General features: G+C 69.6%; 107 protein-coding genes and 1 pseudogene. 48 read left to right on the top strand and 60 right to left on the bottom strand.

What is annotated here, in order from left to right; translation table 11 throughout:
• Positions 1-185: 185 nt before the first annotated feature.
• Positions 186-2,387, top strand: a complete 2,202-nt coding sequence (locus AU196_RS11265) for an MMPL family transporter (protein WP_059095162.1) — start codon at positions 186-188, stop codon at positions 2,385-2,387.
• A gap of 4 nt (positions 2,388-2,391) precedes the next feature.
• On the opposite strand, the gene AU196_RS11270 is transcribed toward AU196_RS11265, so the two are convergent.
• Entirely contained in the window at positions 2,392-3,414 is a 1,023-nt protein-coding gene (locus AU196_RS11270) for a cobalamin B12-binding domain-containing protein (RefSeq protein ID WP_231737530.1), read from the bottom strand.
• Positions 3,402-4,697 carry a PP2C family protein-serine/threonine phosphatase gene (locus tag AU196_RS11275; protein WP_059095163.1) on the bottom strand — a complete coding sequence of 432 codons (1,296 nt, stop codon included), beginning with the start codon at positions 4,695-4,697 and terminating at the stop codon, positions 3,402-3,404. Before AU196_RS11275 ends, AU196_RS11270 begins: the two co-directional genes overlap by 13 nt.
• A 199-nt stretch (positions 4,698-4,896) precedes the next feature.
• Here AU196_RS11275 and AU196_RS11280 point away from each other — a divergent pair, with 199 nt between their 5' ends.
• The 5 genes from AU196_RS11280 to AU196_RS11300 all read left to right on the top strand — a co-directional run bounded on the left by AU196_RS11280 (position 4,897) and on the right by AU196_RS11300 (position 7,980).
• On the top strand, positions 4,897-5,244 hold the full coding sequence (locus tag AU196_RS11280; protein WP_059095164.1) for an STAS domain-containing protein: 348 nt from the start codon (positions 4,897-4,899) through the stop codon (positions 5,242-5,244).
• 32 nt (positions 5,245-5,276) lie between these two features.
• On the top strand, positions 5,277-5,750 hold the full coding sequence (locus AU196_RS11285; RefSeq protein WP_059095165.1) for an ATP-binding protein: 474 nt from the start codon (positions 5,277-5,279) through the stop codon (positions 5,748-5,750).
• A gap of 81 nt (positions 5,751-5,831) precedes the next feature.
• On the top strand, positions 5,832-6,239 hold the full coding sequence (locus AU196_RS11290) for an STAS domain-containing protein (protein ID WP_231737531.1): 408 nt from the start codon (positions 5,832-5,834) through the stop codon (positions 6,237-6,239).
• 84 nt (positions 6,240-6,323) lie between these two features.
• Positions 6,324-7,544, top strand: a complete 1,221-nt coding sequence (locus AU196_RS11295; RefSeq protein WP_059095166.1) for a cytochrome P450 — start codon at positions 6,324-6,326, stop codon at positions 7,542-7,544.
• 16 nt (positions 7,545-7,560) lie between these two features.
• Positions 7,561-7,980, top strand: a complete 420-nt coding sequence (locus AU196_RS11300; RefSeq protein ID WP_059095167.1) for a nuclear transport factor 2 family protein — start codon at positions 7,561-7,563, stop codon at positions 7,978-7,980.
• On the opposite strand, the gene AU196_RS11305 is transcribed toward AU196_RS11300, so the two are convergent.
• Entirely contained in the window at positions 7,968-8,390 is a 423-nt protein-coding gene (locus AU196_RS11305) for a pyridoxamine 5'-phosphate oxidase family protein (protein WP_059095168.1), read from the bottom strand. The two genes, AU196_RS11300 and AU196_RS11305, sit on opposite strands and share 13 nt — an antisense overlap.
• Positions 8,391-8,471: 81 nt before the next feature.
• On the opposite strand from AU196_RS11305, the gene AU196_RS11310 reads away from it, so the two are divergent.
• From AU196_RS11310 to AU196_RS11325, 4 genes are read left to right on the top strand one after another with little or no spacing between them, the layout of a single operon-like run.
• Positions 8,472-9,413 (top strand): AraC family transcriptional regulator, encoded by a 942-nt coding sequence (locus AU196_RS11310; RefSeq protein ID WP_059095169.1) that lies wholly within the window; start codon positions 8,472-8,474, stop codon positions 9,411-9,413.
• Positions 9,410-11,110, top strand: coding sequence for an amidase (locus AU196_RS11315; protein WP_059095170.1), 1,701 nt, complete (start codon positions 9,410-9,412; stop codon positions 11,108-11,110). Before AU196_RS11310 ends, AU196_RS11315 begins: the two co-directional genes overlap by 4 nt.
• Positions 11,111-11,148: 38 nt before the next feature.
• Positions 11,149-11,583 (top strand): VOC family protein, encoded by a 435-nt coding sequence (locus AU196_RS11320; protein ID WP_059095171.1) that lies wholly within the window; start codon positions 11,149-11,151, stop codon positions 11,581-11,583.
• Positions 11,580-12,449 carry a rhomboid family intramembrane serine protease gene (locus AU196_RS11325; protein WP_059095172.1) on the top strand — a complete coding sequence of 290 codons (870 nt, stop codon included), beginning with the start codon at positions 11,580-11,582 and terminating at the stop codon, positions 12,447-12,449. The genes AU196_RS11320 and AU196_RS11325 overlap by 4 nt, the downstream gene beginning before the upstream one ends.
• 6 nt (positions 12,450-12,455) lie before the next feature.
• On the opposite strand, the gene AU196_RS11330 is transcribed toward AU196_RS11325, so the two are convergent.
• Complete coding sequence (locus AU196_RS11330) at positions 12,456-12,704, bottom strand: hypothetical protein (RefSeq protein ID WP_059095173.1); 249 nt, start codon at positions 12,702-12,704, stop codon at positions 12,456-12,458.
• Between the two features lie 42 nt (positions 12,705-12,746).
• A complete protein-coding gene (locus tag AU196_RS11335; protein ID WP_059095174.1) occupies positions 12,747-12,971 on the bottom strand; it encodes a hypothetical protein in 225 nt (74 codons plus the stop codon).
• A 123-nt stretch (positions 12,972-13,094) separates the two neighbouring features.
• On the opposite strand from AU196_RS11335, the gene AU196_RS11340 reads away from it, so the two are divergent.
• The 6 genes from AU196_RS11340 to AU196_RS11365 all read left to right on the top strand — a co-directional run bounded on the left by AU196_RS11340 (position 13,095) and on the right by AU196_RS11365 (position 18,687).
• Positions 13,095-14,006, top strand: coding sequence for an oxygenase MpaB family protein (locus tag AU196_RS11340; protein WP_082695685.1), 912 nt, complete (start codon positions 13,095-13,097; stop codon positions 14,004-14,006).
• Entirely contained in the window at positions 14,003-14,263 is a 261-nt protein-coding gene (locus tag AU196_RS11345; protein WP_231737532.1) for a hypothetical protein, read from the top strand. Before AU196_RS11340 ends, AU196_RS11345 begins: the two co-directional genes overlap by 4 nt.
• Positions 14,264-14,281: 18 nt before the next feature.
• The gene (locus AU196_RS11350; protein WP_059095175.1) at positions 14,282-15,118 is read left to right on the top strand and encodes a hypothetical protein; all 837 of its coding nucleotides are present in this window, start codon (positions 14,282-14,284) and stop codon (positions 15,116-15,118) included.
• Positions 15,119-15,260: 142 nt separating this feature from the next.
• Positions 15,261-17,579, top strand: coding sequence for an MMPL family transporter (locus tag AU196_RS11355; protein WP_059095176.1), 2,319 nt, complete (start codon positions 15,261-15,263; stop codon positions 17,577-17,579).
• A 26-nt stretch (positions 17,580-17,605) separates the two neighbouring features.
• Positions 17,606-18,310, top strand: coding sequence for a histidine phosphatase family protein (locus tag AU196_RS11360; RefSeq protein WP_059095177.1), 705 nt, complete (start codon positions 17,606-17,608; stop codon positions 18,308-18,310).
• 116 nt (positions 18,311-18,426) lie between these two features.
• The gene (locus tag AU196_RS11365; protein ID WP_059095178.1) at positions 18,427-18,687 is read left to right on the top strand and encodes a hypothetical protein; all 261 of its coding nucleotides are present in this window, start codon (positions 18,427-18,429) and stop codon (positions 18,685-18,687) included.
• Here AU196_RS11365 and AU196_RS11370 read toward each other — a convergent pair.
• Entirely contained in the window at positions 18,684-19,400 is a 717-nt protein-coding gene (locus tag AU196_RS11370; protein ID WP_059095179.1) for an NAD-dependent epimerase/dehydratase family protein, read from the bottom strand. The two genes, AU196_RS11365 and AU196_RS11370, sit on opposite strands and share 4 nt — an antisense overlap.
• A gap of 114 nt (positions 19,401-19,514) precedes the next feature.
• On the opposite strand from AU196_RS11370, the gene AU196_RS11375 reads away from it, so the two are divergent.
• Complete coding sequence (locus AU196_RS11375; RefSeq protein WP_059095259.1) at positions 19,515-20,408, top strand: DMT family transporter; 894 nt, start codon at positions 19,515-19,517, stop codon at positions 20,406-20,408.
• Between the two features lie 17 nt (positions 20,409-20,425).
• Here AU196_RS11375 and AU196_RS11380 read toward each other — a convergent pair whose 3' ends face one another.
• Complete coding sequence (locus AU196_RS11380; RefSeq protein ID WP_059095180.1) at positions 20,426-21,628, bottom strand: MCE family protein; 1,203 nt, start codon at positions 21,626-21,628, stop codon at positions 20,426-20,428.
• A 208-nt stretch (positions 21,629-21,836) separates the two neighbouring features.
• Between AU196_RS11380 and AU196_RS11385 the strand changes: the two genes are divergently transcribed.
• Entirely contained in the window at positions 21,837-22,394 is a 558-nt protein-coding gene (locus AU196_RS11385) for a carboxymuconolactone decarboxylase family protein (protein ID WP_059095181.1), read from the top strand.
• A gap of 3 nt (positions 22,395-22,397) precedes the next feature.
• Here AU196_RS11385 and AU196_RS11390 read toward each other — a convergent pair whose 3' ends face one another.
• The gene (locus AU196_RS11390) at positions 22,398-24,539 is read right to left on the bottom strand and encodes an elongation factor G-like protein EF-G2 (protein ID WP_059095182.1); all 2,142 of its coding nucleotides are present in this window, start codon (positions 24,537-24,539) and stop codon (positions 22,398-22,400) included.
• A gap of 197 nt (positions 24,540-24,736) precedes the next feature.
• Between AU196_RS11390 and AU196_RS11395 the strand changes: the two genes are divergently transcribed.
• A complete protein-coding gene (locus tag AU196_RS11395; RefSeq protein WP_059095183.1) occupies positions 24,737-25,678 on the top strand; it encodes an alpha/beta hydrolase in 942 nt (313 codons plus the stop codon).
• On the opposite strand, the gene AU196_RS11400 is transcribed toward AU196_RS11395, so the two are convergent.
• Positions 25,639-26,226, bottom strand: coding sequence for a TetR/AcrR family transcriptional regulator (locus tag AU196_RS11400; protein WP_059095184.1), 588 nt, complete (start codon positions 26,224-26,226; stop codon positions 25,639-25,641). The genes AU196_RS11395 and AU196_RS11400 overlap by 40 nt on opposite strands.
• Positions 26,227-26,376: 150 nt before the next feature.
• Here AU196_RS11400 and AU196_RS25120 point away from each other — a divergent pair, with 150 nt between their 5' ends.
• Positions 26,377-26,622: a hypothetical protein gene (locus tag AU196_RS25120; protein ID WP_157546251.1), complete on the top strand. Its 246-nt coding sequence runs from the start codon at positions 26,377-26,379 to the stop codon at positions 26,620-26,622.
• Positions 26,623-26,727: 105 nt separating this feature from the next.
• A complete protein-coding gene (locus AU196_RS11405) occupies positions 26,728-27,207 on the top strand; it encodes a DUF1942 domain-containing protein (protein WP_059095185.1) in 480 nt (159 codons plus the stop codon).
• On the opposite strand, the gene AU196_RS11410 is transcribed toward AU196_RS11405, so the two are convergent.
• From AU196_RS11410 to AU196_RS11430, 5 genes are all read right to left on the bottom strand, one after another.
• Positions 27,204-27,860 (bottom strand): cytochrome b, encoded by a 657-nt coding sequence (locus AU196_RS11410; RefSeq protein ID WP_197415763.1) that lies wholly within the window; start codon positions 27,858-27,860, stop codon positions 27,204-27,206. The genes AU196_RS11405 and AU196_RS11410 overlap by 4 nt on opposite strands.
• Positions 27,857-28,264: a TIGR03668 family PPOX class F420-dependent oxidoreductase gene (locus AU196_RS11415; RefSeq protein ID WP_059095187.1), complete on the bottom strand. Its 408-nt coding sequence runs from the start codon at positions 28,262-28,264 to the stop codon at positions 27,857-27,859. Before AU196_RS11415 ends, AU196_RS11410 begins: the two co-directional genes overlap by 4 nt.
• 36 nt (positions 28,265-28,300) lie before the next feature.
• Positions 28,301-28,939 (bottom strand): hypothetical protein, encoded by a 639-nt coding sequence (locus AU196_RS11420; protein WP_059095188.1) that lies wholly within the window; start codon positions 28,937-28,939, stop codon positions 28,301-28,303.
• Positions 28,940-29,114: 175 nt separating this feature from the next.
• The gene (locus tag AU196_RS11425; protein WP_059095189.1) at positions 29,115-29,684 is read right to left on the bottom strand and encodes an orotate phosphoribosyltransferase; all 570 of its coding nucleotides are present in this window, start codon (positions 29,682-29,684) and stop codon (positions 29,115-29,117) included.
• 24 nt (positions 29,685-29,708) lie between these two features.
• Positions 29,709-30,509 carry a HugZ family pyridoxamine 5'-phosphate oxidase gene (locus tag AU196_RS11430; protein WP_059095190.1) on the bottom strand — a complete coding sequence of 267 codons (801 nt, stop codon included), beginning with the start codon at positions 30,507-30,509 and terminating at the stop codon, positions 29,709-29,711.
• Between the two features lie 90 nt (positions 30,510-30,599).
• Here AU196_RS11430 and treS point away from each other — a divergent pair, with 90 nt between their 5' ends.
• Both treS and AU196_RS11440 read left to right on the top strand, forming a co-directional pair.
• Positions 30,600-32,408, top strand: coding sequence for a maltose alpha-D-glucosyltransferase (gene treS / locus AU196_RS11435; protein WP_059095191.1), 1,809 nt, complete (start codon positions 30,600-30,602; stop codon positions 32,406-32,408).
• Positions 32,405-33,739: a maltokinase N-terminal cap-like domain-containing protein gene (locus AU196_RS11440; RefSeq protein WP_059095192.1), complete on the top strand. Its 1,335-nt coding sequence runs from the start codon at positions 32,405-32,407 to the stop codon at positions 33,737-33,739. The genes treS and AU196_RS11440 overlap by 4 nt, the downstream gene beginning before the upstream one ends.
• Before the next feature lie 22 nt (positions 33,740-33,761).
• Here AU196_RS11440 and AU196_RS11445 read toward each other — a convergent pair whose 3' ends face one another.
• From AU196_RS11445 to AU196_RS11455, 3 genes are all read right to left on the bottom strand, one after another.
• Positions 33,762-34,868, bottom strand: coding sequence for an acyl-CoA dehydrogenase family protein (locus tag AU196_RS11445; RefSeq protein ID WP_059095193.1), 1,107 nt, complete (start codon positions 34,866-34,868; stop codon positions 33,762-33,764).
• Between the two features lie 7 nt (positions 34,869-34,875).
• Positions 34,876-36,036 carry an acyl-CoA dehydrogenase family protein gene (locus AU196_RS11450; protein ID WP_059095194.1) on the bottom strand — a complete coding sequence of 387 codons (1,161 nt, stop codon included), beginning with the start codon at positions 36,034-36,036 and terminating at the stop codon, positions 34,876-34,878.
• Positions 36,037-36,124: 88 nt separating this feature from the next.
• On the bottom strand, positions 36,125-36,799 hold the full coding sequence (locus AU196_RS11455) for a TetR/AcrR family transcriptional regulator (RefSeq protein ID WP_502687256.1): 675 nt from the start codon (positions 36,797-36,799) through the stop codon (positions 36,125-36,127).
• A 22-nt stretch (positions 36,800-36,821) separates the two neighbouring features.
• Here AU196_RS11455 and AU196_RS11460 point away from each other — a divergent pair, with 22 nt between their 5' ends.
• Positions 36,822-37,214, top strand: a complete 393-nt coding sequence (locus AU196_RS11460) for a hypothetical protein (protein WP_059095195.1) — start codon at positions 36,822-36,824, stop codon at positions 37,212-37,214.
• A gap of 10 nt (positions 37,215-37,224) precedes the next feature.
• On the opposite strand, the gene glgX is transcribed toward AU196_RS11460, so the two are convergent.
• The 11 genes from glgX to AU196_RS11510 form a co-directional block, all read right to left on the bottom strand.
• Positions 37,225-39,369, bottom strand: a complete 2,145-nt coding sequence (gene glgX, locus AU196_RS11465) for a glycogen debranching protein GlgX (protein ID WP_059095196.1) — start codon at positions 39,367-39,369, stop codon at positions 37,225-37,227.
• Between the two features lie 154 nt (positions 39,370-39,523).
• A complete protein-coding gene (locus AU196_RS11470) occupies positions 39,524-40,090 on the bottom strand; it encodes a nicotinamidase (RefSeq protein WP_059095197.1) in 567 nt (188 codons plus the stop codon).
• Positions 40,091-40,117: 27 nt separating this feature from the next.
• The gene (locus AU196_RS11475) at positions 40,118-40,789 is read right to left on the bottom strand and encodes a PAS and ANTAR domain-containing protein (RefSeq protein WP_059095198.1); all 672 of its coding nucleotides are present in this window, start codon (positions 40,787-40,789) and stop codon (positions 40,118-40,120) included.
• Between the two features lie 28 nt (positions 40,790-40,817).
• The gene (locus AU196_RS11480; protein WP_059095199.1) at positions 40,818-42,155 is read right to left on the bottom strand and encodes a hypothetical protein; all 1,338 of its coding nucleotides are present in this window, start codon (positions 42,153-42,155) and stop codon (positions 40,818-40,820) included.
• Positions 42,152-42,583, bottom strand: a complete 432-nt coding sequence (locus AU196_RS11485; protein WP_082695681.1) for a hypothetical protein — start codon at positions 42,581-42,583, stop codon at positions 42,152-42,154. The genes AU196_RS11480 and AU196_RS11485 overlap by 4 nt, the downstream gene beginning before the upstream one ends.
• Positions 42,580-42,750 carry a hypothetical protein gene (locus AU196_RS25820; RefSeq protein ID WP_197415764.1) on the bottom strand — a complete coding sequence of 57 codons (171 nt, stop codon included), beginning with the start codon at positions 42,748-42,750 and terminating at the stop codon, positions 42,580-42,582. The genes AU196_RS11485 and AU196_RS25820 overlap by 4 nt, the downstream gene beginning before the upstream one ends.
• The gene (locus AU196_RS11490; RefSeq protein ID WP_197415765.1) at positions 42,747-44,597 is read right to left on the bottom strand and encodes a hypothetical protein; all 1,851 of its coding nucleotides are present in this window, start codon (positions 44,595-44,597) and stop codon (positions 42,747-42,749) included. Before AU196_RS11490 ends, AU196_RS25820 begins: the two co-directional genes overlap by 4 nt.
• A 171-nt stretch (positions 44,598-44,768) precedes the next feature.
• The gene (locus AU196_RS11495) at positions 44,769-45,947 is read right to left on the bottom strand and encodes an alcohol dehydrogenase catalytic domain-containing protein (protein WP_059095202.1); all 1,179 of its coding nucleotides are present in this window, start codon (positions 45,945-45,947) and stop codon (positions 44,769-44,771) included.
• A 67-nt stretch (positions 45,948-46,014) separates the two neighbouring features.
• A complete protein-coding gene (locus AU196_RS11500; protein ID WP_059095203.1) occupies positions 46,015-46,821 on the bottom strand; it encodes a DUF427 domain-containing protein in 807 nt (268 codons plus the stop codon).
• A 12-nt stretch (positions 46,822-46,833) separates the two neighbouring features.
• Positions 46,834-48,216 (bottom strand): acyl-CoA dehydrogenase family protein, encoded by a 1,383-nt coding sequence (locus AU196_RS11505; protein ID WP_059095204.1) that lies wholly within the window; start codon positions 48,214-48,216, stop codon positions 46,834-46,836.
• 110 nt (positions 48,217-48,326) lie between these two features.
• A complete protein-coding gene (locus AU196_RS11510; RefSeq protein WP_059095205.1) occupies positions 48,327-48,575 on the bottom strand; it encodes a hypothetical protein in 249 nt (82 codons plus the stop codon).
• Between the two features lie 297 nt (positions 48,576-48,872).
• On the opposite strand from AU196_RS11510, the gene AU196_RS11515 reads away from it, so the two are divergent.
• Entirely contained in the window at positions 48,873-49,187 is a 315-nt protein-coding gene (locus AU196_RS11515; RefSeq protein ID WP_059095206.1) for a hypothetical protein, read from the top strand.
• On the opposite strand, the gene AU196_RS11520 is transcribed toward AU196_RS11515, so the two are convergent.
• Positions 49,162-49,476, bottom strand: a complete 315-nt coding sequence (locus tag AU196_RS11520; protein WP_059095207.1) for a DUF222 domain-containing protein — start codon at positions 49,474-49,476, stop codon at positions 49,162-49,164. The genes AU196_RS11515 and AU196_RS11520 overlap by 26 nt on opposite strands.
• A 43-nt stretch (positions 49,477-49,519) precedes the next feature.
• Here AU196_RS11520 and AU196_RS11525 point away from each other — a divergent pair, with 43 nt between their 5' ends.
• The 4 genes from AU196_RS11525 to mmpH all read left to right on the top strand — a co-directional run bounded on the left by AU196_RS11525 (position 49,520) and on the right by mmpH (position 53,161).
• Positions 49,520-50,008 carry a PPOX class F420-dependent oxidoreductase gene (locus tag AU196_RS11525; RefSeq protein ID WP_059095261.1) on the top strand — a complete coding sequence of 163 codons (489 nt, stop codon included), beginning with the start codon at positions 49,520-49,522 and terminating at the stop codon, positions 50,006-50,008.
• Between the two features lie 144 nt (positions 50,009-50,152).
• Positions 50,153-51,379, top strand: a complete 1,227-nt coding sequence (manT, locus tag AU196_RS11530; RefSeq protein ID WP_059095208.1) for an MMP alpha-(1->4)-mannosyltransferase — start codon at positions 50,153-50,155, stop codon at positions 51,377-51,379.
• Positions 51,373-52,104, top strand: a complete 732-nt coding sequence (locus AU196_RS11535) for a class I SAM-dependent methyltransferase (RefSeq protein ID WP_059095209.1) — start codon at positions 51,373-51,375, stop codon at positions 52,102-52,104. The genes manT and AU196_RS11535 overlap by 7 nt, the downstream gene beginning before the upstream one ends.
• Entirely contained in the window at positions 52,091-53,161 is a 1,071-nt protein-coding gene (mmpH, locus tag AU196_RS11540) for an MMP endo-(1,4)-3-O-methyl-alpha-D-mannosidase (protein WP_059095210.1), read from the top strand. The genes AU196_RS11535 and mmpH overlap by 14 nt, the downstream gene beginning before the upstream one ends.
• A 15-nt stretch (positions 53,162-53,176) precedes the next feature.
• On the opposite strand, the gene AU196_RS11545 is transcribed toward mmpH, so the two are convergent.
• The 3 genes from AU196_RS11545 to AU196_RS11555 all read right to left on the bottom strand — a co-directional run bounded on the left by AU196_RS11545 (position 53,177) and on the right by AU196_RS11555 (position 55,280).
• Complete coding sequence (locus AU196_RS11545; RefSeq protein ID WP_059095211.1) at positions 53,177-53,500, bottom strand: helix-turn-helix transcriptional regulator; 324 nt, start codon at positions 53,498-53,500, stop codon at positions 53,177-53,179.
• A gap of 37 nt (positions 53,501-53,537) precedes the next feature.
• Positions 53,538-54,503, bottom strand: a complete 966-nt coding sequence (locus tag AU196_RS11550) for a TerC family protein (protein WP_082695682.1) — start codon at positions 54,501-54,503, stop codon at positions 53,538-53,540.
• A 105-nt stretch (positions 54,504-54,608) separates the two neighbouring features.
• Entirely contained in the window at positions 54,609-55,280 is a 672-nt protein-coding gene (locus AU196_RS11555; protein WP_059095212.1) for a class I SAM-dependent methyltransferase, read from the bottom strand.
• Positions 55,281-55,335: 55 nt separating this feature from the next.
• Between AU196_RS11555 and AU196_RS11560 the strand changes: the two genes are divergently transcribed.
• Complete coding sequence (locus AU196_RS11560) at positions 55,336-55,905, top strand: TetR/AcrR family transcriptional regulator (protein WP_059095213.1); 570 nt, start codon at positions 55,336-55,338, stop codon at positions 55,903-55,905.
• Here AU196_RS11560 and AU196_RS11565 read toward each other — a convergent pair.
• The gene (locus tag AU196_RS11565) at positions 55,902-56,483 is read right to left on the bottom strand and encodes a TetR/AcrR family transcriptional regulator (RefSeq protein ID WP_059095214.1); all 582 of its coding nucleotides are present in this window, start codon (positions 56,481-56,483) and stop codon (positions 55,902-55,904) included. The two genes, AU196_RS11560 and AU196_RS11565, sit on opposite strands and share 4 nt — an antisense overlap.
• Before the next feature lie 95 nt (positions 56,484-56,578).
• Between AU196_RS11565 and AU196_RS11570 the strand changes: the two genes are divergently transcribed.
• Positions 56,579-57,928: a cytochrome P450 gene (locus tag AU196_RS11570; protein WP_059095215.1), complete on the top strand. Its 1,350-nt coding sequence runs from the start codon at positions 56,579-56,581 to the stop codon at positions 57,926-57,928.
• Here the strand turns inward: AU196_RS11570 and msrA are convergent, their stop codons facing one another.
• A complete protein-coding gene (gene msrA, locus AU196_RS11575; RefSeq protein ID WP_059095216.1) occupies positions 57,929-58,444 on the bottom strand; it encodes a peptide-methionine (S)-S-oxide reductase MsrA in 516 nt (171 codons plus the stop codon).
• Entirely contained in the window at positions 58,441-58,869 is a 429-nt protein-coding gene (gene msrB, locus AU196_RS11580; protein WP_231737533.1) for a peptide-methionine (R)-S-oxide reductase MsrB, read from the bottom strand. Before msrB ends, msrA begins: the two co-directional genes overlap by 4 nt.
• A 178-nt stretch (positions 58,870-59,047) precedes the next feature.
• Between msrB and AU196_RS11585 the strand changes: the two genes are divergently transcribed.
• The 4 genes from AU196_RS11585 to AU196_RS11600 are packed head-to-tail and all read left to right on the top strand — an operon-like array spanning position 59,048 to position 61,770.
• The gene (locus tag AU196_RS11585) at positions 59,048-59,557 is read left to right on the top strand and encodes a nuclear transport factor 2 family protein (RefSeq protein ID WP_082695683.1); all 510 of its coding nucleotides are present in this window, start codon (positions 59,048-59,050) and stop codon (positions 59,555-59,557) included.
• The gene (locus AU196_RS11590) at positions 59,554-60,564 is read left to right on the top strand and encodes an NAD-dependent epimerase/dehydratase family protein (protein WP_059095218.1); all 1,011 of its coding nucleotides are present in this window, start codon (positions 59,554-59,556) and stop codon (positions 60,562-60,564) included. The genes AU196_RS11585 and AU196_RS11590 overlap by 4 nt, the downstream gene beginning before the upstream one ends.
• 13 nt (positions 60,565-60,577) lie before the next feature.
• Positions 60,578-60,964: a nitroreductase family deazaflavin-dependent oxidoreductase gene (locus AU196_RS11595; RefSeq protein WP_059095219.1), complete on the top strand. Its 387-nt coding sequence runs from the start codon at positions 60,578-60,580 to the stop codon at positions 60,962-60,964.
• The gene (locus AU196_RS11600; protein ID WP_059095220.1) at positions 60,961-61,770 is read left to right on the top strand and encodes a class I SAM-dependent methyltransferase; all 810 of its coding nucleotides are present in this window, start codon (positions 60,961-60,963) and stop codon (positions 61,768-61,770) included. Before AU196_RS11595 ends, AU196_RS11600 begins: the two co-directional genes overlap by 4 nt.
• A 57-nt stretch (positions 61,771-61,827) precedes the next feature.
• On the opposite strand, the gene AU196_RS11605 is transcribed toward AU196_RS11600, so the two are convergent.
• Entirely contained in the window at positions 61,828-62,328 is a 501-nt protein-coding gene (locus AU196_RS11605) for a DUF4262 domain-containing protein (RefSeq protein ID WP_197415766.1), read from the bottom strand.
• A 205-nt stretch (positions 62,329-62,533) separates the two neighbouring features.
• On the opposite strand from AU196_RS11605, the gene AU196_RS11610 reads away from it, so the two are divergent.
• Both AU196_RS11610 and AU196_RS11615 read left to right on the top strand, forming a co-directional pair.
• A complete protein-coding gene (locus tag AU196_RS11610; protein ID WP_059095222.1) occupies positions 62,534-62,785 on the top strand; it encodes a hypothetical protein in 252 nt (83 codons plus the stop codon).
• 65 nt (positions 62,786-62,850) lie between these two features.
• Positions 62,851-64,221, top strand: a complete 1,371-nt coding sequence (locus tag AU196_RS11615; RefSeq protein ID WP_059095223.1) for an NAD(P)/FAD-dependent oxidoreductase — start codon at positions 62,851-62,853, stop codon at positions 64,219-64,221.
• Here AU196_RS11615 and AU196_RS11620 read toward each other — a convergent pair.
• Complete coding sequence (locus AU196_RS11620; protein ID WP_059095224.1) at positions 64,218-64,685, bottom strand: SRPBCC family protein; 468 nt, start codon at positions 64,683-64,685, stop codon at positions 64,218-64,220. The genes AU196_RS11615 and AU196_RS11620 overlap by 4 nt on opposite strands.
• Before the next feature lie 83 nt (positions 64,686-64,768).
• On the opposite strand from AU196_RS11620, the gene AU196_RS11625 reads away from it, so the two are divergent.
• The 3 genes from AU196_RS11625 to AU196_RS11635 all read left to right on the top strand — a co-directional run bounded on the left by AU196_RS11625 (position 64,769) and on the right by AU196_RS11635 (position 67,479).
• Complete coding sequence (locus tag AU196_RS11625; RefSeq protein ID WP_059095225.1) at positions 64,769-65,140, top strand: DUF427 domain-containing protein; 372 nt, start codon at positions 64,769-64,771, stop codon at positions 65,138-65,140.
• A 93-nt stretch (positions 65,141-65,233) separates the two neighbouring features.
• Positions 65,234-66,106, top strand: coding sequence for an alpha/beta fold hydrolase (locus tag AU196_RS11630; protein ID WP_059095226.1), 873 nt, complete (start codon positions 65,234-65,236; stop codon positions 66,104-66,106).
• Entirely contained in the window at positions 66,103-67,479 is a 1,377-nt protein-coding gene (locus AU196_RS11635) for a WS/DGAT/MGAT family O-acyltransferase (protein WP_059095227.1), read from the top strand. Before AU196_RS11630 ends, AU196_RS11635 begins: the two co-directional genes overlap by 4 nt.
• A gap of 7 nt (positions 67,480-67,486) precedes the next feature.
• Here the strand turns inward: AU196_RS11635 and AU196_RS11640 are convergent, their stop codons facing one another.
• Genes AU196_RS11640 through AU196_RS11675 form a run of 8 tightly spaced genes read right to left on the bottom strand, consistent with a single transcriptional unit; the run spans position 67,487 to position 75,035 of the window.
• Complete coding sequence (locus AU196_RS11640) at positions 67,487-68,491, bottom strand: Rieske (2Fe-2S) protein (RefSeq protein WP_059095228.1); 1,005 nt, start codon at positions 68,489-68,491, stop codon at positions 67,487-67,489.
• Positions 68,488-70,008, bottom strand: coding sequence for an FAD-dependent oxidoreductase (locus AU196_RS11645; protein ID WP_059095229.1), 1,521 nt, complete (start codon positions 70,006-70,008; stop codon positions 68,488-68,490). The genes AU196_RS11640 and AU196_RS11645 overlap by 4 nt, the downstream gene beginning before the upstream one ends.
• Entirely contained in the window at positions 70,005-70,724 is a 720-nt protein-coding gene (locus tag AU196_RS11650) for a class I SAM-dependent methyltransferase (protein WP_059095230.1), read from the bottom strand. Before AU196_RS11650 ends, AU196_RS11645 begins: the two co-directional genes overlap by 4 nt.
• Complete coding sequence (locus tag AU196_RS11655) at positions 70,721-71,062, bottom strand: lycopene cyclase domain-containing protein (protein ID WP_059095231.1); 342 nt, start codon at positions 71,060-71,062, stop codon at positions 70,721-70,723. Before AU196_RS11655 ends, AU196_RS11650 begins: the two co-directional genes overlap by 4 nt.
• Positions 71,059-71,403: a lycopene cyclase domain-containing protein gene (locus tag AU196_RS11660; RefSeq protein WP_059095232.1), complete on the bottom strand. Its 345-nt coding sequence runs from the start codon at positions 71,401-71,403 to the stop codon at positions 71,059-71,061. Before AU196_RS11660 ends, AU196_RS11655 begins: the two co-directional genes overlap by 4 nt.
• Before the next feature lie 2 nt (positions 71,404-71,405).
• A complete protein-coding gene (locus AU196_RS11665) occupies positions 71,406-72,356 on the bottom strand; it encodes a phytoene/squalene synthase family protein (protein WP_059095233.1) in 951 nt (316 codons plus the stop codon).
• A complete protein-coding gene (gene crtI, locus AU196_RS11670) occupies positions 72,353-73,882 on the bottom strand; it encodes a phytoene desaturase family protein (RefSeq protein ID WP_059095234.1) in 1,530 nt (509 codons plus the stop codon). The genes AU196_RS11665 and crtI overlap by 4 nt, the downstream gene beginning before the upstream one ends.
• 28 nt (positions 73,883-73,910) lie before the next feature.
• Positions 73,911-75,035 carry a polyprenyl synthetase family protein gene (locus AU196_RS11675; protein WP_059095235.1) on the bottom strand — a complete coding sequence of 375 codons (1,125 nt, stop codon included), beginning with the start codon at positions 75,033-75,035 and terminating at the stop codon, positions 73,911-73,913.
• Between the two features lie 134 nt (positions 75,036-75,169).
• Between AU196_RS11675 and AU196_RS11680 the strand changes: the two genes are divergently transcribed.
• Together AU196_RS11680 and dps are read left to right on the top strand one after the other, a co-directional pair.
• A complete protein-coding gene (locus tag AU196_RS11680) occupies positions 75,170-76,093 on the top strand; it encodes a DNA-3-methyladenine glycosylase family protein (protein ID WP_082695684.1) in 924 nt (307 codons plus the stop codon).
• An 89-nt stretch (positions 76,094-76,182) separates the two neighbouring features.
• Complete coding sequence (gene dps, locus AU196_RS11685) at positions 76,183-76,722, top strand: DNA starvation/stationary phase protection protein Dps (protein ID WP_059095236.1); 540 nt, start codon at positions 76,183-76,185, stop codon at positions 76,720-76,722.
• Positions 76,723-76,790: 68 nt separating this feature from the next.
• Here dps and AU196_RS11690 read toward each other — a convergent pair whose 3' ends face one another.
• The 5 genes from AU196_RS11690 to AU196_RS11710 form a co-directional block, all read right to left on the bottom strand.
• On the bottom strand, positions 76,791-77,069 hold the full coding sequence (locus AU196_RS11690; RefSeq protein WP_059095237.1) for a hypothetical protein: 279 nt from the start codon (positions 77,067-77,069) through the stop codon (positions 76,791-76,793).
• Positions 77,066-77,536, bottom strand: a complete 471-nt coding sequence (locus tag AU196_RS11695; RefSeq protein ID WP_059095238.1) for a DUF5078 domain-containing protein — start codon at positions 77,534-77,536, stop codon at positions 77,066-77,068. Before AU196_RS11695 ends, AU196_RS11690 begins: the two co-directional genes overlap by 4 nt.
• A gap of 32 nt (positions 77,537-77,568) precedes the next feature.
• On the bottom strand, positions 77,569-77,904 hold the full coding sequence (locus tag AU196_RS11700) for a DUF732 domain-containing protein (protein ID WP_059095239.1): 336 nt from the start codon (positions 77,902-77,904) through the stop codon (positions 77,569-77,571).
• A gap of 71 nt (positions 77,905-77,975) precedes the next feature.
• Positions 77,976-78,800 carry an aquaporin Z gene (gene aqpZ / locus AU196_RS11705; protein WP_059095240.1) on the bottom strand — a complete coding sequence of 275 codons (825 nt, stop codon included), beginning with the start codon at positions 78,798-78,800 and terminating at the stop codon, positions 77,976-77,978.
• 105 nt (positions 78,801-78,905) lie between these two features.
• Complete coding sequence (locus AU196_RS11710) at positions 78,906-79,703, bottom strand: PaaI family thioesterase (RefSeq protein ID WP_059095241.1); 798 nt, start codon at positions 79,701-79,703, stop codon at positions 78,906-78,908.
• 555 nt (positions 79,704-80,258) lie between these two features.
• On the opposite strand from AU196_RS11710, the gene gltB reads away from it, so the two are divergent.
• Entirely contained in the window at positions 80,259-84,875 is a 4,617-nt protein-coding gene (gene gltB, locus AU196_RS11715; RefSeq protein WP_197415767.1) for a glutamate synthase large subunit, read from the top strand.
• Positions 84,868-86,346, top strand: coding sequence for a glutamate synthase subunit beta (locus tag AU196_RS11720; RefSeq protein ID WP_059095243.1), 1,479 nt, complete (start codon positions 84,868-84,870; stop codon positions 86,344-86,346). The genes gltB and AU196_RS11720 overlap by 8 nt, the downstream gene beginning before the upstream one ends.
• A 321-nt stretch (positions 86,347-86,667) precedes the next feature.
• Here the strand turns inward: AU196_RS11720 and AU196_RS11725 are convergent.
• Positions 86,668-87,542, bottom strand: a pseudogene (locus AU196_RS11725) (LLM class F420-dependent oxidoreductase).
• Positions 87,543-87,662: 120 nt separating this feature from the next.
• On the opposite strand from AU196_RS11725, the gene AU196_RS11730 reads away from it, so the two are divergent.
• The 3 genes from AU196_RS11730 (at position 87,663) to AU196_RS11740 (ending at position 91,602) form a co-directional block, all read left to right on the top strand.
• Positions 87,663-88,229, top strand: a complete 567-nt coding sequence (locus AU196_RS11730; RefSeq protein ID WP_059095244.1) for a TIGR03086 family metal-binding protein — start codon at positions 87,663-87,665, stop codon at positions 88,227-88,229.
• 15 nt (positions 88,230-88,244) lie between these two features.
• Positions 88,245-89,249, top strand: a complete 1,005-nt coding sequence (locus tag AU196_RS11735; protein WP_059095245.1) for a PHP domain-containing protein — start codon at positions 88,245-88,247, stop codon at positions 89,247-89,249.
• A gap of 118 nt (positions 89,250-89,367) precedes the next feature.
• Positions 89,368-91,602: a catalase gene (locus AU196_RS11740; RefSeq protein ID WP_059095246.1), complete on the top strand. Its 2,235-nt coding sequence runs from the start codon at positions 89,368-89,370 to the stop codon at positions 91,600-91,602.
• A gap of 6 nt (positions 91,603-91,608) precedes the next feature.
• Here the strand turns inward: AU196_RS11740 and dinB are convergent, their stop codons facing one another.
• Together dinB and AU196_RS11750 are read right to left on the bottom strand one after the other, a co-directional pair.
• Positions 91,609-92,832, bottom strand: coding sequence for a DNA polymerase IV (gene dinB, locus AU196_RS11745; RefSeq protein WP_059095247.1), 1,224 nt, complete (start codon positions 92,830-92,832; stop codon positions 91,609-91,611).
• 24 nt (positions 92,833-92,856) lie between these two features.
• Positions 92,857-93,486, bottom strand: a complete 630-nt coding sequence (locus tag AU196_RS11750; RefSeq protein ID WP_059095248.1) for a TetR/AcrR family transcriptional regulator — start codon at positions 93,484-93,486, stop codon at positions 92,857-92,859.
• A gap of 76 nt (positions 93,487-93,562) precedes the next feature.
• On the opposite strand from AU196_RS11750, the gene AU196_RS11755 reads away from it, so the two are divergent.
• Positions 93,563-95,032: a flavin-containing monooxygenase gene (locus tag AU196_RS11755; protein ID WP_059095249.1), complete on the top strand. Its 1,470-nt coding sequence runs from the start codon at positions 93,563-93,565 to the stop codon at positions 95,030-95,032.
• A 2-nt stretch (positions 95,033-95,034) separates the two neighbouring features.
• Here AU196_RS11755 and rraA read toward each other — a convergent pair whose 3' ends face one another.
• The 7 genes from rraA to AU196_RS11790 all read right to left on the bottom strand — a co-directional run bounded on the left by rraA (position 95,035) and on the right by AU196_RS11790 (position 99,493).
• On the bottom strand, positions 95,035-95,514 hold the full coding sequence (gene rraA / locus AU196_RS11760) for a ribonuclease E activity regulator RraA (protein ID WP_059095250.1): 480 nt from the start codon (positions 95,512-95,514) through the stop codon (positions 95,035-95,037).
• Positions 95,511-96,275, bottom strand: a complete 765-nt coding sequence (locus tag AU196_RS11765; protein WP_059095251.1) for a MerR family transcriptional regulator — start codon at positions 96,273-96,275, stop codon at positions 95,511-95,513. The genes rraA and AU196_RS11765 overlap by 4 nt, the downstream gene beginning before the upstream one ends.
• Before the next feature lie 45 nt (positions 96,276-96,320).
• Complete coding sequence (locus tag AU196_RS11770; protein WP_059095252.1) at positions 96,321-96,737, bottom strand: Rv3852 family protein; 417 nt, start codon at positions 96,735-96,737, stop codon at positions 96,321-96,323.
• Positions 96,738-96,806: 69 nt separating this feature from the next.
• The gene (locus AU196_RS11775; RefSeq protein WP_059095265.1) at positions 96,807-97,736 is read right to left on the bottom strand and encodes a CopD family protein; all 930 of its coding nucleotides are present in this window, start codon (positions 97,734-97,736) and stop codon (positions 96,807-96,809) included.
• Positions 97,733-98,251 (bottom strand): copper resistance CopC family protein, encoded by a 519-nt coding sequence (locus AU196_RS11780; RefSeq protein ID WP_059095253.1) that lies wholly within the window; start codon positions 98,249-98,251, stop codon positions 97,733-97,735. Before AU196_RS11780 ends, AU196_RS11775 begins: the two co-directional genes overlap by 4 nt.
• Positions 98,252-98,257: 6 nt before the next feature.
• Positions 98,258-98,914 (bottom strand): DUF6474 family protein, encoded by a 657-nt coding sequence (locus tag AU196_RS11785; RefSeq protein WP_059095254.1) that lies wholly within the window; start codon positions 98,912-98,914, stop codon positions 98,258-98,260.
• 162 nt (positions 98,915-99,076) lie between these two features.
• Positions 99,077-99,493, bottom strand: a complete 417-nt coding sequence (locus tag AU196_RS11790; protein WP_157546258.1) for a RodZ family helix-turn-helix domain-containing protein — start codon at positions 99,491-99,493, stop codon at positions 99,077-99,079.
• Positions 99,494-99,569: the final 76 nt, after the last annotated feature.

Below are 99,569 nucleotides of genomic sequence, written 5' to 3' on the forward strand. Positions count from 1 at the left end.
GCCGCCACCCCCCCCCCCGGCCGCCCCGTCGATCGGCGCCGACGGAGAACCGGAGCCCGACGCACCGCGGCAACTGAACCCGCGCGGCGCGGACCCACTCGACCGGCTGCGCCAGATCCTGCGGGATTCCGCGGCCTGAGCGGCGCCGTGTGTGAATTCGCCCGAAGCGGGTAGTTAGCTCGGCTATGGCAACGTTCTTGTTCCGCATCGGCCAGTTCGCATACCGCCGCAAACTGCTGGTGATCGCTCTCTGGCTGCTCCTGCTGCTGGCGGCGCTGGCCGGCACGACCATGGCCAAACCGTTCCAGAACGACTTCTCGCTGCCCGGTTCGCCGTCACAGCGCGCCAGCGACCTGCTGGCCGAGAAGTTCCCCGAGCAGGGCGACATGGACGAGATCGCCCAGGCCAAGGTGGTGGTCGAAGCGCCGCGCGGCACCACGCTGGACCAACCCGACAACGTCGCGCGCGTCGACGCGCTCGCCGACGGGCTGCGCGGACTGCCCCACGTGCAGGCCCAGGCCGTGACGAATCCGCTCACCACCCCGGCGGGCGCGATGCAGGTCAGCAAGGACCGCACCATCGCCTACCTCGACGTGGTCTACGACCAGAAGTTCGTCGACATCTCCGCCGACCAGATCACCGAATTCGAGAACGTCCTGCAGCAGAGCCGTGACGACGGGCTGTCCGCGGAGGCGACCGGCACGCTGTTCAACGCCCAGCAGCCGGCCAGCGGGATGAGCGAGGCGATCGGCTTCGGCGTCGCGCTGGTCGTGATGGTCATCGCGTTCGCGTCGGTGGTGGCCGCCACCCTGCCGATCATCACGGCCCTGTTCGGAGTCGGGATCTCGGTCGCCCTGATCACCGGGGCGACGACGTTCGTCAAGATGGACAGCTCCGCGCTGATGCTGGCCTCGATGATCGGCATCGCGGTGTCGATCGACTATTCGCTGTTCATCGTGTCCCGCTACCGCAATGAACTGCGCGTCACCGACGACCGGGCGCTGGCCACGGGCCGCGCGGTCGGCACCGCCGGATCGTCGGTGGTGTTCGCCGGTTTGACCGTGGTGATCGCGCTGGTCGGCCTGACCGTGGTGCGGATCCCGATGATCTCGATCATGGGTCTGACGGCCGCGGTCTCGGTGGTCTTCGCGGTGCTCGCCGCCGTCACGCTGCTGCCCGCGTTCCTCGGTCTGTTCGGGCGGCGCACCTTCGCGGCGCCGATCCGACGGCTGCGCCAGGGCGACGAACCGGACACCGCCACCACCAACGGACTGCGCTGGGCCAAGCTCGTGGTCGCCCATCCGGTTCCGGCGATCCTGGCGGTGGTGATCGGGCTCGGCGCGATCGCGCTGCCGGTCACGAAACTCGAACTCGGCATGAACCTGGCGACCGGCGACCAGAAGAAGGCGGTGGAACTGCTCGACCGCGGTTTCGGGGAGGGGCTGACCGGTCCGCTCCTCGTCGTCGCGGACGCCGCCGACGGCCCCGACCCGCGGGCCGGCTTCACCGCGGCCGCCGAGGCGCTGCGCGGCCTGGAGGACGTGCAGATGGTGGCGCCGCCACAGCCCAACGCCGACGGCAGTGCCGCGGTGATCACGGTGATCCCGCGCAGCGGGCCCAGCAGCCCGCAGACCCAGGGGCTCGTCGAGGACATCCGCGATCTGCAGCAGGATCTGGCCGAGCGCACCGGCGTCGACATGGGGGTGACCGGGCAGACCGCGATTCTGTCGGACCTGTCCGAATCGCTCACCAAGGCGCTGGTGCCGTATCTGGCGCTCGTGGTAAGCCTGGCGTTCCTGGTGCTGATGCTGGTGTTCCGCTCCGTGCTGGTGCCACTCACGGCCACCCTCGGCTTCGTCCTCTCCATCGGCGCGACGTTCGGCGCGACGGTGGCGATCTTCCAACTCGGATGGTTCGGCGTGGTCGCCGACCCGGGCCCGATCATCAGCTTCCTGCCGATCTTCCTGATCGGCATCGTCTTCGGTCTCGCGATGGACTACCAGGTGTTCCTGGTGACCCGGATGCGGGAGAAGTTCGTCAAACGCGACGACGGCGACCTCAGTGCCCGCGCGGCCGTCATCACCGGCTTCCAGCGCAGCGCGCGGGTGGTCACCTCGGCGGCGGTCATCATGATCTCGGTGTTCGCGGCGTTCATCCTCTCGCCGGACGACGTCGCCAAGTCGATGGGCTTCGCGCTGGCCGCCGCGGTCGTGTTCGACGCATTCGTCGTGCGGATGGTGTTCATCCCGGCGGTGATGTCGCTGCTGGGGGAGAAGGCCTGGTATTTGCCGGCCTGGCTGGACCGGATCCTGCCCAACGTCGACGTCGAGGGCGACACCATGCGCGACAACATCGACGCGGGCACACCGCCCAAGGTCTCCGTCTGAGCGGCTAGCCGATGCCGGCGGTGAAGTGGCGGGTGACGAGGTCGCGCGCCAGGGGATAGTCGGCCAGCGACTCGGTCAACACGTCGGCGAGTTCGTACACGGCGGTCACGTCGACGCCGCGGGTCCGCATGAGATCGGCGATCCACCAGGCGGATTCGGACACCAACCGGTGATCCGAGGTCAGCAGGGCGGCGGCCACCGCGTGCAGCACCTGGTGCAGGACGTCGTTGGCGACGTCGGTGAGGTCACCCGGGGACGCTTCCTCCGGCGGGCCGGCGGCCGCACTGACCGACCACCGCACCCGCAGCGTGTCGACCAGCGACCGGTGGTCGACCTCCAGCAGCGCCTGCTCGGCGGCGGGCCCCGCGGGCAGCGGGGGCGCGGGCGGTACGACGGCCGGCAGCCCGTTGACCGCGGCCACCGCGCCCTGCGCCGACGGCGCCCACGCCGTCGCGCCCAACGCCCGGGCCCGCAGGTCGTCGGTGCCGAACGCGGGACCGCCGACCGCGATCGGCACCCCCGCCGCGGTGCTCGCCTCGATGAACCGCCGCGTGGTGGGCAGCGCGCCCAAAACCGAACAGCTCACCGCGACCGCCTCCGGGCCGAGGTCCTGAAGGTACTGGTTGAGCCGCATCGGCGAGGTGGCCGCACCGAGCAGGGTGCTGTCCCAGCCGTCGGCGCGCAGCGCGCAGTCGATGATCATCGCCGGCAGCGCGTGCCATTCCCGTTCCGAGCACGCGACCAGCACCCGCCCCCTGGTGACCGGCATGCCCCGCACGTGACGCGAGACCGCCTTGGTCGCCGCGACCGAGATGGCCGTCGCGGCGTGCTCCTGGGCGACGGTCCACTCACCGCGCTGCCAGCGGGTGCCGACCTCGCGCTGGGTACGGGCGACGACATCGGTCAGCACGGTCACCGGGTCGACACCGTCGGCCAGCAGTTCCTCGACCAGCGCGCGGGCGGCCGCGGCGTCGTCGGCGGTGAGCGCGTCCTCGTAGCGCGCCAGCACCTGCGCTAGGTCCCGCATGTCACCGCCAGCAGCGCGATGTCGTCGTGGGGCCGTCCGTCGAGGAATTCGACGACGTGCTGCTCGACCGCCTCGCACACCACATCGGGTGCGGCGCCTGCGTAGGCGGGCAGGAACCCGAGCAACCGGTCCACGCCGTAGAAGCCGGGTTCGCCGCGCGCCTCGTCCACCCCGTCGGTGTACATCAGCAGGGTGTCGCCGCGTTCGAGCCGTACGGTGCCGGGACGGTAGGCCGTCCTGGCGCGCATCCCGGCGGCGGTGCCGAAGACCTCGAGCTGTTCCACCCGGCCGTCGGCGCGCAGCACGATCGGCGCGGGATGGCCCGCCACCGCGAGGTCGACGTCGGCGTGACCGTCCGGATGCGGACGCACCCGGGCGCACACCACGGTGACGAACTGATCGGATTCCGCGTCGTGCAGGACGGCGTTGAGGGCACCGAGGACCACCTCGGGACGCCGGTCGAAGTGCGCGGCCGTCCGGATGCTCTGCCGGGTGCGGCCGGTCAGGGCGGCCGCCTCCACACCCTTCCCGCAGACGTCGCCGAGCGTGAACAACCAGTCACCCGCCGCGCCGTGGACGTCGTAGAAATCGCCGCCGATCTCCAGGTGCTCGGCGGTCGGCCGGTAACGGGCGGCCACCCGCATCCCTTCGACCTCGGGCAGCACCGGCGGGCGCAGGCCCCGCTGCAGCGCGGCGGCGATCCGGCCCCGCTCCTCGTAGAGGCGTGCGGAGTCGAGGGCCACCGCCGCCCGCGAGGCGAGTCGCCGCGCGAACACGATGTCGTCGCTGTCGGCGTCGCCGCCCCAGCCCCGGTCGCCGACGCGGGCGAGCAGCAGCGCCCCCGACGTCGTGCCCCTGGCGGTCAGGCCGAGCGCCAGGACGTCAGCGGGGGAGCGGGACGCCACCTCCTCGCACAGGCGAGGGTGGTGCAGGATGCCCGCCAGAGCATCGGCGCCCGCGTCGGCCGATTCGAGCCGGACGCGGTGCGGTTGTCCGGTGCGCAGTGTCCGCTCCAGCAACGGGTACGCCGCAGGCTGACGCGGCACGAGGTCGGTGAAGTCGATGCGGTCGCCCCCGAAGAACGTGACACCGCCGGTGCGGTTGTCGGGCAGGACCAACGCCGCCCAGTCCGCGAGTTCGGGGCGAAGCAGGGTCAGCAGGCGCAGGCCGGTACGGCGCAGATTGAGGGTGCCGGCCAGGCCGATCTCGACGTCCTCGGTGAGCTGAGCCCGGCTGCGGGCGGCGGGCTCATCGGGAACGGACGTCGCGGTTTCCCTGGGCATGGTTCTCAGACTTCCCGTCCGAATAGAGGTGATCTTCACCGTAGTGGCCCCGCGCTCGGCGGTCACCGCGGGCGGACGTGAGCTAGCCTGGTTGCCGTCGTGCGCTGATGTCGACGACGAACGGGTTGAGACAGCAGCCGTGCCTGTTGTGACCCGTAGCTCGTCGGAGCCGGGTGCGAAGAATCATTGAAGGTGAGAGTTGGACGGTCATGAGTTCGGTGCCGAACAGTGGCACGGACGGGTTGCCGTGGTGCGCGCCACAGGCCCGGTCGACATGTTGACCGCGCCACAGTTGGACACGGCCATCCGCGCCGCCAGGGAGAAGAAACCGACCGGGCTGATCGTGGATCTGACCGATGCGGAGTTCCTGTCCTCGGCCGGGATGCAGGTGCTGGTCACCACATACGACGAGATCACCCCGGGTGCGCGGTTCGCGGTGGTCGCCGAGGGGCCGGGCACCAGCCGGCCGCTGAAGATCACCGGCCTGACCGACTTCATCGATCTGTTCTCGACGCTGGATGCGGCGCTGAACACATTTGCTGAATGACATCCGCACGAATCGGGTAGCCAGTACGCACTATGAGTTCTTCGAGTCACCACCCGGACGGGGCCGACGTGCGTTTCCTGCGCATGGGCGCCGCCGACGCGCACGCGGTCGCCCGCCTGCGGGAAGAGTTCACCCACTGGCTCGCCGAGCAGTTCGTGCTGGACGACGTCCGCTCGAGCGACATCGTGCTGGTGGTCAACGAAGCATTGTCGAACGCCGCGGAGTTCGCCTACCCCGACCGGGAGATGGGCGACAACATCACCCTGCAGACGTCCTATGCGGCCGACACCGGCACGCTGGCCATCACCGTGGCCGACCGCGGCCAGTGGCGCAGGAGCGACACGTCCAACCAGAAGCGCTCCCGCGGGCGCGGCATCCCGCTGATGCGGGCGCTGTCCGACCGGGTCGACATCGACAAGACACCACAGGGCACCCAGGTGCACCTGTACTTCGACCGCTGCCAGCGCCGCGCGCCCGTGCAGGAGGAGGCGGCCGCCCAGGCCTGAGTGGTTTGGGTCACGCTGCGCGTGGGTAAGGGGCAGATGCTGGGCGGCTCACGCCGCATCCCACGGCTGACGGAGCCCACCGTGACCATCACCGCGCTGCACGGTCACTCACGTCCCCACGCGCGCGCCACCCACTCCGACCGGCTCGCGCTGACCACCCGGTCGTGGGGCCGGAAACCGCACAAACGGATCTGCGTATCCGTGCGCGGTGAGGTCGACGCCGCCAACGCCAAGGACTTCGCCGTCGCGGTGTGCGACGCCGCGGCCGGGCACTCCGTCGTCGAGCTCGACCTGCGGACGCTGGGATTCCTGGCGGTCGACGGCATCGCCGCCCTGCACGCGATCAACGCCCAGTTCGTCCGGCACGACGTCACCTGGTCGGTGACCCCCGGCCACGCGGTCTCGCGCCTGCTGACGTTGTGCGACCCCGAAGGTGTCATCCCGCGCACCGACACGGCCGAGGACCCGCCGGAGGCGGAACCCGCCTGACCGGCCGACCCTTGACCCGCTGTCGCGGGGGCTGCTAGACATGGCCTCACGTGTTGGGCAGTCGCTCAACACCGACGCGGCCGAATGCGAAGCGAGGATGCGGTGGCGGGTCTAGTCGAGGCGCAGGTGTACTACGACCCCTACGACATCGACATCGTCACCGATCCCTACCCCACCTACGCGCGACTTCGCGAGGAGGCGCCGCTCTACTACAACGAGCGGTACGACTTCTGGGCGCTGTCCCGGCACGCCGACGTCGAGAAGGCACTGCTGGACTGGCAGACGTTCTCCAACAGCCGCAGCGACATCCTCGAACTCGTCCAGTCCGACTTCGACATGCCCAAGGGCGTGATGATGATGGTGGACCCGCCGGTGCACACCATGCTGCGCGGGCTCATGTCGCGGGTGTTCACCCCGCGGCGGATGGCCGCCATCGAAGACCAGATCCGCCGGTACTGCGTCAGCTGCCTCGACCCGCACGTCGGCTCCGACGGGTTCGACATCATCGCCGAACTGGCCGCGATGATGCCGATGCGGGTCATCGGCATGTTGCTGGGAATCCCGGAGTCCGAACAGGTTTCGGTGCGCGACGCCAACGACGCCAATCTGCGCACCAAACCGGGTGCGCCGATGAAGGTGATCGACGCCGACCGGATCGCCGACGGGCGGATCTACGCGGACTACGTCGAGTGGCGGTCGAAGAACCCGTCCGACGATCTGATGACCGCACTGCTCAACGTCGAGTTCACCGACGAGGACGGGGTCACCCGCAAGCTGACCCGCAGGGAGGTGCTGCACTACACCCAGGTGGTGGCCGGTGCGGGTAACGAGACGACCGGGCGGCTGATCGGGTGGTTGGCCAAGGTGCTCGCCGAACACCCCGACCAGCGCCGTGCGGTGTACGAGGACCGGTCACTGCTCAACCGGGTGGTCGACGAGACGTTGCGTTACGAACCCACCGGACCCCACGTGGCGCGGTGGATGGCCAAGGACTTCGACGCGTACGGGACAACGGTGCCCGCGGGCAGCGCGATGCTGCTGCTGTTCGGGGCGGCCAACCGCGACCCGCGCAGCTATACGAACCCGGACACCTACGACATCCACCGCGAGAACATCAGCCACGTCACCTTCGGCAAGGGCCTGCACTACTGCCTGGGCGCCAACCTCGCCCGGCTCGAGGGCCGTGTCGCGCTCGACGAGATGCTGAACCGCTTCCCGGAGTGGGACATCGACTACGACACCGCACAACTCGCGCCGACATCCACGGTGCGGGGCTGGGAGAGACTGCGGATCGTCCTGCCCTAGTGACCGAAAGCGAGAGATGACCGACGCCTTCTTCGAACTGACCCAGGCCAAGGCCAGGTACTGCTACACCCTCGACACCCGCGACTGGGCCGGGTTCGCGGACCTGATGACCGAGGACATCGAACTCGACGTCAGCGAGGGCACCGGTGTGCCGGTCGTGCACGGCCGCGACGCCGCGGTCGACATGATCCGGTCGTCGCTGACCAACGCGCGTTCGGCACACCAGGTCCACACCCCGCTCATCGACCTGGAGGGGGACGAGGCCCGCGTGATCTGGGCGATGCAGGACCGGGTGATGTGGGAGAACGGGCCCGCGCTCACCGGCTACGGGCACTACCACGAACGGTGGGTGCGTGGAGACGGGGGCTGGAAGCTGGCCGCGCTCAAGCTGACTCGACTGATCATGGAGTTCCGGAACGCCGATCACATCGAGTAGCGGCGCACCGACTCGGGGTGGATGACGAGGCGGACCCAGTCCTCGTCGAGCATCCCGGCGAGTTCTTCGGACCTCGCCGGGTCGGAGAGATCCCAGTAACGGGCGGCGAGGCGGGCGGCCAGGTCGTGTGCCCCGTCGGGTTCGACGGTGGCACGCCCGGCGACCGACACCCAGCGTTCACGCTCACCCACCGGGGCGGCCACGACGAGCGAGGCGCGAGGATCACGACGCTGCTGGCGGACCTTCAGACTGTCGGGACCGGTGAACAATTGCACCGTGCCGGCATCGGTGACCTCGAACCACACGGGCCGTGGCTGCGGCGGGGTCGGCCCGGCGGCCATGGACAGAAAGCCGTGCAACGGGCGTCGGAGCAGCTCGAGGTCGTCGGCAAGAAGCGAGTCGTCACGCATGGCCTCGATTCAACCCGGTCTACCCGGACGTATCCATGGGTCAGAGGCCGGATTTCCTGTCCGATCGTCTAACCTCGTCGAGTGGACGTGTTCGCCGACCTGTTCCGCGGGGTACGGGCCCATGGCTCGTTGTTCGGCAGCTCCGCGCTGTCGCCACCCTGGGCGCTGCACTTCGTGGACGGGGCGCCGCTGACGTTGTGCACCGTCCTGGGTGGCGCGGGTTGGATCGTGCCCTCCGGCGGTACGCCGGAACCGCTGCGGGCCTACGAGACGGTGGTCGTGCGGGGACCGTCGACGTTCACGTTCGTCGACGACCTCGACACGCGTGCCGAGCCGATTGCGTGCGGGCGGTTCTGCGCGACGCCCGAACAGGGCGGCACCCGGCACCGTCTGGGATGGAACGACCAGGGGGACAACAGGTTCGACGCGACGACGTTGATCGTCGGCGCCTATCCGGTGCACGGCGAGATCAACCGCCGCCTGCTCGACGCCCTACCCGTCGTGCTGCGTGTGGAGGCGGGTGGCACGGGCGACGCCGTGCTGGACCACCTCGCCGCCGAGGTTGCCCTCGACATCCCCGGACAGCAGGTGGTGTTGGACCGGCTGTTGGACTGGATGCTGGTGTGCACGCTGCGTGAGTGGTTCGACCGGCCGGACGGCGAACCGCCGCGGTGGTGGGCCGCCCAGCGGGACCCGGTGGTGGGCGACGCGCTGCGGCTGATGCACGGCGACCCCGCGGCGCCATGGACGGTGTCGTCACTGGCCGAACGCACCGGGGTGTCGCGGTCGACGCTGGCCAAACGCTTCACCGACCTGCTGGGCGAGCCGCCGCTGACCTACCTCGCCGGCTGGCGGATGACCCTTGCGGCCGACCTGTTGCGCACCGAGGAGGTGACCGTCGCGGAGGTCGCCGACAGGGTCGGCTATTCCGACCCGTTCGGATTCAGCGCCGCATTCAAGCGGATCAGAGGCGTCAACCCGAGCGAGTTCCGGCGCGCGGCAACCGCTGTGGTGCCGACATGACCAGCGTCGCGGAAGCCTCGATCGCCGACCTGCGCGCCGCACTCGACGCCGGCCGGGTGACGGCGGTCGGTCTGCTCGACGCGTACCTGGCGCGCATCGCGGCCTACGATCACGACGGCATCAGGTTGAACTCGGTCGTCGTCCTCGATCCCGGCGCGCACACCGCCGCCGCGGAATCCGACGCCAGGCGCGCCGGCGGGCGCACCCTGGGGCGGCTCGACGGGATCCCGTACACCGCCAAGGACAGCTACCTCGCCCGCGGATTGACCGCTGCCGCAGGCAGTCCCGCGTTCGAGAACCTGGTGGCACAGCGCGACGCCTTCGCCGTCGAACGGCTGCGCGCCGCGGGCGCGGTGCTGATCGGCTTGACCAACATGCCGCCGATGGCCAACGGCGGGATGCAGCGCGGCCTGTACGGCCGGGCCGAGAGTCCCTACAACGCCGCCTATCTCACCGCGGCCTTCGGATCCGGCTCGTCGAACGGATCGGGCACCGCCACGGCGGCGTCGTTCTGCGCGTTCGGCCTGGCCGAGGAGACGTGGTCCTCGGGCCGGGCGCCGGCGTCGAACAACGCGCTGTGCGCCTACACCCCGTCGCGCGGGGTGATCTCGGTGCGCGGCAACTGGCCGCTGGTCCCGACGATGGACGTCGTCGTGCCGCACACCCGGACGATGGCCGATCTCCTGGAGATCCTCGACGTGATCGTCGCCGACGACCCGGACACCCGCGGTGACTTCTGGCGCACCCAGCCGTGGGTGGCGCTGCCGAGCGCCGACCAGGTCCGTCCGCGGTCGTACCCCGCTCTGAGCGCAGGGCCGGAAGCCCTGTCCGGCAGGCGGTTCGGGGTGCCGCGGATGTACGTCAACGCCGACCCCGAGGCCGGGACGGCGGAGTCGCCGGGCATCGGCGGCCCCACCGGTCGGCGCATCGACACCAGGCCCTCGGTGCTGGCGCTTTTCGACGCCGCGCGCCGCGACCTCGAAGCGGCCGGCGCGCATGTCGTCGACGTCGACTTCCCGGTGGTCACCAACTACGAGGGCGACCGGCCGGGCGCGCCGACTATCCTCACCCGCGGGCTCGTCGACCCCGACTTCCTGCGCCGTGAACTCCTCGACCTGTCGGCGTGGGCGTGGGACGACTTCCTGCGCGCCAACGGCGATCCCGCGCTGAACACGTTGCGCGACGTCGACGGTGGTCGGATCTTCCCCCATCCCGACGGTGCGCTGGCCGACCGCTACGACGGTTTCACCGACGACATCGCCGCGTACCCGCAGTGGGTGCGGGACAACGCCGTCGACTCGGTGCTCGACATCCCGCACCTGGCCGACGGGGTGCGCGGGCTGGAGGCCACCCGGCGGATCGACCTCGAGAGCTGGATGGACGATCTGGCGCTCGACGCGGTGATCTTCCCGGCCGCCGCCGACGTCGGACCCGCCGACATGGACGTCAACCCGGCCTCCGCCGAACTTGGGTGGCGCAACGGGGTGTGGGTGTCCAACGGCAACCTCGTGCCGCGCCACCTCGGGATCCCCACGGTGACGGTGCCGATGGGCACGATGACCGATACCGGCATGCCCGTCGGCCTCACGTTCGCGGGCCGCGCCTACAGCGACAACGCGTTGTTGGGCTGGGCGGCGGGTTTCGAGGCGACCGGCAGGCGGCGCACGGCGCCGCCCCGCACGCCGCCGTTGGCATGATGGTCGCCAGTACTTGCGAGAGACTTGCGAGAGGCGAGGTGGCCGTGAAGCTCGACCTGTTGACCCCTGGTATCGAGGTGGGTCTGGTGACCACGAACCTCGACGCGATGGTGGCCTTCTACGAGGGCTTCCTCGAACTGCAACCCCAGGGGGTCGTCGACTTCCCCGGCGGATCGCAGCGGCGCTACACCCTCGGCGGAGGGGTGCTCAAACTCGTCACGTACTCACCGCCGCCGGCTGTGCCCGTCGCACCGGGCGGTGGTCGCGCGCAGGCGGGCTTGCGCTACTTCACGGTCGGCGTGAAGAACCTGCGGGCCGTCGCCGCCGCCTTCGAGGCCTCCGGTCACGAGGTGGTCGAACCGGTCACCGAATTCGAACCCGTGCCCGGTATGGGATGGATGTTCGTCGCCGACCCGGACGGCAACTGGGTCGAACTGTTCGGGACCCTCGACGGAGCGGAACCGCAGCGATGAGCCACCCCCAGTATCCGCAGTCACCGGCCCAGGCGCCGACCTGCTACCGGCACCCCGACCGCCAGACCTACGTGCAGTGCACCCGGTGCGGGCGGTTCATCTGTCCGGAGTGCATGCGCTCGGCCGCCGTCGGGCACCAGTGCCCGGACTGCGTCGGCGAGGCGGCCCGGTCGGCGCCGCAGGCCCGCGCACCGTTCGGCGGCCGGCTGTCCGACTCCAAGCCGGTGGTCACCTACACGCTCATCGCGGTCAACGTGCTGACGTTCCTGATGCAGAGCACGTCGGGACAGCTGGAGCGCGAGTTCGTGCTGTGGACGCCGGGGGTCGCCGACGGCGAGTGGTATCGCCTCGTCACCTCGGCGTTCCTGCACTACGGCGCCATGCACCTGCTGTTCAACATGTGGGCGCTCTACGTCGTCGGGCCGCCGCTCGAGATGTGGCTGGGCCGGCTGCGCTTCGGTGCGCTGTACGCGCTCAGCGCCCTGGGCGGGTCGGTGCTGGTCTACCTGCTCTCACCGATCAACGCCGCGACGGCCGGGGCGTCGGGGGCGGTGTTCGGCCTGTTCGGGGCGATGTTCGTGGTGGCCCGCAGGCTCAACCTCGACATCCGCGGGATCGCCGCGATCATCATCCTCAACCTGGTGTTCACCTTCGTGTACCCGCTGATCAGCTCGCAGGGCATCAGCTGGCAGGGTCACGTGGGCGGGCTGGTCACCGGTGCGGCGATCGCCGGCGTGTACGCCTATGCGCCCGCCGGGCGGCGCAACCTCGTGCAGGGCGGGGTGACGGCGGCGGTGCTGGTGCTGTTCGTGGTCCTCGTCTGGTGGCGCACGGAGGAGGTCCTCACGCTGTTCGGGGTGCGCTGAGCGCCCTCAGCTGTGCGGGGTGGGGCTCTGTGCGGACTCCCACTTGGACTCCAACGACCGGGTCACCTTGGTGCCCGCGGCGAACTCCTGCTCGAAGGTCTCGCCGTCGGCGCCCTCCATCGTGACCAGGTAGGAGTCGTCACCGTCGTTCTTGTGGACGACCTTGTACGGCTGCGGGCCGGACCCGCGATCCACCGCGATGATGTCGCCCGGGGCCACGACGTCGATCGACTCGTCGGCGAACTCATTGCTCATGCGCCGGGGCGTACCCCGGGGGGCGGACCGGCCAAACGCGACTCACGTCATACAGACGTCGCTGAACAACAGCACCGGCCACGAGGCGATCGACCCGAGGAACGAGATCGCGAGGTCGACACCGTGCATGTCGCTGAGGTGGTCGGTGTGCGTACTCGACCAGATGACGCCCACGATCAGATACGGCGTTCCCAGGAGCAGCCCGATGCCGATCAACTCGGCGATGGTCAGCTTGTAGCTGAGGATTTGGCGAAGCTTCGTCTCCATGAGTTGACCCTCCCGCTCATGTGGTGATGTTAACGGTCATTCGTCAACGGCGGGCCTCATTTCACCGGTATGAACCCCACAGAAGTTCATCGCCGATCGACCGAATATGGGATGCTCGCGCACATGGCACTGCCCCAGCACAGCGGGCGGGTGTCGGCGGCGGGACGAACGCTGACGCTGGCCGACACCCGCATCACCGTCGACCGCCGCACCGCGCGGTGGTCGGACGAGCCGGTGACCGCCACCGAGGCGATGGACTTCTGGTCGTTCGCCGCGGGCGCGGCCAACGTGATCATGCAGCTGTCCTGGCCCGAGGTCGGCTACGGCGTGGTGGAGAGCAAGGTCGATTCGGGCAACCTGCTCAAGCACCCGTGGAAGCGGGCGCGGACCACGTTTGCCTACCTCGCGGTCGCGCTCTTCGGCACCGACGCCGACCGTGCCGCATACCGGGCCGCGGTCGACGGCGCGCACCGCCACGTGAAGTCCACCGACGCCAGCCCCGTGCGCTACAACGCGTTCGACCGCGAGCAACAGATGTGGGTGGCGGCGTGCCTGTTCGTCGGGCTCGAGGACGCGTATCAGATGCTGCGCGGGGAGATGACCCCCGAACAGGCCGAACAGTTCTACCGGTCGGCGTGGCCGCTCGGCACCACGCTCCAGGTCGCCGAGGAGCAGTGGCCGCCCACCCGCGCGGAGTTCGACGCCTACTGGATCACCGCGTGCGGGCGGGTGTCGATGGACGACACCGTCCGCCGCTACCTGCTCGACCTGATCGATCTACGGATGATCCCGGCGCCGCTGCGCTGGTCGTCGCGGCACCTGCTGCAGTTCCTGACCGCGGGATTCCTCGCCCCGATCTTCCGCGAGGCACTGGGAATCACCTGGAGCGCACGACGGCAGCGCTGGTTCGAACGGCTCTTCCTGTTCGTGGCGTTGGTGAACCGGTTTCTGCCGCCCTTCGTGCGACAGGGTGGCAGCCACGTCCTGCTGGCCGACGTCCGCCGTCGGGTGCGCCGGAACCGGCCGCTGGTGTGAACGCCGTGCTCGGCGCGCTGCGCCGCCTCCTGTTCGCCGAGGTGAGCATCGCCGACCTGATCGAGGTCGCGATGTGGCTGGCGGTGCCGTATTTGACCATTGGGGTCGGGTTCACCTTCCTGAACCCGGACTACGTCCAGTTCTTCGAGAGCCAGTTGAGCACGCGACTGCCGGCCGGCGCCGACCTCGCGGCGTTCGGTCAGACGACGCTGCTGTGGCCGGTCCTGCTGATCGCCGACTACATCTGCGCCGCCTGACGGCCCCGCCACGCCATCATGGGCGGTATGGCCGACGACCCGCTGGACCAGTTGTACGCGGTGGCTCCCGACGAGTTCACTGCGCTGCGCACCCGGTTGGCCGCCGACGCCAAGAAACGCGGCGACGCGGCGGCTGCCAGACGGATCTCCGGCGCGCGCAAGCCGACGACGGCGGCGGCGGTGGTGAACCGGCTCGTCCACAACGACCCCGACGTGCGCGACAGGCTGGCCGAACTCGGCGAGGAGCTACGCGCCGCGCACACCGCGATGGACGGCGAACGCATCCGCGAATTGTCGGGACGGCAACGCAGACTCATCGAACAGCTGGCCAAGGCCGCCTTCGACGTGTCCGCGGTCCGGTCTCCCGCGGCCGCGCTGCGTGACGACGTGACCGACACCCTGCACGCGGCGATCGCCGACCCGGACGTCAGATCCCGGCTGGGCCGACTGGCGAAGGCCGAACACTGGTCGGGTTTCGGGGATGCCGAGATGGTGTTCGCCGAACCACCGGAGAAAGCCACGCCGAAAAAGACCGAGCGGCACAAGCCCGACAAGAAACCGGTGAAACCCGCGCCGGACAACAGCGAGCAGGAGCGCAGGCGCAAACGCGACCAGGCCCGCGCCGTGCTCGCGGCCGCCGAACGCGCCAAGGCCGACGCCGACGACACGATGGCGGACCGGCAGAGCGACCTGGCCACCGCCCGGTTACGGGTCGAGGACGCGAAGGAACGCCTCGCCCGCGCCGAGGAGGGGCTCGCCGCTGCCGACGCCGCCTACCAGGACGCCAAGCGCGCCAGCCGCGAGGCCGGTGACGTGGTCAAGGCCGCCAGGGCCGCGGTGCGCGAGAGCGGCTGAGGGGTTAGCCTCTCCCGCGGGTCCCCAAACGCGTATTTGCCCGGATATTCCGAAAAGTGGCGCGCATCATGCTCTTCGGGTCGAGGTGTCGTTCACTACAAGTGATAGCCCGCTCTCGTACTGCGAGCCTACTCTCAGTTCCATGGCGACCTTTCTGCACCGCATCGGGCGGTTCGCGTTCCACCGGCCCTGGCACGTCATCGCCGGCTGGATCGCGCTGATCGTCGTGGTCGCGGGCGTCCTCGCCCTCAACCCGCCGAAGATCTCGAACGAGATGCGGATCAACGGCACACCGGCGCAGGAGGTCATCGACCAGCTGGCCGAGCGGATGCCGCAGTCCTCCGGCGGTCAGGGCAGCATCGCTTTCGCCGCTCCGGACGGGCAGCGCATCGACGAGGGCGCCAACCGCGACGCGGTGCTGGCCGCCGTGGACGCCGTCTCACGCACCGACCATGTGCTCGACCCGCGCGAACTCGCCGCCGCGGAGATGGCGAAGGGCCCCGCCAGCCCGACCCTGGCGGCGTCGGCGGCGGTGACGCGCGCCCAGGTGAACGCACCGCCGTCACCGGATGCGCCGCGCCCGCTGACGGTCGACGGCCAGCCGGTGCCCGGTGTGACGATCTCCGCCGACGGCGCCGCCGCCCTGTACCAGTTCCAGTTCGACAAGCAGACCGCCGAACTGCCCACCGGAGCCGTCGAGAACACCATCGACGCCGCGCGGGAGGCCGTCGCGGACCGCGGTATCGAGGTGCTGCCGTCGGCCAGCATGGCGCAGATGCCGGAGATCGCCGGTGCGGCCGAGGTCATCGGCCTCATGGTCGCGGCCGTCGTGCTGATCGTCACGCTCGGCTCGCTGGTCGCCGCCGGGCTTCCCCTGGTCACCGCGCTGATCTCGGTTGCCGTGGGTGTCGGTGGGACGTTCCTGTTCTCCCATCTGTTCGACATCCAGTCCATGACGGTGGTGCTCGCGCTGATGCTCGGCCTGGCGGTCGGTATCGACTACGCGATGTTCATCGTCAACCGGCAGCGGCGGCTGATCCTCGACCGCGGCCTGAGCGCCGCCGACGCCGCCGCGCGCGCGATCGGCACCGCGGGCAGCGCCGTGGTCTTCGCCGGTATGACGGTGGTGATCGCGCTCGTCGCGCTCACGGTGGTGGGCATCTCGCTGCTCACCCCGATGGCGCTCTCGGCGGCGGCGACCGTCGTCGTCGCGGTCGTCGCCGCCATCACGCTGCTGCCCGCCCTGCTGGGCCTGGTCGGTGAGCGCATCGCCTCGCCGAAGGGCAGGCACAGCGCCGCGGCCGAGGACAGCGACCACCGCTTCGCCTCGGCCTGGGTGGGCGCCATCCTGCGCAACCGGGTGCCCGCGGCGCTGGCCGGGATCGCCGTCACCGGTGTGATCGCCCTGCCTGCGTTGTCCATGACGCTCGGCATGCCCGACGGCGCCAGCTACAACGAGGGCACCCCGCAGCGCGAGAGCTACGACGTGATCGCCGACCACTACGGCAGCGGCTACAACGGACCGCTCGTCGTCGTCGCCGAACCCGCCTCTGGCGGACAGCTCACCACCGCCGACATCGCGGGCGCCTACAGCGACCTGCGACGCGTGCCCGGTGTGGCCGACGTGGCCTTCGGCGGTGTCAACGATGCCTCCGACACCGCGGTGTTCTCGGTGGTGCCGGAGAACGGCCCCACCGAGGAGGCGACCGCCCAACTCGTCCGCGACATCCGCGCGCAGAGCGGTCCGCTGGCCGGCCTGCGCGACGTGAAACTCGGCGTCACCGGCATCACCGCGATGGGCATCGACATGTCCGACCGCCTCGGCCGGGCCATCCCGGTCTACGTCGGCATCGTGATGGGACTGTCGATCCTGGTGTTGATGGCGGTCTTCCGGTCGATCGCCGTACCGCTCAAGGCGACCGCCGGGTTCCTGCTGACCGTGCTGGCGACGTTCGGCGCCACCACCGCGCTGTTCCAGTGGGGCTGGTTCCAGCAGCTGATCGGCCTGTCGGCGACGGGACCGATCCTGTCGATGCTGCCGATCATGGTGATCGGCGTGCTCTACGGCCTGGCCATGGACTACGAGGTGTTCCTGGTCTCCTCCATGAAGGAGGCCCACGTCCACGGGCACCGCGGCGATGCGGCCGTCGCCCACGGCTTCACCCAGGCCAGCCGCGTCGTGGTCGCCGCCGCGCTGATCATGATGGCGGTGTTCGCCGGCTTCGTGTTCAACGCCGACCCGATGATCAAGCAGATGGGCTTCGCGCTGGCGTTCGGTGTGCTCGTCGACGCGTTCGTGGTGCGGATGACCGTCGTGCCCGCCGTGATGTCCATGCTCGGTGACCGCGCCTGGTGGCTGCCGAAGCGGATGGGCCGCGTGCTGCCCGACCTCGACATCGAGGGCGAGAAGCTCAACCGCCGACTCGAGCAGGAGCGGGCCGGACAGACCCTGCCCGTCTGACGCCCGGCCCGCCGCGGTCTGCGACGATGACGGCCGTGACGCGCCTCCGGCGGCTGCTGGCCGCATCGCTGCTCACCGCCGCGGTGATCGCGGCCCCACCCGCCGCAGCGGGTGGCCCGGGCGCGATCACGCTGACCTTCGTGCGCCACGCGCAGTCCGAGGGCAACGCCTCGGGCCTGATCGACACCTCCACCCCGGGGCCGTCGATCACCGAACTGGGCCGGCGGCAGGCCGCGGACAGCGCCGCTGCCCTTTCGGCCAACGACTACGACGGCGTCTACGCCTCGACGATGGTCCGGACACAGCAGACCGCCGCACCGATGGCCGCCGCGCTCGGCGAACCCGTGGTGGTGCTGCCCGGTCTGCGGGAGATCGAGGCGGGGCGCTCCGAGGGCCGTCCCGAGGCGTCGGCCGCCGAGTACCTCGCCTCCCCGGTGCAATGGCTCAGCGGCGACCGCACCGCCCGCATCCCCGGCTCCGTCGACGGCAACGAGTTCGACGCCCGCTTCGACGCGGCCGTCCAGCAGATCTACGACACCGGGGACGCCGACGCCGTCGCCTACTCCCACGCCGCCGCGATCATGCTCTGGGTGACCATGAACGTCGACAATCCCCACCCGGAACTGCTCCGCGAGCACCCACTGCCCAACACCGGCCGGGTGGTCGTCACCGGCAGCCCAGGGCGCGGCTGGACGTTGATCGACTGGGACGGCGTGCCGCTGTCACAGTGACGCACGTCACATGCCGCAGTGATCTGCGACACAACTCAACTTCACGCCCGGGCGACTGCGCCGTTAGTGTTGGGCAAGCACTGACGCCAGGATCCGCGGACGGGGAAGCAGGCACGATGAGGTACCGACTGATGCCGTACGTCACTCTCGAGGTCGACGACCGCCTGCGCCGCCGGGCCCGGTCCTTCGGCGAACACCTGCGGGTGACCGTGCGCGCCTATCTGTTGAGCGCGGCCGACGACGTCGACACCGCCGGCGACCGCGTCCGCGGGATGTGCGACAAGGCGGTCAACCGGGTGGACACCGTGGTCGCGTCGGTCAACGACAAGATCGCACCGTCCTCGACGGACTCGCAGCCGAGCCGCGAGGCCAGCTAGCGCCGACGCGGCGTCCATCCGTAGGCGTTGGACACGTCGTGGAATCGGCCGGGGTTGTCCGAGACGGCGTAGACGACGTCGTATCCCGGCGCGCGCCGCGCCGCGACGATCGACGCCACCAGAGAAGCCAGATCGTCGTGGGCCAGCCACACCCGCCGTTCGTGCTCCAGCACCGCCGGGTCCTCGTCGTGGGCCAACGGTGCGTCGTCCGGTGTGACGCCGCCGAGGCGCAGGCTCACCGCACCGCGCGGAAACCCGGGTGCGACGGCCCGCAGCCGGGCTTCGTGTTCGCGCTTCGACTGCCCGTACCCGCTCGGCGTCCGTGTCCGGAAGACGCCCGGTTCGGCGGTCAGCGCAGGCCCCGGCCGACGAGACCACGCCATGGTGTCCTCGACATGGATGCTGCTGGCGTCCAGAAACAGTCCGGTGCCCCCCTCGAGCGCGGCATCGAGCACGGTCTCGAACAGCGCCGTGTTGACCGGGTTGCGGGTCGGCTCGCGCCAGTGCTCACGGGGCACGGTGCCGCCGCCCGGGTCGAAGGCCAGGTGCACCACCACGTCGCAGCCGCGCAGGATCCGCCGCAGGCGGTCGGGGTCGGCCAGGATGTCCACCTCGGGCCGGTCGACCGGCCGAACCGCGACGCCTGCCCCGAACCGCGGCGTCAACGCCCGGCCCACGGTGCCCGCGGCCCCGGTGACCGCCACGGTGATCATCGCTGTCGGGTACCCCCCGTGACCCGCCGATAAGGCCGAACTTGCGCACTCCCTCTACGGTGGGGGGTGCTGTCTGTCGTCAGCATCGGTCCGGTGTGCAAAGGAGTGTCCGGCTTGGTCGGCCATGGGTTTGCGGTGTTCTTCGCCTTGCTTGCGGCGATCTTCATGGCGATCGGCATCGTGGTCCGCCAGCGCGCCACCCTGGACGTGCCACCCGAGAAGGGTGTCAGCACGGTGATGCTGATGACACTGCTGCGCCGTCCGGTGTGGTGGGCCGGCACCGGCGCCGCGGTGGCGGGGTTCGTGTTCCAGGCGCTGGCACTCGGATACGGGTCGCTGCTCCTGGTACAGCCTGTGCTGGTCTCGGCGCTGCTGTTCGCGCTGCCGCTCAGCGCGCGCCTGGCCGGCCGCCGCGTGACCCGCGCCGAATGGCTGTGGGCGCTGTTGCTCACGGCCGCGCTGACCGTGTTCGTCGCCCTGGCCAAGTCCAGCGCGGGCGACTACGACATCCCGGTCGCGCTGACCGTGGTCGTGGTCGCCGTGTGCGTCGGGGTGGTGCTCGCGTGTGTGCTCGTCGCGGTACGCGCCACCAACTGGCGTCGCGCGGTGATGCTCGCGGCGGGCGTCGGGGTGTTGTTCGGCCTGGTCGCGGTGCTGACCAAGATCGTCATGCACATGATCACCGAGGGGCACGTCCGCACCGCGCTGACCACACCGGCGCTGTACCTGCTGGTGCTGCTCGGCGTCGGGGCGACCCTGCTGCAGCAGTCGGCGTTCCATGCCGGATCGCTGCAGACGTCGGTGCCCACCATGCTCGTGCTCGAACCCGTGATCGCCGTCGTCCTCGGCGCCATCGTCCTCAACGAGCACATGCAGATCAGCGGACTCGAACCGATCGCGCTGGCCGCGGCCGCCGCCGCCATGATCGCCGCGACGGTCGCGCTCGGCCGCGACGAGGGCGCCTACGAGGAACAGCTGGAAGCCGAACTGGCCGAACGCGTCGGCTAGCCGCAGGGGCGCACCCGTTACGGGTTGATCGTGTTCTCGCCGATCTGCCGGCCCCACACGTATTCGATGGCCAGCGGCTGGCCGAGTTCGAGGTGGTTGTAGGGGGCGATGGAGGCGCCGGTGTCCAGAACCAGGTAGGGCGCGGGCCACAGGTCCCGGGTGACCTTCTGCCAGCAGCCCGGCCGGCCCTCGGGGCCGCCCTTGGCGTTGACCCGCGGCAGGTTGTCCGGGTAGACCCACGGGTTCGACGCGCCCTGCACGGTGTTGTGCAGGTTCACCGAGTAGCCGTTGCCGCCGTTGAACTCCGTGAACGCCGGTTCGGCGTCGTGCCAGTTGCGGATCATGCAGAACAGCGACGGGCTGTTGCGATCCAGGGTCTCCGAGACCGGGATCAGGTCGTTGGTGCCGCGGACGAAGTAGGGGCCGCCGCGTTCGAGGACGTCGCCGCCGGTGTTGCCGAAGCCGACCGCCGACATCAGGGCCTGGTCGAGGTTGCCACGCTGCTCGTTGAGGGTGCGAGCGGTGGTGACGGCGTTGTCCAGGCCGTCGAACAGGTCGGGTGCGGCGTCGCCGTAGACCTCGGCGAGGTCGGCGAGCAGCTGGGTGTCCCGCCGGATCTGCGGCATCTGCGGGTTGAGGTCGGCGAGGATCGCGTTGCCGTCGATGATCGACTGCCCGAAGCGGTCACCGAGACCGTCGAGGGCCTCGGCCGTGGCCGTCAGTGTCTGGTTCAGCTTGATCGGGTCGACCTGCTCGGCCACCGACACGATGGTCTCGAACAGCGTGTTGAACTCCGTGGAGACCGAATCGACCCGGATCACGTCCTTGCTCGAGATGCGCTGCGGAACAGGGTTCTCCGGTGATGAGAAAGAGATGTACTTGTTGCCGAAGACCGTGGTGGCGCGGATCGCCACCTCGGCGTTGGCGGGGATGAGGTCGACGTACTGCGGGTCGACGGCGAGGGCGAGCTCCGCCGCGGGCGTGCCGTCGTCGTCGATCGCGTCGACGGTGTCCACGCGCCCGATCTGCACGCCGTTGAACGTGACCTTGGCGTCCGGGTCCATCGACAGGCCGGACCGCTCGGCGATCATCCGCAACTTCACCTCAGGGGTGAACGCACCGCGGAACTGCAGCCACACCAGCGTCAGCACCAGCACAACGACCAGGACGAGGACCAGGAAGGCGACCTTGAGCGGCGGATCGAACCGCCACCGCGTCATCCGGCGCTGCCACGCCGACCCCGAGGACGCCACCGTGAACCACCTTCCCGGGCCGGGTGCCCGGCCAACAGTGAGACTTTTCCAACTCGCGTCGCCCGGCGCAATTCGGACCGCGTCAGCCGAAGTCAAGATCAGCTTGCCAGCAAAGTGGTGAGTATGTCATGTATAGGCCTTGTTATTGACGCGCAGGTTGCCGGCGAAAGGACGTGTGATGCTGACCCCGTTGCCCGCGGAGGAATGGGACGACCGGACCCGCGCGGCCCTCGAAAGTGTGGTGCCGCCGGAACGCCGCCACCCCGAGTCCGTGGGGAACGCGCTGGCGACGCTCGCGCGCCATCCGGATCTGGCCGCGCGATTCCTGCCGTTCAGCACGTACGTGATGGAGGATTCGACTCTGCCGGCCCGGCTGCGCGAGCTGGTGATCCTGCGCGTCGCCCACCACCACGGTTGCGCGTACGAGTGGGTGCACCATCGCGCGATCGGCAGGGCGGCGGGGCTGTCGGACGCCGACGTGGAGGCCGCGCGGACCGGTTCTGCCGCCGATGCCTTCGACCGGCTGGTGCTCAGCGCCGTCGACGAGATGCATCACGGGTCGCAGATCAGCGCGCCCACATGGGAGGCGCTCGGCCTGCGGCTCGACGAGCGGGCCCGGATGGACCTGATCTTCACCGCAGGCGCCTACGGGGTGATGGCGACGGCGCTCAACACCTTCGGCGTCGAGCCCGAATCCTGGGCCGGCCGACCGGAGTTCTACGAGAACGGCTGACCGTCAGCTCGCCGCGCGCACCTTGGCGGCCGCGTTCTCCGGCATCGGTTCGTACCGGGCGAAGGTCCGGTGGAACACGCCGGCGCCGTGGGCCAGCGAGCGCAGGTCCACCGCGTACCGGGTCAGCTCCACCTGGGGGACCTCGGCGCGCACGACGGTCCGGTCCGCACCGGCCTGTTCGGTGCCCAGCACGCGTCCACGACGACCGGCCAAGTCACCCATCACCGCGCCCACGAGGTCGTCGGGCACCGTGATGGTCACCGCGTCCACGGGTTCGAGCAGGTTCACCGTGGTCGCTGCGGCCGCCTCCCGCAGCGCGAGCGCACCGGCCATCTGGAAGGCGTAGTCCGACGAGTCCACGCTGTGCGCCTTACCGTCGACCAGCGTCACCCGGATGTCGACCACCGGGTAGCCGGGGCCGACACCCTTGTCCATCTGCGCGCGCACACCTTTCTCGACGCTCGGGATGAACTGCCGCGGTACGGCCCCGCCGACGACTTTGTCGACGAACTCGAACCCGGCACCTTCGGGGAGGGGCTCGACCTCGATGTCGCACACCGCGTACTGGCCGTGCCCGCCGGACTGCTTCACGTGGCGGCCGTGGCCTTTGGTGCTGCCGCCGAACGTCTCTCGCAGCGGGATGCGCAGTTCGATCACGTCGACGGTCACGCCGTAGCGCCGCGACAGGGCGTCGAGGACGACGGCGGCATGCGCCTCACCCATGCACCACAGCACGATCTGGTGCGTCTGCGGATTCTGTTCGATGCGCAGCGTCGGGTCTTCGGCGGCCAGCCGCGTCAGCCCGACCGACAGTTTGTCCTCGTCGGTCTTGGCGCGGGGTTGCACAGCGATCGGCAGCAGTGGTTCGGGCATGGTCCAGGGTTTGAGCACCAGTGGATCGGCCTTGTCGGACAACGTGTCTCCGGTCTCGGCGCGGGTCAGCCTGCCGATCGCGCAGATGTCGCCGGCCACCACCGACGGGGCCGGCCGCTGTTGTCGCCCCAGCGGGAAGGACAGGGTGCCGATGCGTTCGTCCTCGTCGTGGTCGGGGTGGCCGGATCCGGACGCCGAATCCGCTGCGGCGCCGAAGAACGACGAGAAATGGCCCGACACGTGCACGGTCATGTCGGGCCTGATCGTCCCCGAGAACACCCGGGTGAGGCTCACTCTGCCGACGTAGGGGTCCGACGTCGTCTTGACCACCTCGGCCAGCAGCGGGCCCGCCGGATCGCACCCGGGATTCGGCCGGGGGACGCCCTGCGGGGTGAAGACCTCGGGAAGCGGGTGTTCCAGCGGGGACGGGAAACCGCGGGTGGCGACCTCGAGCAATTCGAGCGTGCCGACGCCGCTGCTGCTGCAGACCGGGATCACCGGGAAGAACGATCCGCGCGCCACCGCCTTCTCCAGATCGGCGATCAGCAGGCCTTGGTCGATCTCCTCGCCACCGAGGTAGCGCTCCATCAGCGATTCGTCCTCGGACTCCTCGATGATGCCCTCGATCAGGGCGCCACGCAGGTCGGTGTACTCGTCGAGGTGCGGCGCGCCGGGGTCGTGAACGGTGCGGGCGCCGTCACGGTATTCGTAGTGCCTGCCGGTCAGCAGACCGATCACCCCGGCGTCGGCGGGGAAGTACAGCGGAACCACCTTGTCGCCGAACGCCGTCCGCGCTGCGTCCAGAGCACCGCTGTAGTCGGCGCGGGCGTGGTCGAGTTTGGTGATCACCACCGCGCGCGGCATCGCCACCGCGTCGCACTCCTGCCACAGCAGCTTCGTCGGCTCGTCGACGCCCTCGTTGGCGGCGATGACGAACAGTGCGCAGTCGGCGGCGCGCAGACCGGCCCGCAGCTCCCCGACGAAGTCGGCGTATCCCGGGGTGTCGATCAGGTTGATCTTCACGCCGTCGTGCAGCAGGGGTGCCAGCGCCAGACCGACCGAGCGCTGCTGGGCCACCTCGATGTCGTCGCAGTCGCAGACCGTCGAGCCCTCCGTGACCGCACCGGCGCGCGTGAGCACGCCCGCGGCGACGAGCAGGGCTTCGACCAGGGTGGTCTTCCCGCCCCCGGACGGGCCGACCAGTGCGATGTTGCGGATCGCATCGGGCGCGTCCGCGGTCGGCACCGCGTGCGACGTTGTCCTGTCGGCCATGACTTCCCTCCTGCCGGCCCGCATCTCCACCCTGCTCCGATGTGACCTGCAACACAAGAGCAGCGCGAAACGCGAGCACTCGGTTCGCGGTGGCATCGGGCCGCGGCGTCGGTGCAGGTCAGCGGGTGCCGCTGCCGGTGACGGCCGGGGTGTGAACGCGAGTTGTGCAGCGCGGCTGTGGCTTTCACCCTTGATGGATGAACCACGACCAGTACGCGGCGCACCTGCCCGCCCGGTGGCGGGCGACGATCGAACCGGAGTCGACCTGGTGGTGCTGGCGCGGCCGCCGGGTGCACATCGCCCGCGCGGCACGTCCGCGCAGCGCCGTCCGGATGATGGTGCTGCACGGCGGTGGCGGGCACGCCGGTGCGCTGTGGCCGCTGGCCGCGATGGCGGCCCGGGACGGGGTCGACGTCTTCGCGCCCGACCTGCCGCTCTACGGCCGCACCGTCGAACCCCACCCCCGTGACGTGCGGTACGGCGACTGGCTGGATCTGCTGTGCGACCTGGTGCGTTCCGAGCGCCGCCGCGACCCTCGGCCGCTGGTGGTGTTCGGCGCGAGCATGGGCGGGCTGCTCGGCTACGAGGTGGCCGCCCGCACGGGCGAGCTCGCCCATGTGGTCGCGACCTGCCTGCTCGATCCGGCCGACCCGGCGGCACGCCGGGCCGCCGCTCGGGTTCCGCTGGTCGGCGCGGTGGGGCCTTCGGTCCTGGGTGCGTTGGACCCGGTGGTGGGGCGGGTCCGTGTGCCGCTGCGCCACGTCGTGGACATGGCCGCGATGAGCGGCGACCGCGGTCTGGCGCGGCTGTGCGCCCGCGACCCGCTCGGCGGCGGGGTCTCGGTGCCGCTGGGCTTCCTGACCAGCTGGCTGACGTTCGCCCACACCCGGCCCGAACGGTTCGACGCCGCGCCCGTCACGCTGGTGCACCCGGCCGCCGACACCTGGACCCCGCCGGAGTTGAGCCTGCGATTCCTGTCACGGCTGCACGTGCCGAAACGCGCCGTGCTGCTGGAGAACTGCGGGCACTACCCGGTGGAGGATCCCGGGATCGACCAGCTCGCGACGACACTGCGCGAGGTGCGCGACGCCGTGGCGGGTCAGTCCGCCAGCAACCGGTCGACCAGGGCCACCAACTGAGCCGAGTCGGGCGTGCGCCGGGTCATCACCCGGTGCAGGTGGGCGTCGACGGTGTAGACGAGCATCTGCGCGGTCGCCTGCGGATCGTCGCCGCCGCGACCGCAGCGGCGCAGGTGGTGGGCGACCTCGTCGGCCATCCGGTCCTCGAAATCCTGCACGGCGGCCAGCTCGGCGGGATGGCGCGGTGCGAGGCGATGCATCAGCCGATGCAGGCCGGGACGGTCGCGATGCAGGGCGACCACCTCGTCGAGCATCAGGCGCATCGTCTCGTCGAACGGCGGCTCACGGGTCCGTAACTGGGCGAAGACCTCGTCCAGCCGCGCGCGGGCCTGCCGGACGTGGCGTTCGGCGAGGGCGTACAGCAGCGCCTGCTTGTTCGGGAAGTACTGGTAGAGGGAGCCGATCGACACCCCGGCCCGCCCGGCGATCCGGTTGGTCGTGGTCTTCAGGCCCTCGCGGTCGAACATCTGCGCGGCGGCCTCGAGCACGACATCCACGGTCTCGCGAGATCGTGGCTGCCTGGGCCGTCTGCGTGGCGCGTCGCTCATCGCCCCTCACCTTAGGATGCGTCCCCGCAGACCATCGCCGGTCGACGTTTCGTCGTCACGGGAGCCGGGAATTCTCGAAGAGACGGGGGTCCGAGCCGCCGGACAGCGTGCGGCGAGGTGTGGATAAGTTCGCAAGCACGAGGGGCCATCATGAACCTGAAGAAGATCGCAGCAACGGCAACGATGACCGGTGCGCTCGGTTTCGCCGCCATCGGGCTGGGTGCGGGCACCGCGCAGGCCGATCCTAACTGCTGGTGGGTACCGCACGTGGTTCAGGGACCGGGGCCGGGTTGTCTCCCGCCACCAGGACACCTGAATCAGATGGGATTCGGGCCGCCGGGGCACTGGGACGTCTGGGGCCACAAGGTCAACCCCGGCGCGGTCAACCACTGGTAGATCGGCCAGGCTCGACGGGCGGAGAATGCCCGCGATCTGCGATTCCCCCGCCGCTTCTGCGGGTACGGCTTCTGTATCACTGCAGGCCGATGAGGGGAGTCAGGGGTGAATACCAAGAAGCTAGCCGGAGCCGTCGCCGCCACCGCGATCATCGTCAGCGGCGGCGCCGCGACGGTCGCGCCGGCTTCGGCAACCGACAACATCAAGCCATTCGGTGGCCAGGAGCGACTGATCGACTGGGCCGGCGCGCCGATGATCGGCTACACGGTGAGGAACCTCTCGCCGAGCGCCGACCCGGTGCCGCACAACGGCCAGTTGTACGAAGCCACGGTGACCGTCGACGCGTTCGGGGGTTCGGCCACTCCGATGGTCCAGATGTTCAACGCCCGCGCGGAGAGCTCGGCGCTGTACCGTGTCCTCGCCGATGCGGGTGTCGGAGGCCCGGTGCCGCCGGGCGGAAGTCGGACCGGCAAGCTCTATTTCGATGTCGTGGGCGACGTGCCGAACAGCGTCGTCTACAACGACGGCGTTCGGGACCTTCTCGCGTGGGTGCCCGGTCCTCCTCAGGGCGGGACACGCCCCTAGAGCATCCGCGACAGGTGGCGGTTCCGTCGCACCATCGTGTGCTTGAGGACCAGCCCGACGTGTACGGCGATGACGGCGAGGAAGAGCACCTGGGCGGCGACGTGCAGCACGAGCCACTGCTCACCACCGGTGATCAGCACCAGCCCGGTGGCCGGAACCACGAACAACAGTGTGAGCAGGAGCTTTTCGAGCGCGGCCTCGAGGCGCCGCTCGCCTGCGCCGAAGTGGTCCGCCCACGGCGGCAACCCGCCGACGCGGCGCCAGACGATCCGCGTCAGCCCCATCACGATCAGTGAAATCCCCAGCAGGACATGCAGTTCCGGAACCGACAGGCCATCACCGAACCCGTCGCCGGTCAGCAAGCCCGACGCCGCGTCGGCCACGTAGCCGTCCTCGCGGAGATCCAACTCGTCCTCGAGCCGGTCGATGTCCGCCTCGAACCGTTCCTCGGCCGCCTCACCCTGGTGTTCGGCGAGATCGTCGCCGGCCTCCTCGAGTGCGTCGATACGGTCCTTCTCACGATCCAGGGCTGCGTCGTCGGCCTCCATCGACCAACCGATCGCGAACTGCGCCGCGACGGCTACCACTGTCAGCCAGTGCAGAACCTTCGAGACGACGCCGTAACCGTGTCCGCCGTTCCGCAGACGCGTCACGCCTGCCACGACGACCAGCGCCGCACCGCGACCGTGATCACCGGCCCGTCGAGCGCCAGACGCTGATACTGCGTGTACTTCTGCCGTAGCAGCGCGTACCCGGCTGCCATCTCGTCGCCGCTGTTGTGCACCGCGGCGAGCCCGTCGGCCCGCACCCACCACAACTGACTCCAGTCGTCGGAGTAGTGGTCGACGATCAGGCACACGCGCGGGTCGGCTTCGATGTTGGCCAGCCGCCGCAGCCGCTGGGTCGACTTCCGTTTGGCGTCCACCGCCGTGTACACCGTCTCGCGGTGCACGGCGAACACCACCGGTACGAGATGCGGTGCGCCGTCGGGGTTGATCGTGGCAAGCGCCGCCGCGGGGGCGGCGGCGAACATCTCGACCGCGTCGAATTCGGCCATACCGTCAGCCTATTGGCGTGTCAGCCGGCCCGTGGGTCAATCGGGCTCGCGCGGATTGTTCGGTTTGCGGATGGCGGGATTCTTCGTCACACCGATCTCGGGCTTCTTCGTCTGGCTCGGACGTTGCGTCGGCCGCCACGTCGGCCCGGTGTTCGCCGGTGCCTCCGCAGACGGTGGCGGCGGGGGCGGGCTCGTCGGCGACGGCGAGGGTGAGGGCGCCACCGCCGACGACGGAGAGGGTGCGACCGTGGATTCCTCGTCGCCGCCGCCGTTTCCGCTGCCGTTTCCGAGGCCGCCGAAGAGCAGCAGCACGGCGGACACCACCAGGGCGATCGCGGCCAATGCGACGATCATCAGCGCCGTGACCGCCTGCCGGGTCCGGTACCAGGGTGGTGGCGGCGGGCGGAACGTCCACGTGTTCGCGTTGAACGCGTCGAAGCGGTCGTCAGGCGCCGGAACGTACTCGGGCTCGGCGTACTCGGGTTCGGCGTACTCGGGTTCGGCGTACTCGGGTTCGGCGTAGTCGGGTTCGTCGCCGTACTCCGCGACGGTCGGCTGGTGGACCTCGTCGTAACCCTGCTCGACCGCGGCGCCCTGTTCGGCGCGCGCACCGCCGACATGGGGCGGTTCATCCCAGCGGTAGTCGAAGTCCCCCGGGGCTTCGCGTTCAGCCACCTCCCGATGCTATCCCCGCGACCAGCACAAATGCGCGGTCATGGGCAGCGTCGGCCTGATCTTGATCAATGTCCCCGTCCGATCCGCCTGGTCACGGTGGTATTTCGCGTTGACTCTGCGCTCAGGGCGCGAAACTGCGAGTGAGCGACGCCCTGGACGCAGAGTCAGCGGGAGGTCAGACCGCTTTGACCGGTTCGATCCCGAGATCGCGGTAGGTCACCAGCGCGACGAACGGCACTCCGCGCTCGGCGAACAACGTCGCGGCGACGTCACCGCGGTCGACCATCGGGATCACCCCCGTCACCACCGCGCCGGCCGCGACCACCCGGTCGAACGCCAGCGCCGTCGACCCGCCGGTGCTGATCACATCGTCGACCAGCAGCACCCGCATCCCGGGCTCGATCCGTGTGCCCTCGATCCACTGTTCGCGGCCGCGCTGCTTCTGTTCCTTGCGGACCGAGAACCACGCGGCGCCGGTGACCATCGCGACGCCGTGGGCGAGCGGATCGGCCCCCATGGTCAGCCCCCCGACCGCGTCGAACTCGATGCCGCTGCGCGCGGCCAGATCCGCGACGGCGCGGCTCACGATCGTCAACCGCTCCCCGTTGTCGACGGCGTACTTGCCGTCGATGTAGTCGTGGCTGAGCTGTCCGCTGGCGAGGCGGAACGGCTCCTCCCGGTGTTCGTACCCGCGGGTGCGGATCAACTCGAACGCCGCATGCCAGGATTCGGGACGGTCAGACATACGCAGATCGTATTCGACGCCCGCTCAGCTGCAACGGGCCCGCCGCGTCAACTCCACGGCGGCAGAGCGCAGTTCGCCCGGTTCGCGCAGCGGTGCGGCGTAGCCGACGCGGGTGTAGGCGATCCCGCGCTCGGTCTCGAGCCGCAGATCCAGGCCGTAGCGGTCCGCGCCGGTGCACACCGCGGTGGTGGCGTCCGGATAGCCGCCGAGCACACGCGCCATCGCCAGCAGGGAATCTGCGTGGTCGGCGTTGAGGTGGGCGACGGCGCCGGCGGCGTGCGGCGCCACCGGATCCGGTTCGGCGGCCGCGTAGTCCGCACCACTGCACGAATCCATCCGCCCGTAGCCGCCCACCCACCGGACCCGGTGCACACGCAGCACCCACACGGTGAAGTCGCTGTAGTCGATGTAGTACTTGGCCGCCGAGACCGCGGCCAGGTGGGCCTCCCGCGCGGCGGCGGCCTCGTCACCGGTGGGACGCTCGACCACTCCGGCCAGCGTCACCCGGCCGTTGGCCAACGGGTCGGATTCCGACGACGGCGCGACGATCGCGAGGCTGGCCCTCGGGTCACCGGCGAGGTTGCGGCCGTGCTCGGCCAGATTCGACACGCACAGCACGGGGGCGCCGCCGAGCAGACCGTAGGTGACGAACGACGCCCACGGGTCCCCGTCGGCGGTCAGCGTGGCCAGCGTGGCGGTGTTCGTCGAGGCCGCGATGGTCCTGGACTCCTCCGCGGCCGACGGTCGCACGGCGTCGGCGGCGGGGCGCAGCGGCGGAGGCACCGACGGCGCGTCGCCGGGGTCGCCGTGATCTCGGTTGGCCACGTCGGCACCATACCGCTGCGCTGCGGTCGCGCGGCGGCCCGTACTGGGCCACGATTCAGGTACCCCGACGATGGGTAGGACTGAAGATCGATGGACCACAGCAGCGGCTCACTCACCCACCCCGATCATGATCCGGCGGAGGGCAGCCACGTCGAGGACGGGGTGGTCGAGCATCCGAGCGCCGACGACTTCGGCCACGCGCGGATGGTGCCCGAGGACCGGACGTGGTTCAAGCATGCGGTGTTCTACGAGGTGCTCGTGCGCGCGTTCCACGATTCGGACGCCGACGGCTCCGGGGATCTGCGCGGCCTGACCGAGCGGTTGGACTACCTGCAGTGGCTCGGTGTCGACTGCCTGTGGCTGCCGCCGTTCTACGATTCGCCGCTGCGTGACGGCGGCTACGACATCCGCGACTTCTACAAGGTGCTGCCCGAATTCGGGACCGTCGAGGACTTCGTCACGCTGCTCGACGCCGCGCACCGCCGCGGCATCCGGGTGATCACCGACCTGGTGATGAACCACACGTCGGATTCCCATCCGTGGTTCCAGGAGTCCCGCCGCGACCCCGACGGCCCCTACGGCGACTTCTACGTGTGGAGCGACACCAGCGACCGATACGCCGACGCGCGGATCATCTTCGTCGACACCGAGGAGTCGAACTGGACCTTCGACCCGGTGCGGCGGCAGTTCTACTGGCACCGATTCTTCTCCCATCAGCCGGATCTGAACTACGACAACCCGGCCGTGCAGGAAGCGATGATCGACGTGCTGCGCTTCTGGCTCGACCTGGGGATCGACGGATTCCGGCTCGACGCCGTGCCGTACCTGTTCGAGCGCGAGGGCACCAACTGCGAGAACCTGCCCGAGACCCATGCGTTTCTGCGGCACTGCCGCAAGGTGATCGACGACGAGTACCCGGGCCGGGTGCTGCTCGCCGAGGCCAACCAGTGGCCCGCCGACGTGGTCGCCTACTTCGGCGACCCGGACACCGGCGGCGACGAATGTCACATGGCGTTCCACTTCCCGCTGATGCCAAGGATTTTCATGGCCGTCCGGCGCGAGTCACGGTTCCCGATCTCCGAGATCCTGGCCCAGACACCGGAGATCCCGGACATGGCGCAATGGGGGATCTTCCTGCGCAACCACGACGAGTTGACGCTGGAGATGGTCACCGACGAAGAGCGCGACTACATGTACGCCGAGTACGCCAAAGACCCACGGATGAAGGCGAACGTGGGCATCCGGCGGCGCCTGGCCCCCCTGCTGGAGAACGACCGCAACCAGATCGAGTTGTTCACCGCGTTGCTGCTGTCGCTGCCCGGGTCGCCGGTGCTCTACTACGGCGACGAGATCGGGATGGGCGACATCATCTGGCTCGGCGACCGCGACGGCGTCCGCACCCCGATGCAGTGGACCCCGGACCGCAACGCCGGCTTCTCGAAGGCCACGCCCGGGCGCCTGTACCTACCGCCCAACCAGGACGCCATCTACGGCTATCAGGCGGTGAATGTCGAAGCGCAGCGGGACAGTTCGAACTCGCTGCTCAACTGGACGAAGACCATGCTCACCGTGCGCAGACGGCACGACGCGTTCGCCACCGGGACGTTCCGCGAACTCGGCGGCTCCAACCCGTCGGTGCTGGCGTTCGTGCGGGAGATCGACGGCGACGGCCGCCACCCCGACCACAAGGACACCGTGCTCTGCGTGAACAACCTGTCCCGGTTCCCGCAGCCCATCGAGCTGAACCTGCAGCAGTGGAACGGCTTCACCCCGGTGGAGATGACCGGATACGTCGACTTCCCGAGCATCGGGGCGTTGCCGTACCTGCTGACCCTGCCCGGCCACGGGTTCTACTGGTTCCAGCTCCGCGCTCCCGACTCCGAAGGAATGCAGCCATGAACCTCCCCTTCGACGACTGGCTACCGCAGCAGCGGTGGTACGGCGGACGCAGCCGCGAATTCGCCTCGGCGACACCAGATGTGGTGGTGGCACTGCGCGACGACCTCGACCTGGCGCTGCTCACGGTCGACTACGCCGAAGGCGCACCGGAGCGCTACCAGATCCTCGTGCGCTGGGATGCGGCCCCGATCGACGAGTACAGCGCGGTCGCACGGATCGGCAGCGACACCGAACACGGCGAACGCACCGGCTACGACGCGCTCTACGATCCCGCGGCGGCGGCGTTCCTGCTGGCGCTGATCGACTCGTCGGCGCAGATCGGCGACATCCGCTTCGTCAAGGAACCCGACGTCACGCTGCCGCTGCAGGCCGCGCCGCGGGTGTCGAGCGCCGAGCAGAGCAACACCAGCGTCATCTTCGACCAGGACGCGATCCTCAAGGTGTTCCGGCGCATCACCCCCGGCATCAACCCCGACATCGAGCTGAACCGCGCGCTGGCCCGCGCGGGCAACCCGCACGTCGCGCGGCTGCTCGGCTCGTTCGAGACCACCCTCGGCGGGGAGCCCTACGCGCTGGGCATGGTCACCGAGTTCGCCGCGAACTCCGCGGAGGGCTGGGACATGGCGCTCACCAGCACCCGCGACCTGTTCGCCGAGGGCGACCTGTACGCCGACGAGGTGGGCGGGGACTTCGCGGGGGAGTCGCACCGGCTCGGCGAGGCCGTCGCCTCGGTGCACGCGACGCTGGCCGCCGAACTGGGCACGTCGTCGGTGCCGTTCCCGCTCGACACCGTGTCGGAGAGGCTGCGGTCGGTGGCCGAGTCGGTGCCCGACTTGTCCCCGCACGCGCCGTTGATCGAGGAGCGCTACCGCAAGCTCGCCGACCAGGAGATCACCGTCCACCGGGTCCACGGTGACCTGCACCTCGGACAGGTGCTGCGCACCACCGAGGGCTGGCTGCTGATCGACTTCGAGGGCGAACCGGGTCAACCGCTCGACGAGCGGCGCCGGCCGGATTCCCCGATGCGCGACGTCGCGGGCATGCTGCGGTCCTACGAATACGCTGCCTACCAGCGGCTCATCGAACGCGGCGGCGACGCGGCGCACGACAAACAGCTGGCGGCCCGGGCCAGGGAGTGGGTGAACCGCAACGTCAGTTCGTTCTGCGACGGGTACGCCGCCGCCTCGGGCACCGATCCGCGCGACCACGCCGAACTGCTGGCCGCCTACGAACTCGACAAGGCGGTGTACGAGGTCGGCTATGAGGCGCGGTACCGGCCGAGCTGGCTGCCGATCCCGATGAAGTCGATCCTGCGCATCCTCAACGGGTGAGCGGCCTGCTCGCGCAGGGAAACTAGAGGGTGACGACCTCGTAGTCGCCCAGCCCGTCCATCAGCACGTGCAGCTGATCCTGCGCCGAACCCAGCGTGTTGTCGATCGCGGTCAGCCGTGCGGCGTAGTGGCCGACCGGGTACTCCGCGGTGACACCGATACCGCCGTGCAGCTGGATGGCCTCCTGGGCGATGTGCCGTGCGGAGCGGCCGATCTGCAGCTTCGCGCGGGCGGCGATCGCCGGGTCGAAGTCGCCGTCGGCGATCGACATCGCCGCGTAGTACGTCATGCTGCGGGCCAGCTCCAGCGAGACGTACATGTCGGCGGCGCGCTGCGTCAGCGTCTGGAACTTGCTGAGCGTGACGCCGAACTGCTTGCGGCTCTTGAGGTATTCGGTGGTCAAGCGCAGCGCTTCCTCCATCGCGCCCAGCGCTTCGGCGCACAGCGCCGACTGCAGGCGCACCAGGGCGCGCGAGATCGCGTCGGTGGCGTCCCCGCCCGTCCCCAGTGGCGTGGCGGTCACCCCGTCGAGGTCGATCTCGGCTCCGCGCAGACCGTCGAAGGTGCGGAACGGTTTACGCGACACCGCGGCCGCCTCGACCACGAACAGACCCGTGCCGCCGTCGGGCAGGGCCGCGCTGACGATCAGCGTGTCGGCGCTGTCACCGGCGATCACCGGGTTCTTGCGCCCGGTGAGCGTCCACGAATCACCTTGCTGCGCAGCGGTCGTCGAGAGCGTGGTGCCGACGCCGCGCATACCGGGCTCGGTGTGGGCGAAGGCCAGCAGATGCTGACCGGCGGCCACCGCGTCGAGCACCTGCTTCTGCTCGTCGCTGCCGGCCTCGGCGATCAGCGCGCCGGGTCCGAGCGCGGCGGAGAGCACCGGCTCGGGCGCCAGGCGCCGACCGATCTCGGTGGCGACCACCATGATCTCGAGCTGACCGCCGGCGTCCTCCTCGAAACCGAGCCCGAGGATGCCGATCTCGGCAAGCTGGTTCCACACGTCGCGGCTCCAGCCGAGCTCGGAGTCGACGATCTTGAGCCGGGTCTCGATGTCGTAGGTGCGGGTGAGCACCTCGCGGCTGGTGTCGCGGAGCAGTTGCTGCTCGTCGGTGAAGTCGAAATCCATGACTACCTCACAATCCGAGAATGGTCGACGCGATGATGGTGCGCTGGACCTCGTTGCTGCCGCCGTAGATCGACGTCTTGCGGTAGTTGAGGTACGTCGGCGCGCTGCGCTGCGCCCACTCCGGTGAGGCGAGGCCGGCGCCGGCGTCGAACGGCAGCGCGTCGGGACCGGCCACCTCGACGAGGAGTTCGGTGGCGAGCTGCTGGAGCTGGCTGCCGCGCAGCTTGAGCACCGACGAGGCGGGGTTGGGCTTGCCGTCGGAGGAGCCCGACGCCACCCGCATCTGGGTCAGCTCCAGCGCGAGGACGTCGTTCTCCGCTTCGGCCAGGCGGGCGGCGAACAGCGGATCGTCGAGCAGCCCGGACTCCTTGGCCCGCGCCTTGACGTCGGCCAGCTTGACCTTGGTGCGACCCACCTGGGTGATGCCGGTGCGCTCGTTGCCGAGCAGGAACTTGGCGTAGCTCCAGCCCTGGTTCTCCTCGCCGACGAGCTGGTCGGCGGGCACCCGGACGTCTTCGAAGAAGACCTCGTTGACCTCGAAGCTGCCGTCGACGAGCTTGATCGGGCGCAGCGTGATGCCCGGGGTGTTCATGTCGATCAGCAGGAACGAGATACCGGCTTGGCGCTTCGGCGCCTGCGGATCGGTGCGCACGAGGCAGAAGATCCAGTCGGCGTGCTGGCCCAGCGTCGTCCACGTCTTCTGACCGTTGACGACGTAGGTGTCGCCGTCGCGGATCGCGGTGGTGCGCAGCGACGCCAGGTCGGAGCCGGCCTCGGGTTCGGAGAAGCCCTGGCACCACCAGATGTCCAGCGCCGCCGTGGGCGGGAGGAAGCGCTCCTTGATCGCCTGCGAGCCGAACTCCGCGATGACCGGGCCGACCATCTTCGAGTTGAACGTCAGCGGCTCGGGGACGCACGCCAGCTGCATCTCGTCGAGCCAGATCTGGTGCTGGACCGGCGTCCAGTCCTTGCCGCCCCACTCGACCGGCCAGTTCGGCACCGCGAGGCCGTGATCGTTGAGGATCTTGTGCGTGGTGACGATGTCGTCCTTGGAGACCTCGCCACCCTGCCGGGATCGTTCGCGGATCTCGGCGGGGATCTCGGTGCGGTAGAAGGTACGAAGCTCGTCGCGGAAGGCGGCTTCCTCTTCGGTCAGCGCCAGCTGCATGTGTGACTCCCTGCTCGGGGACGGAGGGCCTGAATTCACACTAACTCACCGGTTGGTCGGGTCGGCTACCGGTCAGTAGTAAGGGGGGTCAGCGGCGGAGCATGAACTCGAGGAAGTGGTCGCGCACCGCGGGCGGGGCGGTCTGGCCCGGGTCGGCGGCGTGCAGCAGGCCCACGCCGGCGGAGAACATGATCGTCGAGCGCAGCGCCGCCTCGTTCGTCGAGAAGCCCTCGTCGAGGAACGCCTGCTGCAACGCGGCCAGCACCCGGCGGTCACTCTGCCGGACCTTGTCGGCCACCTTCTCGTCGGCGATCGCCCACGTCCGCATCACGCGTTCGACCGCCCAGTGCGACGGGCTGACGAGCGCCTCCATCATCACCTGCATCCGTTCGCGCGGTGGCACATCGTGCATCGTGGCGAATCGGCGACGCTCCCGGTCGCGGACCTCCCCCCACGCCTCGACCAGCGCTGCGCGGTAGGCCCGGATGTCGCTGAAGTGCCAGTAGAAGCTGCCCTTGGTGACGTGCAGCCGGTCGCAGAGCCTGCCGATGCGCAGCGCGTTCGGGCCGCCCTCGGCGAGCAGCGAGAATCCCGCGTCGATCCAGTCGTCCAGCGATGTCGGGCGGTCACGCTCGGTCGCCATGTCCGGCAGCATACGGCGGGTATGGCCGCCGTGGCGACGCTTCCAGCAAACGTACCGTACCTGCTGGTACGGGCGCCCTCGCGGGGTGTAGCGGCCGTCGCAGTCAGGTTTAGTGCCCAGGCCCGCGGGGCAACCGGCCGACATGAGCGACAACATCGACTTCGACTCGGCGAACGATGCCGGCGGCACCGGCGATACCCTGCGGCCCATGGAGGGTCTCGACGCAGACGACGTTCGCAACGACGACGGCGACATCGTCGTCGACCCGCCCGACCACTGGAGTGAGGCCAACCGGTCCGACCAGTTGCCGCGCGGCGAGGTCGGCGGCGGGGAGTCGCTCGACGAGAAGCTCGCCGCCGAGGTGCCCGACAGCGCGGCCGTCGCACCCGCCGACGACTCCGCGCCGGCGGGTGAGGTCGAGCCGAGGCCCGAAGACCAGCTCGACAACCTCGACGCCGACCATCACGGCACCGACGCCGGTCAGGTCAGCGGCACCCCAGAGGACGGTGACTCGTTCTTCACCGTCGTGGAGTGATCCGACTTCCCTAGGGTTCGTTGACCGCCTGCAACACCAGCACCGACCGGTCCGCGACCTCGATCTTGGCGCCCGCAGTCACCGACTCGCGGGCGTCATCGTCGTCCGCGGTGTTGATCACCGGTAGCCAGGCCCGGCCGAATTCTGCTGCGGGCATGGCGAATTGGAGCGGCTCGTGGTGGGCGTTGAAGCACAGCAGGAACGAGTCGTCGGTGACCCGCTGACCGCGGACGTCCAGATCGGGGATGCCCTGGCCGTTGAGGTAGACCGCGATCGACTTGGCGAAGCCGCTCTCCCAGTCCTCGTCGGTCATCTCCGACCCGTCGGGCGCGAACCAGGCGATGTCGGGCAGGCCGGGCGCACCGCGCTGACGGACCGGGCGGCCGGAGAAGAACCGCCGCCTGCGGAACACCGGATGCGCGGCCCGCAATTCGGACACCTTTTGGGTGAACGTCATCAACTCGGTGTCGGCGGTCGACCAGTCGATCCAGGACAGCTCGTTGTCCTGGCAGTAGACGTTGTTGTTGCCCTGCTGCGTACGCCCGAGCTCGTCGCCGTGCGCGATCATCGGCACGCCCTGGCTCAGCAGCAGCGTGGTCATGAAGTTGCGCTGCTGGCGCCCGCGCAGCGCGTTGACCCCCGGATCGTCCGTCGGGCCCTCCACGCCGCAGTTCCACGACCGGTTGTGGCTCTCCCCGTCGTTGTTGTCCTCGCCGTTGGCTTCGTTGTGTTTCTCGTTGTAGGACACCAGGTCTCGCAGCGTGAACCCGTCGTGGGCGATGACGAAGTTGATCGAGGCGACGGGCCGGCGCGAGGTGTGCTCGTAGAGATCCGACGACCCGGTGAGCCGCGACGCGAACTCGTCGAGCGTGGCCGACTCACCGCGCCAGTAGTCACGCACGGTGTCGCGGTACTTGCCGTTCCACTCCGTCCACTGCGGCGGGAAGTTGCCGACCTGGTAACCGCCGGGGCCGACGTCCCACGGTTCGGCGATCAGCTTGACCTGGCTGACCGTCGGATCCTGTTGTACGAGTTCGAAGAACGTCGCCAGCCGGTCGACGTCGTAGAACTCGCGGGCCAGCGTCGAGGCGAGGTCGAACCGGAAACCGTCGACGTGCATCTCGGTCACCCAGTACCGCAGCGAATCCATGATCAGCTGCAGGGCGTGCGGGTGGCCGACGTTGAGGCTGTTGCCGGTGCCGGTGTAGTCCATGTAGTAGCGCTTGTCGTCGTCGACGAGCCGGTAGTAGGCGGCGTTGTCGATCCCGCGGAAGGACAGCGTCGGGCCCATGTGGTTGCCCTCGGCGGTGTGGTTGTAGACCACGTCGAGGATGACCTCGATACCCGCTTCGTGCAGGGCGCGCACCATCGCCTTGAACTCCTGCACCTGCCCGCCCGGCGTGGGGCTCGAACTGTACTTGGGGTCGGGGGCCAGGAACCCGATGGTGTTGTAACCCCAGTAGTTCGACAGCCCCTTCTCGACCAGCGTCGAGTCGTTGGCGAAGTGGTGCACCGGCATCAGCTCGATCGCGTTCACGCCGAGCGCCTTGAGGTGGTCGATGATCACCGGGTGGGCCACTGCGGAGTAGGTGCCGCGGATCTGCTCGGGGATGTCGGGGTGTGTCTGGGTCAGGCCCTTGACGTGGGCCTCGTAGATCACGGTGTCGGCGTATTCGTGGTTGGGCGGGCGGTCCACCCCCCAGTCGAAGTACGGGTTGATCACCACCGACTTCGGCATGAACGGGGCCGAGTCGTCGTCGTTGCGGCTGTCCGGGTCACCGAAGTTGTAGCTGAACAGCGGCTGGCCCCAGTCGAAGGTGCCGTCGATCGCCTTCGCGTACGGGTCGAGCAGCAGCTTGTTCGGATTGCACCGCTGTCCGTTGGCCGGGTCGTACGGGCCGTGCACGCGGTAGCCGTAACGCTGTCCGGGCTCGATGTTCGGGATGAACCCGTGCCAGACGAACCCGTCGACCTCGGGCAGGGTGACGCACGCCGTCTGCTCGCCGTCGGCGTCGAACAGGCACAGCTCCACGCGGTCGGCGGCCTCGCTGAACAACGCGAAGTTGGTGCCGAAGCCGTCATACGTCGCTCCGAGGGGGTAGGCCTTACCCGGCCACACTTCGAGGACGACGTTCGGGTTGGGGGCTGCGGCCAAAGTGCACGCTCCTGAGGGTTGGTTCACGGGTCGGGGGCGACGTTACGGGCCGGGCGGCGTGCGGGCAGCACGACCGCGTCCCTTGGCGGCGTCCCGGAGATATACCCACTTCGGGACTTCTCAACGGCCGAGCCGGTCACACCGGCGCACGGTCTCAGACGACGGCGACCCCGGCGCCGCGCAGCGCCTCGACGGCCTCGGCGGTCGACTCCTCGGCCACCCCGGCGGTGAGGTCGAGCAGCACGCGGGTGCGCAGGCCGACCGCCACCGCATCGGCCGCGGTGGCCCGGACGCAGTAGTCCGTGGCGATCCCGACGACGTCGACCTCGTCGACGCCGCGTTCGCGCAGCCAGTCACCCAGCGGTGTCCCCGCCGCGTCGCTGCCCTCGAACCCGCTGTAGGCCGCCGAGTACTCACCCTTGGTGAACACCGCCTCGACCGGTGACGGGTCGAGGTCGGGGTGGAACTCGGCACCCTCGGTCCCGACGACGCAGTGGCGGGGCCAGGACACCCGGTAGTCCGGTTCGTCGGAGAAGTGGTCACCGGGGTCGATGTGGAAGTCCTTGGTCGCCACGACGTGGTCGTAGCCGGTGCCCGACGAGACGTCGTTGCCCGCGATCAGCTCACTGATGCGCCGGGCGACGGCGGCCCCGCCGGTCACGGCCAGCGAGCCGCCTTCACAGAAGTCGTTCTGGACGTCGACGACGATGAGCGCGCGCATGACGTCACGGTAGCGCCACGCGAGTGGTCACACACCCGCTGCACGGACCCGGTGGTGCACCGTCAGCAGCAGGTGGTCGAACGCCGAACGCGGCGGCAGCGTGTCCTCGTAGTACAGGGCGGTGAAATCGGCGAGCAGACGTTCGGCGAAGGTGCGCAGCTTCACCCCGGCCTCGGCGGCCCGCCATTTGAGTAGTTCGAAGGCCGCGACCGCGTCGACGCGGTAGACCAGCATGAGCATCCCCTTGGCGCGTTCGATGGCCGCGCGGTGCTCGACCATCGCCGCGGCGGTGGCGGCCGCCATCTCGCGGGTGGACTCCTCGAGGCGGCTGGGGGTGACGTCGACGTAGAACCCCTGCGTGCCGACGATGTCACCCGTCTCGTCGAACATCCGGTCGGCGATCACCACGACATCGTGGATGCGTTTGTTGGTGTCGATGATCCGGTGACGGGTGCTGAACGTACGGTGAGTGCGGCGGATGTCGTCGAGCGTCGCGGCCACTGAGACGTAGTCGTCCGGGTGTTTGTGAGCGAGTACCAGTTCGGTGGTGGGAGTGACGGTTCCCGGCTGATACCCGTGCATCAGGTGTACCTGGTCGGACCACTCCCAGCGGCCGTCCGCAAAGTGGTAGCGAAACCATCCGACGTTTTGCGGCGATCCACCGGCAAGCGCCCTCTCCAGTGACTCTTCGGGGGGCACTCTGCCACAGTAACCCCGACATGTGACCTCAGCCACCGAATAGCAGATACAACCCCGTGAAGGTGTAGCCGACCATGACCAGCATCATGGCGAGCTGGCCGGTCAGCTGGTGTGCCGACGGCAGCAGTTTGAGCGCACGGTCGTGTGCGGCCACCACTCCGGCCATGTGGCCGGCCACCACGAACGCCACCTTGAGCGTCGCGAGCACCGACGGATGCATCGACAACAGGTAGCTCACCTCGGCGTCGGCCAGACCGAACACGTTCCAGCCGCGCTGTAACGGGTCGGCCAGCAGGATCACGGTCTGCTGACCCCGTTCGACGAGGTATGTCAGGTAGTGGGCGAACACGTAGCCGAGGACGATCGGGATCAGCGAGTGCGCCATCAGCCCGGGCAGTTCGCGACGCCGCTGCCGGTCGACCCCCGCGGTCGCCATGGCGGCCGCGCTGAACGTGCCCGCCACGATCAGCACGAACACCGCGAGCCCCGCGGTCTTGAGCAGTGTCGCGGTCCACGCGCCGTCGGCGGTCGAGTCGACGAAGTCGCGCCACACCGGCATCGCCGAGAAGCTGTCGAACGCGGTGGAGCCGAGCAGCACCGACAGCACCGTGACGGTCCCCGGCCGCACCGGCAGCGTGGGCAGGTGGTCGAAGGGGTTGCCGATCGCGATCCGTCCGGTGTCGCGCTGGCGACGGAACATCGCCAGCCGGGAGGCCACCACGCTGTACACCTCGAACGGGTCGGCGCGCGCGCACCACCGCTCGCCGAACCACAGCGCGCCGGCGAACGTCACGCCGACATAGACCAGCAGCCACGTGCGGATGGCCGCGACGTAACCGGGGTCGGGGCTGGCCAGTTCGAGCCACACGAACGCGAACAGCCCGAACGCCGCGGGCCAGTATCCGAGCCGCACCGGATAGGGCGGGCGGTCCGTGCGGCGGTGCAACCGCAGCACGCGGGACAGGGCGCGCACCGGCGACAGCACCCGCCAGACCGGTCCGAACGCCCACGACAGCGCGACCAGGCCGACCCAGAGGAGTACGTAGAAGACCCCGGGCAGCGGGTTCTCGGCGTTCTGCGGGCCGAAGAACGCGGCCATGGCCACCCAGAGCGTGAGCGCCAGGGCGGCCAGGGCGATGGCCCATCGGGTGACGGGCGCGTCGACGACGGCGGTGACCCACGGCGGCAGTGCGCGTCCGGGCCGGTCCTCGTCGAACCGCGGCGTGCGCCAGGCGAGCGCGACGACAGCGAACGTCGCGGTGAGCGCCCAGGCGGCGCCGAGCAGGGCGTAGGTGTAGGGAATCGGCAGATCGGTGGAGCCGCCGAGCCCGTGTGCCAGCACCGTCACGTGCGCCGCGGAGGTCACCGTACTTGTACGCCGGCGACCACGCGGTTCAGTTCGTGCAGTTCGATCTCGACGTTGCCCGGCACGTCCACGGTGAACTGGAACATCTGGCCGGCCTTGGGCTCGATGCGGAACGTGTGTTCCGGAACCGAGTGCACGTGCAGTTCGTCGGCGGCGTCACTGTTGACCCGCAGCACGATCGGCTCGCCGAGCTTCCCCTCGAGCCGCGCGTTGGTGGGGGTGACGTTGCCGCCCTCGATGCTGATGTCGATGGTCAGCCGGTCGGTCGGCCGCTGCTGGTCGGTCATGTCCGACGGGCTGACGGTCGACGCCGAGGGGCTCGGGCTCGCTGCCTCACCGCTGTCCTGCGAGCCGCCGCAGGCAGCGACCAGCAGCGCCGCCGCCGTCACCATGAGTGCAGATCCGGAGCGTCGTGCGGTGCGTGTCACGTGTTCCCTTCTCGATCCGGGTGTCCGCCGTCCTTGCGGCGGTTCTTCGCGGCAATGTAGACGACGACGCCGGCGACCACGATGGCCGGCGCGAACGCCGGCACCGCGATCCAGATCGGATGGTCGGCCAGGTACACGACGTCCGAGGCGTCCGGCGTCACCGTCATGCCTGCGCCGACGGTTGTAGCTCGGCCTCGCTGCCGCTCGGCTCGCTCTTGCTGATGCGGCCGCCACCCCAGGTGATGCCGGCGATCATGGCCAGCGTGCAGGCCAGCACCACCAGGCAGCCGATCAGCCAGAGCGACTGCGGGATGTCGGGGCTGCGCTCACGCTGCAGGATGGTGATCTCCGAGACCATGGGCCGGGTGAACTGCGGTTCGGCGGGCACTTCCTGCGCGCCGATCCCCGGGTCACCCGCGAGGTAGATCGGCACGGCGGCCAGCGTCTTGCCGTCGTGCACACGCAGCAGGGTCTTCCAGGTGCCCGACACCGGCATCGGCTGAGTGGACACATAGTGGCCGGGGCCGACCTTCTCGAGATTGTCGACGAACTGACCGCGCTGGTTCTGCAGGCCGCCCTGCCAGCCGAGCACCGACACCCAGTTCGGATCGTCGCTGATCGCGTCCGGCGGGTTGAGGCGGACGTCGGCGGTCACGTAGCGCTCGCCGTTGACCGCCGGAGCCTCGGTCAGCGTGATCGCGGCGGTCGTGTTCTCGGGCACGTTGTAGCGCAGGCCATTGGCCGCCGCCCCGCCGATCGCGAGAACGGCCAGCGCGACGAGGCCGACACCGATCGCCCGTTTCGGCAGGCGCTGCCCGGTGATCACCATGCCGGCCATCGCGCCGCAGGCGCCGACGAGCATCGCCACCGGCACGGACATCGCCAGCGCCTCGGGCCAGATGCTGGTGGGCCACGCGTAGTGGTAGACGGCGTTGATCCACAGCGATTCCAGCCAGAGGCCGACCGTGGCGATCCCGAGCCCGGACACCAGGCCGAACACCACCGGCCGTTTGAGCAGCGGGGTGAGGGCCACCAGCTCGACGACCACGGCGGCGCCCAGGTAGAGCGGGAACCAGTTGACCGGTGCGTCGAGAACCGGAGCGACGAGGAAGGCGACGATGCCGCGCAGGCCGATGGCGATCACCGCGGCGATGATCGCGGCGCCTCGACCGAGGAAGATGCGGGCCATCACCAGGGCCAGGGCCGCCGCGGCGGCGATCAGCATCGGCTGGAAGACCTGCCGGAACTGCGGCACCCCGAAGTCGAACTCGATCTGGTAGACCGATGCGCCGATCAGCACACCGGCGAAGGCGAGGTAGAGGACGAACTTCAGGCCGAGACCGTCGCGCGGAACGTCCGGGCCGACCGCCCGCTTGCCCTCGTACTCGAGGTACGCCGCGGCCAGCGTGGAGAACCCGGCGCCGCCGATCATCATGAGGTGGGTGGGGCCCCACAGCGTGACGTCCTGACCGAAGATGCGGTGCCACATGTCGTCGAGCGGGAAGCCCAGCAACGCGTAGAGCCCGCATCCGGCCATCACGAGGCCGCCGACCGGTGCGTGCCAGTGGTCGGTGATCCGCACCGCGGCCGGTCCGGGGCGGTCGAACGGCAGCACGACCGCGGTGCAGCCCGCGACGAAGATGCCGAACAGGCCGATGAGGATGAAGTAGTGCGCGGGGTTCGCCAAAGCGCCGTCGTCGCGGCCGTTGCCGATGTGCAGGCTGACGTCCCAGATGAAGCCGAACAGGGCGCAGATGATCGAGGCGGTGAACATCGCGACCGGCAGCGCCACCCACGGCGGCCGTTTGAACCGGCGCCCCGTCCAGTCGGCCAGCTTCGTCAGCCAGCTGATCTTGTGGTTGCGGTGCAGGTAGCCGATGTACAGGAGGATCGCTGTGATGACGGCGGCCGCCACGGACAGGCCGACGATCTCGCTGATCGCCGCGCCACCGCCCTCGTCACCCTGCGCCAGCACCGATACGCCGGAAACCTCGCCGAAGAACTCCACTGTCATCTCCCGGGTTTGGACGGACCGAACTTACCGCTCGGTAATGTTGCCAGAATACCCAAGGTGAAACCAGGGGTACCGGGTACTTTTTCTCCCGGCCGGCGACCCGCCGCGCGGCACGACTGACTCACGCCCGTGAGGTACCCCACGGCGCCGCGCATCAACCACCCGGTGCCGCTACGGGGTGAGCACCACTTTGATCATGCCGTCCTGCTTCTTCTGGAAGGTCTCGTACGCACCGGGCGCCTCGGCCAGCGGGAGCCGATGGGTGGCGAAGTTCTCGACGCCCAACGGATCGTCGGCGTTGAGCAGCGGCAGGATGTCCGGAACCCAGCGCTTGACGTTGGCCTGGCCCATCCGCAGCGTCAGCTGCTTGTCGAACAACGTCATCATGTTGATCGGGTCGGCGGCGCCGCCGTACACGCCCGAGAGCGAGAGCGTCCCGCCGCGGCGGGCCAGCGAGATCGCCGAGTTCAGCGCGGCGAGCCGGTCGACGCCGGCGTTCTTCATGACGACCCTGCCGATGGCCGACGGTAGGAAACTGCTCGCGGTGTGGGCGGCCTCGGCGATCGGCGAACCGTGGGCCTCCATGCCCACGGCGTCGATCACCGAATCGGCGCCGCGGCCCTCGGTGAGGTCGGCGACGGCGTCGTCGACGTCCTGGTCGCGCAGGTCGATGACCTCGGCGCAGTACGGGCGGGCCCGGTCGAGCCGCTCCTGGACCAGGTCGACGCCGATGACCCGGCAGTTGTTGTGATGCGCGGCGATCCGGCACGCCATCGAGCCGATCGGCCCGAGCCCGAGCACGACCACCGTGCCCCCGTCCGGGATCTGGGCGTACTCGACGGCCTGCCACGCGGTGGGCAGCACGTCGGAGAGGTAGACGTACCGCTCGTCGGGTCCGTCGTCGGGCACCTTGATGTGGGTGTACTGCGCCTGCGGTACCCGCAGATACTCGGCCTGGCCGCCGGCCACTTCGCCGTAGAGGGTGGAGTAGCCGAACAGCGCGGCGCCGGTGCCCTGGTCGCGGTTCTGCGTGGTCTCGCACTGGCTCTGCAGACCGCGATCGCACATCCAGCACGTTCCGCAGGAGATGTTGAACGGGATCACCACGCGGTCACCGACTGCGAGGTCACCGGCCTGGGCGCCCACCTCCTCGACCACTCCCATCGCCTCGTGGCCGATGATGTCGCCGGGGTTCATGAACGCGCTGAGCACTTCGTAGAGGTGCAGGTCGGATCCGCAGATGTTGGTGCTGGTGACCCTGATGATGGCGTCCGTCGGCTCCTTGATCACCGGATCCGGCACGTTGTCGACGGAGACCTTCCGACGTCCCTGCCAGGTCACTGCGCGCATGCGTCCTCCTCGATATCGGTGTCCGAGGAGCGTGCCCGCACCGTGCCGAGTCAAACGCCGGGCCGAGTCACACGCCGGGTTCACTCCACGGGGTCACCGGCCGGTCGGCGCGGGCGCCGTCGACGATCACGTCGACGCGTTCGTCGAAGAAGCAGATGTGGCCGCGTACCGGTGCCCCGTCGTGCAGCGGATTCGGATAGGTCCAGGCGACGTCGCGCGGCCCGTCGGGCACCGAGTAGTAGGAGGCGCGACCCTTGTAGGCGCAGTAGGACACGGTGTCGCTCGGCGCCAATTCGCCGACGTCGCCGGGTGGCAGGTAGCAGCGCACGGGCAGGTTCGTCTCGAACAGCAGCAGGGGCCGCGTCGACTCCGCCAGCAGCCGGCCCTCGTGTTCGACGCGCACATGGCGCGTGCTGCGCAGCACGTCGATGCGGTGGAACGGGTCGCGGGGATGGCTGACGACGGGTTCGGATTCCTCGTGCCAGTGGAACGCCGCGAAGTCCAGCACCGCGTAGTCCGCGAGGTCGGGGTCGCGGGGGCGGAACGCGGCGGCCGCGCCGGTCTCCTCGCCGGCCACCACGTCGTACTCGGTGCCCTCGCACGTGTGGTTGGTGAACGGCACGGTCGGGTCGAGCATGCTGCGGGTGGCCTCCTCGGCGCCCGATTCGGCGCCGGCCGGAACCAGGTGGGCGGTCAGCGCCTCGAGTGGTACGGCGTAGGTCGGCACGATGCGGCGCGGCTCCCACACCAACCGGGCCCGGTCGGTCTCCGCGACCGGTTCACCGGCGAGCGTCACGCGGATCCGCTTGGAGGTCGGCTCGTAGCGCAGGGTGTCGAACGCGGCGCCGATGACGCCGCTCATCTGCTGGGCCATCCGGCCTCCCGGTCACTTGCGCGGTGGCTTGAGCACTTTCATCGCCAACCGCATCACCGATTGCGGCACCCGGTCCTTGGCGTTGAGCGCGGTGTCGGCGGCACGGCCGCGCAGGACGGTGCCGCGCCCGAAGTAGCGGTTGAGCGGTCCGCCGCTCGGTTCGAGGTCGATGTGCAGGGGCGGTGCGCCGTCGGCGGCGCCGAGCGCGCGGGAGATCACCATGCGCTGGATCTCGCTGGTGCCCTCGAAGATCGTGTAGAGCTTGGCGTCGCGGTACCACTTCTCGACCGGATGGTCGGTGATGTAGCCCCATCCGCCCATGGTCTGGATCGCGCGTTCAGTGGCCTTGACCGCGACCTCGCTGGCCGCGAGTTTCGACATCGACCCCTCGCCGCGGTCGAAGGGCACGCCGGTGGCCGCCATCCAGGACGCGCGCCAGGTGAGCAGGCGGGCGGCGTCGATCTGGGTGGCCAGGTCGGCGAGTGGGAACGAAATGCCCTGGTTGTCGATGATCGGGGCGCCGAACGCCTCGCGACGGTTGGCGTATTCGGTCATGTATTCCAGTGCGGCGCGGGCGATTCCGAGCGCCTGGGCGGCGACCATGGGCCGGGTCTGTTCGAAGGTGCCCAGTGCGGCGGATCCCGACTTGCGCGCGCCTTCGACCGCCTCACGCGCCTTGGCGAGTTTGTGCTCGAGCTTCTCCTCGCCGCCGAGCAGGTGGTCGCCCGGGATACGGACGCCGTCGAACCTCAACTCCGCGGTGTGCGAGGCGCGGCAGCCCATCTTGTCGAGTTTGCGCACCAGCTCCAGGCCCGGGGTGCCGCCGGGAACGATGAACAGCGCCTGTCCCTTGTGGCCGAGCTCCTGGTCGACGACGGCGTTGACGACGTGGACGTTGGCGATGCCGCCGTTGCCGATCCACATCTTGTGCCCGTCGATGATCCAGTCGTCACCGTCGCGGCGGGCGGTGGTGCGCAGATTGCGCACGTCGCTGCCGCCTTCGGGTTCGGAGATGGCCAGCGCGGCGAGTTTGAGGTCGCCCGGGGTGCCGAAGCACTCGGGGGCCCACTGCAACATCTGCTCGGGTGAGGCGGCCTGGCCGATCGCCGACAGTGCCAGGGCGGGCATGACGATGGCCAACCCGATGCCGGCGCAACCCCAGAACAGCTCTTCCATGAACATCGGCAGCGAGAGCCCGGTCGGGTCGCCGATCAGGTCGCGGTAGAACAGCGGACTGTAGAACCCGCGACGCGACGCCTCCTCGAGGACCGGCCACGGGAACTCCTGGCGTTGGTCGTACTCGAGCGCCACCGGGCGGATGCACTGCTCGGCGAACTCATGGGTGCGTCGCGCAAGATCGTGTTGCGCAATCGTCGGCGTGAGGTCGAAGGTCATCGTGCGCTGGGATAACCGGTAATCAGCGGCGTGAAACCACGAACTGTGGCCCGTGACACAGTGCGAGGGACACCCCGGGTGGGATGCCCCTCGCGTCAGGCCGCCGGGAATCAGCGAACGGTGACGTAGACGATGCGGTCCTGGTTGTCGTAGCGCACCGCGACGATGCTGGACTGGTCGAGCGGTTTGACCATGCCCTGATGGGTGACGTGCACGGCGTACCCGCGGTCGTCGAGGTGCTCGATGGCGTTCTGGGCGTTGCCCGGCCCGGCCGGGGCGGCTTGAGCGGGCGCGGCCAGCCCGAAGAAGGCGGTGGCCAGTCCGCCGGCGACGATCGTGGCGAATCCGATCTTGTTCATGTCCGTGCTTCTTTCTTCCCTCTGGTGGGTGTGCGAGCCGTGGCCGTCGTCGCGGTTCAATCTTTTCTTCCCGGCCGGATTCGGAGGGCTCCGATCCGGTCTGCACTGGTGAACACGCAGGTCAAGTGTTTCATTCCGCTGGCGGCGAACAGTGGACATTTTGGCAGGATCTGATCGGCGTGCTGGATAATGCAGCTTCGTCTGGCGGACAAATCGTGATCTGCATCGGCAAACCCTGGCAGGGGTGGGCGCTCGACCGCGTTACGCGCCGCACGCCATCGAACGTATGATCGAACGGTGGGCGATTTGCAGGCGATCGGCTACAACGGGCAGCCGGTGCCGCCCGCCTTCCGGCGGGTGGAGCCCCCGGTTGCGGTGCTGGTCGACCTCGCGGTGCTGTTCCCCCGGGAACCGCACCGGCACGGGGGTTACAACCCCGCCGGACTGCAGATGCACGCCGTCGTCGAGGGCCGCCTGACGTGCTGGGGGATGTGCGAGCAGGGCTACTGGTGGGGCCTTGTCACCTATGACATCGCCTACGGCGCGCACCGGAAGTCCGTCACCCACTGGGTGCCCGCGTGGGTGCTCAAGCGGCAGACGGACCCTCGCTGACCGCTTCCGCGATGCGCCGTTGGGCCTCGCCGGGGGAGATGCGCAGGCGCTGCGCCAGCACCTCCGCCCACGTCCGGGCCCCGAACTGCGAGGGGCTGCCCGAGGCGACGAGACGTCCGGTCAGCCGGCGCTCCACCTCCTGCAGTTGCCCGCGCAGCCGGCCGAGCCGGATCAGCGCCGCCTGGGCCTCCGCGCGGCTCATCCCCGTGACCGGGAGGTCGGTGAGCCGGGCGGACAGCGCCTCGACGGTGTCCATCGCATCCATGACCTGTTCTCGTGTCGAACTCATGTTCGAGACACTAGCGACGGGGTGCGACAACTACTGTGACCACATGTCTCCGAGATACGCGACCGCGGACAGCGTCGGACGGGACGAGATGCTCGACTTCGTGCGGTCGCGCCACAAGATGGTGCTCACCACCCACCGCGCCGACGGATCGCTGCAGAGTTCACCGGTGACGGGCGGGGTGGACGCCGAGGGGCGCATCGTGATCGCCAGCTATCCGCAGCGGGCGAAGGCGGTGAACATCCGCCGTGCAGGCCGGGCCAGCGTGACCGTGCTGTCCGAGGACTTCAACGGGCCGTACGTCCAGGTCGACGGCGACGCGGAGGTGGTCGGGCTGCCGGAGGCGGTCGACGCGCTGGTCGACTACTGCCGGGCGATCGCTGGGGAACACCCGGATTGGGACGAATACCGGCAGGCGATGGTCGACCAGGGCAAGTGCCTGATCCGCCTCGTGCCGACGCGGTGGGGGCCGGTGGCCACCGGCGGTTTCCCTCCGCCGCGGGAGCCTGAACAGGACAGCCCTGCGCCGCTGTGATAGTCAGGCAGATGCGGACGCGTTGCGTCGCCTAGCACGTCAAACTATAGTCTGGACACATGTCCAGAAGGTTCGGAGTCTCTGCGTGACACGATTCGACCAGTCCATCGCGGCCCGGCCCGTCGGCCCCGGATCCATCTGAGTATGCGTATCGCGTTGTTGTCGTACCGCAGCAAGACGCACTGCGGCGGCCAGGGTGTGTACGTCCGCCATCTCAGCCGGGGACTCGTCGAACTCGGTCACGACGTCGAGGTGTTCTCCGGGCAGCCGTATCCCGAGGGTCTCGACCCGCGGGTCCGCCTGACGAAGGTGCCCAGCCTCGACCTCTACCGCGAGCCGGACCCGTTCCGCGTGCCGCGGCCCAGCGAGATCCGCGACCGGATCGACCTGCAGGAGCTGTTGACGACGTGGACCGCCGGGTTCCCCGAGCCCAAGACCTTCACCATGCGGGTGGCGCGGATCCTCGCCGGCCGCCTCGGCGACTTCGACGTCGTCCACGACAATCAGAGCCTCGGGACGGGACTGCTGGAGATCGCGCGGATGGGGCTGCCGGTCGTGGCCACCGTCCACCACCCGATCACCCGCGACAAGGTCGTCGACGTCGCGGCGGCCCGCTGGTGGCGCAAGCCGCTGGTCCGCCGCTGGTACGGCTTCGCCGAGATGCAGAAGCAGGTTGCGCGCCAGATCCCCGAATTGCTCACCGTGTCGTCCTCGTCGGCCACCGACATCGCCGATGACTTCGGCGTCTCACCCGAGCAGCTGCAGGTCGTGCCGCTCGGGGTGGACACCGAGTTGTTCCGGCCCGCCGACAGCCGGGTGAGCGGTCGCATCATCGCGATCGCCAGCGCGGACGTGCCGCTCAAGGGCGTCAGCCACCTGCTGCACGCGGTCGCGCGGTTGCGGGTGGAACGCAATCTCGACGTCCAGCTGGTGTCCAAGCTGGAGCCCAACGGGCCGACCGAGAAGCTGATCGCCGAACTCGGCATCTCCGACATCGTGCACAGCTCCAGCGGGCTGTCCGACGACGATCTCGCCGCGCTGCTCGCGTCGGCGGAGGTCGCCTGCATCCCGTCGCTGTACGAGGGCTTCTCATTGCCCGCGGTCGAGGCGATGGCCAGCGGGACGCCGATCGTGGCCAGCCGGGCCGGCGCGCTGCCCGAGGTGGTCGGCGCCGACGACGAGTGTGCGCGCCTGGTCGCCCCCGGTGACGTCGACGAACTCACCCGCGCACTGGGGCAGCTGCTCGACTCGCCCGCGCAGCGGCACCGGCTCGGCGCCGCGGGCCGCCGCCGGGCGCTCGACGTGTTCAGCTGGGAATCCGTTGCCGCGCAGACTGTCTCGGTTTACGAGCGGGCGATGGCGACATGCTGACCGTCGACTTCGACCGGCTGGGGGTCGGGCCGGGCGCCAAGGTGATCGACGTCGGCTGCGGCGCCGGACGGCACACGTTCGAGGCCTACCGGCGCGGCGCCGACGTCATCGGCTTCGACCAGAACGCCCAGGACCTCAACGACGTCGACGAGATCCTGCAGGCGATGAAGGAACAGGGCGAGGTGCCGCCGTCGGCGAAAGCCGAAGTGGTCAAGGGCGATGCGCTCGACCTGCCCTACGCCGACGGCACCTTCGACTGCGTGATCGCCTCGGAGATCCTCGAACACGTCCCGCAGGACACGGAGGCCATCGCGGAGCTGGTACGAGTGCTCAAACCCGGCGGCAAGCTCGCGGTCACGGTGCCCCGCTGGCTGCCGGAACGGATCTGCTGGCTGCTGTCCGACGAGTACCACGCCAACGAGGGCGGCCACGTCCGCATCTACAAGGCCGACGAACTGCGCGGCAAGGTGACCGCGCACGGGTTGACGTTCACCCACAGTCACCACGCCCACGCGCTGCACTCGCCGTTCTGGTGGCTCAAATGCGCTGTGGGAACGTCCAAGAACGACCACCCTGCCGTCGCGGCGTACCACAAGCTGCTGGTGTGGGACATGATCTCGGCGCCCTGGCTGACCCGACGCGGTGAGAAGCTGCTCGACCCGCTGATCGGCAAGAGCGTCGCGCTCTACTTCGAGAAACCGGCGGTCGTGGATGCTCGCGCCTGAGCTGCCCGGGATCCCCGGCGTCTTCACGCCCGCCCAGTGCAGGCAGACCGCTGAATCAATTGCGGCCGAACAGGAGTCATCGGGCGCCATCCCGTGGTTCACCGGCGGTCACACCGACCCGTGGGACCACGTCGAATCGGCGATGGCGCTGACCGTCGCCGGGCTGCTCGAACCGGCACGCGCGGCGTACGAGTGGTGCCGGGCCACCCAGCGCCCCGACGGGTCGTGGCCGCTGCAGTTCCGCAACGGGGTCATCGAGGACGCCAACAGCGACAGCAACTTCTGCGCCTACATCGCCACCGGTGTCTGGCACCATGTGCTGATCACCGGGGACCGCTCCTTCGCGGAGACGATGTGGCCCGTGGTCGCCAGGGCGATCGACTTCGTGCTCGGCCTGCAACGGCCCAACGGCGAGATCTCTTGGGCGCAGAGCAAAGCGGGACCGATCCCGGAGGCGCTGCTGACCGGATGCGCCAGCATCCACCACAGCATCCGGTGCGCGCTCGCGCTGGCCGACTACATCGGCGAACCGCAGCCCGAGTGGGAGGTGGCCGTCGGCCGGCTGGGGCACGCGATCGTCGAGCATCCCGGTTCGTTCGTGCCCAAGGACCGGCACGCCATGGAGTGGTATTACCCGGTGCTCTGCGGTGCGTTGCGCGGCCCGGCCGCCCGCGCCCGCATCGACGACCGCTGGGACGACTTCGTGGTGCCCGGGCTGGGCATCCGGTGTGTCGACGACCGCCCCTGGGTCACCGGGGCCGAGACGTGCGAACTGGTGATGGCGCTCGACGCCATCGGCGACCGGGCACGCGCGCACCAGCAGTTCGCGGCCATGCACCACCTGCGTGAAGAGGACGGATCCTATTGGACCGGACTGGTTTTCGCTGACGGGAAGCGCTGGCCCGAGGAGCGGACCACGTGGACCGGTGCGGCCGTCATCCTGGCGGCCGACGCGCTGACGAGCACCACGCCCGGCAGCGGCATCTTCCGCGCCGCGGATCTGCCGCGCGGCCTCGAGGACGAGTTCGACTGCGCCTGCGCCGTCAGCGACCGGTAGCCACCAACGCCGTCGTCAGGTCAGGGCGTCGATCAATTCGCCCACGGTGTGCGCGGATTCGAGCGGATGGCGCAACCGGCCCTTCGGGTTGACCGTGTAGCTGTTGCGCCGGCCGACCTTCGACTTCTCGAGGTAGCCGTCGGCGATGAGATCCGCCAGGATCGCCTGAACCGCGCGTTCGGTGATGCCGACCCGCTGGCTCAGTTCTCGGGCGGTCGACGATTCCCCCTGGGCCAGGCAGAGCAGGACATGCGCGTGGTTGGTCAAGAACGTCCAGCCGCGGCCCGTGTCGGATGCGGGCGGAACCACCTTCTTCGCCGCCCGTCGGGGAGTCACCATGGCCGACGATGATACTGCGGGATGCGCGCAGTGCCTTTCAGGAATCGGCGCGCTCGCGATCGGTGTCGCGCGACTGCGGTGTGCGGGTGGCGACCAGGCTCCACACGATGGAGACCGTCAGCGTCACCACGATGACCGAAAGCGTCAGCGGGATAGGGAGTTTGCCGATCGGTGTCTCCGACAGGATCAGCTTCACACCGGCGAACGCCAGCAGAACGGCCAACCCGTAGTGCAGATGGGTGAACCGTCGCAGCAGACCGGCCAGGCAGAAGTACAGACTCCGCAGCCCCAGTACGGCAAAGGCATTGGCCGTCCACACGAGGAACGTGCTGGTTGTGATGGCCAGCACCGCCGCGACCGAATCGATGGCGAAGACGAGGTCGGTGGCCTCCACCGCGACGAGCACGACGAACAGCAGCGTGGCCACCCGCCTGCCGTCGATGCGCGTGAACAGCCGCTCGCCGTGATAACGAGGGTCGGTGGGCACCACCCGGCGGACGAGCCGCACCAGGAGGTTCTTGTCGGGCTCGAGTTTGTCGTCGTGCTGGAACGCCATCTTGTACGCGGTGTAGATCAGGAAGGCGCCGAACCCGTAGGCCGTCCAGAAGAACCGCTCGAGCATCTCGGCCCCGACGAAGATGAACACGAGGCGGAACAGCAGCGCGCCGACGACTCCGAGGAACAGCACCCGGTGCTGGTAGCGGTCCGGGACGGCGAAATACGTGAAGATCAACGCGAATACGAACACGTTGTCGACGGAAAGCGCTTTCTCGATCAGGTACCCGGCGTAGTACGTCCCGGCGACCTCGCCGCCGTAGATCCACCACAGGACCACCCCGAACCCCAGCCCGGCCGCGATCCAGATCGCCGACCAGACCGCGGCTTCCCGGAACCCGATCATGTGGTTGTCGCGGTGCAGGAGGAGGTCGACGGCCAGCATCAGCGCGATGGCCGCGATCAGCACGCCCCAGCCCCAGAGGGGAACGGTCAAGGGTTCAGTCATCGGCGCGCTCCTTCCCGATGCCGACGGCCACCCCATCATATACGAATATAAAAGCACGAAACATAGTTCGCATATAGACCGCGCGTGGTGGCGGGGAAGGTCAGGTCAGTCGAGAGTTCCTGCGCTGCCCGCGGTCCGTTCCAGCACCCGCATCGAACCCGTCGCACCCACCTCGCGGAACGCGCCGGTGGCCAGCGCCCGCTGGTAGATGTGGAACGGCGCCTGCCCGCCCTCGTCGGGGTCGGGGAACACGTCGTGGATGATCAGCGCGCCGCCCGGCTCGACCCACCTGGCCCAGCCGTCGAAGTCGCGCTGCGCGGCCTCCTCGGTGTGCCCGCCGTCGATGAACAACAGCCGCAACGGTGTTCGCCATCCGCGCGCCACCACCGGAGAGCGCCCGACCACGACGACCACGTGATCGTCGAGGTCGGCCGGGTCGAGGGTGTGCCGCATCGTCGGCAGCGTGTCGAACCGCCCCGTCACGGGGTCCACCAAGGTGGTGTCGTGGTACTCCCAGCCGGGCTGGTGTTCCTCCGAGCCGTGGTGGTGGTCGATCGTGTACACCACACCGCCGGTCTCCTGGGCGGCCGCGCCGAGCATCAGCGTGGACTTGCCGCAGTACGTACCGATTTCGACGCCGATCCCGTCGCCGAGGTAGCGCACCGCGGTGTCGTAGAGGGTGCGGCCCTCGTCGGCCGGCATGAACCCGACGGCCTCTTCGGCGAGGGTGAACAGGCGCGCGGCGCGTGGCGGGAGATCAGTGTCGGTGACGCTCATGGCTACCCAACCTAGCCGTTGCTGCTCCTGTGCCGTTGTAGTAGCGTCCGGACATGTGTCCGATCCGACCCTGGAGTCGACTCGGCGCCGTCTGACCGCGAAGCAGGCCGACACCGTCGACCGGCTGGGACGCGCTGCGGTCGACATCCTCAACCGTGACGGCTTCTCCGCTCTGACCGTGCGGCGCGTCGCCGCCGAGGCCGGCGTCGGCGCCGCCACCGCCTACACATATTTCTCGTCGAAGGAGCACCTCGTCGCGGAGGTCTTCTGGCGCAGGCTGTCCGCGGCGCCCCCGGCCGCGCACGTCTCCGACGAGCCCGCGACCCGCGTCGTCGAGGTGTTGCGCGACATCGCGCTGCTGGTCGCCGACGAACCGGAGTTCGCCGGTGCGGTCACCAACGCCCTGCTCGGCAAGGACCCCGACGTCGAGGTGCTGCGGCAGCGCATCGGTCGCGACGTGCGCGACCGGCTGGTGAACGCGCTGGGTGCGCCGGTCGACTTCGACGCGATCGAGGCGCTCGAACTGCTCTATGTCGGCGCGCTGGTGTGGGCCGGGATGGGCTACTCGTCCTACGACGACATGACCCAGCGTCTGGAGCGTTCGGCGCGCCTGCTGCTGCGCTAACCGCTGAGCAGCGCGGTCGAGGCGGTGACCGCCGGCTCGAGGATCCCGCGCACGTCGCGCCCGTCCTCGACGAACAGCGCGGTCAGTTCCCGCAGACCGCCGAGCAGGACGACCGCCAGCGGACGGCTCAACGGCGCCTTACCCGCCCTGCGGAACCCGGGACTGCTCGTCAGGCCGACCAGCATGTCGGTGAGCCGGTCGATCGCCCAGCGGTGCAGCGGTGTCGCCTGGGCGCCGAGGGCGGGCAGTTCACGGATCCAGCTCAGGGTGATCGCCGGCCGCGCGGCGATGTGGTCGACGTACGCTCCGACCGCCTGGCGGATCTGCTCGTCCCAGTCCGCGTGCTGATCCACCGCGGACCGGACACGCGCGATCAGCGCATCGTTGTTGTTGCGCAACAGTTCGACGAAGCACTCCTCCTTGCTGTCGAACCGGCCGTAGAAGGTGCGTTTGGAGGTGTGCGCATGCCGGACGATGTCGGCGACCGTGGTGTCCCGGTAACCCCGTTCGGCGATCGAGGAGGCCAGGCCGTCAAGCAGCCTGCCGCGATGGAGGTCGTCGCGTACGGCCCTCGTCATGTCACCTCTCTACACCCTTGCATCGGGTGGTACCGGCCGGTACCGTACCTCATACGTATTCGGTACATCGCAGTACCACGACCGGCTGGAGTGCCATGAGCGAAGCAATCGTTGCCGACGTCCCCACCCCGAGCCCCCGCGCGGTGAACCTGCCGCCGGCCCTGCGCCTTCCGATGCCGGTGCAGGGCGCCGCGTACGCGTTCGCCCGCCGTCAACTGGTGTCCTGGATGGCACGCAGGCACGGACCCGCGTTCTGCATCAACATCCCGATGTTCGGCCGCACCGTGATCGTCGCCGACCCGCAGCTGGCCAAGCAACTGTTCATGGCGCCCACCGATGACGTCGGCAACATCCAGCCCAACCTCAGCCGGATCCTCGGACCCGGCTCGGTGTTCGCGCTCGACGGGGCCGAACACAAACGGCGGCGCCGCCTGCTCACCCCACCGCTGCACGGCAAGAGCGTGAAGAACTACGAGAAGCTCTTCGAAGAAGAGACGCTGCGCGAATCGGTGAACTGGCCGGAAGGCCGGCCGTTCGAGACGCTCGAGCCGATGATGCGGATCACCCTCAACGTGATCCTGCGGGCGGTGTTCGGCGCCGACGGCGAGAAGCTCGACGAACTGCGCCGCATCATCCCGCCGTGGGTCACGCTGGGCTCCCGGCTCGCGGTCGTCCCCAGCCCGCCACGCACCTTCGGCCGCTGGACGCCGTGGGGGCGGCTCGCCGACTACCGCAGGCGCTACGACGCGGTGATCGACCGCCTGATCGACGAAATCCGGTCCGACCCGCGCTTCGACGAACGTGACGACGTGCTGGCGCTGCTGCTGCGCAGCACGTACGAGGACGGTACGGAGATGTCGCGCAGCGAGATCGCCGACGAACTGCTCACCCTGCTCGCGGCCGGCCACGAGACGACGGCCTCGACGCTCGGCTGGGCCTTCGAGCGCATCAGCCGTCACCCCGAGGTGCTGGAGAAGCTCGTCGCCGAGGCCGCCACCGACGACAACGAATACCGTCAGGCGACGATCTACGAGGTGCAGCGCAACCGCACCGTGATCGACTTCGCCGGCCGCCACGTCTACGCGCCGACGTTCGAACTCGGCGAGTGGGTGATCCCGCGCGGCTACTCGATCGTGGTGGCGCTGGCCGAGATCCACGAGCAGGCCGACGAGTACGACGACCCGGAGCGGTTCTCGCCCGAACGGTTCGTCGGCTCGCGCCCGTCGCCGCTGGTCCACGTCCCGTTCGGTGGCGGCACCCGCCGCTGTATCGGCGCGGTGTTCGCGAACGTCGAGATGGACGTCGTCCTGCGGACGGTGTTGCGAAACTTCGTCATCGAGCCCACCACGGCACCGGGGGAGAAGGTGCACTCCCGCGGGGTCGCCTATACGCCGAAGGCCGGCGGGCAGGTCACCCTGCGCCGCCGGCCCCAGCCGCTGGCCTGATCAGGCTGTCGCGTCCGCGCGCTTGGGAAGCTTCCAGTCCGGCCGCGGGAAGTGACAGGTGTAACCCCAGGGCATCCGCTCCAAGTAGTCCTGGTGTTCGGGTTCGGCCTCCCAGAACTCGGCGGCCGGCGTCACCTCGGTGACCACCTTGCCCGGCCACAGGCCGGACGCGTCGACATCGGCGATGGTGTCGAGCGCGACACGCTTCTGCTCGTCGTCGACGTAGAAGATCGCCGAGCGGTAACTCGTTCCGACGTCATTGCCCTGACGGTTCTTCGTCGTCGGGTCGTGGATCTGGAAGAAGAACTCCAGCAGGGCCCGGTAGTCGGTCTGCGCCGGGTCGTAGGTGATCTCGATCGCCTCGGCGTGGCCCGGGTGGTTGCGGTAGGTCGCGTTGGCGTTCTGCCCGCCGGTGTATCCGACGCGGGTCGACACCACGCCCGGCTGCTTGCGGATCAGGTCCTGCATACCCCAGAAGCAGCCGCCCGCCAGGATCGCCTTCTTGAATTCGGTCATCGCGCTTCCTCCTTGGTGTCGAACAGCGTCGTGTACTCGCCATATCCTTGCGCCTCGAGGTCGTCGAGGTGGATGAACCGCAGCGCCGCGGAGTTGATGCAGTACCGCAGCCCGCCCTCGGCGCGGGGACCGTCGGTGAAGACGTGGCCGAGGTGGCTGTCGCCGTGCGCCGAGCGCACCTCGGTACGCAGCATCAGGTGGCTGAAGTCCCTCTTCTCCTTCACGTTGGCCGGTTCGATCGGCCGGGTGAAACTCGGCCATCCGCTGCCGCTCTCGAATTTGTCGACCGAGGCGAACAGCGGTTCGCCCGACACGACGTCGACGTAGATGCCCGGCTCGTGGTTGTCCCAGTACTCACCGGTGAACGGCCGCTCGGTGCCGTTCTCCTGGGTGACGTGATACTGCTGGGGCGACAGCGCATTCACCGCGGCGGGGTTCCGGTTGTAGCTCGTGTTTTTCTGTTGGCTCGTGTTATTCAAACGACCGTGTGCCACATGACCTCCTCGTGTGCACCCTCTACAACCGTAGGCCGCCGCGCGATCATCCCTGCTCGCCGCGTGTTCACCCTCGACAAATATGGATAGAACGTGTTTCAGTTCTGGTGTGACGGACACGGCCCCTGCCAGGTTCACCAGCGCCGAGTTGACCGCGGCGTTCGCGACGTTCGAGGAGACCGTCGCCCACGCGGCGCAGACCCGCGACTGGGATCCGTGGGTCGATCAATACACCCCCGACGTCCTCTACATCGAACACGCCGCAGGCACCATGCGCGGGCGCGAAGAGGTCAGGCCGTGGATCTGGAAGACGATGACGACCTTCCCGGGCAGCTACATGACCGCGTTCCCGGCGCTGTGGTCGGTCGCCGACGAAGCCACCGGGCGGATCATCTGCGAACTCGACAACCCGATGCGCGACCCCGGTGACGGCACGGTCATCAGCGCGACGAACATCTCGATCATCACCTACGCCGGTAACGGTCAGTGGTCCCGGCAGGAGGACGTCTACAACCCGCTGCGGTTCGCCTCCGCGACGGCGAAGTGGTGCCGCAGGGCGGCCGAACTGGGCACGCTGACCGATGAGGCGGCGGCGTGGATGAAGAAGTACGCCCGGTGAGCACCGCGCTGGTCATCGGCGCCAACGGCTTCCTCGGCTCCCACGTCACCCGCCAACTCGTCGCCGACGGCCACGACGCCCGGGCGATGGTGCGCCCGAATGCGAAGACCATCGGCATCGACGACCTCGACGTGACCCGCTTCGTCGGGGACATCTGGGACGAGGCCACGTTGCGCGAGGCCATGTCCGGGTGCGACGACGTGTACTACTGCGTGGTCGACGCCCGCGGGTGGTTGCGCGATCCCGCGCCGCTGTTCCGTACCAACGTCGACGGCACCCGCAATGTGCTCGACGTCGCGGTCGAACTGCCGCTGCGCCGGTTCGTGTTCACGAGCAGCTACGTCACCGTCGGGCGACGCCGCGGACGGCGGTCCACCGAGGACGACGTCGTCGACGTACGCCGGGTGACCCCGTACGTCCGGTCTCGGGTGCAGGGCGAGGAACTGGTCCTGCGGTACGCCAGGCAGCGCGGGCTGCCCGCCGTCGCCATGTGTGTGTCGACGACGTACGGCAGCGGCGACTGGGGACGCACCCCGCACGGCGCGATCATCGCCGGCGCCGCTTTCGGCAAGCTGCCGTTCGTGATGAGCGGGATCGAACTTGAAGCGGTCGGGGTCGACGACGCGGCCCGCGCCATGATCCTGGCCGGCGAGAAGGGCCGCGTCGGCGAGCGCTATCTGATCTCGGAGAAGATGATCAGCAACGCCGATGTCGCGCGCATCGCTGCGGAGGCCGCGGGCGTGGCGCCGCCGACGAAATCGCTTCCGCTGGCCGCGTCGTATGCGCTCGCCACGCTGGGCAGTGCGAAAGCACGGTTGCGGGGCACCGACGAGCGGCTGTCGCTGGAATCGCTGCGGTTGATGCGGGCCGAAGCCGAACTGGATCACAGCAAGGCGGTGCGGGAGCTGGGCTGGCAACCGAGGCCGGTCGAGGAGTCGATCCGCGAGGCCGCGCGGTTCTGGGTGGACCTGCGTGATGCCAAGCGGGAGAGCAAGAGTACGTCGTAGCGGGAGGTGTGCGATGGTGGCTCCCCGATGGCACGCGCGGGCCAACCGCGTCGGCCTCAACCGGGTCGTCAAGTACATCGCGCCGTGGCTGCCCGGCTTCGGTGTCGTGGTGCACCGCGGCCGCAACTCCGGTAGGGAGTTCCGCACGCCGGTCAACCTGTTCCGCCGTCGCGGCGGGTTCGTGCTCGCATTGACCTACGGGTCGCATGCGGACTGGGTGCGCAACGTCGTCGCGGCGGGTGGATGTGAGGTCATCACGCGGCGCAGGCGGTACCGGGTGACCGACCCGCAGCTGTTCCTCGACGAGGACCGCTCCGAGATGCCGGCGGTGCCGCCGGTCCGGTACATCCTTGCCGCGGCCCGGGTTTCGGATTTCCTGTACCTGCGGATCGTGCAGTGAGCCGCGTCGACCTGCACGGGGCGTCCGAGACGATGCTGGCGACGCTGTACGCCAAGGCGCTCGACGCCCGGGCATCGGAGTCCGCGTTGCGGGACGCATTCGCCGGCGACATCGTCGGGCAGATCGAGTACGACTGGTCCCGGACCGGGATCACCCCGCGCAATGCGCTGTCGGTGGCGTTGCGGTCCAAGCACTTCGACGGCTGGGCGCGCCAGTTCCTCGCTGTGCATCCCGAAGCGGTGGTGCTGCACCTGGGCTGCGGACTGGACAGCCGCTACTACCGGCTCGAGCCGGGCCCTGGGGTCGAATGGTTCGACGTCGACTATCCCGACGTCGCGGCGTTGCGGGCGCGGTTCTATCCGGAGCGGGAGCACTGCCATGTCGTGGCCGCGTCGGTGACGGACGCGGGATGGCTGTCGTCGGTGCCGTCGGATCGCCCGACGCTGGTGGTCGCCGAGGGCGTGACGATGTATCTCACCGAAGCGGACGGTGTCGCGCTGCTGCGCCGTGTGGTAGGCCGATTCCCGTGTGGTGAAGTGCAATTCGATGCCTTCAACCGGTTCGGTATCGCGCTGGGGTGGACCAATACCCCGGTGCGGCGGGCGGGGGCGAGGCTGCACTGGGGGATCGGCGGACCCGCTGACATCCTCGACGCGGTGCCCGGCACGCGGCTGCTGGCGTGGGTCCCGGTATTCGACTCCGACGCGTTCTCCGAGCTGACATTCGGCTACCGGGCGATGGCGGCCGTGATGAACCGGGTGCCGGGCCTGCGGACGATGGCACAGTTCCACCGCTACGCGTTCTGACGCGCAATTCCCGCTTTCCGTTCGGCGCATTCCTGGGTCTGGCCGCTCCTTTTGTCTTCAGTCCGGCGCCGGTGGTGTTGACCGATGCAGTGGACAGCGAGTCTCCCGCTGGCCGAGCACCGGCTGCCGCAGGCCCCCGGGGTTGAAGTCCGCAGACCACGGCCACCGGTACTGGTCGTCGGCCCAGACGAGCTGCAGCGCGCGCACGTCCCGCCCGTAGATGCCGATCGCCATTCCCATGTGCGCATCCGGCTGCGCCACCTCGACGAACTCCACCAGGGTGTCCGGCAGCGACATCACATCGCCCGCCAGGACAGGGCCGTCGTGCTTGATGCAGTAGCCCGCCACGGTGTTGAGCACCAGGAAAGCGCGTCTCTCGTCGACGGCCGTGATGAGGAGTTCGGGGAGCCCGCATTCGTGCAGACCGATGGTGTACGCGAACGGTGTTCGTTCGCTTTCGACGTACTGGACGGCCCACCCGTTCTTCAGGATCAGGCCGCGGACCACGTCGAGGTAGTCGTTCAGGGTGGCTTCCGGATGGTCGCAATGCCAGCACATGGCCGCACCTTTCGTCGTCGTTGCGGCCAGCATGCGCCGGGGGTCTGACACCACTGCTCGCGGTGGCAGCAGCGGCAATGACCGACAGATCCTGCCACCCGTCGGTCAATCACTGCCAACCGGAATCACTGTCCTGACCTGCTGGTTTGAACCATCAGACCGGCCAGGAAGCCTCCCGACCGAACGGAAACGAAGAGGTAAGGACATGAACAAGTTCGGATTCGCCACCATCGCCGCCAGCGCACTGGCCGCCGCGTTCCTGGGTCTGGCCACCCCCGCCGCGCAGGCCGCGCCCTCGGGTGCGGGTAACGCCGCCGACACCATCAGCTCGCTGGACGACCGGGGTTACTCGGTGCGGGTGAACCATCAGGGCATGGTCAAGCCGCTCGACGAGTCGAGCATCGTGTCGGTGCGCTACGACAACGACGACCGCGTCGTCTACGTGACCGTCCGCTGATCGCGCACCAGACCAGGGGCGTCCCGAAACGGGGCGCCCCTCGTGCTGGGTGCCAGAATCGTCCGGTGTCCACGGTCAACGGTCAGGTGTCCCACTGGTTCGACGGACTTCCGGCCTGCCGCGCGTCCCTGCCCGGGGAGCGTGAGGCCGACGTCTGCATCGTCGGCGCCGGCTACACCGGCCTGTGGACCGCCTACTACCTCAAGCGCGCCGACCCGTCGCTGCGCGTCGCGGTCCTCGAAGCCCGGTTCGCCGGGTTCGGCGCGTCGGGGCGCAACGGGGGCTGGCTGTCGGGACTGGTGCCCGGCAACCGCGCCGCGATGGCCGCGCGCCACGGACGCGACGCCGTCGTGGCGTGGCAGCGGGCGCTCAACGAGACCGTCGACGAGGTCGCGGCCGTCGCCGCCGCCGAAGGGATCGACGCCGGCATCGTCAAGGGCGGGACGATGGAGATCGCCCGCAACCCCGCGCAGGCGAAGCGCCTGGCCGCCGACCTCGAGGAGGAGCGGCACTGGCAGGTCGACGGCATCACGCCGTTGACGAAAAACGAAGCAGCCGAACGCATCCGGTTCGACGGACTGGTGTCGGCGTACCACACCCCGCACTGCGCCCGCATCCAGCCGGCCCGCCTCGCCCGAGGGCTGGCGGAGGCCGTCGAGCGCCTCGGCGTGCCGATCTACGAACAGTCACCGGTGACCGCGATCAGCCCCGGCCGGGCCGTCACCCCGCACGGCGCGGTGCGCGCCCCGGTCGTGCTGCGCGCCACCGAGGGTTTCACCGCGGTGCTGCCGGGCCTGCGCCGCCGCTGGCTGCCGATGAACAGTTCGATGATCGCGACCGAACCGATCCCCGCCGAGCGGTGGGCGTCGATCGGATGGGACGGCTGCGAGACCGCCGGCGACACCGCGCACGGGTTCTTCTACGCCCAGCGCACCGTCGACGACCGGATCGCGATCGGCGGACGCAGTGTGCCGTACCGGTTCTCGTCGCGGATCGACGACGACGGGCGGGTGCCGCAACGGACGATCGGCCGACTGTCCGCCGTTCTGCACACCCTGCTGCCCCAGATCCGGGACGTGCCGATCGCCCACGGCTGGTGCGGTGTGCTCGCGGTGCCGCGGGACTGGGAATCGACCGTCACCTTCGACCGGACGAGCGGGCTGGGCTGGGCCGGCGGCTACGTCGGACACGGGGTCACGGCGACGAACCTGGCCGGCCGCACGCTGGCCGACCTGGTGCTCGGCCGAAAGACTCCGCTGACCGAACTGCCCTGGGTGGGCCATCGCTCGCGCGGCTGGGAACCCGAGCCGCTGCGCTGGCTCGGTGTGCGCGGCCTCTACCTCGCCTACCGTCTGGCCGACCGCCACGAGGCGCGGGGCCGGTCGTCCACCTCGCCGATCGCCACGCTCGCCGACCGCATCACCGCCCGGCCCTAACGTTCGGCGCGGGCCTTGAGTCGCTGCAGCGTCGCGGCGATGTTCCGGGCGTTGGCGTCGTCGCGGTCGTTGACGCCGGTGGCCCAGCCGGCCGGCTTGCGGAACCACGCCGGCCGCCGGTCCCACGTGCTCTCGGTGACCCGGCACCCGGATCCGGTCGGCGTGATCTCATAGCGCCAAAGGGCGACCGGGATGACCACGCTGCGCACGTCGAACGCGAACACCTGCCCCGGCGTCGCGTCGGTGACGGTGCAGGTGGTGCTCCAGGACCGTGACCCGTTGCGGTTGCGGCCGACGAACACCGCACCCGGCCGGGCGGCGTCGCCCTTCTTCCACACCATCGCCGAAGTCTCTTCGGCGAGGTCGGCGAGGGTGGGAAGATCGGTGATGAGGCGGTACACCGTGTCCGGGTCGGCGGCGATGTCGACCGTGGCCTGCGCCGTGGCGGCGTCGGGGTTCGTCATGACGGTCGATGGTAGTGATCGGAAGAACGGCGGTGGCCGCGTTGTTGGGATGGTGGAAGCGACTCAACCTCAGGAGGTCCGTCATGTCCGGACGCCCAGTCCTCGACCCCACCGCCGAGCACCCCATCACGGTCGCGCCGACCGGCCGTCACGTCACGGTGACCGTGAACGGCGCCGTGATCGCCGAGACCGACGACGCCCTCACCCTGCAGGAGTCGGATTATCCCGCGGTGCAGTACATCCCGATCCGTGACGTCGACGAATCGGCGCTGGTGTGCAGCGACACCACCACCTACTGCCCGTACAAGGGCGACGCTGCCTACTACCACGTGAACGCCGCGGACCAGACCGTCGAGGACGCGGTCTGGACGTACGGGCAGCCGTATCCGGCGGTCGGCGCGATCGCCGGCCATGTCGCGTTCTATCCGGACAAGGCCGACGTGACGGTCGGCTGAGCGCGTTTCGGGCCTGAAGCGAAACGCCCTGTGGTCTTGATCGGCGTGCTGTAATGGCGGCACGACGACCATCGCCGCCGATGGGGGCTGACCATGCCGAGACTTCCCGGAATGCCGGCGCTCGCCGCCGTCGGTGAGATCCCCCCGGGGCGGACCGTGGACCTGCCCGGGCGGGGCAGCACGTACGTCATCGACTCCGGACCGCAGGACGGCCCGACCTATCTCCTGCTGCACTCGGTGGCGTGCACCGGGCTGATGACCTGGTATCCCGCGCTGGACGCGGTCCGGCAGTACGGCCGGGTGGTGGTGTTCGACCAGCGCTGTCACGGGCACGGCATCAGTTCGCCCCGCTTCCTGCTCGAAGACTGCGCCGACGACGTCGCGGCGCTGGCCGACGCGCTGGGCATCCGCACGTTCGTGCCGGTCGGCTACTCGATGGGTTCGCTGGTCGCCCAACTGGTCTGGCGACGCCACCGTGAGCGCGTCGACGGCCTGGTGTTGTGCGCCGGCGCGGCGGCCGTCTCCCGCGCGAGCTACGAGCGGCTGGCCACCGGCATCTTCGCGGCGCTCATCGACGCGTTCAGCCCACCGCTGCGGGGTCCGTCGCTGACACCGGTCTCCTCGGCGGCCGACGGCGTGTTCGGGGTGCCGCAGTGGTTGCTCGACCAGTTCCGCTCCACCAGCCCCGGTGCGATCACCCGCGCCATCGCCGAGATCACCCGGTTCGACTCCCGCCCGTGGGTGGGGGAGATCGACGTGCCGACGTCGGTGGTGGTCACGTTGCGTGACCGTGCCTTCGGGACGGCGCGCCAGCGGTGGTTGGCCGACCGGATCCCCGGCGCACACGCGGTGCCGGTCGATGCCGGTCACGCCAGTTGCACGTTGCAGGCCGCCAAGTTCGTGCCCGCGCTGAGCGAGGCGATCAGTGTGGTGCACGACCGCGTGCTGGCCGACGCCGCATCGTGAAGCGGCTCAGCGGCTGGGATGCCCTGCTGCTGAACAGCGAGACGCCCAACGTCCACCAGCACACGCTGAAGGTCGCCGTGGTGGACACGTCGGACTTCGAGGGTGAGCCCAGCTTCGAGGTCTTCTGCGAGACGCTGCGCCGCCGCATGCATCTGCTGGAACCCCTGCGCTACGCACTGGCCGACGTCCCGCTGCACCTGCACCGCCCGGTGTGGCGGGAGAACGTCGACATCGACTTCGGCTACCACGTGCGGCAGGTGCGGGTGCCCGGCCCCGGTGGGCGGCGCGAACTCGACGACCTCATCGGGCGGATCGCCGGCACCGCGCTCGATCGCACGCGGCCCCTGTGGGAGCTCTACTACGCCGAGGGGCTCGCGCGGAACCGGGTCGCGGTGATCGGCAAAGTGCACCACGCGCTCGCCGACGGGGTGGCCTCGGCGAACCTGATGGCGCGCGCCATGGAATGGCCCGAGGCCGACCCCGGTGCGGGCCCCGACGGAACCGTCTCCCCGCCGTCGACGGCGCAGCTCGTCCTCGGCGCGGCCCGTGACCACGCGCGCAAGCTGACCGAGCTCCCGGCCGTCGTCAGGGAGGGCGTCCAGGGGATCCACCGGCTGCGGCGACGGTCGCGGCAGCGCCGCGAGAACCCCGACCTCGCCCGCCAGTTCGACCCGCCGCCGACGTTCCTGAACCACAAGGTGTCGCCGAACCGGAGCTTCGCGAGCGCCACCCTGTCGCTGGCCGAGGCCAAGGAGACGAGCAGGCACCTCGGGGTCACGCTCAACGATCTGGTGTTGGCGACGGCGGCGGGTGCGCTGCGTGAGCTCCTGCTGGCCTACGACGGCCGGGCCGACGCACCGATCATCGCCTCGGTGCCGGCCGCCACCGACACCTCGAGGGACCGGATCACCGGAAACGCGTTGAGCACGATGCTGGTCTCGCTGCCGGTGCACGTCGACGACCCACTGGAGCAGGTGCGGCTGAGCAGCCTCGCCGCCGGGATCGCCAAGGAGAACCACGACCTGCTCGGGCCCGGCACCGTCGGGCGCTGGCTGGAGTACGTCCCCCCGACGGCCCTGCGCACCGTCTTCGGGTGGACGTCGAGGCGGCAGGCGCCCAACGCGCTGTTCAACCTGATCGTCTCGAACGTGCCCGGGCCGAGGCGCCGCGGCCGCATCGCCGGGGCGGTGGTGAGCGAGATCTACTCGGTGGGGCCGCTGGCCGCGGGCAGCGCGATGAACATGACGGTGTGGAGTTATGTTGACCAACTGAACGTCTCGGTCCTCAGCGACGGCGAGACGCTCGCCGACACCCACGAGGCCACCGACGCGGTGGTCCGGTCCTTCGCCCGGATCCGGAACGCCGCCGGCTGATCGGATCTCAGCGGGTGCGGACCGCGTAGCGGCGCTCTGCATACGCCAGGTCGTCGACCCACAGCTTCGTCGCCGCGTGCCGCATGAGCGGGGTGATCAACGGCGCGACCTTCTGCCCGTACCCGAACCGGGGGCGATCCGAGTGCGCGACAACGGCTTCGATCACCGCGGTGCGCGGCCGTCCGTCCGGACCCGGCCCGACGGGTGTGGCATGCGTTTCGACGACGCTGCCCGCACCCTCGCCGTCGACGATCCGCATGACGATCGTGCGCGGTTCGGGTGCGACGAACTCCGCGACCACCGGCACCCCCAGCCGGCCGACGCGGAACGTGACCGCCACGAGGAAACGGTCCTCGCGTTCGGGCACCTCGCCGGCCGCGGGTGCGCTGAGCACCTCCAGACGGGTGAACGAATACGGGTGGAACCACGCGCCGTGCCAGGGGTCGAGGCGGTTGGCGATCACGTCGTCGGGTTCGCAGACCCCTACCAGGCGGGTCACGGCGTGCAGCGTGGGGCCGGCGGGACGCGCCGGGACGAACGGCCGCTCCGTCGGTTCCTCGCCGCCGACACCGTCGAGGCGCACCCACGCCAGCACGCCGTCGTCGAAGGCGGGCAAGGGTTTCCAGCCGAACTCGCGGCGTTCCCCGGACAGCCGCAGGCCGTGCCACGGGCAGATCAACGTGCCGCAGTCGACGGTCCCGGTGGACAGGTCGGCACCGAGGTGCGGACACGTCGCGGGCCCGACGTGCAGGTCGCCGCCCGCGCCGCGCCACGCGACGAGTTCGACACCGCCCACCGAGGTGCCCAGAGCGGCACGCCGGATGGTGTCGCTGGCCGCGAACGGGAACCAGTTGCCGCTCGGGCGGGACTTCGCGCGGGCCAGTGCAGCGTTGATCACGGCGGGCTGCGCATCCTGATAGGTGGGCTGCTGGCGGGCCCAGTCGATGCGCGGAAGCACCTTGAACGGTGAGGATTTCGCCCACCTGGCCTTGATGTCGGCGAGCGCGCTCATGACTGCAGTTGCCTTCCTCGCCCGGCCAGTCGCCGCAGCGTCGCGGACCGGCCCGTGGTCGGCACGGTCGTGAGGGCGTGCCCCGCGACGCCGAAGTGCCCGAGCAGACGGTTGGCGGCCGACCACCCCGTCGTCGCGGCGCGCTCCATCAAGGCGACCGGCAGATCGATGCGGATGCCGTCGCCGGCCAGCGCCAGACCCTCGACCGGGGTCCGCACGGTGGGCCGGCCGGCGAAGTCGCCCGGTGCGAAGCGCGGACAGTCACCGCGCAGCAGCAGCCGTTCGCCGACGATGTTCGCCTGCGCCGTTTCGGGGAAGATCGCGTGCAACCGGGCCAGCAGTCGCCGGGGCAACTCGTCGGAGGTGTCGGTCACCGCGTACGAGTGCAGTTCGACGACCGATCCGCCCGTGCGCCGCGCCCAGTCGGCGGCCTGACGTTCGTAGCGTTCGAGCACACTCACATTGTCCAACGGCGTCAGCCCGCCGGTGCCGAGGAACGCGGGCCGATCCGGTGCGACCGGGCGGTCGAGCCAGATCCGCTGCACCAGGAACGGCGGTGCGGTGCCCAGCCCGCCGACCGCCGCCCGCCACGCATCGTCGCCCAGCTCGGTTGAGCTGCGGATGATCTCGCGTAGCCCGGCGACATCGGTGGCGAGCACCACGCCGTCGGCGGGCAGCGACTGACCCGAATCGCAGTGCACGGTGAACCCCCGCTCCACCGCCGTCACCGACACACCGGTGTGGAACCGGACGCCGCGGCTCTCGAGGTGGCGGCGCAACGGCTCCCACAGCGCCACGTCGAAGTTGTCGTCGGCGACGTCGAACACCAGCCCTTCGCTGGAGCCGAGGAAGTAGATGTGGAACATCGTCGCCAGCTCCGCCGCCGAGAGGTCCGGCGGCTGGGCGAAGAAGCTGCGGGAGAACACCTCGAATGCCAGATGCCGGGCGGCGTCGGGGAAGTTGATGTCGCGCAGGAACGTCTCGGCGTCGATGTGGTCGAGCCGGTCGTAGATGTCGGGCACCGACACCGTCGCCAGCGGCGCGGCCGCCCTGGCGTTGAGCCGGGCCAGATCCCGCAACCGGAACGTGGGGCTGCGCAGCGCGAACGCGACGGCGTTGAACGGCGGTGTCTGCGGCAGCCCGCGGAACGTGTCGCGGCGGCCGTGCCCGTCGATGAGGGGATAGTCCTCGACCGGGATCAACATCGACAGGTGCGGATCGACGCGGCGCAGCAGCGCGCGCAGGTTGTAGTACTGGCGGAAGAACGCGTGGAAGCCGCGGTTCATCGCCGCCGCGCCGATCCCGTCGACGTCGTCGGTCCAGCCGCCGACCCGGCCACCCAGGTACGTCTCGCGCTCGACGACGTCGACCTCGACACCGCGTTCGGCCAGTCCGGTCGCCGCGGTCAGCCCGGCGATGCCGCCACCGACCACCACCGCGCGCGGACGCGTGCCCAACGCGGCGGTGTCGGCCACACCTGCGGGCGCCGGATGCACGACGCGCCGGGGATCTTTCATCGTGCCGGCGCCTTCGCGGTGAACGTGTGCACCACGTTGCGCTGCCACCCCGGCATCGTCTCGCTCCGCACATCGGTGAACCCGTTGCGCGCCAGGCGGTTCCGGAACTCCGCTGCGCCGTCGAAGTCGAGCACGCTGCGCCGCAGGTAGGTGTACAGCGACGCGTCGCCGGTGCGCAGGCGGCCCGACGGGATGATGATCGCCCAGCACACCGCATTCCACACCGCGGTCGCCACGCGGGAATCGCGGACGGAGTACTCGTGCACGGCCAGCGGTGCGCCGGGGGTCAGCATCTCGCGGAAGGTCTGCAGCTGACCGTCCCGGTCGGCGAGGTTGCGTAGCAGGTACGCGGCGAAGATCCCGTCGAACGGGCCGGCGACGCCGGCGTCGGCGATGTCCTCGATCCGGCTGTGCACGAAGCGCACCGAACCGGGCCACGTCTTGGCCCGCGCCTCGGCGAGCATCCCGGCCGACGCGTCGACGGCGACGATCTGGGCGTGCGGGGCCGCCGCGAGCAGCGCGGCGGTCGACGCGCCCGTCCCGCAGCCCGCATCGAGCAGGCGCAGACCGCGCCCACCGTCGGGCAGCCCCATCCGCCGCGCGGACAGCCGAAGATGTTCGTGATAGCCGGGATTGGCGCCGACGAGCTTGTCGTAGGCGGCCGCGCCGGCGTCGAACGCGGCGGGCACCTTGGCGTGGGGGAGCGCGTCACTCATCGGGGCACCGTCTCGCCGTCGACGTTCGCGCTCCTCGTCCGCTGGCGTTCCCAGAGCAGCAGTACGGCGGTCACGAGCGCGAAACCGAACAGGAAGTCCTCGACCGGGATGTCCCACGGGAACCGGATGCCACTGGTGTGCTCCTCGTTGTAGATGACGATGGGGGCGCTGAGTTTGGTCAGCCATCCGTCGACCGGGATCTGGAAGCCGATCACGATGACCATCGAGATCCAGTAGGCGGGACGCCGGAAGAGCCCGGTGCGCAGGAAACGCAGCTCCCACACCACCACCACGACCACCGCGAGGATCGCGGGCAGGGTGTAGCCGAGGCCGATCACGACGACTGCGCCGATCGGGCACGCAGCCGCCGTTTGAGGTACGCGAGGACGGTGTCGACGGCGTTGTAGGTGAACAGTCCGCACAACGGGATCACGATGAAGAACATCAGCTCCTCGATCGGCACGTCCGGGAACCCGATGCCGGTGACGTACTTCGCGTTGTACCCCCAGACGTCGGCGAAGATCGCGATCAGATCCCACACCACGAACACCGCGGCGACGGGCAGGATGGCCGCCGCGGCCCGCCGGGCCTGCCGGTACACGCCGGCTCCGAACGCCTCGAGAGGCAGGGTGACGAGCAGGCAGGCGCCGAGGACCATCAGGTACTGGAAGCGATCCATCCCTAGACCTTCGCAGGGTGGGTGACGCGGGCGCGCCAGGCACGCAGCAACCCGATGCCCGCGACCTGGAGCCGACGTCCGTTCCCCACGGTGGCGCGCTGGTTGAAGATGTCGAAGTCGATGTCCTCGATGCGGTCCAGGATCTCCGAATACAGCACGGCCGCCGCGCCGACGCACGCCCGGGAGCGGGGGTGCAGCAGGTCGACCCCGTGCCGGGCGTAGTCGTAGACGCGCCGGGTCACCGCATGTTGTTCGGCCAGCGCGTTGCGCACCCGGGTGTCGGTGCGCTTGGTGGTGTGGCACCACATCAGCAGATCGCGGTCGACGCCGTGGGCGGCGAGCTCGTCGGCGGGTAGGTACACCCGCCCCCGGTCGAGGTCTTCGTCGACGTCGCGCAGGAAGTTCGTCAGCTGGAAGGCCTTGCCGAGTGCCGCCGCGTAGGGCGCGGCCTCTTCGCGTGGGACGACCGTGCCCAGGACCGGCAGCAACTGCAGCCCGATGACCTCCGCGGAGCCGTACATGTAGCGGTCGATGGACGGCCGGTCCGGATAGTCGGTGATCGTCAGATCCATCCGCATCGACGCCAGGAAATCGTCGAACAACTCCCACGGGATCCCGTAACGGCGCGCGGTGTGCACCACGGCGGCCAGCGCCGGGTCACCTCCGGTGGCGTTGCCCTGGACGAGGCCGTCGAACAGCTGGGTGGCCAGGCGGTGCAGCCGGTCGGCCCGCTCGGCGACGGTGGCCGTGGACTCCAGATCGTCGAGGATGTCGTCCGCGCGGCGGGCGAACCCGTACAGGGCGTGCACGGCCGGGCGCTGTTCGGGCGCCAGCAGCCGCGTCGCGAGGTAGAAGGTGCGGCCGTGTTCGGCGTTGAGCACCCGGCAGCAGCGGTAGGCGTTGCGCAGCGCCGGGTCGCGGACACCGGCGGCGTCGAGTTCGGATCCGATCATGACAGCCCGCTCCTCGCTCTGGTCGGGGCCGCCGTGGGGGTGGACGGCGGGACGGCCCCGGTGATTCGATCTGCGGCCAGCCGGCCGGACAGCAACGCGGTCGGCACCCCGACTCCGGGGACCGTGGAGGATCCGGCCAGCACCACGTTGTCCGCACCGCGGATGGTGTTCGCCGGCCGGAACGGTCCGGTCTGGCCGAAGGTGTGCGCGAGCGCGAACGGCGTGCCGGCGGCCATGTCCTGGCGCGCCCAGCCGTCGGGGTCCACGACGTGCAGCAGCTCGAGGTCGTCGCCGACCGCGGGCATCCGCCTGCGCACGGTGTCCAGCATGCCCTCGACGTAGGCCTCGCTGGTGCGGGTCCAATCGACCTGTCCCACCGCCTTGTTCGGTGCGGGTGCCAGCACGTAGAGGAGGTCACGGCCCGGTGGCGCCAGGCTCGGGTCGCCTGCGGTGGGGCGGGTGACCAACAGCGACGGGTCGCTCATCACGCGGCCCTCGTCGATGATGTCGCGGAAGGTCTGCTCCCAGGCGCCGCCGAACAGGATGTTGTGATGTGCCACACCGGGATCGACGGCCGCGCAGCCCACATGGGCGACCACCGCCGACGGCGCCGGGCGCAGCGGCAGCAGGCGTCGCGGGGTGCGGCCGAGCAGGCGGTAGGTGGTCGGCAGCTCTGTGGTGAGCACGACGGCGTCGGCGGGGATGCGGTCACCGCCGTCGGTGCGCACCGCCGTCACACGGCCGTCTGCGCTCCGTTCGAGCACCGACACAGCTGCGCCATAACGGAATTCGACACCGGCGTCGGAAGCGGCCGCTGCCATCGCGTCCGGCACGGCCCGCATGCCGCCACGGGGGAAGTACACCCCGGCCACGGTGTCCATGTAGGCGATCACCGCGTAGGCCGCCAGCGCCTTGTGCGGCGGCACCCCGGCGTAGAGGGCCTGGAAGGTGAAGATGCGGCGCAGCCGCTCGTCGGTGATGTACTTGCGCACCACCCGGTCCCACCGACGGAACCCGCCCATCGCGGCCAGCCGGGCCAGCTGCGGCGTCACCAGCGACAGCGGTGAATCGAAGTTCGAGGCGATGAAACCGTTGAACTCTGCCTGGTAGAGCCGGGTCAGCCAGGTGCGCAGCCGCAGGTAGCCGTCGGCGGCATCGGTGCCGGCGAAGCGTTCGATCTCCGATGCCATCGCGGTGGCGTCGGTGTGCACGAACAGCCCGCTGCCGTCGGCGAACGACGCGCGGTAGGCGGGGTCGACCCGGTCGAGTTCCAGGCGTCCGCTCATCGAATCGCCGACGGCGGCGAAGGCGTCCTCGATGATGTCGGGCATGGTGAGCACGGTCGGTCCGGTGTCGAGCCGGTAACCCCGGATGTCCAGCCGGCCCATCCGGCCGCCTGGGAAGGTCTCGCGTTCGAGCACCGTGACGGTGCGGCCGCGCCCGGCCAACTGCAACGCCGCCGACAGGCCGGACAACCCGGCGTCGACGACCACCACGCGGTCTGTTCGCCCCCCGACGGTGCGCATCAGTTCGTTTCTCCTACCTGTGTTCCGGTCACGCGGCTCGCCGGGTGCAGACCGCCGCCATGTTGACCAGTGCGGTTCGCACGGTGTCGTCGAGTGGGCTGGTGTGGAGGCGCTCGAGCGCGTGCGAGAGCCGCCGGTCGATCAGCTGCTCGATCCACTGCACCGCGCCGGTCGCGGCGATCAGGTGCTGCCAGCGGGTGATGTCGTCGGCGTCGAGGTCGCGCCGCGACATGAGGTCGGTGAGTTGAGTGCGCACCGCCGGTTCGGCGAGCCGGTGTGCGGCGACGACGACGCTGGTGGCCTTGTGTTCCGAGAGGTCACCGCCGGCGGGCTTGCCGGTCACCGTCGGCGTCCCGAAGATGCCGAGCAGATCGTCGCGCAGTTGGAACGCCTCGCCGACCGCCGCGCCGTAGCGGCCGAGCAACCGCAGGGTCGGCTCCGGGCAGCCCGCCAGCGCACCGCCGATCTCCAGGGGGCGGCGCACCGTGTAGTTCCCGGACTTGCGACGTGCGACGTCGAGCACGTCCTCCAGTGTCGGCCGTCCGCCCGCGTCGTTGACCAGATCGGCGAACTGGCCCACGGCCAGTTCCGTGCGCATCGCGTCGTACCGCGGCCAGGCACGGCTCAGCGCGGCGGACCCCAGACCGCTCTCCCGCATCATCTGCCCCGCCCACACCAGGCAGAGGTCGCCGAGAAGCACCGCCGCCGAGGCGCCGAACCGCTCGGCCGACCCGTTGAGGCCGTTGTCCCGGTGCCACTGCGCGAACCGCACATGTGCCGCCGGACGACCCCGGCGCAGCGGCGAATCGTCCATCACGTCGTCCTGGAGCAGCGCGAAGATGTGCAGCAGGTCGAAACTCGCGGCGGCGCGCAGGGCGGCGTCGTCGGGTGCGGCGCCGGCCAGCCAGCCGAGGTAGGCGAACGTCGAACGCAAGCACTTACCGTCACCGACGAAGTCGGAGAGCACGTCGAGGGTGACGTCCACACCGGTGAGACGCAGGTCGCCGGCGCAACGGTCGGCGACGAACTCGGTCACCGCGTCGATCGCCGCGCGGCGCACGTCGTCGCGCCAGGTGTCGAAGGAGTCGGCGGCGAGTCCGGCCCGGGCCGGACGCAGAGGAGCGGCGAGCAGCCGATCGTCGACACCGCTCACCCGAAGCCTTCCTCGTCACCCTGCTGAGACCACCAAACTAGGGTTCTAGTTGTCCGTACCCGTGATCGTGGAAACCAATCGGGATTCGATGTCACGATTGCGTCATCACTTCACTTATCCATCGGGAGGCCGCCGTGTGGGCTGACCAGGCCCTTCGCCGCAGCGTGGTCTTCGGTGGTCCGGTCAGCCCCGCGCTGACGCTCATGCCGCTGCGTCGCGGCCGCGGCGACCCCTGCTTCCACGTCGCCGCCGACGGGGCGATGTGGCGCACGAGCCTGCCGCCGACCGGACCGGTGACCGCCCGGATCACCCGGTCCGCGGCGAACGCGGTCGACGTCGAGGCGTGGGGCCCCGGCGCGGCCGAGTTCCTCGACGGGGTGCCCGCGCTGCTCGGCGCCGCCGACGACGACGCGGGGTTCGCCCCGCAGGAGCCGACGATCGCCCTGGCGCACCGGCGGGTGCCGCACCTGAGGCTGGGGAGCACCGGCCGGGTGCTCGAGGCGCTGATCCCCGCGGTGCTCGAGCAGCGGGTGACCGGGATGGACGCCTTCCGCGCCTGGCGGTTGCTGGCCACGAAGTTCGGGACACCCGCCCCCGGGCCGGCGCCGGCGCAGATGAGGGTTCCGCCGAGCGCGCAGGTGTGGCGGCGCATCCCGTCGTGGGAGTTCCACCGCGCCAACGTCGATCCGCGCAGGGCACGGACCGTGGTGCTGTGCGCGCAGCGGGCCGACTCACTCGAGCGGCTGTCCGGCCGGCCCGCCGAGCAGGCGCGTGCGGCGATGATGTCGCTGTCCGGGGTCGGGGAGTGGACGGCCGCGGAGACCGCGCAGCGGGCGTGGGGCGACCCCGATGCGCTGTCGGTCGGCGACTACCACCTCGCGAAGACCGTCGGGTGGAGCCTGCTCGGCCGTCCGATCGACGACCCGGCGATGGTCGAGCTGCTCGAGCCGATGCGCCCGCACCGCCACCGCGCGGTTCGACTGCTGCTGGCCAGCGGTTTGGCGCGCAACCCGCGGTTCGGCGCCCGCCTCGCGATCCCGAAGCTTGCCGAACTGTGACGTGGGTCGGGGCCCTGATTACGCCACACCGGTGAGGGGTAGTCGGAGCATCGAAGACTTGATCACGCACGGAAAGAAGGAGACATTCCATGGCGTACACCGTTCCCGGCATGACCGACAAAGAGGGCGCCCAGGTCGCGGAGCTGCTGCAGAAGCAGCTCAGCCGGTACAACGATCTTCACTTGACCCTCAAGCACATCCACTGGAACGTGGTCGGCCCGAACTTCATCGGTGTGCACGAGATGATCGACCCGCAGGTCGAACTCGTCCGTGGTTACGCCGACGAGGTGGCCGAACGCATCGCGACGCTGGGCGGCTCCCCGAAGGGCACCCCCGGGGCGATCATCAGCGACCGCACGTGGGACGACTACTCGCTGGAGCGCGACACCGTGCAGGCGCATCTGGCGGCCCTCGACCTCGTCTACGACGGGATCATCGAGGACACCCGCAAGAACATCGAGGAGACCGAGGAGCCCGATCCGGTCACCAACGACATGCTGATCGGGCACGCCGCGGAGCTGGAGAAGTTCCAGTGGTTCGTGCGCGCCCACCTGGAGAACGCCGGTGGCGAGCTCAAGCACGGTGGCACCTCCACCGAGAAGAGCGCCGCCAAGGCGGCCAAGAGCTAGCCTCGCCGCCCCACGAAGAAGGCCCGCGTCCGAAACTTCCGGGACGCGGGCCCTTTTCCGTGTCCGGGTCAGCCGCCGTTGGTGACCGGGTTCGACGACAGCGTGATGAAGCCCCCGTTGATCCACACGCCCCAGCGGCCACCCCACGCCGACGTCCACACGACGGGTTGTCCGGCCCAGAACTCCGCCGGCTTGGGCGGCGCCCACGCCGGTACCGGTTCGCCCTGGGCGGGCGGAGGCGGAGGAGCCGGCTGGGCGGCCGCGACGGACGCGCCCGCGCCCAGAGCGGCTGCGGTGAGGCCGGCCGCGACGGCGGTCGCGGACAGAATCGTCTTCAGCGTGGTCATCGTTGGTTGTATCCCCAGTTCCACACCGACGGATCCGACGGTGGGTACGTCATGCAGACGTCGGTGGCATGGGCGACCACGCCCTTGTTGTTGAAGAACAGCTTCGCCCAGTTGCCCCAGCGGGTGGCCATCTGCTCGTAGAACACGTTGGTCGCCGTGGCCTCGGAGTACTGCCGACGGGCGGTGTAGTCCAGCGAGAAGAACCAGTAGATCCGGTCCCGGGCGCCCTGCTGGACGTCGAGGGGCCGGTTGTTGTAGTCGATCATGTACCGCTCGTAGTACACCGGTGAGGTGTCGCGCGCCGCGGCCATGTACTGGTCGACCGTGCAGGTGGTCTTGAGGATCCGGTTGGGGATCGGATAGTCGTCGGTGGCGTCGGCCGAGGCTGTCGCCGGAGCGCTCAGCACGCCCAGGGCGACGGCGGCGCTGATCGCGCCCGCCCAGAGCCCTTTCACACGATCGGCCATGACACTCCTTCGATCGGTTGCGTGCGAGGCGCTCACGCGGGTTTCTCCGCGGCCTGAAGCAGCAGCGCCTGATGGGCCGGGCAGTAGGTGGGATACGCCAGGCCGATGAACTTCCAGGCCTGCTCGGTGGTGCTGTCCTTCGGAAGCTGCCTCGCGACGAACTTCGCCGAATCGAACGCGTTCTTGTCGACACCGCGATCGATGCGCTCGCAGGCGATCTTGCCGATCCAGGCGTTGTAATCCTTCTGCCCGTAGATGCCGATCGTGTGCAGCGCGTTCGCGAAATCGGTGTCGGGGTCCGCGTGCGCGACGGCAGGCGTGGCGAGCGCCAGGCCAGCGAAGGCCACCGCCAGGATCGCTCTCTTCATGGCGAGGATGTTAGCTGGCCTAATTCTGCTTGTCACGGCCACCCACCCGGCTCGGGAGGGCAGGCGGGCGGCTACCGGACGTCCGGGTCGGATCCTCGTGCGGTGTGCCTGCCCGAGACGTCGTCGAGGACCTCGGCGTCCAGTGCATCGTCGCGTACCGGCCGGTCGGCCAGTTCCTCGTACCGTCCGAACAGGTAGGGATAGGCCGCTCCGGCGATGGCCGCGCCGAGCAGTGGGGCGAGCCAGAACACCCACAGTTGTGCGGGAGCCTCGTTGCCGTTGAAGAACGCGACGCCGGTCGAGCGGGCCGGATTCACCGAGGTGTTCGAGATCGGGATCGATATCAGGTGGATCAGGGTCAGCGTCAGCCCGATGGCCAGACCGGCGAACCCCTTCGGCGCCCGGTCGTCGGTGGCGCCGAGGATCACCAGCAGGAAGATCCCGGTCAGCAGGATCTCCGCGATGACGACGGCCAGCAGCGAATATCCGGCGGGCGAGTGGTTGGCGTATCCGTTCGCGGCCATGTTGCCGGTGGCGGTCCAACCCTCGCGTCCCTTCGCGATGACGTAGATGACGAGTCCGGCCGCCACGCCGGCGACCACCTGGGTGATCCAGTACGCGGGCAGCACCCGCCATTCGACGCGCCTGGCCAAGGCGGCTCCCAGCGTCACCGCGGGGTTGAAGTGACCACCGGAGATGGTGCCGAACGCGTACACGCCCGTGAGCACCGTGAGACCGAAGGCGAGCGAGACGCCGAGGAATCCGATGCCGAAGGCGTAGCCGTCGGCGGAGGTGTACTTGGCGGCGAAGACCGCGCTGCCGCAACCGCCGAAGACCAGCCAGAACGTCCCGACGAACTCGGCGGCCACCCGATGCATCATGGTCGGCTCACGCATGCCTACTCCTTCCACGCTGACCCGAGCGTGACACGGATCACGGCCGGATGGGGGCGCTGCGGCCGAATCGTGGCCGGACGGCAATGCCGCGACCGGGGAATGCGCTCAGCGGTACGCGGTGAACCGCGCCGTCAGCGCCAGCTGCCCGTCGGCCCCGACGGCCCGGGCATCCGCCACCCCCGTCGACCGACCGACACGCAAAGGTGTTGCGCTGTACCGGCATTCACCGCCGGCGGCCAGCCTGCGCAGGAAGTTCACCCGCAGGGATCCCGTGCGCAGGGGCGGATCGCTGCGGCCGGCGTTCACCGCGGCGGACGCGACGAGTTCCAGGCCGGTGGCGGCCACCCCGCCGTGGACGACACCGAGCATGTTGTTGATCACCGGATCGGCGTGCTGGATCAGGGCGGCGTCGCCGTCGGCTTCGACGGCCAGCATCGCGGCCAGGCCGACCTTGCGCGTGTGGTGCTCGGCCTGCTGCGGGAAGTCGGTGAACCGGGCGCCGGTGATGTAGAAGGACCGCACACTGCCGGTGCCGATGACGACGTCGCGGTGGCTGAACTCGCACAGCGCCATCGCGGTGGCGCCCTTGACGGCGACCGGCCACGCCCGCCCCACCACGCCGGCGTCGTCGGCGGTGATCAGGTCGGCTGCCTCGGGGACCAGTTCCAGGGACAGTTCCGTGGACACGGTCCATTCGTCCTCGCCGCGCCGCAGGTGATTGGCCAGGCCGCCGACGTGGTCGAGCAGCATCGCCAGGGGTGCGGCGGTGGGCAGGCCGGTGAGCGGGTTCACCAGACCGCGGGTGGGGACGGTGGCGATGCTGTGGTCGCCGGTGCCCTCGAAGGTCTCGATGCCGAACCGGCCGATAGGGGTGTTGAGCGGGTGTGACATCGCGCTCAGCATGCGCCAGCGGTCCGGGTGCCTTACCCCTCGGGGGTATCGACCGCAGCGACGGGGCCTGAGATGCGTTGCGGGACTCAGTGACCCGCCCCTCATCGGGTCGGGGCGCACGCCGGAACGCCCGCTCAGGCGCCCGTCAGCGTTGTCTAAGAATCTAACTAGGCTTTCTGCAAACGCCACACAGTCAACAATGCCAGCAAAATGGCACGAAGAGTCGGTGTCAGCAAACTTTCAGGCACGGGCAGCAATCGTCCGGCCGGACGGCACCGTTGCCGCCTCCCCGTGGACCGCGGGCCGAAAACGCAGTGGCTCAACATGTTTCGTTCCACCGACGAGCGTCGCGCGCCGGCGTCGGCAACATGCCGGGCGAGTATAGTTAGGTCTGACTAAGTTGGCATGTCAGCCGGTGTTTGACTTATCGTTTCCTCACTTGTGGCGAGTGGAAAAAAAGGCCGCTGTTCAATGCTGCACAGAGGACCGCCTCCGCCCCGTCGGCTCATGCCGTCGCAGACGGCAGATGACGCTTCGCCGAAGGTTCGAGAGTAAGGGTCAGGTGGGATGCCAGTGGGACCAGCGCCCAGAGGGCTGTACAACCCCGCGTACGAGCACGACTCGTGTGGCGTGGCGATGGTGGCCGACATGCACGGGCGCCGCAGCCGCGACATCGTCGACAAGGCCATCACGGCCCTGCTGAACCTGGAGCACCGCGGTGCCCAGGGCGCCGAACCGAACACCGGTGACGGTGCGGGCATCCTGTTGCAGGTTCCCGACGAGTTCTTCCGCGCCGTGGTGGAGTTCGACCTGCCCGAACCGGGCAGCTACGCCACCGGCATCGCCTTCCTGCCGCAGTCGTCGAAGGACGCCGCCACGGCCTGCGAGCAGGTGGAGAAGATCGCCGAGGCCGAGGGCCTGACGGTGCTGGGCTGGCGCGACGTGCCGACCGACGACTCGTCTCTCGGTGCGCTGGCCCGCGATGCGATGCCGACCTTCCGGCAGGTGTTCCTCGCCGGCGCGTCGGGAGATCCCTCTGCTCCTCGCGTCCGCGGCATGGAACTCGAGCGCCGCGCCTACGTGGTCCGCAAGCGCGCCGAGCACGAGCTGGGAACCAAGGGTCCCGGCCAGGACGGCCCCGGCCGCGAGACGGTCTACTTCCCGAGCCTGTCCGGCCAGACGTTCGTCTACAAGGGCATGCTCACCACCCCGCAGCTGCGGGCGTTCTACCTCGACCTGCAGGACGAGCGGCTGACCAGTGCGCTGGGCATCGTGCACTCCCGCTTCTCGACCAACACCTTCCCGTCGTGGCCGCTGGCGCACCCGTTCCGGCGCGTCGCCCACAACGGTGAGATCAACACCGTCACCGGTAACGAGAACTGGATGCGCGCCCGCGAGGCGCTCATCAAGACCGACGTGTTCGGCACCCGGGCCGACCTCGACAAGATCGTCCCGGTCTGCACCCCCGGCGCCTCGGACACCGCGCGCTTCGACGAGGTGCTCGAACTGCTCCATCTCGGCGGCCGCAGCCTGCCGCACGCCGTGCTGATGATGATCCCCGAGGCGTGGGAGCGCCACGAGTCGATGGACCCCGCCCGGCGGGCGTTCTACCGGTACCACGCGTCGCTGATGGAGCCCTGGGACGGGCCCGCGGCGGTCTGCTTCACCGACGGCACCGTGATCGGCGCCGTGCTCGACCGCAACGGCCTGCGCCCGTCGCGGATCTGGGTCACCGAGGACGGCCTCGTGGTGATGGCCTCGGAGGCCGGTGTGCTCGACCTCGACCCCGCGACCGTCGTGCAGAAGATGCGCCTGCAGCCCGGCCGCATGTTCCTGGTCGACACCGCCCAGGGCCGCATCGTCTCCGACGAGGAGATCAAGGCCGAACTCGCCGCCGAGCAGCCGTACGCCGAGTGGCTGGACGCCGGCCTGTTCCACCTCGAGGAACTGCCGCCGGGTGACTACGTGCGGATGCCGCACCACCGCGTCGTCCTGCGCCAGCAGGCCTTCGGCTACACCTACGAAGAACTGAACCTGCTCGTCGCGCCGATGGCGCGCACGGGTGCCGAGCCGATCGGGTCGATGGGCACCGATACACCGGTCGCCGTGCTCTCGCAGCGGCCGCGCATGCTGTTCGACTACTTCCAGCAGTTGTTCGCCCAGGTGACCAACCCGCCGCTGGACGCCATCCGCGAAGAGGTGGTGACCAGCCTGCAGGGCGTCATCGGCCCGGAGGGCGACCTGCTCAACCCGACCGCCGAATCGTGCCGCCAGATCGTGCTGCCGCAGCCGATCCTGCGTAACGCCGAGTTGTCGAAGCTGATGTGCGTCGACCCCGACCACGAGATCCGCGGGCACAAGCACGGGATGCGCGCCGCGGTGATCCGCTGCCTGTACCCGGTCAACCGGGGCGGACAGGGTCTGCGTGAGGCGCTGAACAACGTGCGCGCCAAGGTGTCGGCGGCGATCCGCGACGGGGCGCGCATCATCGTGCTCTCCGACCGGGAGTCCGACGAGCAGATGGCGCCGATTCCGTCGCTGCTGAGCGTCGCCGCGGTGCACCACCACCTGGTCCGGGAGCGCACCCGCACCCAGGTCGGCCTCGTCGTCGAGTCCGGCGATGCCCGCGAGGTGCACCACATGGCCGCCCTGTGCGGATTCGGCGCCGCGGCGATCAACCCCTACATGGCGTTCGAGTCGATCGAGGACATGGTCGACCGCGGTGTGATCACCGGGATCAGCAGCGACCAGGCCAAGGCCAACTACGTCAAGGCCGCGGGCAAGGGTGTGCTCAAGGTGATGTCCAAGATGGGCATCTCGACGCTGGCCTCCTACACCGGCGCGCAGCTGTTCCAGGCCATCGGCATCGACCAGACGGTGCTCGACGAGTACTTCACCGGCTTGAGCTGCCCGGTCGGCGGCATCGACCTCGACGACATCGCGGCCGAGGTCGCCGCCCGCCACGCGCTGGCCTATCTGGACCGGCCCGACGAGCGGGCGCACCGCGAACTCGAGGTCGGCGGCGAGTACCAGTGGCGGCGTGAAGGGGAGTACCACCTCTTCAATCCCGACACGGTGTTCAAGCTGCAGCACTCCACCCGAACCGGCCAGTACTCCGTGTTCAAGGAGTACACGAAACTGGTCGACGACCAGTCCGAGCGGATGGCCTCGCTGCGCGGTCTGCTGAAGTTCAAAGACGGTGTGCGCGAGCCCATCCCGATCGACGAGGTGGAGCCGGCAAGCGAGATCGTCAAGCGCTTCTCCACGGGTGCGATGAGCTACGGCTCGATCTCGGCCGAGGCGCACGAGACGCTCGCGATCGCGATGAACCGCCTCGGCGGCCGGTCCAACTCGGGCGAGGGCGGCGAGGCCGTCACCCGGTTCGACCGCGACGAGAACGGCGACTGGCGACGCAGTGCGATCAAGCAGGTGGCGTCAGGCCGCTTCGGTGTGACCAGCCACTACCTGAGCAACTGCACCGACATCCAGATCAAGATGGCCCAGGGCGCGAAACCCGGTGAAGGCGGCCAGCTTCCGGGTCACAAGGTGTACCCGTGGGTCGCCGAGGTGCGGCACTCGACCCCCGGCGTCGGGCTGATCTCGCCGCCGCCGCACCACGACATCTACTCCATCGAGGATCTCGCACAGCTGATCCACGACCTGAAGAACGCCAACCCGCAGGCCCGCGTGCACGTCAAGCTGGTCAGCGAGAACGGTGTCGGCACGGTCGCGGCGGGCGTGTCCAAGGCGCACGCGGACGTCGTGCTGATCTCCGGCCACGACGGCGGCACCGGTGCGACGCCGCTGACGTCGATGAAGCACGCCGGCGCGCCGTGGGAGCTGGGCCTGGCCGAAACGCAGCAGACGTTGCTGCTCAACGGTCTTCGCGACCGCATCGTGGTGCAGGTCGACGGTCAGCTCAAGACCGGCCGTGACGTGGTGGTCGCCGCCCTGCTCGGCGCCGAGGAGTTCGGCTTCGCGACCGCGCCGCTGGTGGTCTCCGGTTGCATCATGATGCGGGTCTGCCACCTCGACACCTGCCCCGTCGGCGTGGCCACCCAGAACCCGGTGCTGCGCGAACGGTTCAATGGCCAGCCCGAGTTCGTCGAGAACTTCTTCCTGTTCATCGCCGAGGAAGTGCGCGAGACCATGGCGCAGTTGGGCTTCCGCACCGTCAACGAGATGGTCGGCCAGGTCGGCGTGCTGGACACGACCGAGGCGGCCGAGCACTGGAAGGCCCACAAGCTGGACCTGTCGCCGGTGCTGCACGAGCCCGAGTCGGCGTTCATGAACCAGGACCTGTACTGCAGTTCGCGTCAGGACCACGGCCTGGACAAGGCGCTCGACCAGCAGCTCATCGTGATGTGCCGCGAGGCGCTCGACTCCGGCACGCCGGTCAAGTTCTCCACCACCATCGCCAACGTCAACCGCACAGTCGGCACCATGCTCGGCCACGAGGTGACCAAAGCCTATGGCGGTCAGGGGCTTCCGGACGGCACCATCGACATCACGTTCGACGGTTCGGCGGGCAACAGTTTCGGCGCCTTCGTGCCCAAGGGCATCACGCTGCGGGTGTACGGCGACGCCAACGACTATGTCGGCAAGGGACTCTCGGGTGGGCGCGTGGTGGTCCGCCCGGCCGACAACGCCCCGGCCGACTATGTCGCCGAGGACAACATCATCGCAGGCAACGTCATCCTGTTCGGGGCGACCAGCGGTGAGATGTTCCTGCGCGGGCAGGTCGGCGAACGGTTCGCCGTCCGCAACTCCGGCGCCGTCGCCGTCGTCGAGGGCGTGGGCGACCACGGTTGTGAGTACATGACCGGCGGTAAGGTCGTGATCCTCGGGCCGACTGGTCGCAACTTCGCGGCCGGGATGTCCGGCGGGATGGCGTACGTCTACGACCCCGCGGGCGCCCTGCCCGACAACCTCAACGCCGAGATGGTGGAGCTGGACGTCCTCGACGGTGAGGATGTGGATTGGCTGCACGGCATGCTGCAGGCCCACGTCGACGCCACCGATTCCGCGGTGGGGCAACGCGTTCTGAACAACTGGGAAGAAGAGTTGAAGCATTTTGTCAAGGTCATGCCGCGCGACTTCAAGCGCGTGCTGGCCGCAATCGCCGAGGCGGAACGCACCGGCGCGGACAAGAACGAGGCGATCATGGCGGCCGCAAGTGGCTGATCCGCGCGGTTTTCTCAAGTACACCCATCGCGAGTTGCCGCAGCGCCGTCCGGTGCCGCTGCGCCTGCGCGACTGGAAAGAGGTCTACGAGGACTTCTCGCACGAGACGCTGCAGACCCAGGCCGCCCGCTGCATGGACTGCGGGATTCCGTTCTGCCACAACGGGTGCCCACTCGGAAACCTGATCCCCGAGTGGAACGACCTGGTCTACCGGGACCGGTGGCGCGACGCGATCGAGCGACTGCACGCGACCAACAACTTCCCGGAGTTCACCGGGCGGCTGTGCCCGGCGCCGTGTGAGGCGTCGTGCGTGCTCGGCATCAACCAGGACGCCGTCACCATCAAGCAGGTCGAGGTCGAGATCATCGACAACGCCTTCGACGAGGGCTGGGTGGTCCCGCTGCCGCCGGACCGGTTGACCGGCAAGAAGGTCGCCGTCGTCGGCTCCGGCCCGGCCGGTCTGGCCGCCGCCCAGCAGCTGACCCGGGCCGGTCACACCGTGACCGTGTTCGAGCGTGCCGACCGCATCGGCGGCCTGCTGCGCTACGGCATCCCCGAGTTCAAGATGGAGAAGCGCCACATCGACCGCCGGCTGGAGCAGATGGAGGCCGAAGGCACCCAGTTCCGCACCGGCGTCAACGTCGGCGTCGACATGTCGGTGGCGCAGCTGCGTTCGGAGTTCGACGCGGTGGTGCTGGCCGGCGGCGCGACCGCATGGCGCGATCTGCCGATTCCGGGCCGCGAACTCGACGGCATCCACCAGGCGATGGAGTTCCTGCCCTGGGCCAACCGGTTTGCAGCGGGGGACTTGAAGGATGAAGCGACCGGCGACGACGGCGAGCCGCCGATCACCGCCAAGGGTAAGAAGGTCGTCATCATCGGCGGCGGCGACACCGGCGCGGACTGCCTCGGCACGTCGCACCGGCAGGGTGCGGCCAGCGTGCACCAGTTCGAGATCATGCCGCGTCCGCCGGAGACGCGCGCCGACAGCACGCCGTGGCCGACCTATCCGCTGATGTTCCGCGTGTCGTCGGCCCACGAAGAGGGCGGCGAGCGGGTGTACTCGGTGAACACCGAGGAGTTCTGCGGCGACGAGAACGGCCACGTCACCTCGCTGAAGGTGCACGAGGTCGAGATGAAGGCCGGCAAGTTCGAGAAGGTCGAGGGTTCGGACTTCGAGCTGGAGGCCGACCTGGTGCTGCTCGCGATGGGCTTCGTCGGACCGGAGAAGCCCGGCCTGCTGACCGACCTCAAGGTCGAGCTGACCGACCGCGGCAACGTCGCGCGTGACGATGACTACGCGACCTCGGTACCCGGCGTGTTCGTGGCCGGCGACATGGGCCGCGGGCAGTCGCTGATCGTCTGGGCGATCGCCGAGGGGCGGGCCGCCGCCGCGGGCGTCGACCGGTACCTGATGGGCCGCAGCGCCCTGCCGGCCCCGATCAGGCCGACGGCGGCTCCGCAGCGCTGAGTCGCCGGGTCATCCGGGTGGCCGCATTGCCGCATCTGTCACACCAGCCACACCAGAAACTCGACGTGTATTCGTCGGCGCGCCTCACGGCGTTTGCCGGGGGAGCGAACTCTAATGACTTGATGTGGGTTTTGCGATATCGTGGCCCACGATCAGCAATTGAGTTACCGCAGGAGTGATCGACGTGTACATCAACCCGATTTCCCGGTCACGGGTGGGTCGAATCGCCTGGTCATTGTTCCGTCACCCCGTCAAGAGCCGTGAATTTCCTGCCAAGCAGGAACGGCTCATCACCGCTGCCGAACTGGTGCGCTACGGCGTCTAGCTAAGCGGTGACCCGCCGGTCGGGCGGTCGACCCGTGCCGCCCCCGGATTTTGCCTGATCGTTATCCTTTCGTGACCGTCAGCCCCGGAGTCCCGGATCGCCTCCGCGAGCGGTTCCAGCACCGCGGTGTCGTAGGGCGGCGGCAGGTACACGATCGCCAGGTCGAGGCCCTCGGCGCCCAGTGCGGCCGCCTCGTCGATCACCTTCGCGTAGTCGTGGTCCGCGCCGAGTCGGACGTGCGCCGAGAGCATGACCTCTTTCGGATCGCGTCCGATGTCCGCGCAGTGCGAGGCCAGGACGTCCCGTTTACGCGCGAACTCCTCCGGCGGCCCGCCGACGAAGTTCCAGTGCTGCGCCCACCGGGCCGTGATGCGCAGCGTCCGCTTCTCGCCGCTGCCACCGATGCAGATCGGCGGGTGCGGCTGCTGTGGGCCCTTCGGCTCGTTACGGGCGTCCTTGAGCTGTAGTACGTCCCGTCGAAGCTCGTCGTTTCCTGGGACAGCAGGCCGGTGAGCACCTCGCACGCCTCTTCGAAGCGGTCGAAGCGTTCCTTGATCGTGCCCAGCTCGATCCCGTAGGCGCCGGATTCCTCCTCGTTCCAGCCCGCGCCGATGCCGAGCTCGAGCCGGCCGTTCGAGACGATGTCGAGCGCCGACGCCATATTGGCCAGGACCGCGGGATGGCGATAGTGGATGCCGGTGACCAGCACGCCGACCCGCAGCCGCCGGGTGGCCTGGGCCAATGCCGTCAGCGTGATCCAGCCCTCCAGGCATGGCCCCGCCGAATCGGAGAAGATCGGATAGAAGTGGTCGAACGTCCAGCCCGACTCGTAGACGTCGATGTCGTCGGCGGCCTGCCAGATCGGCAGCATCTCGGCCCAAGTGGTGTTCTGAGGTGAGGTCTTGAAGGCGAATCGCACGCCCACCGACGCTAGTCCGGTTTCGTGGCCGTCGTGCGATGAGTTTCCCGGCCGCCGTGAGTCGGTACGGATATGACCGACCTCAGCTCCGCCTGCCGGCGCACCGCCGACGTCCTCGCCCACGTGCCCGACGGGCTGCTCGATGTCGCCACGCCGTGCGCCGATCTGCGGCTCGGTGAGCTCTTGGCGCACGTCGGCGATCTGTCCACGGCCTTCACCGCGGCCGCGCGCAAGGACCTCGGCGAGTGGACCGACAACCCCCCGCAGCCGCGACCAGCCGACGACGACTGGCGTGGCGCGTACCCGCAGCGCCTGACCGAACTGGCCGACGCATGGCGCTCCGCCGACGCGTGGACGGGGATGACCCGGGCGGGCGGGATCGACCTGCCCGGTGAGGTCGCCGGGATCGTCGCGCTGACCGAGGTGGTGATCCACGGCTGGGACGTCGCCGTGGCGAGCGGCCAGACCTACGACTGCGATGCGGCCACCGCGCAGGTGTGCCTCGAGTACCTCCGCCAGTTCGATCCCGCGGGCACGGAAGAGATGTTCGGTCCCGCCGTGCCGGTGCCCGACGACGCGCCGGCGATCGACCGCATCGTGGGGCTCAGCGGCCGCGATCCGCGCTGGAGTCCGCGCTGAGGGCACACTGGGGACATGGACCCGGTGACCGCGCTGCGCCAGATCGCGTACTACAAGGACCGAGCCCGCGAGGACTCCCGACGGGTGATGGCCTACCGCAACGCCGCCGACGTCGTGGAGCGGCTCACCGAAGCCGAACGTGACCGCCACGGCGCAGCCGACTCCTGGCAGTCGCTTCCGGGTATCGGGCCCAAGACAGCGAAGGTGATCGCGCAGGCGTGGGCCGGCCGCGAACCCGACGTCCTCATCGAATTACGGGACAACGCAGTCGATCTCGGCGGCGGTGAGATCCGCGCGGCGCTCAAGGGCGATCTGCACGTGCACTCCAACTGGTCGGACGGATCGGCGCCGATCGAGGAGATGATGGCCGCCGCGCGTGACCTCGGGCACGAGTACTGCGTGCTGACCGACCACTCGCCGCGGCTGACCATCGCCAACGGACTGTCGCCCGACCGGCTGCGCAGACAACTCGACGTGATCGACGAACTGCGTGAAACCGTTGCGCCCCTTCGTATTCTGACCGGCATCGAAGTGGACATCCTCGAGGACGGCTCCCTCGACCAGGAGGAGGAACTGCTCGAGCGGCTCGACGTCGTGGTGGCCAGCGTGCACTCCAAGCTGGCGATGGACGCCCCGGCGATGACCCGCCGCATGCTCAAGGCCGTCGCCAACCCGCACACCGACGTGCTCGGCCACTGCACCGGGCGCCTGGTCACCGGCAACCGGGGAATCCGGCCGGAGTCGAAGTTCGACGCCGAGAAGGTCTTCACCGCCTGCCGCGACAACGGCACCGCGGTCGAGATCAACTCCCGCCCCGAGCGGCGGGACCCGCCCACCCGGTTGCTGAACCTCGCGCTCGAAATCGGTTGCGTCTTCGCCATCGACACCGATTCCCACGCTCCGGGCCAGCTGGACTTCCTCGGCTACGGCGCACAGCGGGCGCTCGACGCCGGGGTGCCGGTCGAGCGGATCGTCAACACCTGGCGGGCCGACGAGCTGCTGGAGTGGACCACGTCCTGAAATCTCACATGGCGGTCCGCCGCGTTTAACCACCGCTGCGGCAGGGAAAGGCGTGGGGACGCGTGACAAGGGGCCGTTTCGGCGTGCCCGGTCACCCACAGCTGACGAAGGGGACCCCATGGCGCAAGACCGCGGAGCCAAAGAGACCATCAAGAGCGTCGTCAAGGACGCCAAGGACAAGGTCGTGGAGGCCGCCGAGCGGCTGCAGCAGCACAGCCCGAGCTACATCCCGGGCGCACCCGGACCGGAGAAGCCGTCGTTCGACGAACCGACCGCGCCGCGCGAACCGCTGCCCCCCAAACCGGACCAGGGCGGACCCGATCTCCGCACGGCCACCGGCCTTTCGGTCGGCGGTGGGCAGACCGCGCGCGGGCAGCAGGGTGAGTACCTCACCACCGCGCAGGGCGCGCGGCTCCACGACACCGACCACTCGCTCAAGGCGGGCGAACGCGGGCCGACGCTGCTGCAGGATCACCACCTGCGCGAAAAGATCATGCATTTCGACCACGAGCGCATCCCGGAGCGTGCGGTGCACGCCCGCGGCGCCGCGGCCCACGGCGTCTTCCGCGGTAACGGCGCCGCCGAGAAGATCTGCAAGGCGGGGTTCCTCAGGTCCGGCGCGGAAACCGATGTGTTCGTCCGCTTCTCGACGGTGCTCGGTTCCCGCGGGTCGGCCGACACCGTTCGCGACACCCGCGGATTCGCCACCAAGTTCTACACCGACGAGGGCACGTTCGACCTCGTCGGGAACAACATCCCGGTGTTCTTCATCCAGGACGGCATCAAATTCCCCGACGTCGTGCACGCCGCCAAACCGCATCCGGACCGGGAGATCCCCCAGGCCCAGAGTGCGCACGACACGTTCTGGGACTTCGTCTCCCTGCACACCGAGGCCTCCGCGCACACCATGTGGAACATGTCCGACCGGGGCATTCCGCGCTCCTACCGGATGATGGAGGGCTTCGGTGTACACACCTTCCGGCTGACCGCGCCGGACGGCTCGACGTCGCTGGTGAAGTTCCATTGGAAGCCGCGACTGGGTGTGCACTCGCTGGTGTGGGAAGAAGCGCAGATCGCCGCCGGGATGGACCCGGACCTGCACCGCCGTGACCTCGCGGACGCCATCGAGAAGGGCGCCTATCCCGAATGGGACCTGGGCGTGCAGGTGATGCCCGATACGCCGGACCAGATGTTCGAGGGGATCGACCTGCTCGACCCGACGAAGATCGTGCCCGAGGAACTGGCCCCGGTGCAGGTGATCGGCACCATGCAACTGAACCGCAATCCCACCAACTTCTTCGCCGAGACGGAACAGGTGGCGTTCCACCCCGGCCACCTGGTGCCCGGCATCGACGTCACCGACGATCCGCTCCTGCAGGCGAGGCTGTTCTCCTACCTGGACACCCAGCTGACCCGGCTCGGCGGACCGAACTTCGGTCAGATCCCGATCAACCGTCCGCACGCCCCGGTCAACGACATGCTGCGCGACGGTTTCCACCAGCACGGCGTGCACCCGGGCGTTGCGCCGTACCGGCCGAACTCGCTCGACGGTGGATGCCCGTTCCTCGCGGGTGCGGACAACGCCGCGTTCATCGAGGCGCCCGCCGTGGTCGCCGAGGCGACGAAAGTGCGTGCGGCCCCGGCCTCCTACGACGACCACTTCTCGCAGGTGGCGATGTTCTACCGCAGCCTGAGCCCGGTGGAACAGGCCCACGTCGCCGAGGCATACACCTTCGAACTGGGCAAGTGCTACGAGCAGACGGTCAAGGAACGCCAGCTCGCGGTCCTGGCCAACATCGATGCGGAGTTGTGCGCGTCGGTTGCCGCGGGCCTGGGTCTCGAACCGCCCGCGCCCACGGCCGCGCCTGCCGAACCGTCGGTGCTCAGCCCGGCGGTGTCCCAGATCGGTCAGCGCTGGCCGGTGGACGGGCGCCTCATCGGCATCCTCACCGGGCCGGACTCCGACGTCGGCGCTGTGGCGGCGGTGGTCGAGGCGCTGGGGGCGGCGAAGCTGGTGCCGCTGGTGATCGCCCCGCACGGCGGAACCCTCGACCACGAGGGCGGCAGCATCCCGATCTCGCGCACGTACGCGACCGCGCGTTCGATCGAGTTCGACGCTCTCGTCCTCGCCGGATCGCCGGCGACGGTCCAGGCCAAGATCCTCGTGGACGAGGCGTTCCGGCACTTCAAGGCGCTCGCCGTGCTTCCGCACGGGGCCGATCTGCTGTCCTCGTCCGGTGTCCTCACCGACTCCGAGGGCGTGCTCAGCGCCTCGGATCCCGCGGGCCTGGCGGCGTCGCTGATCGAAAGCCTCGGCGAGCACCGGGTGTGGGGGCGCGCGGTCCCCGCCTGACCACGGTCAGTCCGGCAGGTGCGGCATCTCGAGACCGGGGTCGCGCCCGAGGAGCACCCCGCGCGTGACGGCCAGGTTGCCGTAGCGGGTGCGCACCTCGTCGACGGCGGCGTCGAGCGCCCCGGTGTCCCCGCGTTCGAAAGGCAACTCGAGCTGCTGGGCGCCGTCGCGGTCGATGTTGGACACCGCGAACCCGATCAGCGTGAGGCCGCGTTCGGCGATGAGCGGGGCCGCCGCGGCGACCAGTTCGCGGGCGGCGGCCAGGACCGCCTCGGTCGACGCGGTGGCGCGCGGCATGGTGTGCGACCGGGTGACCCGGCTGAAGTCGTCGAAGCGCAGTCGCAGCACCACGGTGCGGCCGGTGCGGCCGGCGTTGCGCATCCGGCGGGTGATGCGGTCGATGAGGTTGACCACGACGGCGTCCACCTCCGCGTCCGACATGGCGTTGCCGCGGCGGCCCAGCGCCCGCTGCGCCCCGACCGAACGGCGCCGGACCCCGGTGACCACGCGGCGCCGGTCGATGTTGTGCGAGAGCGCGTACAGCTGCCGTCCCATCGCACCGCCGACCATCGCGCTCAGCGTCGTCTCGCCGAGTTCGGCGACGTCGGCGACGGTCTCGATGCCGTGCGCGCGCAGCTTCCCGGCGGTCTTCTCGCCGACGCCCCACAGCCGCCGGACCGGAAGCGGGTGCAGGAACGCCAGTTCGCGGTCCGGCGGCACCAGCAGCAGCCCGTCGGGCTTGCCCTCCTGGCTGGCGACCTTGGCCAGGAATTTCGTCCTGGCGATGCCGACGGTGATAGGCAGCCCGACCTCCTCGCGGACCCTGGTCCGCAGCCGCGCGCCGATCTGGACCGGCGTGCCGGAGACCCGGCCCAGGCCGGAGACGTCGAGGAACGCCTCGTCGACCGACAGGGGTTCGACGATCGGGGTGGTGTCGCGGAAGACCGCGAACACGTCGGAGCTGGCTTGGGAGTAGGCGGCCATGCGCGGGGGCACGACGATCGCCTGCGGGCACAGCCGCCGGGCCTGGTGGCCGCCCATCGCGGTGCGCACGCCGTAGGCCTTGGCCTCATAGCTGGCCGCCAACACGACGCCGCCGCCGACGATGACGGGCCTGCCGCGCAGCGCCGGATCGTCACGCTGTTCGACCGAGGCGTAGAACGAGTCGAGGTCAGCGTGCAGGATGTTGGCCTGCGCCGCGTGACTTCGAGCCTGAGCCGACACGAACATATGTTCGCATGCCGGTCCGACGCGTCAGCGGCATTCTCCGTACACCGAGCACGTCCACACGTGCACGAGCGAGTCGAGCACGCGCTCGGAGGGGATACCGGGCGTCTCGGCGGCGAACGCCGCGAGAAGGGTGCGCTCGTTCATCAGGTTGAGTGCCGTCGCGAGGTCGTGGGCGGGCAGCGTCTCAGGAGCGGCGCCGCGCCGGCGTTCGGCCTCGATGGTCGCGGCGGTGAAGTCGATCCACTTCTGCATGAACTTCGCGAAGACGTCGCGCACCTCGGCGTTGTCCGAACCCGATGCCGCGACGGTCACGCCGCGGTGGGCGCCGAAGGTGTCGAAGAACACCGTGATACCGGGGCGCCACACGTCCTCCGACGTCACGTCGGAGGCGGCCTGCTCGAGCGCGGCATCGGCCTCGCGGATGACCCGTTCCCACAGCGTGAGCAGCACCGCTTCCTTGGAGCCGAAGTAGAAGTAGAAGGTCGGACGCGAGATGCCTGCGCCCTTGGCCAGGTCGTCGACGGAGATCTCGGCGAACGGGCGGGCCTCGAGCAGTTGTTCGGCGGTCGCCAGGATGGCCTGTTCCCGGTCGTCGCCCGAAGGGCGGGCAGACCGGCGACCGCGCGGGGCGCGGGCTTGGCTGGCGGTGGTCACGCCGGATACTTTACACCGCGTTGAAATTATCGACACACTGTTGACTGTGTCGACGCACTGTTGATAGCTTGACAGCATGACCGAATTTGTCGACGTCGTGATCATCGGAGCCGGGATCTCCGGCATCAGCGCCGCATGGCATCTGCAGGGCCAGAACCCCGACAAGAGCTACGCCATCCTCGAACGGCGCGACAAGCTCGGCGGTACCTGGGATCTGTTCAAGTACCCGGGCATCCGGTCGGACTCCGACATGTACACCCTCGGCTTCCACTTCAAGCCGTGGGCCACCGACCAGGGCATCGCCGACGGCCCGTCGATCTGGAACTACCTCAACGAGGCCGCCACCGAGAACGGGATCGACAAGCACATCCGCTACGGCCACAAGGTCGTCGCCGCCAACTGGTCCGACGACGAGAACCATTGGGAACTCACCATCGAGCGTGACGGCGAGACGATCCAGCTCAACGCCGGCTTCCTCTGGGCCTGCAGCGGCTACTACAACTACGACCAGGGCTACGCGCCGGAGTTCCCCGGCGCCGACGACTTCGCCGGCACCATCGTGCACCCGCAGCACTGGCCGGAGGACCTCGATTACCAGGGCAAGAGAGTCGTCGTGATCGGCAGCGGCGCAACGGCGATCACGCTCATCCCTGCCCTGGTGGACACCGGCGCGGGCCACGTCACGATGCTGCAGCGCACCCCGACCTACATCGGTTCGCTGCCGGACAAGGACGCGTTCGCGGCCAGGGCCTACCGGTTGCTCCCCGAGGAACCCGCCTACACCATCGTGCGGTGGAAGGCCATCCTGCGCGCCATGATGCAATACCAGCTGGCTCGCGTCTTCCCGAACACCTTCCGGAAAGCGTTGCGCACCATGGCCGAACGCCGTCTGCCGGACGGCTACGACTACGACAGGCACTTCGCGCCCGACTACAAGCCGTGGGATCAGCGCGTGTGCCTCGCCCCGAACGGCGACCTTTTCAAGACGATCCGCAAGGGTAAGGCCGACGTCGTCACCGACGAGATCGAACGGTTCACCCCCGAGGGCATCCTGCTCAAGTCCGGTGAGCGCATCGACGCCGACATCATCATCACGGCAACGGGTTTGAACGTGCAGTTCTTCGGCGGCGCCGACGTGCTGCGCAACGGCGAGCCGGTGGACCTCGCGGGCACTGTGGCCTACAAGGGCATGATGCTGTCCAGCATCCCGAATGCGGCGTTCACTTTCGGCTACACCAACGCGTCGTGGACGCTGAAGGCCGACCTCACCTCCGAGTACGTCAGCCGCCTGCTGTCCTACATGGACGACAAGGGTTACGGCACCGTCGAACCGCGCGATCCCGGTGTCGACGTCGAACGCCTGCCGTTCGTCGACCTGACTTCGGGCTACATCAAGCGCGCACTCGACCGACTCCCCAAGTCGGGGTCGAAGGCGCCGTGGCGGCTCAAGCAGAACTACCTGGTCGACCTACGGGTCATCCGTAACGCCAAACTCGACGACGACACGCTGCAGTTCTCCAAGCGCCGCGTGCCGGTCTCGGCCTAGCCCTAGGGGGCGACGACGACGACACCGTCGTCGTCGCTGTAGGCGACGTCGCCCGGGGAGAACACCACGCCGCCGAATTCGACCGGCACATCCCGTTCGCCCGCACCGGTTTTGGTGCTCTTGCGGGGGTTGGTGCCCAGCGCCTTGATGCCGATGTCGAGGGTCCGCAGCGTCGACGCGTCCCGCACCGCGCCGTTGATGATCAGCCCGCTCCACCCGTTGTCGCGGCCCAGCGCGGCGATCACGTCGCCGACCAGCGCGGTGTGCACCGAACCGTCGCCGTCGATCACCAGCACCCCGCCGTCACCGGGTTCGGACAGCACCGACTTGAGCAGGGCGTTGTCCTGGAAACACCGCACGGTGGTGACCCGCCCGGCGAACTCCGGTCGCCCGCCGAACTGGCGCAGTTGCAGATCGCAGCTGCGGACGTCGGGTCCGATGTCGTCGACGAGGTCGGCGGTGGCGCGCGGTTCGATGGTCACCGGTCGATGCTAGCGACGACCACGTCGTGCAGATACCGGGCCAGCCCCGGCTCGCGGTCGTCGTAGTGGCGCGTGAAGCGCTCGTCGGCCAGGTACATCTGCACCAGGCGCAGCTGCATCGCGTCGTCGCAGTCGTAGAACCGCTCGATCGAGGCGCGATGCCGTGCGGCGAGCCGATCGGCCTCCGGGCTGCCCGGCGCGACACCGTCGCGTTTCGCCGCCACCAGATCGGTCAGCAGCGCCTCACCCTCGTCGCGGACCTCGATCCAGTCCTGCTTGCTCATCCGGGCGGTGCGCTGCTGCGACTGGCGCCAGGCCTCGGTGTCGCCCCAGCGCTGCCGCGCCTCCGCGGCGTGGTCGTCGGTGTGCACGACGGTGCCGAAGATCTCGACCTGCTCCTGCGCGGTCAGCTGAATACCCTCGCGGTGTGCGTTCATCAGTTCCTCCACTGCCTTGATGGTGTGCCGGACGCGGTCGGCGTGCTGGTGCAGCAGCTCGAGTTGACGTTCCAGACGCGCGAGGACGTCGGCGTGCGGATCGTCGAGCAAGGTGCGAATCTCGTCGAGCGGCAGGCCCACCGACCGGTACACCAGCACGAGGTGCAGCCGCTCGACGTCGGCGTCGGTGTATCCGCGGTAGCCGGCCGCGGTGCGGACGCTGGGCACCACGAGACCGATGTGGTCGTAGTGGTGCAGGGTCCGCACCGACACACCGGTGAGCGCGGCGACCGTACCGACCGTGCTGGCTGCTGAGTCGTCCATGCCAACGACTATCGACCCTGACGTGGCGTCAGGGTCAAGCGGCGATCAGCGGCGCCGGGCGACCAGGACGGCGAGCACCGCTAAGACGGCCGCGGCCACCGCCGCGGCGAGCGGCAGGCGGGACTGACCGGGGCCGGTGAGGGGGACGGGTGCGCGCCCGGCCACGGGGTTGGCGGCCGTCGCGACCGCGGCCTTCGCCTGAGCCGCGGCCTCTTCTGCGGCGGCGGTGAGATCGCCGTCGCCGCTGACGAGGTCCGCCGGCGACGGGGGCGGCTGCTTCGTGGCGGGCGCCTTCTTGACGGCCTTGGCAGGCGCTTTCTTCGCGGGCGCCTTCTTGGCCGGGGCCTTCTTCGCCGCCGCCTTCTTGGCGGGGGCTTTCTTGGCCGGTGTCTTCTTCACCGGAGGCGTCGGCTCGGCGGAAGTGTCGGCCGACTCGTCGGACCCATCCTGGCGGTCTGCCATCGACGCTGCTCCTTCGCGGTATCCGGGTTCGGCGACAGTGGCTCCATCATGCCAGGCGCGCAGGCCGGCTCATCCGGTGACGGCCAGGCCGGCCGCCAGGGTCAGGGCGACCGTCATGCCGCCCAGCTCCAGCAGCGACCGCGTCCGCGACAGACCGGCGCTGGCGCGGTGGGCCCGCGCGGCCGGGAGCCAGCGGCTCCGGTTGCGCCAAGCCAACACCGTCAACGCGACCGTCACCAGGACCTTCGCGGTCAGGATCCGGCCGTAGCCGGTGGCGACGAGGTCCGCGGGGGAGCCGACGACGGCCAGCGCCCCGGCCACCCCGGCGAGCACCAACGCACCGACACAGACCAACGCCAGCGCCGAGAACCGCGGCAGCACCCGCGCCCACTGTCCGCGGTGGGCCACCGTCACCAGGAGCCCCACCAGCGCGCCGCACCACAGACCGGCCGCCACCGCGTGGACCGCGACCGCCAGTCCGCCCAGCGGGCTCTCCGCGAGGTGCCCGGCCAGGGTCCTGGCCGCGAGACCCGCCGCGGCGATGCCCGTCGCCGCAACGGCCACCGAGCCCGTGCGGGGCGCCGCCACCGCCACCGCGCAGACGGCCGCGGCGGCGACCGCGCTGACCGCCCCGGATCGGCCGGCCGCGGTGCCGGTGACGAACTCGACGTAGGTCCGCACCCCCACGGTCCCGGCCGACAGGGCCGCGGCCTGCGCGCTCACCACGACCAGCCGCACGAGTTCGGTGAACAGCCACACCGCCGCGCTCACCGCCAGCGACACCGCCGCCGACCTCGACAGCTCGTCGCGGTACCGGCCGGTGTCGAGCAGTGGCACCACCGCGAGTCCGAGCGTGACGGTCGCGGCGCAGTCCGCCGCCGCGCGGGCGGCGGTGAGGCTCAGCGAGTTCTGCGGCTGACCCAGCGCCCACGCCGCCACCGACGCCACCGCGGCGACACCGATGCCGCCGGCCGCCGCACGCCAGGGCGGCGGACTCACGTACGGCGTCGCGCCGCCCACAGCGCGGCGGCGCCGACCGCCAGACAGGCGCCCACGATGAACGGCCACACCGGTGGATCCTCAGCCGGCGCCGAGGGCGCCATGGGCGCCGCGGCCGACGGCCCCGGCGTGCCGGTGCCGCTGACGGTGAGCTCGAACGTCCACGACCCCGTGACGACGTGACCGTCGGCGGAGGTCGCGCGGTAGTTGACGGTGTAGGTGCCCGAGGGGCCCAATGGCCGCAGGCCCACCGACACGACGGTGTCCTGCACCTGCGGCGCGCCGGTCGACCAGAGGTTCCCGTCCGGGCCGACGACGGTCATCGCGGCGAACGCCGGCTGCATGGCCTCGTTGAACGTCGCGCTCACCCGTGCGGGCGCCTGGGCCGGCTTCGCACCGTCGGCGGGATCGGTGGCGATGACCGTCGCATGGGCGGAGGCAACGCCCGCGAGTGCGAGGGCGACGAGGACCACCACCGCCATCGCGGCGGCCGACCGGCGCGCAAGGGCTCGCATGTGACCTCAGGCCACGCCGAGACGGGCCATCAGATCGGCGTCGATCCCGTCGAGTTGTTCGGAGATCGCCGCGTGGGCGGCGCGGCGGCGCGCGGTCGGCATGTTCTCGGCCGCGGCGACAGCCGCGGACAGGTCACCGAGACGCTCGTTGATCGCGGCGACGAACTGCTTGGTCTCGGCGTCCTTGGGCTTCTTCTGGGCGACCAGCCGCACCGACTGCTCCGCGCCGGCGATGCGGGCGGACAGCTCACCGCCGTGTCCGGAGAACTGGCCGAGCTGGCTCAGCGGCACGCCGAGCCGGTCGGCGCGGCGTTCGTCGGCGAAGCCGCGGGCCGCGACCGACGCCCGGTAGATCACCGGCACCGCGATCGGCGCGAGCAGCCGGGCGACGGTCAGCGTCCGACGGATCCGGCCGGGGGAGAGGAGCTTGCCCTCCCTGGCTGCCCGCAGCTGCGTCTCAGCAACCTTGAGCGCCGTCCGGTCGCTTTCCCGCTGGGCGCGCAGCTGGGCCTTCAGCGCCCGCGTCTCGGCCTTCGCCTGGGACTTGTAGCGACGGGCCTCGTTCTTGGCCGAGAGCCTGGCCTCCAGCTTTGCCTTGGCCTTGATCGCGCGGGCCTCGGCTCGGCGGGTAGCGCGGCTTTTGCGTCGCTTGAACAAACCCATTCCCCGCTGCCCTCCGGTCCTCGGTACCCCAGCCACGACGTGCGGCCGCATCGGTGCAGTCCAACCCTAGCGGGCGGGTGTGCCCCGGCCGCGCCCGCGCCCCGTCACGGTGAGCTGATTCATCTCAGTAGCAAACGCGGGCCCGTAATTGTGCGAGAATCGTCACAACGGTATGGAGACTCCGGCCTGACCGGGTTCGAGGGGCGGTGACCAGGTGGGATCGCGGGTACGCGTCGCCGCGTCGGCCTGCCTGGTGGCGGCCGGTCTGTCCCTCGCGGGCGTGGGCGGGGCGATGGCGTTGGCGGAACCCGCCGACGACGGACCCGTGCCGGTGGGCGCGGGCGCCGTGGCCGATCCGGCCGTCGACCGTGATCCGGGACCGGACACCGGCGAGGGCACGAAAGTCCCTGCTTCCGAACAGGGTTCATCCGAGCCGAGCGCCGGACATTCCGAGAGCCCGTCCGCGCCGACGGACAGCGAGCCATCGGAAACCCCGACCACCAAGTCGACGAGCCCGACCAGCACGTCTCCGTCGTCGACCACGGCCACTCCGACGACCACCCCCACGACCACCCCCACGACCACCCCAGACGGTTATAAACATCTACGAGACCACGATCCAGGGAGAAATCTACATTGTCCTCGTGAGGATTTT

This window comes from Mycobacterium sp. IS-1742, from assembly GCF_001500125.1.
In the GTDB taxonomy this organism is placed as follows: Bacteria; Actinomycetota; Actinomycetes; order Mycobacteriales; family Mycobacteriaceae; genus Mycobacterium.

Bases quoted from the DNA above. Each gene is read 5' to 3' on its own strand.
- AU196_RS11265 (WP_059095162.1), top strand. From the start codon at position 186: ATGGCAACGTTCTTGTTCCGCATCGGCCAGTTCGCATACCGCCGCAAA.
- AU196_RS11270 (WP_231737530.1), bottom strand. From the start codon at position 3,414: ATGCGGGACCTAGCGCAGGTGCTGGCGCGCTACGAGGACGCGCTCACC.
- AU196_RS11275 (WP_059095163.1), bottom strand. From the start codon at position 4,697: ATGCCCAGGGAAACCGCGACGTCCGTTCCCGATGAGCCCGCCGCCCGC.
- AU196_RS11285 (WP_059095165.1), top strand. From the start codon at position 5,277: ATGAGTTCTTCGAGTCACCACCCGGACGGGGCCGACGTGCGTTTCCTG.
- AU196_RS11295 (WP_059095166.1), top strand. From the start codon at position 6,324: ATGCGAAGCGAGGATGCGGTGGCGGGTCTAGTCGAGGCGCAGGTGTAC.
- AU196_RS11300 (WP_059095167.1), top strand. From the start codon at position 7,561: ATGACCGACGCCTTCTTCGAACTGACCCAGGCCAAGGCCAGGTACTGC.
- AU196_RS11305 (WP_059095168.1), bottom strand. From the start codon at position 8,390: ATGCGTGACGACTCGCTTCTTGCCGACGACCTCGAGCTGCTCCGACGC.
- AU196_RS11315 (WP_059095170.1), top strand. From the start codon at position 9,410: ATGACCAGCGTCGCGGAAGCCTCGATCGCCGACCTGCGCGCCGCACTC.
- AU196_RS11325 (WP_059095172.1), top strand. From the start codon at position 11,580: ATGAGCCACCCCCAGTATCCGCAGTCACCGGCCCAGGCGCCGACCTGC.
- AU196_RS11330 (WP_059095173.1), bottom strand. From the start codon at position 12,704: ATGAGCAATGAGTTCGCCGACGAGTCGATCGACGTCGTGGCCCCGGGC.
- AU196_RS11335 (WP_059095174.1), bottom strand. From the start codon at position 12,971: ATGGAGACGAAGCTTCGCCAAATCCTCAGCTACAAGCTGACCATCGCC.
- AU196_RS11340 (WP_082695685.1), top strand. From the start codon at position 13,095: ATGGCACTGCCCCAGCACAGCGGGCGGGTGTCGGCGGCGGGACGAACG.
- AU196_RS11350 (WP_059095175.1), top strand. From the start codon at position 14,282: ATGGGCGGTATGGCCGACGACCCGCTGGACCAGTTGTACGCGGTGGCT.
- AU196_RS11355 (WP_059095176.1), top strand. From the start codon at position 15,261: ATGGCGACCTTTCTGCACCGCATCGGGCGGTTCGCGTTCCACCGGCCC.
- AU196_RS11360 (WP_059095177.1), top strand. From the start codon at position 17,606: ATGACGGCCGTGACGCGCCTCCGGCGGCTGCTGGCCGCATCGCTGCTC.
- AU196_RS11365 (WP_059095178.1), top strand. From the start codon at position 18,427: ATGAGGTACCGACTGATGCCGTACGTCACTCTCGAGGTCGACGACCGC.
- AU196_RS11370 (WP_059095179.1), bottom strand. From the start codon at position 19,400: ATGATCACCGTGGCGGTCACCGGGGCCGCGGGCACCGTGGGCCGGGCG.
- AU196_RS11380 (WP_059095180.1), bottom strand. From the start codon at position 21,628: ATGACGCGGTGGCGGTTCGATCCGCCGCTCAAGGTCGCCTTCCTGGTC.
- AU196_RS11390 (WP_059095182.1), bottom strand. From the start codon at position 24,539: ATGGCCGACAGGACAACGTCGCACGCGGTGCCGACCGCGGACGCGCCC.
- AU196_RS11395 (WP_059095183.1), top strand. From the start codon at position 24,737: ATGAACCACGACCAGTACGCGGCGCACCTGCCCGCCCGGTGGCGGGCG.
- AU196_RS11400 (WP_059095184.1), bottom strand. From the start codon at position 26,226: ATGAGCGACGCGCCACGCAGACGGCCCAGGCAGCCACGATCTCGCGAG.
- AU196_RS25120 (WP_157546251.1), top strand. From the start codon at position 26,377: ATGAACCTGAAGAAGATCGCAGCAACGGCAACGATGACCGGTGCGCTC.
- AU196_RS11415 (WP_059095187.1), bottom strand. From the start codon at position 28,264: ATGGCCGAATTCGACGCGGTCGAGATGTTCGCCGCCGCCCCCGCGGCG.
- AU196_RS11425 (WP_059095189.1), bottom strand. From the start codon at position 29,684: ATGTCTGACCGTCCCGAATCCTGGCATGCGGCGTTCGAGTTGATCCGC.
- treS (WP_059095191.1), top strand. From the start codon at position 30,600: ATGGACCACAGCAGCGGCTCACTCACCCACCCCGATCATGATCCGGCG.
- AU196_RS11440 (WP_059095192.1), top strand. From the start codon at position 32,405: ATGAACCTCCCCTTCGACGACTGGCTACCGCAGCAGCGGTGGTACGGC.
- AU196_RS11445 (WP_059095193.1), bottom strand. From the start codon at position 34,868: ATGGATTTCGACTTCACCGACGAGCAGCAACTGCTCCGCGACACCAGC.
- AU196_RS11450 (WP_059095194.1), bottom strand. From the start codon at position 36,036: ATGCAGCTGGCGCTGACCGAAGAGGAAGCCGCCTTCCGCGACGAGCTT.
- AU196_RS11460 (WP_059095195.1), top strand. From the start codon at position 36,822: ATGAGCGACAACATCGACTTCGACTCGGCGAACGATGCCGGCGGCACC.
- AU196_RS11470 (WP_059095197.1), bottom strand. From the start codon at position 40,090: ATGCGCGCGCTCATCGTCGTCGACGTCCAGAACGACTTCTGTGAAGGC.
- AU196_RS25820 (WP_197415764.1), bottom strand. From the start codon at position 42,750: ATGACGGTGACGCCGGACGCCTCGGACGTCGTGTACCTGGCCGACCAT.
- AU196_RS11490 (WP_197415765.1), bottom strand. From the start codon at position 44,597: ATGACAGTGGAGTTCTTCGGCGAGGTTTCCGGCGTATCGGTGCTGGCG.
- AU196_RS11495 (WP_059095202.1), bottom strand. From the start codon at position 45,947: ATGCGCGCAGTGACCTGGCAGGGACGTCGGAAGGTCTCCGTCGACAAC.
- AU196_RS11500 (WP_059095203.1), bottom strand. From the start codon at position 46,821: ATGGCCCAGCAGATGAGCGGCGTCATCGGCGCCGCGTTCGACACCCTG.
- AU196_RS11505 (WP_059095204.1), bottom strand. From the start codon at position 48,216: ATGACCTTCGACCTCACGCCGACGATTGCGCAACACGATCTTGCGCGA.
- AU196_RS11510 (WP_059095205.1), bottom strand. From the start codon at position 48,575: ATGAACAAGATCGGATTCGCCACGATCGTCGCCGGCGGACTGGCCACC.
- AU196_RS11520 (WP_059095207.1), bottom strand. From the start codon at position 49,476: ATGAGTTCGACACGAGAACAGGTCATGGATGCGATGGACACCGTCGAG.
- AU196_RS11525 (WP_059095261.1), top strand. From the start codon at position 49,520: ATGTCTCCGAGATACGCGACCGCGGACAGCGTCGGACGGGACGAGATG.
- manT (WP_059095208.1), top strand. From the start codon at position 50,153: ATGCGTATCGCGTTGTTGTCGTACCGCAGCAAGACGCACTGCGGCGGC.
- AU196_RS11535 (WP_059095209.1), top strand. From the start codon at position 51,373: ATGCTGACCGTCGACTTCGACCGGCTGGGGGTCGGGCCGGGCGCCAAG.
- mmpH (WP_059095210.1), top strand. From the start codon at position 52,091: ATGCTCGCGCCTGAGCTGCCCGGGATCCCCGGCGTCTTCACGCCCGCC.
- AU196_RS11545 (WP_059095211.1), bottom strand. From the start codon at position 53,500: ATGGTGACTCCCCGACGGGCGGCGAAGAAGGTGGTTCCGCCCGCATCC.
- AU196_RS11550 (WP_082695682.1), bottom strand. From the start codon at position 54,503: ATGACTGAACCCTTGACCGTTCCCCTCTGGGGCTGGGGCGTGCTGATC.
- AU196_RS11555 (WP_059095212.1), bottom strand. From the start codon at position 55,280: ATGAGCGTCACCGACACTGATCTCCCGCCACGCGCCGCGCGCCTGTTC.
- AU196_RS11565 (WP_059095214.1), bottom strand. From the start codon at position 56,483: ATGACGAGGGCCGTACGCGACGACCTCCATCGCGGCAGGCTGCTTGAC.
- AU196_RS11570 (WP_059095215.1), top strand. From the start codon at position 56,579: ATGAGCGAAGCAATCGTTGCCGACGTCCCCACCCCGAGCCCCCGCGCG.
- msrA (WP_059095216.1), bottom strand. From the start codon at position 58,444: ATGACCGAATTCAAGAAGGCGATCCTGGCGGGCGGCTGCTTCTGGGGT.
- AU196_RS11595 (WP_059095219.1), top strand. From the start codon at position 60,578: ATGGTGGCTCCCCGATGGCACGCGCGGGCCAACCGCGTCGGCCTCAAC.
- AU196_RS11605 (WP_197415766.1), bottom strand. From the start codon at position 62,328: ATGTGCTGGCATTGCGACCATCCGGAAGCCACCCTGAACGACTACCTC.
- AU196_RS11610 (WP_059095222.1), top strand. From the start codon at position 62,534: ATGAACAAGTTCGGATTCGCCACCATCGCCGCCAGCGCACTGGCCGCC.
- AU196_RS11620 (WP_059095224.1), bottom strand. From the start codon at position 64,685: ATGACGAACCCCGACGCCGCCACGGCGCAGGCCACGGTCGACATCGCC.
- AU196_RS11625 (WP_059095225.1), top strand. From the start codon at position 64,769: ATGTCCGGACGCCCAGTCCTCGACCCCACCGCCGAGCACCCCATCACG.
- AU196_RS11630 (WP_059095226.1), top strand. From the start codon at position 65,234: ATGCCGAGACTTCCCGGAATGCCGGCGCTCGCCGCCGTCGGTGAGATC.
- AU196_RS11640 (WP_059095228.1), bottom strand. From the start codon at position 68,491: ATGAGCGCGCTCGCCGACATCAAGGCCAGGTGGGCGAAATCCTCACCG.
- AU196_RS11645 (WP_059095229.1), bottom strand. From the start codon at position 70,008: ATGAAAGATCCCCGGCGCGTCGTGCATCCGGCGCCCGCAGGTGTGGCC.
- AU196_RS11650 (WP_059095230.1), bottom strand. From the start codon at position 70,724: ATGAGTGACGCGCTCCCCCACGCCAAGGTGCCCGCCGCGTTCGACGCC.
- AU196_RS11660 (WP_059095232.1), bottom strand. From the start codon at position 71,403: ATGGATCGCTTCCAGTACCTGATGGTCCTCGGCGCCTGCCTGCTCGTC.
- AU196_RS11665 (WP_059095233.1), bottom strand. From the start codon at position 72,356: ATGATCGGATCCGAACTCGACGCCGCCGGTGTCCGCGACCCGGCGCTG.
- crtI (WP_059095234.1), bottom strand. From the start codon at position 73,882: ATGCGCACCGTCGGGGGGCGAACAGACCGCGTGGTGGTCGTCGACGCC.
- dps (WP_059095236.1), top strand. From the start codon at position 76,183: ATGGCGTACACCGTTCCCGGCATGACCGACAAAGAGGGCGCCCAGGTC.
- AU196_RS11690 (WP_059095237.1), bottom strand. From the start codon at position 77,069: ATGACCACGCTGAAGACGATTCTGTCCGCGACCGCCGTCGCGGCCGGC.
- AU196_RS11695 (WP_059095238.1), bottom strand. From the start codon at position 77,536: ATGGCCGATCGTGTGAAAGGGCTCTGGGCGGGCGCGATCAGCGCCGCC.
- AU196_RS11700 (WP_059095239.1), bottom strand. From the start codon at position 77,904: ATGAAGAGAGCGATCCTGGCGGTGGCCTTCGCTGGCCTGGCGCTCGCC.
- aqpZ (WP_059095240.1), bottom strand. From the start codon at position 78,800: ATGCGTGAGCCGACCATGATGCATCGGGTGGCCGCCGAGTTCGTCGGG.
- AU196_RS11710 (WP_059095241.1), bottom strand. From the start codon at position 79,703: ATGCTGAGCGCGATGTCACACCCGCTCAACACCCCTATCGGCCGGTTC.
- gltB (WP_197415767.1), top strand. From the start codon at position 80,259: ATGCCAGTGGGACCAGCGCCCAGAGGGCTGTACAACCCCGCGTACGAG.
- AU196_RS11730 (WP_059095244.1), top strand. From the start codon at position 87,663: ATGACCGACCTCAGCTCCGCCTGCCGGCGCACCGCCGACGTCCTCGCC.
- AU196_RS11735 (WP_059095245.1), top strand. From the start codon at position 88,245: ATGGACCCGGTGACCGCGCTGCGCCAGATCGCGTACTACAAGGACCGA.
- AU196_RS11740 (WP_059095246.1), top strand. From the start codon at position 89,368: ATGGCGCAAGACCGCGGAGCCAAAGAGACCATCAAGAGCGTCGTCAAG.
- dinB (WP_059095247.1), bottom strand. From the start codon at position 92,832: ATGTTCGTGTCGGCTCAGGCTCGAAGTCACGCGGCGCAGGCCAACATC.
- AU196_RS11755 (WP_059095249.1), top strand. From the start codon at position 93,563: ATGACCGAATTTGTCGACGTCGTGATCATCGGAGCCGGGATCTCCGGC.
- AU196_RS11765 (WP_059095251.1), bottom strand. From the start codon at position 96,275: ATGGACGACTCAGCAGCCAGCACGGTCGGTACGGTCGCCGCGCTCACC.
- AU196_RS11770 (WP_059095252.1), bottom strand. From the start codon at position 96,737: ATGGCAGACCGCCAGGATGGGTCCGACGAGTCGGCCGACACTTCCGCC.
- AU196_RS11780 (WP_059095253.1), bottom strand. From the start codon at position 98,251: ATGCGAGCCCTTGCGCGCCGGTCGGCCGCCGCGATGGCGGTGGTGGTC.
- AU196_RS11785 (WP_059095254.1), bottom strand. From the start codon at position 98,914: ATGGGTTTGTTCAAGCGACGCAAAAGCCGCGCTACCCGCCGAGCCGAG.